The organism is Bacillus sp. AG4(2022) (genome assembly GCF_031844465.1).
Taxonomy (GTDB): Bacteria; Bacillota; Bacilli; order Bacillales; family Cytobacillaceae; genus Bacillus_AB; species Bacillus_AB infantis.
Window position 1 is genome coordinate 166,791 of sequence record NZ_JAUZVH010000004.1, and the last position, 113,084, is coordinate 279,874.

At 47.4% G+C, this 113,084-nt stretch carries 115 protein-coding genes (2 of these 115 cut by a window edge); 67 read left to right on the forward strand and 48 right to left on the reverse strand.

Translation table 11 applies throughout. The features are described from left to right. Both Q9R36_RS12525 and Q9R36_RS12530 read right to left on the reverse strand, forming a co-directional pair. A protein-coding gene (locus tag Q9R36_RS12525) for a hypothetical protein (RefSeq protein ID WP_311225211.1) crosses the window boundary here: on the reverse strand, positions 1-552 show its 5' portion. 1,095 nt of this gene lie to the left of the window's left edge; the window shows 552 of its 1,647 coding nt (coding positions 1-552); the start codon lies at positions 550-552; its stop codon lies beyond the left edge, outside the window. Between the two features lie 2 nt (positions 553-554). Then, positions 555-1,331, reverse strand: a complete 777-nt coding sequence (locus Q9R36_RS12530) for an ABC transporter ATP-binding protein (RefSeq protein ID WP_311225212.1) — start codon at positions 1,329-1,331, stop codon at positions 555-557. Positions 1,332-1,579: 248 nt separating this feature from the next. On the opposite strand from Q9R36_RS12530, the gene Q9R36_RS12535 reads away from it, so the two are divergent. From Q9R36_RS12535 to Q9R36_RS12545, 3 genes are all read left to right on the forward strand, one after another. Continuing rightward, the gene (locus tag Q9R36_RS12535; protein ID WP_311225213.1) at positions 1,580-2,410 is read left to right on the forward strand and encodes a hypothetical protein; all 831 of its coding nucleotides are present in this window, start codon (positions 1,580-1,582) and stop codon (positions 2,408-2,410) included. Between the two features lie 534 nt (positions 2,411-2,944). Continuing rightward, the gene (locus tag Q9R36_RS12540; RefSeq protein ID WP_311225214.1) at positions 2,945-4,342 is read left to right on the forward strand and encodes an alkaline phosphatase; all 1,398 of its coding nucleotides are present in this window, start codon (positions 2,945-2,947) and stop codon (positions 4,340-4,342) included. A 63-nt stretch (positions 4,343-4,405) separates the two neighbouring features. Further along, positions 4,406-5,053: a DUF4352 domain-containing protein gene (locus tag Q9R36_RS12545; protein WP_311225215.1), complete on the forward strand. Its 648-nt coding sequence runs from the start codon at positions 4,406-4,408 to the stop codon at positions 5,051-5,053. 176 nt (positions 5,054-5,229) lie between these two features. Here Q9R36_RS12545 and Q9R36_RS12550 read toward each other — a convergent pair whose 3' ends face one another. After that, positions 5,230-5,847, reverse strand: a complete 618-nt coding sequence (locus Q9R36_RS12550) for a lysozyme inhibitor LprI family protein (RefSeq protein ID WP_311225216.1) — start codon at positions 5,845-5,847, stop codon at positions 5,230-5,232. A gap of 366 nt (positions 5,848-6,213) precedes the next feature. Between Q9R36_RS12550 and Q9R36_RS12555 the strand changes: the two genes are divergently transcribed. Further along, the gene (locus Q9R36_RS12555; protein WP_257992853.1) at positions 6,214-6,633 is read left to right on the forward strand and encodes a universal stress protein; all 420 of its coding nucleotides are present in this window, start codon (positions 6,214-6,216) and stop codon (positions 6,631-6,633) included. A gap of 77 nt (positions 6,634-6,710) precedes the next feature. Here the strand turns inward: Q9R36_RS12555 and Q9R36_RS12560 are convergent, their stop codons facing one another. Then, positions 6,711-7,403 carry an LrgB family protein gene (locus Q9R36_RS12560; RefSeq protein WP_311225217.1) on the reverse strand — a complete coding sequence of 231 codons (693 nt, stop codon included), beginning with the start codon at positions 7,401-7,403 and terminating at the stop codon, positions 6,711-6,713. Further along, positions 7,376-7,777, reverse strand: a complete 402-nt coding sequence (locus Q9R36_RS12565; protein WP_311225218.1) for a CidA/LrgA family holin-like protein — start codon at positions 7,775-7,777, stop codon at positions 7,376-7,378. The genes Q9R36_RS12560 and Q9R36_RS12565 overlap by 28 nt, the downstream gene beginning before the upstream one ends. Before the next feature lie 159 nt (positions 7,778-7,936). On the opposite strand from Q9R36_RS12565, the gene Q9R36_RS12570 reads away from it, so the two are divergent. The 8 genes from Q9R36_RS12570 (at position 7,937) to Q9R36_RS12605 (ending at position 15,255) form a co-directional block, all read left to right on the forward strand. After that, positions 7,937-8,374: a MarR family winged helix-turn-helix transcriptional regulator gene (locus Q9R36_RS12570; RefSeq protein WP_311225219.1), complete on the forward strand. Its 438-nt coding sequence runs from the start codon at positions 7,937-7,939 to the stop codon at positions 8,372-8,374. Positions 8,375-8,490: 116 nt separating this feature from the next. Next, complete coding sequence (locus tag Q9R36_RS12575; protein WP_311225220.1) at positions 8,491-9,294, forward strand: hypothetical protein; 804 nt, start codon at positions 8,491-8,493, stop codon at positions 9,292-9,294. Between the two features lie 215 nt (positions 9,295-9,509). Beyond that, entirely contained in the window at positions 9,510-10,700 is a 1,191-nt protein-coding gene (locus Q9R36_RS12580) for a YhgE/Pip domain-containing protein (protein WP_257992849.1), read from the forward strand. Positions 10,701-10,745: 45 nt separating this feature from the next. Further along, on the forward strand, positions 10,746-11,285 hold the full coding sequence (locus tag Q9R36_RS12585) for a PadR family transcriptional regulator (RefSeq protein WP_224901638.1): 540 nt from the start codon (positions 10,746-10,748) through the stop codon (positions 11,283-11,285). A gap of 603 nt (positions 11,286-11,888) precedes the next feature. After that, a complete protein-coding gene (locus tag Q9R36_RS12590) occupies positions 11,889-12,764 on the forward strand; it encodes an SMP-30/gluconolactonase/LRE family protein (protein WP_311225221.1) in 876 nt (291 codons plus the stop codon). Positions 12,765-12,916: 152 nt separating this feature from the next. Then, complete coding sequence (locus tag Q9R36_RS12595) at positions 12,917-13,489, forward strand: class I SAM-dependent methyltransferase (protein ID WP_311225222.1); 573 nt, start codon at positions 12,917-12,919, stop codon at positions 13,487-13,489. 15 nt (positions 13,490-13,504) lie between these two features. After that, positions 13,505-14,191 (forward strand): response regulator transcription factor, encoded by a 687-nt coding sequence (locus tag Q9R36_RS12600; RefSeq protein WP_311225223.1) that lies wholly within the window; start codon positions 13,505-13,507, stop codon positions 14,189-14,191. Next, a complete protein-coding gene (locus Q9R36_RS12605; RefSeq protein WP_396137114.1) occupies positions 14,188-15,255 on the forward strand; it encodes a sensor histidine kinase in 1,068 nt (355 codons plus the stop codon). Before Q9R36_RS12600 ends, Q9R36_RS12605 begins: the two co-directional genes overlap by 4 nt. Before the next feature lie 64 nt (positions 15,256-15,319). Here Q9R36_RS12605 and Q9R36_RS12610 read toward each other — a convergent pair whose 3' ends face one another. The 3 genes from Q9R36_RS12610 to Q9R36_RS12620 all read right to left on the reverse strand — a co-directional run bounded on the left by Q9R36_RS12610 (position 15,320) and on the right by Q9R36_RS12620 (position 17,909). Further along, the gene (locus tag Q9R36_RS12610; protein WP_257992835.1) at positions 15,320-15,772 is read right to left on the reverse strand and encodes a DUF305 domain-containing protein; all 453 of its coding nucleotides are present in this window, start codon (positions 15,770-15,772) and stop codon (positions 15,320-15,322) included. 80 nt (positions 15,773-15,852) lie between these two features. Beyond that, on the reverse strand, positions 15,853-16,533 hold the full coding sequence (locus Q9R36_RS12615) for a response regulator transcription factor (protein WP_311225224.1): 681 nt from the start codon (positions 16,531-16,533) through the stop codon (positions 15,853-15,855). Positions 16,534-16,547: 14 nt separating this feature from the next. Next, positions 16,548-17,909 (reverse strand): sensor histidine kinase, encoded by a 1,362-nt coding sequence (locus Q9R36_RS12620; protein ID WP_311225225.1) that lies wholly within the window; start codon positions 17,907-17,909, stop codon positions 16,548-16,550. 218 nt (positions 17,910-18,127) lie between these two features. On the opposite strand from Q9R36_RS12620, the gene Q9R36_RS12625 reads away from it, so the two are divergent. From Q9R36_RS12625 to Q9R36_RS12655, 7 genes are all read left to right on the forward strand, one after another. Continuing rightward, positions 18,128-18,742, forward strand: a complete 615-nt coding sequence (locus Q9R36_RS12625; protein WP_311225226.1) for a YdhK family protein — start codon at positions 18,128-18,130, stop codon at positions 18,740-18,742. 230 nt (positions 18,743-18,972) lie between these two features. Continuing rightward, positions 18,973-20,427, forward strand: a complete 1,455-nt coding sequence (treP, locus tag Q9R36_RS12630) for a PTS system trehalose-specific EIIBC component (protein WP_257992831.1) — start codon at positions 18,973-18,975, stop codon at positions 20,425-20,427. 78 nt (positions 20,428-20,505) lie between these two features. After that, complete coding sequence (treR, locus tag Q9R36_RS12635) at positions 20,506-21,222, forward strand: trehalose operon repressor (protein ID WP_311225227.1); 717 nt, start codon at positions 20,506-20,508, stop codon at positions 21,220-21,222. Positions 21,223-21,362: 140 nt separating this feature from the next. Further along, positions 21,363-22,367 carry a TRAP transporter substrate-binding protein gene (locus Q9R36_RS12640; RefSeq protein ID WP_257992829.1) on the forward strand — a complete coding sequence of 335 codons (1,005 nt, stop codon included), beginning with the start codon at positions 21,363-21,365 and terminating at the stop codon, positions 22,365-22,367. Positions 22,368-22,381: 14 nt separating this feature from the next. After that, on the forward strand, positions 22,382-22,927 hold the full coding sequence (locus Q9R36_RS12645; RefSeq protein ID WP_311225228.1) for a TRAP transporter small permease: 546 nt from the start codon (positions 22,382-22,384) through the stop codon (positions 22,925-22,927). Continuing rightward, the gene (locus Q9R36_RS12650) at positions 22,924-24,219 is read left to right on the forward strand and encodes a TRAP transporter large permease (RefSeq protein WP_311225229.1); all 1,296 of its coding nucleotides are present in this window, start codon (positions 22,924-22,926) and stop codon (positions 24,217-24,219) included. Before Q9R36_RS12645 ends, Q9R36_RS12650 begins: the two co-directional genes overlap by 4 nt. Positions 24,220-24,870: 651 nt before the next feature. After that, on the forward strand, positions 24,871-25,596 hold the full coding sequence (locus Q9R36_RS12655; protein ID WP_311225230.1) for a DUF421 domain-containing protein: 726 nt from the start codon (positions 24,871-24,873) through the stop codon (positions 25,594-25,596). Between the two features lie 20 nt (positions 25,597-25,616). Here Q9R36_RS12655 and Q9R36_RS12660 read toward each other — a convergent pair whose 3' ends face one another. Beyond that, the gene (locus Q9R36_RS12660; RefSeq protein WP_311225231.1) at positions 25,617-26,105 is read right to left on the reverse strand and encodes a CBO0543 family protein; all 489 of its coding nucleotides are present in this window, start codon (positions 26,103-26,105) and stop codon (positions 25,617-25,619) included. A gap of 642 nt (positions 26,106-26,747) precedes the next feature. On the opposite strand from Q9R36_RS12660, the gene Q9R36_RS12665 reads away from it, so the two are divergent. The 4 genes from Q9R36_RS12665 (at position 26,748) to Q9R36_RS12680 (ending at position 29,540) form a co-directional block, all read left to right on the forward strand. After that, positions 26,748-27,146, forward strand: coding sequence for a cytidine deaminase (locus tag Q9R36_RS12665; protein WP_253618848.1), 399 nt, complete (start codon positions 26,748-26,750; stop codon positions 27,144-27,146). Positions 27,147-27,274: 128 nt separating this feature from the next. Next, the gene (locus Q9R36_RS12670; protein WP_311225232.1) at positions 27,275-28,309 is read left to right on the forward strand and encodes a DUF3231 family protein; all 1,035 of its coding nucleotides are present in this window, start codon (positions 27,275-27,277) and stop codon (positions 28,307-28,309) included. 97 nt (positions 28,310-28,406) lie between these two features. Beyond that, positions 28,407-28,958 (forward strand): GNAT family N-acetyltransferase, encoded by a 552-nt coding sequence (locus tag Q9R36_RS12675; RefSeq protein WP_311225233.1) that lies wholly within the window; start codon positions 28,407-28,409, stop codon positions 28,956-28,958. Between the two features lie 114 nt (positions 28,959-29,072). Continuing rightward, positions 29,073-29,540 (forward strand): 2-thiouracil desulfurase family protein, encoded by a 468-nt coding sequence (locus Q9R36_RS12680; protein WP_311225234.1) that lies wholly within the window; start codon positions 29,073-29,075, stop codon positions 29,538-29,540. 399 nt (positions 29,541-29,939) lie between these two features. Here the strand turns inward: Q9R36_RS12680 and Q9R36_RS12685 are convergent, their stop codons facing one another. Then, positions 29,940-30,701, reverse strand: coding sequence for an SDR family oxidoreductase (locus Q9R36_RS12685; RefSeq protein WP_311225235.1), 762 nt, complete (start codon positions 30,699-30,701; stop codon positions 29,940-29,942). A gap of 333 nt (positions 30,702-31,034) precedes the next feature. Here Q9R36_RS12685 and Q9R36_RS12690 point away from each other — a divergent pair, with 333 nt between their 5' ends. From Q9R36_RS12690 to Q9R36_RS12700, 3 genes are all read left to right on the forward strand, one after another. Further along, positions 31,035-31,496 (forward strand): DIP1984 family protein, encoded by a 462-nt coding sequence (locus Q9R36_RS12690; RefSeq protein ID WP_311225236.1) that lies wholly within the window; start codon positions 31,035-31,037, stop codon positions 31,494-31,496. Positions 31,497-32,009: 513 nt separating this feature from the next. Further along, on the forward strand, positions 32,010-32,798 hold the full coding sequence (locus Q9R36_RS12695) for a hypothetical protein (RefSeq protein WP_311225237.1): 789 nt from the start codon (positions 32,010-32,012) through the stop codon (positions 32,796-32,798). Positions 32,799-32,800: 2 nt separating this feature from the next. Beyond that, on the forward strand, positions 32,801-33,259 hold the full coding sequence (locus tag Q9R36_RS12700; protein ID WP_311225238.1) for a hypothetical protein: 459 nt from the start codon (positions 32,801-32,803) through the stop codon (positions 33,257-33,259). A 137-nt stretch (positions 33,260-33,396) separates the two neighbouring features. Here Q9R36_RS12700 and Q9R36_RS12705 read toward each other — a convergent pair whose 3' ends face one another. Both Q9R36_RS12705 and Q9R36_RS12710 read right to left on the reverse strand, forming a co-directional pair. Beyond that, entirely contained in the window at positions 33,397-33,723 is a 327-nt protein-coding gene (locus Q9R36_RS12705; protein WP_311225239.1) for a hypothetical protein, read from the reverse strand. Between the two features lie 137 nt (positions 33,724-33,860). Continuing rightward, on the reverse strand, positions 33,861-34,292 hold the full coding sequence (locus Q9R36_RS12710) for a DUF4395 domain-containing protein (protein ID WP_257992816.1): 432 nt from the start codon (positions 34,290-34,292) through the stop codon (positions 33,861-33,863). A gap of 330 nt (positions 34,293-34,622) precedes the next feature. Here Q9R36_RS12710 and Q9R36_RS12715 point away from each other — a divergent pair, with 330 nt between their 5' ends. Both Q9R36_RS12715 and Q9R36_RS12720 read left to right on the forward strand, forming a co-directional pair. Further along, complete coding sequence (locus Q9R36_RS12715; RefSeq protein ID WP_311225398.1) at positions 34,623-36,248, forward strand: catalase; 1,626 nt, start codon at positions 34,623-34,625, stop codon at positions 36,246-36,248. 264 nt (positions 36,249-36,512) lie between these two features. Next, entirely contained in the window at positions 36,513-37,751 is a 1,239-nt protein-coding gene (locus tag Q9R36_RS12720; RefSeq protein ID WP_311225240.1) for an MFS transporter, read from the forward strand. A gap of 19 nt (positions 37,752-37,770) precedes the next feature. Here the strand turns inward: Q9R36_RS12720 and Q9R36_RS12725 are convergent, their stop codons facing one another. The 6 genes from Q9R36_RS12725 to Q9R36_RS12750 all read right to left on the reverse strand — a co-directional run bounded on the left by Q9R36_RS12725 (position 37,771) and on the right by Q9R36_RS12750 (position 40,796). After that, complete coding sequence (locus Q9R36_RS12725) at positions 37,771-38,070, reverse strand: spore coat protein (RefSeq protein WP_311225241.1); 300 nt, start codon at positions 38,068-38,070, stop codon at positions 37,771-37,773. 14 nt (positions 38,071-38,084) lie between these two features. Further along, positions 38,085-38,279, reverse strand: a complete 195-nt coding sequence (locus Q9R36_RS12730; protein WP_224901708.1) for a hypothetical protein — start codon at positions 38,277-38,279, stop codon at positions 38,085-38,087. A 16-nt stretch (positions 38,280-38,295) separates the two neighbouring features. Further along, positions 38,296-39,432, reverse strand: coding sequence for a zinc-dependent alcohol dehydrogenase (locus Q9R36_RS12735; protein ID WP_311225242.1), 1,137 nt, complete (start codon positions 39,430-39,432; stop codon positions 38,296-38,298). An 18-nt stretch (positions 39,433-39,450) separates the two neighbouring features. Continuing rightward, complete coding sequence (locus Q9R36_RS12740; RefSeq protein ID WP_257992812.1) at positions 39,451-39,822, reverse strand: spore coat protein; 372 nt, start codon at positions 39,820-39,822, stop codon at positions 39,451-39,453. A gap of 16 nt (positions 39,823-39,838) precedes the next feature. Continuing rightward, a complete protein-coding gene (locus tag Q9R36_RS12745; RefSeq protein ID WP_129613181.1) occupies positions 39,839-40,084 on the reverse strand; it encodes a spore gernimation protein GerQ in 246 nt (81 codons plus the stop codon). 184 nt (positions 40,085-40,268) lie between these two features. Next, positions 40,269-40,796, reverse strand: coding sequence for an MEDS domain-containing protein (locus Q9R36_RS12750; protein WP_311225399.1), 528 nt, complete (start codon positions 40,794-40,796; stop codon positions 40,269-40,271). A 220-nt stretch (positions 40,797-41,016) separates the two neighbouring features. Here Q9R36_RS12750 and Q9R36_RS12755 point away from each other — a divergent pair, with 220 nt between their 5' ends. Next, positions 41,017-41,613, forward strand: coding sequence for a cupin domain-containing protein (locus Q9R36_RS12755; RefSeq protein ID WP_257992811.1), 597 nt, complete (start codon positions 41,017-41,019; stop codon positions 41,611-41,613). 110 nt (positions 41,614-41,723) lie between these two features. After that, complete coding sequence (locus Q9R36_RS12760) at positions 41,724-41,870, forward strand: hypothetical protein (RefSeq protein ID WP_311225243.1); 147 nt, start codon at positions 41,724-41,726, stop codon at positions 41,868-41,870. 135 nt (positions 41,871-42,005) lie between these two features. Here the strand turns inward: Q9R36_RS12760 and Q9R36_RS12765 are convergent, their stop codons facing one another. Beyond that, positions 42,006-42,875, reverse strand: a complete 870-nt coding sequence (locus Q9R36_RS12765; protein WP_311225244.1) for an SDR family oxidoreductase — start codon at positions 42,873-42,875, stop codon at positions 42,006-42,008. A gap of 265 nt (positions 42,876-43,140) precedes the next feature. On the opposite strand from Q9R36_RS12765, the gene Q9R36_RS12770 reads away from it, so the two are divergent. From Q9R36_RS12770 to Q9R36_RS12780, 3 genes are all read left to right on the forward strand, one after another. Beyond that, entirely contained in the window at positions 43,141-43,620 is a 480-nt protein-coding gene (locus Q9R36_RS12770; protein ID WP_129613186.1) for a DUF2975 domain-containing protein, read from the forward strand. A gap of 9 nt (positions 43,621-43,629) precedes the next feature. After that, positions 43,630-43,854: a helix-turn-helix domain-containing protein gene (locus Q9R36_RS12775; protein ID WP_129613187.1), complete on the forward strand. Its 225-nt coding sequence runs from the start codon at positions 43,630-43,632 to the stop codon at positions 43,852-43,854. A 92-nt stretch (positions 43,855-43,946) separates the two neighbouring features. Next, positions 43,947-44,711 carry a DUF817 domain-containing protein gene (locus Q9R36_RS12780; protein ID WP_311225400.1) on the forward strand — a complete coding sequence of 255 codons (765 nt, stop codon included), beginning with the start codon at positions 43,947-43,949 and terminating at the stop codon, positions 44,709-44,711. A 46-nt stretch (positions 44,712-44,757) separates the two neighbouring features. Here the strand turns inward: Q9R36_RS12780 and hpaB are convergent, their stop codons facing one another. From hpaB to Q9R36_RS12800, 4 genes are all read right to left on the reverse strand, one after another. Next, the gene (gene hpaB, locus Q9R36_RS12785; RefSeq protein ID WP_311225245.1) at positions 44,758-46,200 is read right to left on the reverse strand and encodes a 4-hydroxyphenylacetate 3-monooxygenase, oxygenase component; all 1,443 of its coding nucleotides are present in this window, start codon (positions 46,198-46,200) and stop codon (positions 44,758-44,760) included. Between the two features lie 313 nt (positions 46,201-46,513). Further along, the gene (locus Q9R36_RS12790) at positions 46,514-47,413 is read right to left on the reverse strand and encodes a phosphotransferase enzyme family protein (protein ID WP_311225246.1); all 900 of its coding nucleotides are present in this window, start codon (positions 47,411-47,413) and stop codon (positions 46,514-46,516) included. A 217-nt stretch (positions 47,414-47,630) separates the two neighbouring features. Then, entirely contained in the window at positions 47,631-47,933 is a 303-nt protein-coding gene (locus tag Q9R36_RS12795; protein ID WP_094767952.1) for an ArsR/SmtB family transcription factor, read from the reverse strand. 44 nt (positions 47,934-47,977) lie between these two features. Further along, positions 47,978-48,745, reverse strand: a complete 768-nt coding sequence (locus Q9R36_RS12800; RefSeq protein WP_022544543.1) for an SDR family NAD(P)-dependent oxidoreductase — start codon at positions 48,743-48,745, stop codon at positions 47,978-47,980. Positions 48,746-48,942: 197 nt separating this feature from the next. Here Q9R36_RS12800 and Q9R36_RS12805 point away from each other — a divergent pair, with 197 nt between their 5' ends. From Q9R36_RS12805 to Q9R36_RS12825, 5 genes are all read left to right on the forward strand, one after another. Then, positions 48,943-49,194: a hypothetical protein gene (locus tag Q9R36_RS12805; RefSeq protein ID WP_311225247.1), complete on the forward strand. Its 252-nt coding sequence runs from the start codon at positions 48,943-48,945 to the stop codon at positions 49,192-49,194. Between the two features lie 592 nt (positions 49,195-49,786). Beyond that, a complete protein-coding gene (locus Q9R36_RS12810) occupies positions 49,787-50,899 on the forward strand; it encodes a metallophosphoesterase (protein ID WP_311225248.1) in 1,113 nt (370 codons plus the stop codon). Between the two features lie 47 nt (positions 50,900-50,946). Next, a complete protein-coding gene (locus Q9R36_RS12815; RefSeq protein WP_311225249.1) occupies positions 50,947-51,261 on the forward strand; it encodes a putative quinol monooxygenase in 315 nt (104 codons plus the stop codon). Positions 51,262-51,369: 108 nt separating this feature from the next. Continuing rightward, the gene (locus Q9R36_RS12820) at positions 51,370-52,008 is read left to right on the forward strand and encodes a TetR/AcrR family transcriptional regulator (protein WP_311225250.1); all 639 of its coding nucleotides are present in this window, start codon (positions 51,370-51,372) and stop codon (positions 52,006-52,008) included. 20 nt (positions 52,009-52,028) lie between these two features. Continuing rightward, entirely contained in the window at positions 52,029-53,228 is a 1,200-nt protein-coding gene (locus Q9R36_RS12825) for an MFS transporter (protein ID WP_311225251.1), read from the forward strand. Positions 53,229-53,338: 110 nt separating this feature from the next. On the opposite strand, the gene ahpF is transcribed toward Q9R36_RS12825, so the two are convergent. The 4 genes from ahpF to Q9R36_RS12845 all read right to left on the reverse strand — a co-directional run bounded on the left by ahpF (position 53,339) and on the right by Q9R36_RS12845 (position 58,043). Next, positions 53,339-54,868 (reverse strand): alkyl hydroperoxide reductase subunit F, encoded by a 1,530-nt coding sequence (gene ahpF, locus Q9R36_RS12830; RefSeq protein WP_101548780.1) that lies wholly within the window; start codon positions 54,866-54,868, stop codon positions 53,339-53,341. Positions 54,869-54,882: 14 nt separating this feature from the next. Continuing rightward, positions 54,883-55,446 (reverse strand): alkyl hydroperoxide reductase subunit C, encoded by a 564-nt coding sequence (ahpC, locus tag Q9R36_RS12835; protein WP_009794427.1) that lies wholly within the window; start codon positions 55,444-55,446, stop codon positions 54,883-54,885. Between the two features lie 225 nt (positions 55,447-55,671). Then, the gene (galU, locus tag Q9R36_RS12840; protein WP_311225252.1) at positions 55,672-56,562 is read right to left on the reverse strand and encodes a UTP--glucose-1-phosphate uridylyltransferase GalU; all 891 of its coding nucleotides are present in this window, start codon (positions 56,560-56,562) and stop codon (positions 55,672-55,674) included. A gap of 26 nt (positions 56,563-56,588) precedes the next feature. Then, on the reverse strand, positions 56,589-58,043 hold the full coding sequence (locus Q9R36_RS12845) for a glycosyltransferase family 2 protein (protein WP_396137117.1): 1,455 nt from the start codon (positions 58,041-58,043) through the stop codon (positions 56,589-56,591). A 379-nt stretch (positions 58,044-58,422) separates the two neighbouring features. Between Q9R36_RS12845 and Q9R36_RS12850 the strand changes: the two genes are divergently transcribed. Together Q9R36_RS12850 and Q9R36_RS12855 are read left to right on the forward strand one after the other, a co-directional pair. Next, on the forward strand, positions 58,423-58,746 hold the full coding sequence (locus Q9R36_RS12850) for a helix-turn-helix domain-containing protein (protein WP_311225254.1): 324 nt from the start codon (positions 58,423-58,425) through the stop codon (positions 58,744-58,746). 226 nt (positions 58,747-58,972) lie between these two features. Continuing rightward, complete coding sequence (locus Q9R36_RS12855) at positions 58,973-59,581, forward strand: LysE/ArgO family amino acid transporter (protein WP_094767959.1); 609 nt, start codon at positions 58,973-58,975, stop codon at positions 59,579-59,581. A gap of 60 nt (positions 59,582-59,641) precedes the next feature. On the opposite strand, the gene Q9R36_RS12860 is transcribed toward Q9R36_RS12855, so the two are convergent. The 4 genes from Q9R36_RS12860 to Q9R36_RS12875 all read right to left on the reverse strand — a co-directional run bounded on the left by Q9R36_RS12860 (position 59,642) and on the right by Q9R36_RS12875 (position 64,131). Next, the gene (locus Q9R36_RS12860; protein WP_311225255.1) at positions 59,642-61,588 is read right to left on the reverse strand and encodes an ABC transporter permease; all 1,947 of its coding nucleotides are present in this window, start codon (positions 61,586-61,588) and stop codon (positions 59,642-59,644) included. After that, a complete protein-coding gene (locus tag Q9R36_RS12865) occupies positions 61,578-62,339 on the reverse strand; it encodes an ABC transporter ATP-binding protein (RefSeq protein WP_311225256.1) in 762 nt (253 codons plus the stop codon). Before Q9R36_RS12865 ends, Q9R36_RS12860 begins: the two co-directional genes overlap by 11 nt. A gap of 101 nt (positions 62,340-62,440) precedes the next feature. Further along, a complete protein-coding gene (locus tag Q9R36_RS12870; protein ID WP_311225257.1) occupies positions 62,441-63,445 on the reverse strand; it encodes a sensor histidine kinase in 1,005 nt (334 codons plus the stop codon). Continuing rightward, entirely contained in the window at positions 63,442-64,131 is a 690-nt protein-coding gene (locus Q9R36_RS12875; RefSeq protein WP_311225258.1) for a response regulator transcription factor, read from the reverse strand. The genes Q9R36_RS12870 and Q9R36_RS12875 overlap by 4 nt, the downstream gene beginning before the upstream one ends. Positions 64,132-64,317: 186 nt before the next feature. Here Q9R36_RS12875 and Q9R36_RS12880 point away from each other — a divergent pair, with 186 nt between their 5' ends. From Q9R36_RS12880 to Q9R36_RS12900, 5 genes are read left to right on the forward strand one after another with little or no spacing between them, the layout of a single operon-like run. Further along, entirely contained in the window at positions 64,318-65,319 is a 1,002-nt protein-coding gene (locus tag Q9R36_RS12880) for an XdhC family protein (RefSeq protein WP_311225259.1), read from the forward strand. Further along, complete coding sequence (locus tag Q9R36_RS12885) at positions 65,316-65,930, forward strand: NTP transferase domain-containing protein (protein WP_311225260.1); 615 nt, start codon at positions 65,316-65,318, stop codon at positions 65,928-65,930. The genes Q9R36_RS12880 and Q9R36_RS12885 overlap by 4 nt, the downstream gene beginning before the upstream one ends. 1 nt (position 65,931) lies before the next feature. Further along, positions 65,932-68,253 carry a xanthine dehydrogenase family protein molybdopterin-binding subunit gene (locus Q9R36_RS12890; RefSeq protein WP_311225261.1) on the forward strand — a complete coding sequence of 774 codons (2,322 nt, stop codon included), beginning with the start codon at positions 65,932-65,934 and terminating at the stop codon, positions 68,251-68,253. Next, positions 68,250-69,089, forward strand: a complete 840-nt coding sequence (locus Q9R36_RS12895; protein ID WP_311225262.1) for an FAD binding domain-containing protein — start codon at positions 68,250-68,252, stop codon at positions 69,087-69,089. Before Q9R36_RS12890 ends, Q9R36_RS12895 begins: the two co-directional genes overlap by 4 nt. Further along, the gene (locus Q9R36_RS12900) at positions 69,086-69,586 is read left to right on the forward strand and encodes a (2Fe-2S)-binding protein (RefSeq protein ID WP_311225263.1); all 501 of its coding nucleotides are present in this window, start codon (positions 69,086-69,088) and stop codon (positions 69,584-69,586) included. The genes Q9R36_RS12895 and Q9R36_RS12900 overlap by 4 nt, the downstream gene beginning before the upstream one ends. 17 nt (positions 69,587-69,603) lie before the next feature. On the opposite strand, the gene Q9R36_RS12905 is transcribed toward Q9R36_RS12900, so the two are convergent. The 5 genes from Q9R36_RS12905 to Q9R36_RS12925 form a co-directional block, all read right to left on the reverse strand. Further along, entirely contained in the window at positions 69,604-70,593 is a 990-nt protein-coding gene (locus Q9R36_RS12905) for an ornithine cyclodeaminase family protein (RefSeq protein WP_311225264.1), read from the reverse strand. Positions 70,594-70,651: 58 nt separating this feature from the next. Continuing rightward, on the reverse strand, positions 70,652-71,971 hold the full coding sequence (locus Q9R36_RS12910; protein WP_311225265.1) for an MFS transporter: 1,320 nt from the start codon (positions 71,969-71,971) through the stop codon (positions 70,652-70,654). 216 nt (positions 71,972-72,187) lie between these two features. After that, positions 72,188-72,640 carry a DUF305 domain-containing protein gene (locus Q9R36_RS12915; RefSeq protein ID WP_311225266.1) on the reverse strand — a complete coding sequence of 151 codons (453 nt, stop codon included), beginning with the start codon at positions 72,638-72,640 and terminating at the stop codon, positions 72,188-72,190. A gap of 188 nt (positions 72,641-72,828) precedes the next feature. Then, complete coding sequence (locus Q9R36_RS12920) at positions 72,829-73,737, reverse strand: Gfo/Idh/MocA family protein (protein ID WP_311225267.1); 909 nt, start codon at positions 73,735-73,737, stop codon at positions 72,829-72,831. Between the two features lie 26 nt (positions 73,738-73,763). Further along, positions 73,764-74,594 carry a DegV family protein gene (locus Q9R36_RS12925; protein ID WP_311225268.1) on the reverse strand — a complete coding sequence of 277 codons (831 nt, stop codon included), beginning with the start codon at positions 74,592-74,594 and terminating at the stop codon, positions 73,764-73,766. Positions 74,595-74,805: 211 nt separating this feature from the next. Between Q9R36_RS12925 and Q9R36_RS12930 the strand changes: the two genes are divergently transcribed. Together Q9R36_RS12930 and Q9R36_RS12935 are read left to right on the forward strand one after the other, a co-directional pair. Beyond that, positions 74,806-75,153, forward strand: coding sequence for a PadR family transcriptional regulator (locus Q9R36_RS12930; RefSeq protein ID WP_224901825.1), 348 nt, complete (start codon positions 74,806-74,808; stop codon positions 75,151-75,153). Next, positions 75,140-76,135: an HAAS signaling domain-containing protein gene (locus Q9R36_RS12935; RefSeq protein WP_311225269.1), complete on the forward strand. Its 996-nt coding sequence runs from the start codon at positions 75,140-75,142 to the stop codon at positions 76,133-76,135. Before Q9R36_RS12930 ends, Q9R36_RS12935 begins: the two co-directional genes overlap by 14 nt. A 29-nt stretch (positions 76,136-76,164) precedes the next feature. On the opposite strand, the gene Q9R36_RS12940 is transcribed toward Q9R36_RS12935, so the two are convergent. After that, positions 76,165-76,542 carry a VOC family protein gene (locus Q9R36_RS12940; RefSeq protein WP_311225270.1) on the reverse strand — a complete coding sequence of 126 codons (378 nt, stop codon included), beginning with the start codon at positions 76,540-76,542 and terminating at the stop codon, positions 76,165-76,167. Positions 76,543-76,554: 12 nt separating this feature from the next. Further along, positions 76,555-77,445 carry a helix-turn-helix domain-containing protein gene (locus tag Q9R36_RS12945; protein WP_311225271.1) on the reverse strand — a complete coding sequence of 297 codons (891 nt, stop codon included), beginning with the start codon at positions 77,443-77,445 and terminating at the stop codon, positions 76,555-76,557. Between the two features lie 221 nt (positions 77,446-77,666). Here Q9R36_RS12945 and Q9R36_RS12950 point away from each other — a divergent pair, with 221 nt between their 5' ends. The 8 genes from Q9R36_RS12950 to Q9R36_RS12985 all read left to right on the forward strand — a co-directional run bounded on the left by Q9R36_RS12950 (position 77,667) and on the right by Q9R36_RS12985 (position 87,248). Continuing rightward, positions 77,667-78,665 carry a sugar-binding protein gene (locus Q9R36_RS12950; RefSeq protein ID WP_311225272.1) on the forward strand — a complete coding sequence of 333 codons (999 nt, stop codon included), beginning with the start codon at positions 77,667-77,669 and terminating at the stop codon, positions 78,663-78,665. A gap of 1 nt (position 78,666) precedes the next feature. Next, positions 78,667-80,139 carry a sensor histidine kinase gene (locus Q9R36_RS12955; protein ID WP_311225273.1) on the forward strand — a complete coding sequence of 491 codons (1,473 nt, stop codon included), beginning with the start codon at positions 78,667-78,669 and terminating at the stop codon, positions 80,137-80,139. Then, a complete protein-coding gene (locus tag Q9R36_RS12960) occupies positions 80,117-81,694 on the forward strand; it encodes a response regulator (protein ID WP_311225274.1) in 1,578 nt (525 codons plus the stop codon). The genes Q9R36_RS12955 and Q9R36_RS12960 overlap by 23 nt, the downstream gene beginning before the upstream one ends. Positions 81,695-82,099: 405 nt before the next feature. Continuing rightward, the gene (gene mglB, locus Q9R36_RS12965; protein ID WP_311225275.1) at positions 82,100-83,161 is read left to right on the forward strand and encodes a galactose/glucose ABC transporter substrate-binding protein MglB; all 1,062 of its coding nucleotides are present in this window, start codon (positions 82,100-82,102) and stop codon (positions 83,159-83,161) included. 172 nt (positions 83,162-83,333) lie between these two features. Continuing rightward, entirely contained in the window at positions 83,334-84,836 is a 1,503-nt protein-coding gene (mglA, locus tag Q9R36_RS12970; RefSeq protein ID WP_224901849.1) for a galactose/methyl galactoside ABC transporter ATP-binding protein MglA, read from the forward strand. Between the two features lie 12 nt (positions 84,837-84,848). Beyond that, a complete protein-coding gene (gene mglC / locus Q9R36_RS12975) occupies positions 84,849-85,868 on the forward strand; it encodes a galactose/methyl galactoside ABC transporter permease MglC (protein ID WP_257992780.1) in 1,020 nt (339 codons plus the stop codon). A gap of 77 nt (positions 85,869-85,945) precedes the next feature. After that, positions 85,946-86,137: a hypothetical protein gene (locus Q9R36_RS12980; RefSeq protein WP_257992779.1), complete on the forward strand. Its 192-nt coding sequence runs from the start codon at positions 85,946-85,948 to the stop codon at positions 86,135-86,137. Between the two features lie 121 nt (positions 86,138-86,258). Then, a complete protein-coding gene (locus tag Q9R36_RS12985; RefSeq protein WP_311225276.1) occupies positions 86,259-87,248 on the forward strand; it encodes a glycosyltransferase family 2 protein in 990 nt (329 codons plus the stop codon). Positions 87,249-87,261: 13 nt separating this feature from the next. Here Q9R36_RS12985 and Q9R36_RS12990 read toward each other — a convergent pair whose 3' ends face one another. Next, positions 87,262-88,161, reverse strand: a complete 900-nt coding sequence (locus tag Q9R36_RS12990; protein WP_311225277.1) for a PhzF family phenazine biosynthesis protein — start codon at positions 88,159-88,161, stop codon at positions 87,262-87,264. A 157-nt stretch (positions 88,162-88,318) separates the two neighbouring features. Between Q9R36_RS12990 and Q9R36_RS12995 the strand changes: the two genes are divergently transcribed. After that, positions 88,319-90,103, forward strand: a complete 1,785-nt coding sequence (locus Q9R36_RS12995; protein WP_311225278.1) for a S9 family peptidase — start codon at positions 88,319-88,321, stop codon at positions 90,101-90,103. Between the two features lie 96 nt (positions 90,104-90,199). Here the strand turns inward: Q9R36_RS12995 and Q9R36_RS13000 are convergent, their stop codons facing one another. The 4 genes from Q9R36_RS13000 to Q9R36_RS13015 all read right to left on the reverse strand — a co-directional run bounded on the left by Q9R36_RS13000 (position 90,200) and on the right by Q9R36_RS13015 (position 95,912). Then, positions 90,200-91,720 (reverse strand): UDP-N-acetylmuramoyl-L-alanyl-D-glutamate--2,6-diaminopimelate ligase, encoded by a 1,521-nt coding sequence (locus tag Q9R36_RS13000; RefSeq protein ID WP_311225279.1) that lies wholly within the window; start codon positions 91,718-91,720, stop codon positions 90,200-90,202. 191 nt (positions 91,721-91,911) lie between these two features. Further along, complete coding sequence (gene pepT, locus Q9R36_RS13005) at positions 91,912-93,144, reverse strand: peptidase T (protein WP_311225280.1); 1,233 nt, start codon at positions 93,142-93,144, stop codon at positions 91,912-91,914. A gap of 686 nt (positions 93,145-93,830) precedes the next feature. Further along, complete coding sequence (locus Q9R36_RS13010) at positions 93,831-94,214, reverse strand: VOC family protein (protein WP_311225281.1); 384 nt, start codon at positions 94,212-94,214, stop codon at positions 93,831-93,833. A 45-nt stretch (positions 94,215-94,259) separates the two neighbouring features. Continuing rightward, positions 94,260-95,912: a M20/M25/M40 family metallo-hydrolase gene (locus Q9R36_RS13015; RefSeq protein WP_311225401.1), complete on the reverse strand. Its 1,653-nt coding sequence runs from the start codon at positions 95,910-95,912 to the stop codon at positions 94,260-94,262. A 450-nt stretch (positions 95,913-96,362) separates the two neighbouring features. Here Q9R36_RS13015 and Q9R36_RS13020 point away from each other — a divergent pair, with 450 nt between their 5' ends. From Q9R36_RS13020 to Q9R36_RS13030, 3 genes are all read left to right on the forward strand, one after another. Further along, on the forward strand, positions 96,363-97,541 hold the full coding sequence (locus tag Q9R36_RS13020; RefSeq protein ID WP_311225282.1) for a ParM/StbA family protein: 1,179 nt from the start codon (positions 96,363-96,365) through the stop codon (positions 97,539-97,541). Positions 97,542-97,555: 14 nt separating this feature from the next. Continuing rightward, a complete protein-coding gene (locus Q9R36_RS13025) occupies positions 97,556-98,164 on the forward strand; it encodes a hypothetical protein (protein WP_311225283.1) in 609 nt (202 codons plus the stop codon). Between the two features lie 287 nt (positions 98,165-98,451). Further along, positions 98,452-99,354, forward strand: a complete 903-nt coding sequence (locus Q9R36_RS13030) for an NAD(P)/FAD-dependent oxidoreductase (RefSeq protein WP_311225284.1) — start codon at positions 98,452-98,454, stop codon at positions 99,352-99,354. A gap of 149 nt (positions 99,355-99,503) precedes the next feature. On the opposite strand, the gene Q9R36_RS13035 is transcribed toward Q9R36_RS13030, so the two are convergent. After that, positions 99,504-100,226 (reverse strand): class I SAM-dependent methyltransferase, encoded by a 723-nt coding sequence (locus tag Q9R36_RS13035; protein WP_311225285.1) that lies wholly within the window; start codon positions 100,224-100,226, stop codon positions 99,504-99,506. Between the two features lie 182 nt (positions 100,227-100,408). Here Q9R36_RS13035 and Q9R36_RS13040 point away from each other — a divergent pair, with 182 nt between their 5' ends. The 5 genes from Q9R36_RS13040 (at position 100,409) to Q9R36_RS13060 (ending at position 105,163) form a co-directional block, all read left to right on the forward strand. After that, on the forward strand, positions 100,409-100,870 hold the full coding sequence (locus Q9R36_RS13040) for a hypothetical protein (RefSeq protein ID WP_257992770.1): 462 nt from the start codon (positions 100,409-100,411) through the stop codon (positions 100,868-100,870). Positions 100,871-101,074: 204 nt separating this feature from the next. After that, positions 101,075-102,733: a glycoside hydrolase family 13 protein gene (locus Q9R36_RS13045; protein WP_311225286.1), complete on the forward strand. Its 1,659-nt coding sequence runs from the start codon at positions 101,075-101,077 to the stop codon at positions 102,731-102,733. A gap of 136 nt (positions 102,734-102,869) precedes the next feature. Then, on the forward strand, positions 102,870-103,346 hold the full coding sequence (gene ybaK / locus Q9R36_RS13050; RefSeq protein ID WP_311225287.1) for a Cys-tRNA(Pro) deacylase: 477 nt from the start codon (positions 102,870-102,872) through the stop codon (positions 103,344-103,346). Positions 103,347-103,514: 168 nt separating this feature from the next. After that, positions 103,515-104,627 carry a PRK06851 family protein gene (locus Q9R36_RS13055; protein WP_311225288.1) on the forward strand — a complete coding sequence of 371 codons (1,113 nt, stop codon included), beginning with the start codon at positions 103,515-103,517 and terminating at the stop codon, positions 104,625-104,627. A gap of 26 nt (positions 104,628-104,653) precedes the next feature. Further along, positions 104,654-105,163, forward strand: a complete 510-nt coding sequence (locus Q9R36_RS13060; RefSeq protein ID WP_257992766.1) for a hypothetical protein — start codon at positions 104,654-104,656, stop codon at positions 105,161-105,163. Between the two features lie 206 nt (positions 105,164-105,369). Here Q9R36_RS13060 and Q9R36_RS13065 read toward each other — a convergent pair whose 3' ends face one another. The 4 genes from Q9R36_RS13065 to Q9R36_RS13080 all read right to left on the reverse strand — a co-directional run bounded on the left by Q9R36_RS13065 (position 105,370) and on the right by Q9R36_RS13080 (position 110,902). After that, a complete protein-coding gene (locus Q9R36_RS13065; RefSeq protein ID WP_257992840.1) occupies positions 105,370-106,686 on the reverse strand; it encodes a YjiH family protein in 1,317 nt (438 codons plus the stop codon). Positions 106,687-106,891: 205 nt separating this feature from the next. After that, positions 106,892-108,658, reverse strand: coding sequence for an ABC transporter ATP-binding protein (locus Q9R36_RS13070; protein ID WP_311225289.1), 1,767 nt, complete (start codon positions 108,656-108,658; stop codon positions 106,892-106,894). Then, a complete protein-coding gene (locus Q9R36_RS13075) occupies positions 108,645-109,412 on the reverse strand; it encodes a MerR family transcriptional regulator (protein WP_311225290.1) in 768 nt (255 codons plus the stop codon). The genes Q9R36_RS13070 and Q9R36_RS13075 overlap by 14 nt, the downstream gene beginning before the upstream one ends. A gap of 170 nt (positions 109,413-109,582) precedes the next feature. Then, complete coding sequence (locus Q9R36_RS13080; RefSeq protein ID WP_311225291.1) at positions 109,583-110,902, reverse strand: short-chain fatty acid transporter; 1,320 nt, start codon at positions 110,900-110,902, stop codon at positions 109,583-109,585. Between the two features lie 148 nt (positions 110,903-111,050). On the opposite strand from Q9R36_RS13080, the gene Q9R36_RS13085 reads away from it, so the two are divergent. The 3 genes from Q9R36_RS13085 to Q9R36_RS13095 all read left to right on the forward strand — a co-directional run. Beyond that, positions 111,051-111,950 (forward strand): SDR family oxidoreductase, encoded by a 900-nt coding sequence (locus Q9R36_RS13085; RefSeq protein WP_224901910.1) that lies wholly within the window; start codon positions 111,051-111,053, stop codon positions 111,948-111,950. A 107-nt stretch (positions 111,951-112,057) separates the two neighbouring features. After that, on the forward strand, positions 112,058-112,549 hold the full coding sequence (locus Q9R36_RS13090) for a GNAT family N-acetyltransferase (RefSeq protein WP_311225292.1): 492 nt from the start codon (positions 112,058-112,060) through the stop codon (positions 112,547-112,549). 148 nt (positions 112,550-112,697) lie between these two features. Continuing rightward, on the forward strand, positions 112,698-113,084 hold the 5' portion of the coding sequence (locus tag Q9R36_RS13095) for a sigma-70 family RNA polymerase sigma factor (protein WP_311225293.1). It continues 294 nt past the right edge of the window; the window shows 387 of its 681 coding nt (coding positions 1-387); it begins with the start codon at positions 112,698-112,700; its stop codon lies off the right edge, out of view.

The following is a 113,084-nucleotide window of genomic DNA, read 5'->3' on the forward strand; positions in this document are numbered from 1 at the left end:
TCCTACGATAAACAGGTCAATCAGGATGATGTTGATGACTGCGGTCAGGAAGAACAATGGTCCAATTTTGAAAAGCCCGACAAACAAAGGAATCGTGACAAGCGCGATGGTAAGGAATGATAGATAAATGACAACATGGACCATCTTCGCCGTATTGATCGTCTTGCGGTCAACAGGTTTGGGAAACAGGATATTCCGGTCGCGGATATCCAGCAGGACCGAAGAAAAATCGGAAATCATCGAGGTCATGACAAAAAAGGTGAAAATCCCATAAAAAAGGCTCAGCTGAAAAAGGTAGTTCTCACCCATCAGCAGAAAGGGAATCATAAACAGTCCAAATAAAACATAAATCCATAGTGATTTTATATACTGATTGCTCTTTTCCTTGTCTTCTGCCCTCCTCGCATTCTGTGCAAATACGGTTGGCACACGCCGCCCATCCATCGTCAGCTTTACTTGCAGGATCATTCTCATAACCTTGTAGTCTACGCCAAATCTGGTGAACATCCGCTCAAAACGGTCCAGTATTTTGAGAGTCTGATAGTCCTGCATCCTTACATCTCCCCTACAATCGAGACAAATCTGGCGCCAAGTTCCTTATGCTCGCTAAATCCGGTCAGCTGGTTGAAAATCTGTTCAAGCGAGCCTTCCGTGGTCTGCTGCAGCTCTTCAAAGGTGCCATCAGCTGCGATCCTCCCGTCATGAAGGAGGATGATGCGGCTGCTGATTTTTTCGACCACATCCATAATGTGAGAAGAATAGAATATCGTTTTACCCTGCACAGCCAGCTGGGCCATAATCTCTTTAAAAATCATGACACTGTTCGCATCCAGGCCATTGATGGGCTCATCGAAAAACAAGAGGTCCGGATTATGCAATAAACTCGAAATGATGAGCAGCTTCTGCCGCATTCCCTTCGAATAAGAAGCAATCCGGGAATAATAGACCTCACCGATGCCAAACAGCTCCATCAAGGTCTTTGCCTTATAGCTGGCAAGGTCAGAATCAATTCCGTACAGCTCGCCGATAAAAGTTAAATACTCATGGCCAGTCAGGTTGTCGTAGACCTCGGCAATCTCCGGCACATAGCCGATTTTCCTTTTATAATCGATCTTTCCATTAGAAATATCCTGGCCAAAGATTTTCACCCCGCCTGAATAACCATCCTCAATCCCCAGCATAATTTTGACAGTCGTACTCTTCCCGGCACCATTAGGACCGATATAGCCAATGATCTCCCCGCGCTTCACCTGAAAAAAAACACCATTCAGTACTGACTTTGATCCATAGCTCTTTTTCAAATCCTTAATCTCTAATATGATGTCTTCCATACCAGCTACCCCATTTCAAAATAATTCCATTTGTTATTAGTGTAACATTAGGTGCTTGGGGGCTAAAGGGGGGATTGGGAATTGTTTGACTTTTTCCTGCTTGATGAAGATGGGGTGTGAGCAGTAAATCACAGGCTTTAGACGTAAGTTGATGGGCTTCAAGAAATTTTAAGATATATAGGCGTTGAATAGAGTCCGCTATCCCCTTCGAACTGGTAGAATAATCTAAAACATACAAGGGGCAAAAAATGAATAGTAACTTTGGAAAATACAATATACCAGCAACACTTGAAAAATTAATTCAATTTGAAAGTATGCTTGATGACCCTGAGCAATTTTATCTTTGCTTTCAGTTTTACCTCTCGATGGAGGGTGACCGGTATTTTAACACGCCTAGCGATGTGGTCGTCTTTGGAAGAATTGGAGTCGATGGTGTTCATTATGGATTTCTGACTGACTATGGTTCTGCAGCTGATCTAGAGACTGCGCCAATCGTATGTGTTTCTCCTATGGATTTTGACGCTCCAACTCGTATAGTAGCCAGGAATATAAAAGAATTTCTGGGTATTAATCTGACTGACAGCAGTCTGTTCTATAATCAATTCGGCAGTGAAGAGAAGTATCTGGCTGCTAAAGCGCGCTGGGCAGAAGAAGCCGAAAGCTTGTCGAATATGCTTTCTGAAAAAGATAGTCTGGTTCGGGAGGAAGCGGAAAAGTTTCTGCGGGAGAATATTCAGGTGCCACATATTGAGAATCCATACCGATATGTGGAAACCGCAGCAATTGAGCGTCAAAAAGTAATAAGCATTCAAACGCAGGATGGCTTGGGGGTAACAGCGCCGCTTCTTCAAGGCGAAGAACATATTCCCTTTCCATTCCAACCACATCAAGTGCCTGATAAGAAAAAGGTGGAAGAGTATCTTTTGGCAGCACCCACTGCCTCAAAGCTCGCACTATTCAGGAACACCCAGCTTAACCTTGACCTGATGGAATATCCAGAAATTTACGTTGTTGTTATAGAGGCAATGAAAAAAATTGGACTGACAGATGAAGTAAAGAGAATTTCGGAAGGTTTTTAATATTATTATCCAGATGTGGAAAACATAAGACTCTTAAAAGGGATGGGTTTGGCTGTAAAAGTACTATCGGATGATATAAGACACTCCAGAGAGCCTGCCGGGGTGCCGGAGTGCTTCAAAACCGTAAGATGAGGCACTCTAGGGAGCTCACCGGAGTGTCAGAGTGCCTCAAAAGCCGGATATAAGGCAATCATAATTGCTCACCAGCCCTTCAGAGTGCTTCAAAAGCCAGATTTGAGGCACTCAAAAGGGTACCACAGCCCCTCACAGTACCTCAAAATCCAAACATGAGACACTCAGAATTGCTCACCAGCCCCTCACAGTGCTTCAAAAACCTGACATGAGGTACTCAAGACAACTAAACGCTGCCGCAAAGCACTTCAACCTGCCAGCGCAAACATATTCGCGGTTCCTTTATATCACAACCAAGATTTTTCATACATTTTTTACAATCCCTTTACTATCTCTTAAACTGCCGTCAACAAAACTTCCTTATAGTTTTAATAGAATCATACATAACAGGAGGTTGATCCTATGTTAAAGAAAGGCCGTTTGAGCAAAAAAATTCTTCCTATCGCTGTGATGTCTGCTGTTGCGCTTGGAAGCATCATGTCTTTTGCTCCTGAGAAGGATGCACAGGCAGACAAAGGCGGAAAAGTTAAAAACGTCATTTTCCTGATTGGCGATGGAATGGGTGTTTCCTATACTTCAGCCTATCGCTATATGAAAGATAACCCAAAAACACCTGGCGTTGAACAGACTGCATTTGATCCATATCTTGTCGGACAGCAAATGACCTATCCGGAAGACCCTTCTGAAAATATCACCGACTCTGCATCTGCAGCGACTGCGATGTCAGCAGGCGTTAAGACCTACAATGCCGCTATCGCCGTTGATAACGACAAAAAAGAAGTGAAAACTGTACTGGAAGCCGCAAAGGAAAAAGGCAAAGCGACAGGACTTGTGGCAACTTCTGAGATTACTCATGCGACTCCTGCCTCATTTGGCGCACACGATGAAACCCGCAAGAACATGAATGGCATCGCAGATGATTATTATGATGAGCTGATCAATGGCAAGCATAAGGTGGATGTCCTTCTTGGCGGAGGCCTGTCAAACTTTGTGCGGGAAGACCGCAACTTGACAGAAGAGTTCAAAAAGGATGGCTACAGCTATGTAACGGACAAAAAACAGCTGCTGGCTGATAAGAATGACCAGATTCTTGGTTTGTTCGCTCCAGGCGGTCTTCCAAAGATGATCGATCGCCCGGCTGAGACACCATCACTTGAGGAAATGACAAAGGCAGCCATTAAACGCTTGAATAACGACAAGGACGGCTTTTTCCTGATGATAGAAGGAAGCCAGATCGACTGGGCCGGCCACGATAATGATATCGTCGGGGCCATGAGTGAAATGGAAGACTTCGAGAAGGCTTATAAAGCAGCTATCGAATTTGCCAAGAAAGACAAGAATACACTTGTAGTGGCAACAGCTGACCACTCAACAGGCGGTTACTCCATTGGAGCTTACGGCGTATACAACTGGTTCGCGGACCCAATCAAAGCTGCAAAGAAAACACCTGATTTCATGGCTGCAGAAATCGCCAATGGCGCAGATGTTGAAAAAACACTGAAAACGTACATCGACCAGAAGCAGCTAGCCCTGACACCGGAGGAAATCAAGGCGGTTAAAGATGCAGCAGCCTCAAAAAAGGCAGTGGATATTGATAATGCAATCGAGAATATTTTTAACAAGCGATCCTACACAGGCTGGACTACTGGCGGCCATACAGGTGAGGATGTACCAGTTTATGCTTACGGCCCTCACAAAGAACGCTTTGCCGGCCAGGTAAACAATACAGACCATGCCGAAATCATTTTCGATTTGCTGAAAAGCAAAGGAAACAAGTCAAACTGGTGGTTCAATAACTAATACATCAATAAGCTTCCCGCTGCCCAGCGCATCGGGAGCTTTTTCTTAAGGGAGGATACTCACTTGAAAAAGCTGGTTCTCATCATGCTGGCAGCGGCCCTTGCCGGCTGTTCGGCGGAATCTGAAACCCAAAAAACCCCAGACAGCGGCGAGGCGACGGTCAAGGCCTCTGCAGCAGTCAAAAAGGATGTATATGTGCCCAATCCGCAGGTGACAGACGACCGCGATCTGGTGCTTGTTGGCGAGACCGTTAAGGACCTCAAGGGCGAGCTTACCCTGAAAGCCTACAGCCCGGTCAATGAGACCATAAAGGTCGGGCCGATAACGATGACAGTCAAAGATGTCAAGGTGCTTCACTATGTACCGGACTACAGTATGATCGACTTTTTCCATGCTTTTACCCATGAAGAAGCATTCGACTTTGTAAAGGTAAGCATTGAAATAGAAAACAATTCCGATACATCAGTCAAATTTAATCCGATTGCGGCCCTGAAGATGAACAGCGGCGAGCATAAAACATGGGAAGACGACATTTACCTGGAAGAGCTGACCGGGGAAATCGAAGGCAATTCCGTTAAAAAGGGCAGCATGGGCTTTATCCTGGAAAAGAATGATGACTATCAATCGGTGGATCTGTTGACGAGCGATGCTGTCGATGAATCCCATGATGTGGTTGAGCAGGGGAAGCATGTGAGCGTAAAGCTGGACTAGCATCTGGCAGAACCAGTTCTAGCGGGCGGCAATTGGTTTCAGTGCTGGAACGGATCATTAGCTTTTCTAAATCAGCCGCCTGGAAGACTATCCCCTGTTGAACTGTTTCCGCTTCGCAATACATGAAGTTAAAAAGAAAAGGCATTGCGCAGAAGCAATGCCTTTATGTGTGTCCCTTATTTAGCTTCATTCATATAAGTTTCAACCAGCTCATAGCATCTTTCTTCGGTGAGATTGGCCAGGACGGCAACATATTCTAAATGTTCCTGTGTACCGCCTTCATATTTGAGGGATGCCTCCAATGCGCGGGCGTCACGTTCCTTTAGCCAATCGCGCTGTTCCTCCCTTAAAGACTCCATCTCTTCTGCCGGAAGCCGATCTTGTAGAACTCCATAAATTTCATTGAGCCTGTCATCCCAAATTTCCCAACGGTCATTTTCTACTTTTTTCAAAGCGTATGTTGATGAATCTGCCGCTTCTAAAGCGTCTGCTTCTTTTTTGCTGGCATTCAGTTTTTGGAGATACTCTTCCTTCAGGCTATTCTCCGTATCATTAGCAGGAGGTTCTTCTTCTTTCACTGAGGAGCTGTCCTCAGTATTTGCGCCGCCGGTATTTGAGTCGTCTGCTTGAGAGTCGGCACCAAAAGAATCATGATCTGCATTTTGAGACGAATCATTATTTTGCTGCTTGTCGGTATCATCATTTGATACACCAGATGAGCTTTCGCAAGCGGCTAACAACAGGACTAATAAAAGTGTAAAAATGGCTATGTAATGTTTGCCTTTGTTTTTCATGTTAAAAAGTCCTCCTCTTTCAATTTCCTGACTTATTTCGGCGGACAGTTAATAGATTTGGCCTGCCTCTTATACTGTAACATCATCTCTTGTATCAGGAAAAGCGGCGCGGGGAATAACGAAAACGGCTGTACAAGTCTGCTCACCGGTTTCAAAATCGTTTTCTGCCGTCCATCCGGCAGGAGGACGATATCTTCGGGTTTGTTCCTGTTAAAAGAAAGGCGAGCGGAATAAAAATGATTAAGGGGGCGATATTTCCTTTTGTATCCTGCGCCATAGCTATTTAGAATATAAATAGAGTTGAAGGTAAGGTATTATTCCCTTAAATTTGAAAGCGTCATCATTTTGATATCAGGAGGTTATCATATGTACCAAAAGATATTATTAGCAACAGATGGTTCAGAGCACAGCAAGAGAGCTGCAGAAAATGCCATCCATATCGCCAAGTGCAGTTCAGGGTCTAAAATTGAAATCGTCTATGTCGCCGATCCTGATAAAGCAAAGTCGGAAACGCTGAGCCACTGGAATACTGCGAATCTTGGCGAGGGAAAAAAGAGGCGGCTTGCCGAGGTTGAGAAGCTTGCAAAGGAATCCGGAGTTCAATATGAAATCATTGTACTGGATGGTGACCCTGGCCCCTGCATTGTCGACTATGCCAATAAAAATCAAGCTGATATCGTAATCATTGGAAGCAGGGGGCTGAATGTCCTGCAGGAATTCGTACTGGGAAGTGTGAGCCATAAGGTTGCCAAGCGGGCGGCTTGTCCGGTGCTGATTGTGAAGTAAGCCCCTTAGGGGAGATGGAAAAGGCACATCCATGTTATGTGAAAAACCTGCCTTCCAATATGGAAAGCAGGCTGTCTTTAAATATGGAACAGCCACACGATAATCGGGCCGAACACCGATCCGAGGAGAGCGCATAGAGTCATGGATACAGAGCTCATGGAGACGCTGATTTCGCCGTACTCGGACGCCTTTGAAGTTCCGAGTCCATGTGAGGCGCTGCCGAGTGCGATGCCGCGGCCAAGCGAGGAGCGGATCCGTACCCACTTGATGATAGAAGGGCCTAATAGGACACCTGAGAAACCGGCGAGTGTGACAAAGATGACGGTCATGGAAGGAATGCCTCCAATACCGTCTGCGATCTGCATGGCAACGGGCGTGGTTATCGATTTAGGGATGAGCGACAGGATGAGCTCGTGGTTCATCCCGAGCAGCATAGCAAACAGCATGCCGGTGATCATACCGGTGAACAAGCCCGTGAACACACCGCCAAGTACCGGCAGGCTGTATTTTTTCAAGACTTCCCGCTGGGTATAAAGCGGGTAGGCAAGGGCCGTCACGGCAGGACCCAGCAGGAAGTGGATCCATTTTCCGCCTGTCATATACTCCTTATATGGCACATGCAGTCCTGCAAGCAGGGCTACAATAATGATAGTTGAAGTTAGGACAGGAATGAACACAGGATAAGAATACCGCTTATATACAGAAGCCATCACCATATAGATGCTGATGGTCGAGAAAATCATCAGGATTGCGATGATAATGCTTTGCACGCTCTTTTCTCCTTTCGTTTATCGGCACGGTTTTCTAAAAACTGGCTCATCAGGCCTGCAGCGGCGATCGTGGCAATCGTGCTCACGACAACAATGGCAGCCAGTACTGCTCCGGTAGCGGAAAGCAGGCTCGGATAATTGACGACACCTGCCATCGACGGGATGAACAGGAGAGGCAGAATCGACAGCAGGAAGCTTGCTCCGTCTTTCACAAAGATGACCGGCACAATATGAAGCAGCAGACAGGCAAGCAGCAGCAAGAGTCCGATAATGCTGCCTGGTATTGGTATATGAAAAGCCCGCTGGATTACATCACCAGTAAAGGTGAAGGCGTATAGTACACAGATTTGGAGGACAATTTGAAGCCATTTCATGATAGTCATAGCCGTTCTGGAAAATAAGAACAGCGTTCCTCCTTTCAAAATCACTTTACTTTTCAGATAAATGTTTGTATAGTACAAGTATATATTTGTATTATACAAGCATTTTAAGCTTTGTCAATCTATGTGCCACCCATATCAGGAGGGGAAAGCATGTCAAAAGAGAAACAAAACGACGTTGAACTAATAGAATACGAATTGGCGACCTTCATCCGCAAGGCAGTCTATCTTGAGCAGTCGGAAAAAAAGATCGGCCAGCTGGAGCGCTCAGCCTATCTGCTTCTCAGACAGCTTGATGAATTCGGCCCAGCCCGCGTAAAGGAGCTTGCTGAAGCTTTTAAGCTTGATATCTCGACACTGTCAAGACAGGCTGCGTCACTTGAAGCGAAAGAGCTCATCAAACGCTGCTCAGATCCAAACGATGGCAGAGTAAGTGTATTTTCGATTACAGACCTGGGAAAAGAAAAGCTGGAAGCAGATATCGCAAACCGAAGGGCCCATTATTACAAGGTTCTAAAGAACTGGACAGAAGAAGAAAAGGAGATGTTCGGAAAGCTGGTTGTCCGGCTCAATACATCATTCTTTGAGTAGGCATATAAGATTCCCACAAAAAGTAAGCGCATCCATGTCTGAAGCCGACAGGGAATTTCCATCTGCTTCCTCTTTGATATAATAAGAGAAAAAGAGCGAAAAAAAGAGGGAAACTTATGCTCCTTTATAAAATAGCGCCATACTTGATGCTTGCCGGCCTGATCTGTCTGCTGGGCGATGGTATATGGATAATCAGCAGCTATGAAGATCCGGCTCCTTATCCGCCCGCCGCCTACCTATGGCTCTTTGCCGGACTTCTTCTTATGCTCATATCTTTTACTTTTATGGAAGTGCTGAAGGGGCAGGCCGGCGGAAGCGATTCAGGCTTCCCTGGTTCTAAAAGAAAAGATATGAGGGAATATATCCAGCCTTTAGCGGCAAAGGCACAAAACGGAGATAAGCGTATTTGGGCTTTGCTGATTGCCGTGATAATCATCCTGGCTGCGGTCTTTTTTGCCTTTCCGGGTTTTCCGCTGCTCGATGTAGTTTTCACAGTAATCCCAGCTGCTGCTGGAGCCGGGTTCGTTCTTTATATGGCGAAAGCCGAGCCGGAGGAAGATGATGAATCGGGCAAAGCTTACCGCTGGCTGCGCTTCATTGATTACCGCAGGCATCCGTTCAGCCTCGCCCTCCTTGTATTCATTCTGATGAACTTGTCTTTGCTTTTATCCAAGAAATACGGAATCAGCCTTGTGATTGACCAGGAAGGCTACAGCCCTTATGCCACCTCTCTCAGGACAGAATTTCATCTCAATGCCGCTCTACTGGTGTCCTGTGCCTGCCTGTATATCAACCAGCACGCCCCATTTCTCGGCTTTCATCAAAAAAACAGCAGCCATATGGTTGTTGTCGGAGTTCATTTTTTTGAGATTCTGGTCTGTGGTGTCGGATTGTTTGTGCTGATTTTGAGCTGGTTTTAGGATGCGGTTTAGTACATACTTGAGTGATTTGCCCTTCAGATCTAAATACTTTCAAAGGACTGCAAGCTGCGTTTCATAGCGCCAAGCCTGCAGTTTTTTTATGTTGACTTTCCCTAAAAGATGCAATAAACTAACAAAGTACTCAAATTAAAGTACTTTTAATAAAGTATATTTATAAAAGTAATATAAATTTCACAGAAGGAAGGAAAGCAACAATGAAATTTACGCAGTTTCTAAAAACACGAGGGGCCATCGCATCGATTTTCATGGGGATCTTCTATGCCGCTGCGATGCTTGGCATTTTTCTCCCGGGCTATTCTGCGATTCCAGGGAATGTCGATCAAATGCCGATTGCGATTGTGAATGAAGATGCTGGCGCTTATGGTGCCCAGATTGCCGGACAGCTCCAGGAGAATCTGCCTTTTAAAGAAATTGAAACAGATATAAGCAATAAGCAGGCCATTAAGGACCTGAATCATAATGACCTGGCTTTAGTCGTGCGAATCCCGGAAACCTTCTCTGCGGATCTGCAAAAAGGTGAGGGATCGACAGGCATTGATTTTACAATTAATGAAGCCTCGGCCACTACCGTTTCTTCTACTATGAAATCTGTCGTCGGTGAAATTAACAACCAGCTGCGCAGCCAGTTCTCACAGCAAACCGCACAGGGTGTCCTGATGAACTTTAATCTGCCGGAAGACCAGGCAGCAGAGATGGCTAAGAAAATTGAAACAGCTTATAGCGGAAATGTCATTTCAATCAATAAGATTCCAGCTGGCATGAATAATAATATGCTGCCGATGTTCCTGACAATGGCCGGCTATGTTGGTGCCATGATTGGTGCGATGCAGCTGGTCGCTGCTTTCAGAGAAAGCCGCGGCAAAGCAAGCAAAACCAGGTTGTTCCTATATGTTCAATTAACAGCCCTCCTGATTGCTGTTGTATCCTCAGCTGTTGCCGTCGGAGTGGCGTATCTGGTCAATGAGCCAAGCGGCGATCTGTTCTTCGGCATGGCCGGCCAGCAGATCCTGAACTATATGGTCTGCTTCAACTTCACGGCAGTCCTGATCTTCCTGATCGGAGAAGGGGGCATGGTCTTGAACCTGCCGATACTGCTGATGCAGACATTAGCAAATGGCGCTACCATCTCACGCGAAATGATGTATGCTCCATTCCAATGGATGAGCCATATTTCTCCGATGTATTATTCTGTCCAGGCTTACATGGCCAATATGTACAGCAGCATCAGCCCAAGCCCTTACCTCTGGTCAATGGCTGCAATAGGGGGAGCTGCGATGCTGATCAATATCGCCATTGTTGCGTTCCTTCACAAACCTGCACCAGTGGGGGTTCCAGAGCTTGATGCAGGTGATGCTCTCAAGGCTGCAGGTGAAGTCACCGCCTAGTTTTGCTATGATAAGAAGAAGAGTCTTCTTGCAGGAGGATATAATATGTCCATTCAAATTTTCATCCTAAGCAAACTGATGGAGGATAATAATTATCCGTATAAATTAAAAAAACAGCTTTCTGAACCAATCCCGCTCGATCAGCTGAGCGGACTGACGGAAAGCAAGCTGTACTACCATTTCGATACACTGGCGAAGCAGGGCCTCATTGAGACAGTCGAAATTATCAAAGAGGAACACCGCCCTGATAAGCAGGTGTTTGGCATAACAGCTAAAGGCCGTGAAGAATTGCCGAAGAAAATCTACAAGGAATTCGAGAAATCCACTCAAATCGGGGAGATGGTCGTCGCGATCGCCAATATTAAATATGTGGAGCGCGGCAAAGTCATCACCATCCTGGAAAAAAAGCTGGACGCCATCAAGGCCCGCTGGGAGCAGATCAGCAGCATAGACGCCGAGAAGCATGTCGGCGAGGCACAGCAGAACATCAGAGAATTCATGGAAGGCTATGTTTCAACCAGGATGGAGCATACGATTTACTGGCTGGAAGAGCTGATCCGGCGGGTGGAGCGGAAGGAAATTTAGCGTTCCAGGAGAGAGCTGGAGCCACTATTTCAGAGAAAAGCAGGAATAGTGGTTCCAGGTAAGAGAGCTGGAGCCACTATTTCAGATAAAAACCGGAATAGTGGTTCTAGATGAGAGAGCTGGAGCCACTATTTCAGGGAAAAGCCGGAATAGTGGCTCCAGATGAGAGAGCTGGAACCACTATTTCAGAGAAAAGTCGGGATAGTGGTTCTAGATGAGAGAGCTGGAGCCACTATCTCAGAAAAACGCAGGAATAGTGGTTCCAGGTAAGAGAGCTGGAGCCACTATTTCAGAGAAAAGCCGGGATAGTGGTTCTAGATGAATGGGCTGGAGCCACTATTTCAGAGAAAAGCCGGAATAGTGGTTCCAGGTAAGAGAGCTGGAGCCACTATTTCAGGGAAAAGTCGAAATAATGGTTCCAGCTAAGAAAACTCGAACCCATCTGCTAAAAAATTTATAAGTGCCCTTAAAGCATGCTGCACTCCAGGCTGTCGACTAAGTTGACAGCCGTTTGTTATATTGTTTGCTTGTGAGTTTCCCGCCGCTTCCTCCCGGGAAAGTTTATAATAAAGTAAATCTTAAACAATTGACGAGGTGTTAAAAATGGGAGAAGCAGAATTAGTCCTGGATGCAAAGGCAACACTCGGCGAGGGTCCATGCTGGGACGCAGAGAAGCAGTTATTATACTGGGTGGATATCAAGGAGAAAAAGGTGAATATCTTCAACCCGGATTCAGGAGAAAACCGGGAGATCAAGCTGGATCAGAATATAGGAACGATTGTGCCGAGAAACGCGGAGGAAGCGGCAGTAGCGTTGGAGGATGGCCTTTATCTTCTTAACTTCAATACAGAGAAGCTCACATTAATAATAGAATTAGAGAGCGATATTCCCACTAATCGTTTTAACGACGGCAAGTGCGATCCTGCCGGCCGGTTCTGGGCAGGTACGATGGATAAGCAGGGTGCAGGTGCTGAAGGGTCGCTGTATTGTCTGGATACTGATAAGCAAGTTGAGAAAAAGTTGGGTCAGCTTGGCATTTCGAATGGCCTCGCTTGGTCACCGGATAACAGATTCATGTATTTTATCGATACACCAACAAAAGAAATCAGCCGCTTTGATTTTGACCTCGAAACGGGGGCAATTGAAAACCGCACTGAAGTCATCAGCTTTCCGGAAGGAGACGGTGCGCCAGACGGGATGACGATTGATGGAGAGGGAATGCTGTGGATTGCCCACTATTGCGGCGGCAAGGTATCGAGGTGGAACCCCCATACAGGTAAGCGGCTGTCAGAAATAAAGGTCCCTGCCAAGAACGTGACTTGCTGTACATTTGGGGGTGGGGACCTAAAGGACTTGTACATCACCACTGCAAGAGATGGGCTGAACGAAGAACAGCTGAAAGAGTATCCTTTGTCAGGCGGGCTGTTCAGGGTAAAAACCGAAGTGAAAGGGAGTCCGGCTTATTCTTATAAAGGTTAAAATCTGAGCTGCCATGAAGGCGGCTTTTTTTGAGTTCTCCAGCCCATACTACTTTATAAGCATCTTAATGATTCTTAATAAATTCCATAAGAAATTCTTCAGGTTTTGAATTTATGCTAAAGGTATAAATTCGACAGATGGAGTGAAGCGAAATGAAGGGGAATATATTCCTGCAGCAATATTTGAAGCATCCAAGAAAGGTTGGGGCACTCTTGCCAAGCACCGGCTATCTGGCTGAAAAGATGGTCAGTGACCCAGCATTCGGGAGCGCAAGATTGATTGTCGAGTATGGCCCTGGAACAGGCGTGTTCACCCAAAAGATCCTGAATTGCAGACATCCTGATGCTACCGTCCTGCTGATTGAAAACAATTTGGAATTTTATTCTTTGCTGAAGGAGAAATATCAGGACGAAGAAAATTTGATCATTGTTAACGGGTCGGCAGAGAAGATAGATTTTTATATTGAAAGCCACGGGCTCGGGAAGATAGATTTTGTCATCTCCGGACTGCCTTTTGCCAGTTTGCCTGAGCCTGTGTCCCATGCTATCTTAAATAACACCAGAAAGCTGCTGGGGTCTGACGGGCATTTTATCACCTTTCAATATACAATGCTGAAAAAAGCATATATAGAGCAATTTTTTAAGAATATAGAAATTAAGCGGGAGTACCGCAATTTTCCGCCGGCTTATGTAATGAGCTGCAGCAACGATAAACAAGAAGTATGATGGGATGTGTTACGGGTGGATGGCCATATTTTAATCGTGGACGATGATAAAGAAATCAGGCATCTGATTTCGGTATATCTGGAAAATGAAGGACTGGAGACAAGCCAGGCAAAAAATGCCCTGGAAGCTTTAGGCAAGCTGGAAGTGCAGGCATTCGATTTGATCATCCTGGATATAATGATGCCGGAAATGGATGGCATAGAAGCATGCATGAAAATCAGGGAAGAACAGCATATGCCGATCATCATGCTCTCGGCGAAATCGGAGGATATGGACAAAATCCAAGGGTTGACCTCTGGGGCAGACGATTATATGTCAAAGCCGTTCAACCCGCTTGAGCTGATCGCAAGGGTCAAGTCTCACCTGAGGCGATACAAGAAATACAATACAGAATCGGAAGCAGATAAAAATGTGATTGTGATTGGCAGCCTGGAGATTAATACAGATACAAGGCTGGTGTATGCAGGCCGAAAAGAGATCAGGCTCACCCCGAAGGAGTTTGACATTCTGGAGCTGCTTGCGAGGAATAAAGGAATTGTCATGAGCGTCAGCAAGATTTATGAATCTGTCTGGAAAGAAGACCTGCTGAAGTCGGACAACACAGTCATGGTCCATATTACAAAAATCAGGGAGAAAATCGAGGAAGATCCCAAGCATCCGATCTACATCAAAACCATCTGGGGAGTGGGATACAAGATATGATGCTGAAAAACAGGCTGTTTTTTAAACTGCTGGGGTCTATCGCCATCAGCTTTGCAGCATCTTTCTTTGTGATGGTTGTGCTTTCTCAAATGATTTTCAGGATGTATGATGTTAAGTTTCTGACTGAGCTGAGTGTGCCGATTTACAATGTCACCATGTTCCTGTTCTTTTCCATAATTATTTTAAGCTTCATTTTGGTTTTCCTTTTGCTGGTACGCAAGAAGATTTTCTATTTGAAAATGATCAGCGATCGTGTCCAGGAAATAGCCGGAGGACAGCTGGGCTTGACGATCAATATCAAAGGGAAGGATGAACTATCCCAGCTCGCCGGTAATATTAATTTTATGTCCAAGGAGCTTGAGAGCAGATTCGAGCATGAAAGAAGCCTTGAGAACGCCAAGAATGAACTGATCACCAATGTTTCCCATGACTTAAGGACGCCGTTAACCTCAATTATCGGCTATCTGGATCTCTTGAGAAAAGGGCAATACCAGGACACCACAGAATTAAAGGAGTATCTGGAAACAACTTATTCAAAGTCGCAAAGGCTTAAGTCGCTCATGAATGAATTATTGGATTACACACGGCTGGCCAGTCCTGATGTTCTCTTGAATATGGATAAGGTCGACCTCTCAGCTTTATTGAGGCAAATGGCCGGCGAGTATATGCCTATCATGGAACGGGAGCAGCTCACCGTTGATTCTGCTATTACAGAAGAGCCAGTCCAGATTTTGATGGACGTGGAAATGATGGTCCGAGTCTATGAAAATCTTTTCTCGAACAGCATAAAATACAGCACGAAGCCGTCTTCAATAGAAATCTCTCTGGATGCCGAGGGTTCCAGGGCCGTACTGAAAATTTCCAATAGAACGGATAAGCCTCCTGTTGCCGACTTGAATCAATTATTCGACCGGTTTGTCACAGGAGAAAAAGCGAGAACAGAAAACCAGGGAACCGGCCTTGGGCTGGCCATATCGAAAAGGATTGTCGAGCTGCATGGCGGAAGGATCTATGCGGAATACGCAGAGGGCTGGATGACGGTTGTGGTGGAGCATCAGATATAGCTTAGGAGCTGGAGAGGTCAGTAAAAAGAAAAAATCAGCCTGCCAGGCTGATTTTTCTTTTCAATTATTCCTCATCTTTAAGATCTTCAATAAGCTGCTTCATTTCGTCGATTTCCCTAACCTGCGCTTTAATGATTTCATCTGCGAGCTTCCTTACTCTTGGATCCGATATTTGTGCACGCTCGCTTGTCAATATTGCGATGGAATGGTGGGGAATCATGCCTTCCATATAATCGACATCATCGACAAGCGCCTGGCTCCGGATCAGGAATAGCGATAAAAAGAATAAGAGGATGCTGCCAGTCAGGATGCCTATGTTGGCTTTCTTGTTTTTCAGCATATTTCTCATGAAGAGAAGCATGATCACAGCCATGGTTGCCCCCATCAGCAAAGCCATGTATGCGCGCATCTCGCTGAAGAAGATATGATCCACCTTAAAGGTGCTCCAATATTTAAATAGGAACATAATAATGGTAGAGGTCACGACCATTCCGGCAAATTTCCAGTATGGTTTCAATTCTGCTCACTCCTTTTCTTAAGTTGGGGTTATAGGTTAAATCCCCTTTAAGTTTGCAGAATGTGTGCATACTTTCCTTTTTATTTTATTTTCCATTGATAGCCAATGCCCCATACGGTTGCCAAATGCTTTTCTATTGGAAAGGAAGCCCGCTTTAATTTCTCGCGCAGATTCCTTACATGAGAGTCTACCGTCCTGATTTCTGTGCTGGCATTAATATCCCATGCGACTGCCAGCAGCTGGTCCCGTGTATATACGCGTTCAGGGTGTTTCATTAGTGTTTCGAGCAGCAGGAATTCCTTTAAGGTCAACGAAACGGCTTTCCCTTTATACTTTAATGTATATGAATCCGTATCCAGTTTGAAATCCCCGCGGATGATTTCTTTTGCATCCTGCTGGATTTGCTGCCTCCTGAACAAAGCATTCACCCGCGCGAGCAGCACCCTCTCATCGAAAGGCTTGGTCACATAGTCATCGGCTCCGCAATCAAATCCCTTTACCATATCCATATTATCGCTTCTGGCTGTAACCATAATGACAGGGATATTCGAAAATTCCCTTATTTTCCGGCACGTTTCCAAACCGTCGAGCTCTGGCATCATGATATCGAGCAGCAGCATGTCGACCTGCATTCGTTTGACCAGCTGAATCGCTTCGTATCCTCCATTCGCCCTCAAGGTTTTGTAGCCATGCGGCTCCAGGAACAGGGCCAGCAGATTCTTCATCCGTTCCTCGTCATCAACAAGCAAAATGGTTTTCAAAAAGCGTCACCTCTTTAAATTTCAATCTCAACGATTGTTCCTTTATTCTCCTGGCTGGAAATGCGGATGGTGCCCCCATGGGCCTCCACTAATTCCTTTACAATCGAGAGTCCGAGGCCGGAGCCGCCGTTCTCGCGCGATCTTGACTTATCGACCCTGTACAGCCTGTCAAATACATATTTAAGATCTGCTTGCGGGATTCCCTTACCTTGATCCTCAATCAGGATCTTTACTGTCCCTTTTGCTGTTTGTTCAGCATGTACAGCTGTTTTCGTATATTCATCAGAGTATTTTAATGCATTATCAAGCAGGTTATAGATTATCTGCTCAAACCTTAATGGGTCAGCTGACAGCGTAAGCCCTTCCTTACAGCAAGTTTGAAGCTCTATGTTTTTCCCGCTGAACGCAGGCTTGACTTTTGCTGTAAGTTCCCCCAGCATCCTGCACAGGTCGATTTCCTGCTTCTGGATTGTAAAATTGGTCTGGTCAATCTTGGCCAGCTGGAAAAGGTTATCAATCAGGTTACCGAGCCTTGCGGATTCATCCTGGATGATCTCCAGATATTCCCGCCGTTCACTGTCTGGCAGGCCTTCCCGCAGGGCGACTGCTGTATAGCCCTGCATATAGGTCAGGGGAGTACGCAATTCATGTGAGATGCTGGCCAGGAAATCAAGGCGGCTTTTCTGGATATTCTCCAGGTCGCTGGCAAGCTTCTGGATGGAAGTGGACAGCTCTCCTAATTCATCTTTGCCGGCCGGAGGAAGTTTTACCTGAAAATGCCCTTTGCTTAGTTGCTCAGTTGCTTCCTTCATTTTGATCAAAGGGCGTGTCAGGAACTTGGATAAAAGAAAATAGATGAAGGCAATCGCCAATAAGCTAAGAACACTTGCAAGAAAAAAGTGGTGGTTTAATTTTTCAATCAGCTGCCTCAATGGAGCGGTATCCTTAAACATATACACATAGCCTTCTTGGCCTGAGCTGCTGAACCGGGTCACTGTCGCAAGATAACGCATTTCCCTCCAGTTGGATTCAATGACAGTCCCATCTCTTGAAACATCAGAAGAATGCCTTGCCATAATCTCCTTCATTCTTCCAGAAAGGCTTCTCGAACTTACAATGATCTGTTTATCTAAATCAGTAATGACGACTTCTGTCTCCGTCTTCGATTCCATTAGCGCGATATGGCTGAGTGTGCCTTCAGTATAACTGTCCTCCAGCACATCCCGGTGGCTGTTGCCTCTTGAGAGAATGGATTTAAACTCCTCATCCACCCGCGAGTCGATGATATTGTTGTATAAATAAAACATTAAAAAAGATTCCAGGACTAAAACAGCAAGTAGAAACCAGGCAGCCAGCTTTGTCGATATTTTATTCATAAAGTCCCTCCGTTTCCAGGCCAGGCGCTAAGCAGATGAGAGCCGGCACTACCTACTATATCATTAACATTTGCAAAAAAATTGAAGAGAACTATCTAAAGGAACGCTTTTGGAGGAGAAAAATCATCAGGTAAGGGAAATATAAATGTAAAGCTATCTACATAAATTCTGCATTTTTATCTGAAATAATAGTTCTTATTAAAAGAAGGAGGAAGAAAATGATGAAAAAAACACTGGCTATATTAATTTTCATGCTGACCCTGATCCTGGCGGCATGCAGCTCTAACGATCAGGACAACACAAGTGAAGACAATGGAGGAAACAGTACAGAGCATCATCAAAGCGGCCAATCAGAAGGAGAGCAAGAGGATCACGCGGGAATGGACCATTCAGAAATGGATCATTCAGGCAGCGGGGAAATCCCTGAAGGCATGAAGGAAGCGGAGAATCCAAAATATAAAGTGGGAAGCAAAGTGATCATAGAAGAAGGACATATGCCGGGGATGAAGGGAGCCGAAGCAAAGGTGGCTGCTGCATACGACACAACGGTTTACACAGTTTCCTATGACCCTGTAACAGGGGGCGACCGGATAGAAAACCACAAATGGGTCGTTCACGAAGAGCTTAAAGATGCTGGAGAGCAACCCTTCAAACCGGGCAGCGAGGCCATCATTGAAGCGGAGCATATGGAAGGGATGAAAGGGGCGGAGGCTGTCATTGATACAGCAGAGCAAAAGACCGTCTATGTTATCGATTTCACTCCCAAAGACGGAGGGGCGGAAGTAAAGAATCATTTATGGGTTACTGAAGAGGAACTTTCATCTGCGGAGTAAGATATGGAAGCACCTGCTCAAACGGCAGGTGCTTTTTTTGTTGTAGAAGCAGGACGGCAATCCATCCAATTCGATCACCATGTAATTTGCCTATAAAGGGGAAAAAGATTGTGTTGACAAACTTGTATATATAAGTTAAATTTTAAGAGAGCTCAGCATTTGTATATACAAGTTAATGAAAGCGCTATTATATCTTTTATGTGCTGATTATAAAATATGGGGGAATACCTATGACAAAATATACAGGCCCTGCAAATGAGCTGCTGGAGCATATCGGCGGACGGGAAAATATTGCAGCGGTGACACATTGTGTGACGCGCATGCGCTTTGTTCTGAATGATCCATCAAAGGCTGATATTGAAAAAATTGAAAGCATTAAGCTTGTAAAAGGCACTTTCACGCAAGCAGGCCAATTCCAGGTCGTAATCGGAAATGAAGTTTCAAGCTTTTATAATGAATTCACAAAGATTGCCGGTGTAGAAGGCACTTCAAAAGAGGAAGCCAAAACAGCGGCCAAGCAAAACCAGAATTGGCTTCAGCGGATGATGGGGCATATGGCGGAAATTTTTACACCATTAATTCCCGCCCTTGTAGTCGGCGGTTTGATTCTCGGCTTCAGAAATGTAATCGGTGACATTAAGCTCATGGAAGATGGCACCAAGACCATTGTTGAGATCTCCCAATTCTGGGCTGGCGTCCACGCTTTCCTGTGGCTGATAGGCGAAGCGATATTCCACTTCCTTCCTGTCGGGATCACCTGGTCTGTTGCCAAGAAGATGGGAGCATCCCAGATCCTTGGAATCGTCCTTGGTATTACATTAGTATCACCGCAGCTGCTGAATGCCTATGGAGTTGCCGGCGCAGGGGCAGGAGATATCCCGCAATGGGACTTCGGATTTGCCCAAATTGATATGATCGGCTATCAGGCACAGGTTATTCCTGCCATCCTGGCTGGTCTGACATTAGGCTTCCTTGAAACGAGACTGCGTAAAGTGGTTCCAAATTCTATCTCAATGATTGTCGTTCCTTTCCTTGCACTAGTTCCGACTGTCTTGATAGCGCATACAGTGCTGGGCCCTATCGGCTGGCAGATCGGTTCCGTAATTTCGGATGTTGTGTATTCCAGCCTGACTTCTTCATTCGGCTGGCTGTTTGCAGCAGTGTTTGGCTTCGTGTACGCACCACTGGTTATTACCGGCTTGCATCATATGACAAATGCCATTGACCTTCAGCTGATGAGTGAGCTCGGCGGAACGAATCTGTGGCCAATGATCGCCATTTCAAATATTGCCCAAGGATCAGCCGTATTGGCCATGATCTTCATCAACCGCAAAAATGAGGAAGAAAAGCAGGTTTCCATCCCTGCGGCCATTTCCTGCTACCTTGGCGTAACCGAGCCTGCGATGTTCGGGATCAACCTGAAATACGGGTTCCCATTCCTGGCTGCCATGATTGGATCGATGATTGCAGGGGTTGTCTCTGTAGCGAGCGGCGTCATGGCCAACTCAATCGGTGTTGGCGGACTGCCTGGTATTCTTTCGATTCAGGCACAGTATATCGGAACATTTGCCATCTGCATGATCATTGCGATTGTCGTTCCGTTCGTCCTGACTACCATCTTCGCTAAAACAGGCGTAAAGAATTTTACTTTCAAAAAGCAAAAGAAACAGAGTGCAGCTGTCTAACTGCATACAGGAAGGGGGACGGGTGATTCTCCCTTCCTTTTTCTTTGCCTGATATAAATAATGATTGGGGATTGTTATATGAGAAAGAAGTATCTAGATATCTGCCAAAGCCTCACGGAGCAAATCAGGAGCGGAAGCATTAAACCAGAAACCTTTCTGCCGTCTGAGAATGAAATGGTAAAAGAATATCAGGCTTCAAGGGAAACCATCCGCAAAGCATTGAATCTCCTTGCCCAAAATGGCTATATTCAGAAAATAAGGGGGAAAGGCTCGATGGTCCTTAATACTTCCAAATTCGACTTCCCTGTGTCCGGTCTGGTCAGTTTCAAGGAGCTGGCAGGCAAGATGAGTGAAGCGCCACAGACGATTTTGAACGGCTTGAGTCTTGGAAAAGCCAGGGGTTTCATCAAAAAGGAATTGCAGCTGGAGGAAGGCGACCTGGTCTGGGACGTCCTGCGGACAAGAAAGATGGGAGGGGAAAGAATCATTCTTGACCGCGACTTTCTGGCTGAGAAGCATGTTCCCCATCTGTCAGAGGACATTTGCAGAGATTCAATCTATCAGTATCTTGAAAAAGAATTGAATCTGAACATCAGCTTTGCCAAGAAGGAAATCATCGTAGAGGAACCCACCGATGAGGACCGCTCCCTTCTGGATCTTGATGGCTTCCAGAATGTAGTAGTCATCAGGAGCCATGTATACCTGAACGATGCCAGCCTTTTTCAGTTCACAGAATCCAGGCATCGTCCGGACAAATTTCGTTTCACTGACTTTGCCAGAAGAGCGCTCCACTGAATAATAAAATCATCAAATGCCGGATCCTGCTCCGGCATTTTTTTGTGCTCCTTCATAAACAGCGTTGTTTCAATAGTCATATTTTAGGGAATACCTTCAGGAAATATACAACATTGCATACATAACCTGGAGGGGGATTTATGAAGAATTTTAAGGTGTTTGGCATTATCCTTCTGCTTTTGGCAGCAATCCTGGCCGGCTGTACAGCCCAGGCTGCCGAGGAGGAAGGGACAGTCACATTGAGGCTTGCCCATAATCAGGGTACAACGCATCCGATACATACTTCGCTGACAGAGTTTGCAAGATTGGTAGAGGAAAAGACAGATGGCAGTATGAAGGTCAAAATTTATCCGAGCGGACAGCTTGGCGGGGAGCGCGAGGCACTTGAGCTGACGCAGACCGGTGCGATTGACTTTGCCAAGGTGAGCGCCGGCTCGCTTGAGAATTTTTCAGAAGTCTATTCATTGTTCAGCCTTCCTTATTTATTCGACGATAAAGACCATTTCTATAAAGCGATGAACAGCAGCACCGCAAAAGAGATCTATAAGACTACAACTGATATAGGTCTGAGGGGACTGACGTTCTATGAATCAGGCACAAGGAATTTTTACACGAAAAACAAGCCGATTATGCACCCGGATGATCTGAAGGGGCTGAAAATACGCGTCCAGCCGAGCCCGACGAACCTGAAGATGCTTGAGCTGATGGGAGGATCGCCGACGCCGATGTCCTTCGGTGAAGTCTATACGGCAATGCAGCAGGGTGTCATTGATGGCTCGGAAAATAATGAGACAGCACTGACGGATAATAATCACGGAGAGGTGGCAAAGCAGTACAGCTACAGCGAGCATGCCATCATTCCGGATATCCTGATTGTCAATGAAAGCAAATGGAAGCAAATGACTGCCGATCAGAAGAAAGCTATAGCAGAAGCGGCGGAAGAGTCTTCTTTTTACCATAAAGAGGTTTGGCGGAAAGCGACAGAGAAAGCGATAAAAGACGCCAAAGATATGAATGTCACGTTCAGCAGGCCGGATAAAGAGCCTTTCATGGAAGCCGTCCAGCCGCTTCATAAAGAGTTTGCAGAAAAGAAATCGACCGGAAAATACTATAAAGAAATCCGGGATATGGCTGAAGGCAGCTAAAAGGGGGAGCAATCATGCAGACTATGAAAAAATGGATCGATCTGAGCATTGCCTTTGTGACCTGCACCCTCCTGGGTGTGATGGTCCTGATGGCAATCTGGCAAGTGTTCACAAGATATGCACTGGATTCGCCAAGTACGATTTCGGAGGAGTTTCTCCGGTATTCGCTGATATGGGTTTCCATGCTGGGCGGAGCCTATGCTTTTGGGAAGAAGAAGCATATCGCAATCGAGTTCATCGTAGAAAAGCTGGAAAACAGGAAGAGACTTGCCGCAGCTATCCTGATTGAGTTGATTGTGCTGGCATTTGCTGTTTTTGTCATGATTGTCGGCGGGTCTAAAACAGTTGGGATTTCCATGGAGCAGTATTCTGCCGCACTCGGCCTTCCGATGGCCTATATTTATCTGTCATTGCCGGTGAGCGGCGTCCTGATTGCTGCTTATTCTATGATTTCGATCAGGGAAATCTCGGCAAACAGAAAAGCGGACTTATATTCAGAAGAAGTAGAGACTCCAGAGCCAATACATATTGATAAGGATAGAAAGGAGGGGCTGGGATGACAATCACAGCAGGACTCCTATTGCTTTTTGTATTCTTTCTTCTCTTATTTTTGGGCGTGCCCATTGCCATCAGCATCGCCGGTGCCTCTCTTGTCACCATGCTTGTTCTGTTTCCTTTTGATATCGCCGTTTTCACAGCGGCGCAGAAGATGGTGGCGGGTCTCGACAGCTTTTCCCTGCTCGCCATCCCGTTCTTCATCCTGTCAGGGGTTATCATGAATAATGGCGGAATTGCGATCCGCCTGATCAACTTTGCGAAGGTCCTTTCCGGGAGGATGCCCGGGTCGCTTGCCCATACGAATGTAGTCGGCAATATGCTGTTCGGTTCGATTTCCGGCTCCTCTGTTGCCGCTGCAGCAGCCATCGGCGGCGTTATGTCTCCGCTCCAAAAGAAAGAAGGCTATAGCCCGGCATATTCTGCGGCTGTTAATATCGCATCGGCTCCGACAGGGCTTCTGATTCCGCCGAGCGGCCTGCTGATTGTCTATTCCCTTGTCAGCGGCGGGACGTCGATTGCCGCGCTCTTCATTGCCGGCTATATTCCCGGCATCCTTTGGGGCCTCGCAACCATGGCAGTAGCATATGTGATTGCGAAGAAAAAGAATTATCCCATCGCACCGAAGATTACGTTCAGCCAGGTGATGAAAGTATTCCTCGATGCGATTCCGAGCCTGCTGCTCGTGGTCATTGTTATCGGGGGAATCATTGCGGGGGTATTCACGGCAACAGAGGGTGCTGCCATTGCAGTTGCATATTCTCTCATCCTATCGATGTTCTATCGGACTTTTAAAGTTAAAGATATACCAAAAATGCTGATGGAAACGGTGGAGATGACGGCCATCATCATGCTTCTGATCGCCGCATCGACCATCCTTTCCCTTGTCATGGCGTTTACGGGCATTCCTGAGGCCATCAGCAGCGGAATCCTCAGCCTGACCGACAATCCGATCCTGATCCTGCTGCTGATGAACGTCATCCTGCTGATTATTGGGACTTTTATGGATATCACCCCTGCGGTCTTGATATTCACGCCGATATTCCTGCCGATTGCCACAAATATCGGGATGGACCCAGTGCACTTCGGCATCATGATGTGCCTCAATCTTTGCATCGGAAGCATCACACCGCCGGTGGGAAGCGCCCTGTTCGTCGGATCCAGCGTCGGCAAGGTGAGGATTGAGCAGCTCGTGAAGCCGCTGCTTCCATTCTATGCTGCCATCATCGTTGTGCTGCTGCTCGTTACTTATATTCCGCAGGTCAGCATGGTGCTGCCGGGACTGTTTGGACTATAAAGTGAAAAAGGACTGCCTCTGCCTATAAGTAGTTCAGATAATGTGGGGGGAAAATCAACATACGTTTTCATAGCATATGTGGACGGTAAGGTAATTAACTAACCAAAAAAGCTTGGGATATCCCAGGCTTTTTACTTTAGAATGATCTTCGCTGAATAGTTGAACAGACGATTTCCCATTAACTTTAACATTCTTAAACAATGAAACTAGATTCCCTGCTAATGGAGATTTATAGACGGAGAAATTCCCCTTATTCTTCAAATAGTACTGAAAACAGCTTGAATAGAGGGAGAAATTTCCCTTATTTGACTCGAAAACATGAAAAAAGATACTTTTTCTTTGCATAAAGGGAAATACTCCTCTTATTTTCCCAAAAATCACTTCTGATTTGCATTTAACAGTAAAATCTCCCCTTATTTTTCTATCACTGGCAACCCACTCTTCAGCTACAAGGAGCAGATTAAAAATCACACAGCACCCTAACGATGCCAATACTCATTGTCCAGGTGTTATGTGGGGAGCTAAATGCTATGCCATTCACAGTATTTCTCTACGAAAACTAAAATGTGGCCAGGCGGCCCTTTTAGTTTTCCGTATAATTCCAGCTCTCTTCCGGTAAACTAAGGTCATTATCTGCCGGGAGGAAAGACTATGGAAGATCTGCTGCATAACAGCTTTCTCATTTTCGGAAGAATTATCACCATTCTGCCTTTATTGCTCTTTATTACTCTCTTTATGGGAAGACGTTCGATTGGTGAGCTCCCTGTATTTGATTATCTGGTCATCATTACACTGGGGGCGGTGGCCGGGGCGGATATAGCAGATCCCTCCATCAGGCATCTGGAAACAGGCTTTGCCATCATTGCCATCGGCCTTCTGCAGCGGCTGATAGGCAGAATGAAAATATCGAAACGGAAGTTTGGAAAACTTATTACCTTTGAACCGGTCATTGTGATACACAAAGGCAAATTCCTTAGTGCCAATCTGAAAAAATACCATTACAGCATTGATAACATCCTGCAAATGCTCAGGGATAAGCAGGTCTTTGACGTTCAATATGTGGAAATAGGAGTCCTTGAGGGGAATGGAATGTTAAGTGTGCAATTGAAACCTTCCCAATTGCCTGCCACAAAGGGAGACCTGAATATCTCCGGAAACTCGTCGCAAATTGCCTTTCCCGTCATTGTTGAAGGAACGGTATACCGGGAGGTACTGGAACGGTATGGCTTAGATCAATCCTGGCTTGACTCTGAGCTTTCCCGGCTGGGAATCTCCGGGGTGCAGGAAATATTCTTTGCTTCCATCAGCCCTGAGAATAAATTGCATATCTCACTGAAAAATGAACAGGCGCATTCTATACCTTCTTTGTATCATTAACAAAAATACAGCACCAGCTCCTATTCATTGTCGGGAACTGGCGCATTATTGGCTTTTCGGATAATCGCTATAAAAGTCCTGGAAATCAAAAATGTAAGGGTAAGTGAATAAAAACTGGTCAGAGTATGCCATCCTTTTTTAAATTCAATCAGTTTTGTTCTCTTTTCGAAAAAATATTCCACTATAGCCATCGGACCGCTAAAGCAAACTGACTTAATCAGAATGCCCAATAGGCCGGATGATTTTGTGACCTGGTTAAAATAGACACAGGCAATCGGATAGAGCAGGTAATCGAAAATGAAGCTGACGTCAAACCACTTCACAAGCTTAACAGGATAAGTGATATAGCCTTTCCTGACAAGCAGCTTATCGATGATCGAAGAAACGTAACCTTTGAAAAGAAAAATCAGCATCCAGTCTTTCACCGGCGGCTTCCTCATCAAGTTGACAAAAGAAATCAGTCCAAAAATGAGCAAAAATCTTAATGTGTTTTTTTCAAATTTATACATAGGGCTTCCCTTTCCGCAACAGGATTCTTCTATGTTTACTATCCCATGGATGAATGGGGTGTATTCATATTCACGGCAGTTATTCTTTAAGGAAGGAATAGCTCCCTTTTTGTGGAATACAAAGTAATCAGTGTTTAATGGAAGAGGAGTTAAAATAATGAACCGCTGGATACTGGTCAAAAAAGAATATGGCAAACGATCGGCACCTGCGGATTTACTGCTGGGACCGGACAAATCATATTGCGGAAATAGGGTATGATCTTTGGCATGAATATTGGGGCTGCGGTTATATGAAGAAGGCATGAAGGCTGGAATTAATTATGGGTTTAGCCAAATGGAGCTGAATCGGATCCATGCTTATGTGGCTCTGAAGAATACAGCTTAAGGAAAGCTGCTCGAAAGCCTTGGATTTATAAATGAGGGCATTTACCGGGACAAACATCTGTTCAGGGGACAATATTATGATCATTATACTTACTCCCTACTGAGAAAAGATTGGAATCAGGAGTAAAAATGCTTTTTAATCAATATTCGGTATTGACAAATTATTCCCGAAAATATAATATAAGAAGTCCTGCCAACTAAAAAATTGGCGCAAGGGGACTGTGAAAGGTTCATTCTGATGTGAGGGGATGGATTGTGATGGATAAAGAAAAATTAATGGAAAGTGCACGCGCTGTAAAACAGGCTGCGTATGCACCGTATTCCAATTTTCCAGTAGGAGCAGCTTTGCTGCTGAAAGATGGAACCGTTATCAACGGAGTGAACGTAGAGAATGTTTCTCTTGGAGCTACGAACTGCGCTGAAAGAACAGCTATTTTCACTGCTATCGCAAATGGCTATAAAAAAGGGGATTTCCAGGCAATTGCGGTTTCCGGGAACACAGCTGACTTCCTTCCGCCTTGCAGCATCTGCAGGCAGGTGCTGGCAGAATTCTGCTCACCGGACATGCCGGTTTACTTAACGAATGAGAAAAAAGATATATTGGAATTGCCTTTGAAGGAGCTATTGCCATACGCCTTCACTGATTTAGAAATGTAAAGCCGATTAATGATTAAAGCCTGCTTTGAAATTATTCGAAGCAGGCTTTTTCTGTGTATATATACAAAGAATACGTTTCCGGCGTGAGGAGGATACTAACACAATAAAGTGTATGAAGGAGATTGATCATGGATACGATCAAGCCGATTAAAGTTGGAACAAATAAGACGAGCCCGAAAGATCCCTTAACGTCAGCAGAGATGGGAAAGCTCTGGGCTACCTATATGGGAAACAGTATGTCAAAGTGCATCCTGGCTTACTATCTTAAACATGTAGATGATCCTGATATTAAAGCTTTATTGGAAAATGCTTCGAAATTATGCGGAGAAATCATGAAAACGGCAGAGCGGCTGTTAAAAGAAGAAAACTTCCCAATTCCAGATGGCTTTAATGAAAATGATGTCAATATTGGTGCACCCCGATTGTATCATGACGACTATTATGTCCATTATTTAAAATATGCGGCAAAAGCAGGTATGAGCATCTATAACGTAGGATATCCCCTAGTCTTCCGAAAGGATATTGTAGAATTTTTTCAATATTGTCTGCAAGAATCGATGCTGCTGATGGATCAGATCAAAGACATTCTTATGAATAAAGGATTGATTATGAAACCGCCTTTCATTCCTATCCCCGAAAAGGTGGATTATGCCCAAAAAGATTTTTTAAATGGTTTCCTGGGACGTGTCAGGCCGCTGCACGCGCTGGAGATCACACATCTTTATGACAACATTGAAAATAATGTAACTAGCAAGGCCTTGATTATGTCATTTGCCCAGACAGCCAAAAGTGAGAAGATCCGGCAGCTGTTTCAAAAAGGGGCCAGTATGACCCACACCAACCTTGAGCGTTATATGCAAAAGCTGCATGATGAAAATCTGCCTTCCCCAACGTTTCTGGATGATCTGGTGACAGATTCCACCTTCGCTCCTTTCTCGGATAAGCTCATGCTGTTTCATAAGATGGATATGTTCTCCATGAAAATCAGGGCATTCGGTAATTCACTGGCAGTGAATGGCAGGCATGATATTGGACTCTTATACTCAAGGTCGCTCATGAATATTACCCAGTTTGTCACAGAGGCATCTAACATCATGATGGAGAACAGCTGGATGGAAAAGCCGCCGGAAGCAGCGGAGAGGCAGAACCTGGCATCACATTAACAGAAGAAATCTGCCGCCGGAAATGGCGGCTTTTCTTTTTTCTGAAAGAGGAAGAACTCCTTCATTATAGAATGTATATAAAAAGGAGGAGTTTCCGATGATTTATGACCAGTCAAACAACATCATATTCACAAACCGGCTGCTGCTTAGATTGTTCCAGGTATCCGATGCAGAAACAGTTGCCAGGCTCTGCGACAACTATAATCTATATAAAAGCACTCTGTACCTGCCCTATCCCTATGAGCTTAAAGATGCCCTTACCTGGATGGAGAAACATCTTGATAACTTCAAAAGTGAGAGATCCTATGAACTGGCCGTGACCGACAGGCAAACCGGTGAGTTGTATGGTGCAATTGCCCTATCCAACAATCAAATGTTCCACCATGGCGAGCTGGCCTATTGGATTGGTGAGGAATATTGGGGGAAAGGCTATGCCACCGAGGCGGCAGAGGCAGTCATCAGGTTTGCTTTTGAAGAAAAAAAGTACCATAAAGTATTCGCCCGCTACTTTCAATCCAACCCGGCTTCAGGGCGGGTCATGGAGAAGCTCGGCATGAAGGAAGAAGGGGTCTTCGTTGACCATGTGCGGAAGGAAGGCCGGTATGAGAATCTCGTGTGCTATGGACTTATAAACCCGGTAGATAAATAGGAACCTTTATAAGGGCTGCCCGTCAATTGAAGACAGCAGTCCAGAGGTCATTATGGCTTTGATCCTTCATTCTTGCTTTTTTAAAAATAAATAATCTGCGTGGAGTTGGTAGCTTTGTTATTAGTCAGTTCGTGCCTGGCGGGGCTGGAAGTAAGATACAACGGCACACATTGCCTGCAGGAGAATATCTGTCAATTGATTGATCAAAAGAAAGCCGTATCCATCTGCCCCGAACTGCTCGGGGGATTACCGGTGCCCCGGGAGCCGGCAGAAATCATAGGCGGCGATGGAGGGGATGTCCTGGACGGAAGAGCAAGGATCATAGAAAAATCAGGCAGGGATGTAACAGAGTTATACATAAATGGAGCCTATGCAGCCCTTAAAAAAGCTGAAGAGCTGCAGGTGAGTGCGGTTGTGCTGAAAGAGTTCAGCCCTTCATGCGGCAGCAGCGTCATTTACAACGGGGAATTCACAGGGAGGAAGGTGGCAGGGGATGGGGTGACCTCAGCTCTGCTGAAAAGGAATGGCATACGAGTAGTTTCAGATAGAGAGCTGGAAGAGCTGCTTTTCAGCTATGAATAACTCAGCTGTAATTTCATGGGATATACCTGTTATTGTAAAGGGAAACAAATAGTGTTAACCTTGAACAGACATAGTGTCCTTCCTATGTAAAAAGGGGCGATTACACTATGCTTAGTAAGGCGGAACACTTACTAATCAGCAGAGAACTTGGACGTTTAAGAGATGAACTTATGCTATGCAGCGATGACCAAGTAAGGAAAAGCATTCACCAGGATATTCTTTTACTCCGCAGGGCGTTAACAATTACTGCTAGAAAATAGCAGTTTTTTTTCTGCGGTTTTTGCATTAGTGAAACTTACTTTGTCATTGGCTGCTTCTGATATCTGAGAGGAAAAGTAAAGAGGGCCCAGCACTGAGCCCTCCATTTAGATGCGCATTAAGCGGGAAACGAGAAAAAACCTATTCGATCGTGTGTTTCATGGCCTGATACATCTTTGCTGTATGTGCATCGAGTTCATCCCTGGACATGCGAAGGCGCTCAACAGAAGAGCCATAGCCAATCTCTTCTTTGCCTTCTGCCAGTCCTTTAAAAATTCCATCTGCGAATTCATTCAAAGGTTCGCCCTGGGTATGGAGCCCGGCTCCGCCTAAGTCAGTGTTCACTGCAGGCGGGGCGACTTCAATCACTTCGACTGATGTTCCGGAAAGCTGGTGGCGCAGGCTAACTGTAAAGGAATGGAACGCTGCTTTCGTAGCGGAATAGATTGGCGCTATGACGAGCGGTGTAAACGCCAGTCCGGAGGTCACATTGATGATGGCCGCTTCCGTTTTCTTTGCCAGGAATGGAGCAAACAGCATGGAAAGGTGGAAGGGTGCCTCAATATTTGTAGTGATTTCATTGTTAAAATAGCTCCAGTCCTTCTTTGCATCTGCAGTGAGCACATTAAAGCGCTGCTGGATCCCGGCATTGTTCACCAGTACATTCGCGTCAGGATGATTTTCCTCTACCCAATCAAACAGGGCCGATCGCTCTGATTCCACAGCGAGATCACAAACTCTTGTAATCAATCCGGGGAATTTCTCCTTGGCTTCCTGCAGGACACTTTCCCGCCGGCCGCAGACAATGACAGTATTGCCGGCCGATATAAAGCGCTCAGTAAAAGCCAATCCGATTCCTGCGCCACCGCCTGTGATAAGTATTGTATTTCCTGAAAGTTTCATTCTGGCACCTCTTCTCTTTCAATTGATGATTTCCCTATCCACATAAAACTGGCGATATCCCCACTATGATTGTTGATAATTAAGATATCCACAGCAAGATTTCTGGGATTTGCCCGTAATGGAGCGATATCCACAATAAGATGGTTGAAATCCTTCGCTGAATAAGGATATATCCACAATTACTGTATACCCCATTGAAGAATGTTCATCCGGCTGTCTGCAAGATCATCATAAGGCTCTGGAAGCAGTACAAGCCAGCAAACTGTTTGACCCGGCAGGAATTTGCCGGTTAGCATCGAAACTATAATAGTATAAACAATGGGAGGGTCATTTATGAAATTAGCAGAGGCCTTGATACTGCGTTCGGATTATCAGAAGAGGGTCGAGCAATTAAGGAACCGGCTGAGCCAGAATGCAAGAGTCCAGGAGGGGGATCTTCCGAATGAGGAGCCGCAGACGTTAATGAAAGAATTGACAGAGCTCCTGGTAAAATTAAAAAGCCTTATTCAGAACATCAACCGCACCAATCTACATACAGTATTTGACCAGGCGCAGTCTCTGGCCGACGCACTGACAAGCAGGGATCTCATCGGTCAGGAAAGAAAGATTTACAGCGACCTGCTGGGGCAGGCAACAATACGGCATGACCGTTATTCCCGGTCGGAAATCAAGTATGTTTCGATGATTGATGTGAAAGAAACGCAAAAGTTTGTGGATGAATTATCCCAAAAATACAGGATCCTGGATGTAAAGATTCAGGAATTGAACTGGAAAACAGAATTGATGGAACGCTGATTTTGGCTATTGTATAGGAATTTATAAATTGTAAGTCTTGTGGATAAATATCAATTCTTGATCAACGTCCAGCTCCAGCGCCTACCCCCTCGAGGTCACAAGCCAAACCTCCCAAAAAGGCAAAGAACGCCTTTCCGGGAGATTAGTCTTGTGCTTGTCGGGGGTGATCAAGGCGCTTGCGCTTTTGTTCTGCAAGTTGGTAGCGTGCGGGAAGGCGAATGCCAAACCCTGCAGCAGGGTCAAGCTGCACTTAATGGTCGGGGTTCGGGGTAGCCCTGAGGTTCAACTCCTCAATCACAGCTCATACCCAGTATTGTAACCACAGAACCATTTACAGATAACATCTAACAACCAGGCATTGATTCTCGTTTCGTGAGGGCGGATAGGGGAAAATAGAAATATCTGAGAGGGCGCTGATCTTAAAGGATCGGCGCCTTTTTTACACTCCCGGTTCGAATAAATACAGGAATGAGAGGAAGGATAATACAATAGAAACTGCTAAGGTGGAAGGCTATGAATAACTATACCAATGACAATACAGCCCGAAGGTACAGAGCGCATGTGAGCATTTTGGGAACCACACAGATCCATCTGAGGAATCCCTATATCATTGCATGGTGGAGCGCCGCTTTTCCCGGGTTTGGCCATCTTCTTTTATCAAAATATCTGCGGGGATTTGTGCTGTTTATCTGGGAAGTGGTTGTTAATATTAAGTCGAAATTAAATCTGGCTATGATTTATTCTTTTCAAGGAGATATAGATAAGGCTAAAGATGTTTTGGATACAAGGTGGCTGCTGATCTATATTCCAGTCTATTTCTTCGCCATCTGGGACAGCTACCGGACAACGGTTGATTTAAATAAAATCTATATCCTTGCAGAAAGAGAGGAGCACCGGTTCAACACCTTCAGTATGGGGGCCCTTGAAATCAATTATTTGGATAAGCGAAATCCTGTTATGGCTGTAGTATGGTCTTTTTTTGTACCAGGATTGGGGCAGCTGTACATCCACCGGATTGTCTCTGCATTTTTAGGCATTATCTGGACGGTGATCTTCTTTTACTATTCTCGTGGACTTGAGGCCCTGTCTTATTTGCTTATGGGTGATATAAAGAAATCTACTTCTGTCATCGTTCCGGAATGGCTGTTATTTTTCCCCTCTTTATACGGATTCTCGTTATACGATTCTTATATAAATACTGTAGAGAACAACAAATTATTTGAAAAAGAACAGCGGACTTATTTCAGGGAGAATTATCAGTCTTCTTCTTTTCAGATTTTAAAAGGACAGAAGGTGAAATAACGGTGCAGCTGTTTTCCACATTTGAACATAGCACTACTATAGAAATGGCAGTCTCTACTCTGGAGAAGAAGGGAATTAAGCGGGAAAAAATATATATCGTCCCATTGGATAATCGGCAAGAGAAGCATCAGCTGTTCGATGACATAAATCGTTCAGACAACACTTCCCTCATTGATATAGGAGCAGCCCTTGCGACTGCCTTCTCTGTGGTCGGAGCGAGCATCGGATTTAAATTGGCATGGGGACCCATATATTGGGGGCTGATCACAGCTGCTGCCGGGTTTTTGATCGGCCTTTCCATCCGCCTTTTTACAGAAACTGTTGTCAAAAAAAAGAAAAGGCAGCTAAAAGGAGTACATTCCGAGGTTATTCTCATCGTTGAGTGCGAGGATTCTGAAGGTGAACTGGTTGAGAATATATTGTACGGCCATTATGCATTGGGGGTGGCGAAGGTGAAGTGAATAGGGGGAGGGAAATTCAGGCTGCTTAGCAGGCGGCTTGTTCTTTTTTGTCCGGCTGCTAAAGATTAAAGCCCTCTTTCTAAGGATTGAAAGAGGGCGCTGATCTAACCTAATGTTTAAAGCATCCTGGCTTTCTATCAGGCATTGCGTCCAAAGATTACATAATCAGTCGAGATAGGAATAATATCGATAATGCTATTAGTGTTCAATAGATTATCGAGCTGGCTTCCTCTTCTTGTGACGATCTGTGTTTTACTATAGATATCCCCATTGAAGTTTGTGCTCAGCACAATGCCATTGAGGAATACATTTTGCGCATTTCCATACATGATTGTCCTTGTTTGTCCTGGCGCCAGCGTAAAAGTAACTTCTCCATCAAAATTGGCCGGGTTGTCACCTTGGCGGACAAGCAGAGTGATCTGTAAAGCAGCTGCGCTGCGGTTATTGAATGTTTTTTGTGCCATTTTTTCACCCCCTTTCTTCTATATACTATGAATACAAATCTTAAAGGAGAGGGCTTGTATAATAGGGGAGATTGATCAATTTTTAATAGGCAGGAAAAAGAAAGAGGGAACCTCTAATTTGAGGTTCCCTCTTTCTGTTATTTCTGGCTCATTCTTCGTTTAGCCCTAAGTCTGATCAGCTGGAAGCGGATAAAGCATCCGATGCAGAAGCCAAGGATGGCAACGAATGCAGCGAGTGCAACCATAACCGTAAAGATATGTCCAAGGATTGTGAAGCCCAATGCGTAGGACAGCAATCCCCCGGCAAGGCATACAACTGCAATTACCTGATTGAACTGCTGCTGGTCCCATTCCTCTGGAATATAGGCGGAAGGTGCTTTCTTCAAGAATGTTCTGGCTGCCCGCATGACGGGATTGAATCCGAACAGGAGGCCCATCAGACCAGCAATAAGCGGGATGGCCAGAATCCACTCCTGCCCGGTCAGCCAGCTCGCTGCTACACTGATGACAATGAACCATTGATTGGTCCTAACGAGGGGACGGGGAATCGAACGTACTGTTTCTGCCATATATAAATACGACCTTTCGTATATGAATTTAGGGTTTTATACTATCATACTCAATTTGCAGCATTTTTGAAAGAGGAAAGTCTTTCTCAATTTATAATTATTTTTTTATAATAGACAGTTTAAAAGGTTAGCCAGGCGGGTAAAAAATTGGTTGTAATAGCTGGTTTTTCCTCTAAGTTCCCCGGTCAATTTCATCTTTAGACCTACATAGCAAGAAGATTAATTTACAAGATCATCCTTTATCTCTGTATAAATTTTCCTTAACTAGAAAAGATAAAGGTGATTAATTTGAGGAGGTTATGCAGTTTGGATCAGAACAAAGACAAGAATATGCAAAACGGCGACGATGTGAAGCGCGAGAAGCTGACGACCCGCCAAGGCCATCCTGTAAGAGATAACCAGAATATACGGACGATCGGCAACCGCGGTCCTGCTACACTTGAGAATTACCACTTTATTGAAAAAATCTCTCACTTTGACCGTGAGGAAGTCCCTGAGCGCGTCGTCCATGCCCGCGGATCTGGAGCATTCGGCTATTTTGAGACATACGGAAAAGTAGGCGATGAGCCAGTCGAAAAATATACCCGCGCGAAAGTATTTTCCGGTGCAGGGAAGAAGACTCCGCTGATGGTCCGCTTCTCCACAGTGGCAGGGGCGAAGGATTCGCCTGAAACAGCCCGTGATCCGCGCGGATTTGCGGTTAAAATGTACACTGAGGATGGAAACTGGGATCTGGTTGGGAACAACCTTAAGATTTTCTTTATCCGTGACGCGATGAAGTTCCCTGACATGATCCATGCCTTTAAAGCAGATCCTGCTTCCAACGTGCCTAACCCTGAGCGGATGTTTGACTTTGTTTCACGTACACCTGAAGCGACACACATGATCACATTCCTGTTCTCTCCATGGGGCATCCCTGCGACTTACCGCCATATGCAGGGCTCTGGCGTCAACACGTACAAATGGGTCAATGACAAAGGTGAAGCGGTGCTTGTTAAGTACCATTGGGAGCCAAAGCAGGGCATCCGAAACCTGACCCAGGAAGAAGCGAACATGATCCAGGCGAAGAATGTAGGGCATGCTACACAGGATCTGTATGAGGCGATTGAACGCGGCGACTATCCGGAATGGGAGCTGTATGTGCAGATCATGGAGGATGACTACCACCCTGAGCTGGACTTCGATCCGCTTGATGATACGAAGCTTTGGCCGGAAGACCAATTCCCATGGCTGCCGGTTGGCCGCATGGTCCTTGACCGCAATCCGGTTGACTTCCATGCCGAGATTGAACAGGCTGCCTTTGGAACAGGGGTACTGGTCGATGGAATGGACTTCTCTGATGACAAAATGCTTCAGGGACGAACTTTCTCATACTCAGACACACAGCGCTACCGCGTCGGCGCCAACTACCTGAAGGTGCCGGTAAATGCACCGAAAGCGCCTGTCCGCACAAATCAGCAGCGCGGCCAGATGGATGTCCGCGATCCGAAAGAATCCGGGGACAATCCGCATATCAATTATGAGCCATCCATGCTCGGCGGTTTTGAGGAAGTGGGAGAAGCAAGCCCTGTTCCGCACCAGCCGACCTATAATGCAGCAGCCATGAGCGCGCCGATCGACCGCCCGAACAACTATGGCCAGGCAGGACACACCTACCGCAGCCTGGAGGATTGGGAGCGCGACGAATTGATCAAGAACCTGTCCGAAGCGCTTGCTGCCTGTAATAAGCGCATCCAGGACGCCATGGTCGAGCACTTCACACAGGCCGATGAAGATTACGGCCGCCGCGTGAAGGAAGGCATCGAAAAGAGGACAAAAGAGCTGAAAGAGATGTCAGCAGAAAATAATGTCCCTGGCCGTGAAGCAGGACAATCCAAATACGGCCAAGGCTCATTATCTGCCAATGAGGCAACAAGGGAAGCCGTGGACAAAGGACACGAAGCGGATCCGTATTAATACTCGATAAGCCGAAGGGCTGCCCGGAACATCAGGATGACTGGTGGGCCCGGGCGGCTTTTTTTATTGAGTGAAATTTCAGCTGACAAATAGGTGTAAACATTTAAAAGACTGGAGAGCTTAATTCCTCTTTTTGCTCACCCCCAAAAACTCCTCACCTATATAAAGGACTAACTGCAGGTTTTGTCGAATTGGTACTAATTAGGAGAACTAGCCTTAAAAAGTTCACATTAATTTATTCCTCAAACATAAGGACTGATAATCTTGCTTTTCAAAAATAGAAATTTCCTTGTTTTATGGATTGGGCAGCTGGCTACGATTTTTGGCAATCGGTTCAGTGAGATTGCCGTTCCTCTGGTTGTACTGCAGCTGACAGGCTCGCCCTGGAAGGCGGCATTGATTGCTGTCTGCTCCAGGGTGGTGCCGCTGGCATTATCCCTGCAGGCGGGCTATTGGGTTGACCGCCATTCAAAGAAAAAAATTGCCATGGGGGCAGATGCCCTCAGTTTCATGGCGATGTCTGCACTGGTCCTGTGCTTTTATTTTAATGTGCTGAACATTTGGATTTTGGCGATCTGCCTGCTCGTATTGGGAGCGGCAGGGCTCTTTTACAGGGTATCGCTGGGAGCGATGCTGCCGTCGATTGTGGGGAGGGATCAGCTTATCAGGGCCCATAATTATATTGAAGGGGCTGATGCCGTCAGTACACTGGCAGGACCAGTGATGGCAGGTGCTGCTCTTTCCGCTCTTGGTGCTGCCGCAGTGCTCGGCATTGATGCTGTGACCTATTTGATTTCATTAGCAGGGCTGGCTGTATTGACCTATAAAGAAACGCCTGCTGCTGCAAAAGAGAGGGAGGGCTTCAAAAATGTTCTGGCTGTTAAAGAAATAAAATACCTGTTCATCAATTCCTATCAGCGTTTCATTTCTTTTCATCAGGCTGTTTTAAATTTTGCCTCCTCCTGTGTGGTTCTTGCTGTCATTTTTTATACAAGCCAAACGCTCGGCTTTAGCGAGTGGCAGACGGGCGCAGTATTATCAGCGGCAGGGGCAGGAAATCTCCTCGGTGTCTTCCTGATGAACAAAACGGTTCACTTCTCATGGAAAAGTTTATATGGGGTGCTGATGGCCGTTTCAGGGCTGGGTCTTCTGCTGATTATGCTGTCTGGCCAGTTCGCCGTCATCGCCTGTGGCATGTTTTTATTTGATGGAGCTTTGTCAATGGCCTTCGTAGTGAATGGATCTGCCCGGCAGGCGATCACCCCTGATGGTTTTTTGGCCCGTGTAGCAGGAGGGGGAATTCTCTTGTCCGGACTGGCAGCTGTCAGCGGCACGCCTTTTGCTGGGGGAATAGCAGAATCCTTCCATCCGCTGGTCGTTATTGCAGGCTGCTCAGTCTTGCTTTTCCTGGCATCGGCCGTGTCACTGTCGTTCAATCAGGGTAAAAGCCGGCTGGATAAGCTTGAGCCGATAAGTTTTCGAAAAAAGATGGACCGCATATAAGCAGTCCATCTTTTGTCTTTTACAATGTAGGCAATTTCAAAGCAGTCTCCATATTCTGCAGGTTCAGCTTCGTTTGCTCTTCTGTATTCCAGGCATGATACCAGCCTTTTTTCATTATATAAGTGGAGATTTCCTCATGCAGATCCAATGTTGCCTCCAAATGGCGGGTCAGCATTTCCTTGATTTCCGGTGTTCCTGCATCTGTTACAGCCATGGCCAGGTTTCTTGCGCCGCTTTTTGCTGAAATCAGCAGGTCCATTGCGACCATCTGGTCTGTCAGTGCGTCCATGCCGGTCAGTTTTTCTATAAATTGAATCATATAGCGTCAACTCCTCATTGCTGTACTTTTGATAAAACAGAACTGAATTCCTGCAGCTGGATGGTGGAGGCATCCACGTCTCTCTGCATGATTTGTTTCAGCTGCGGATCAGTGACAAGTGCTTTCATCGTTTTCGACTTTGTCAGGCAAAGTGTTTTAAATGCTGCGATTTCCTGGACTTCCAGGATTTCATGTAAAAGATAATCCATTCTGCCAGCTCCTTAGTTAAGGTTTTAGTACGACTTTAATGCAGTTATCCATTTTCGTATCAAAGATTTCATAACCATGCTTGGCTTCGCTGAGGGGGAGGACATGGCTCACTACATCTCCCGGGTCAATTTTTCCTGTGGCCACTAGTTCATACATATAGGGCATCAGGTGGATCATAGGGGCCTGTCCGGAGCGGATATTGACGTTGCGCTGCATGATATCACCTAGCGGGAATCCATTGTACCGGCCGCCGTACACGCCTGTGATCTGGATGGTTCCGGCTTTTCGGACTGCCTGGGCGGCAATGACAAGGGCACTCATGGCCCCGCCATGAAGCTTCAGGCCGCTTGCCAAAAACTCCATATCAGTCATCTTTCCGTCCATGCCGACTGCATCGATGACAACATCTGCTCCGCCATGTGTGATTTCCTTCAAATGGCTCCCTACATTTTCATACTGTTCAAAATTGATGATTTCGACCTTGTTCGTCCGTTTGGCATGCTGGAGGCGGTAATCCACATAGTCAACGGCAATGACCCGTTTGGCTCCCTTCATCCAGGCAAACTTCTGGGCAAAAAGGCCGACCGGCCCGCAGCCGAGGACGATCACCGTATCGCCATTTTTTACTCCGGCATTGTCGACGCTCCAAAAGCCTGTAGACATAGCATCGGCAATGACGCTCAATTTTTCATCCGGCTCTTCGCAGCTTTCCGGAATTTTAAAGTGGGTGAAATTGGCGAAAGGCACCCGCAGATATTCTGCCTGTCCTCCCGGGTAGCCGCCTGTATTGCCGGAGTAGCCGAAATAAGCACCCATATCGCCGTTGTCATTCGTGTTGTCGCACTGGCTTTCGAGCTGGTTTTTACAGTAGATGCATTCCCCGCATGCAATATTGAAAGGAATGATGACGCGATCTCCTTTTTTAACCTTTGTCACTTCAGGGCCGACCTCTTCGACGATGCCCATCGGTTCGTGCCCGATTACATAATCCTCCTGCATATTAGGGATAAATCCGTGGATTAAATGGAGGTCAGAACCGCAGATCGCTGTGCTTGTGACCTTGATGATCATATCATCCGGCTTTTCGATCCTGGGATCTGGAACCTCTTTGACTTCGACATTTTTGATGCCTTGATAGGTGACTGCCTTCATGTATGCAAACCTCCAATATTAATGGGACTCATCAGGTGTACGGTCAAACATGCCTTTTCTGTTTGTATCATGAGGGAAAAGATTCATGCTGCCGATCATGATTGTATTTTTGGCTGAGAGCTGGTCCAGCTTGTATTGTTCGCTCAGGTCATGGGGATGGAACCATTTCTTGCTGACCATGAGCTCGGAAATTTCCTGATGCATCTGAATTCCCTGCATAAGCTGTTTCCTAAGCAGCACCCGTACATCAGGCGTAGCTGCTTCCGTCAAAGCCACGGCCATATTTCTTACCGCTTCCTTTGTGCGGATGAGAAAATCGAGCGCGAATGTCATATCAGCCAGTTCAGGCATATTTAAGGCATTGATAGGATCTAAATAATCTTGATTCAATTGAGGTTGCCTCCTTTCAATTAATGATTGGCGTTGGACGGCTTTCCGGGACAGGAGCACTAAAAGGAACGCGTTCATAGAGGGCCTGAAGCTCGCTAAGGTCTTTTTTGGACTGTTCCAGGTCTTTCTGCATAAGGGCCTTTAAGTCTTCATCAAAAACAAGCCCCTGCATAAGCTTGGATTTTGCGACGCAGAGTGTTTTGAAGTTGACAATCTCATGTAAATCCATTGATTCATGGGGAGCCAGATGCTTCATATCCATTGATGTTCATCCTCCTTTTGCATATACGCGGATTATTTTTCCCCGGCAGCGTTTATTTACGCTGGCGGTTTTTGTAAGCTGGAGAGGATTGCAGATGTGAGGGAAATTCAACTGGGGATTTAATGGCAAAATTTTTGTGAAAATAAAAAAGCTCCCGGAATTGTCCTGAAGCCATTTATTCATTCTATTGGTCAAGCAGCAGGTAATTGTGGTTGGCGAGGAGCCCTGCTTTGAATTCCTGGCTTGCCCTATCTGAGTCATAGGCACAAACCGATAAGATTTTGTTGTCTGATACAATTCCATCTGCTGCTTCTTCGGAAGCCAGCAATTTGCCCTGAATTTCCTCTTCGTTGCGCCACTCTACATGTGCCCAGCTGCGGATCACTGAATTCTCTTCTGAATAATTGTCCAGTACCTTTGGAAGAAAATCAAAAATTGAATTAACCCGAAAATCTCCCTTTGCATAATAAAAATCGAAGTTGTTTATAAACGCTACTTTCTGCAAATAACGCTCTTCCAAGCTTTCACAAAGTTTATTTCTGATCTTTCGGATCCATCGGTCATTTTCTATAATAACGGCATATTCATTCAATTTTAATCCGGTGATGACAAAATCTTCTACATTCGACAGGTACCGGTCATAATCCTCAAAAAAATATAAAACATGTCCCTTGGCAAGGCTTCGAAGCTCGGTAACTTCTTTCACTTGCATTCTTTCCAAATTGGCACCCCATTAAGTATAGACATATAACGCCTTCCGTTCAGCTTAACATACTTTAAAGGGAAGAAATGCTATTCGTTAAAAATAGACAAGTTCCGCATCAATTCCGGGCTTTTATTAATAAATAGGAGGATCGGAATGTGCACGAGGATGGCATTCACCCAGCCCGAAGCATAAGATATCCCGAATAGAAGTGAAAGGATGAGAGCGAATGCATGACTACGGAATGTATCCATATCCATTTATGATGCCGGCAGCTGTCAGCCATCAGCCTGTATTTGGGGGCTATCCGATGGAAGGGGACTATGCCGGCAGCTTTTATCACATGCCCCATGGGGATTACCGGGTGCCATTAAAGGATTATGGCCCCAACCCGTTTGTCGTCAATATCAATGAAGCGACGAAACAGAACAAAGCTTTCCGTACAGCCTTGTGGACAGGGAAGCACCTGCAGCTTACTCTGATGAGCCTGAAGCCTGGTGAGGACATTGGACTCGAGAGGCATAATAACCTCGACCAGTTCCTCCGTGTGGAGAAGGGGCAGGGCGTCGTCCAGATGGGGAAGAAGAAGAATAATCTGGATTTCAGAAGGAATATCTATGATGATTCAGCCATATTCATTCCTGCAGGCACATGGCATAATCTCACGAACACTGGGAATACATCGCTGAAGCTGTACTCGATTTATGCGCCTCCAAACCATCCATTTGGCACGATCCATCAAACGAAAGCAGCCGCAGAAGCGGCAGAACAAAGCCACGGACATCGCTCCATATACGCGGGGTATCCTTATGGATGGGGATATTAAGCTGAAAAGAAAGATGAAAGGGAGGCTGCCGGGGTGTGGCAGCTTTCTTTTTAATATAATTATGCTTAGTTATGGTATTATACAAATAAATCCAGCAGAGGGGGGCAGCGATGGCCAAGACTGTCACTTTTTCTTTTGATACAAAATACATCGATTCACGCACAAGTGAAACTTTTACCTTTGAGGAGCTGGGTGTTGCCGAAAACTTGGATGAGGAAGCAGAGAGAAAGATTCTGGAGGACATTCTTCATGCGTAGATTTGGGACAAGCTGAACATCTCTTTCAGCATGGTGTGGAATCAAAATGAATAAATGCATAAAAAAGACCCGCAGCTCCAGAATCACCAGGAGTGCGGGTCTTATTTTTATGCCGAAGCAAGCTTTGCCGCATTCTTAGTACGGAGTACCCCCGTTAATATGCAGCACCTGCCCTGTAACATAAGAAGATTCATCAGAAGCAAAGTATACATAGCCTGGTGCAAGTTCGCTCGGCTGGCCCGGGCGTCCCATTGGCGTCTTGAATTCTCCCTCGCTGCCGAAACCGTCCACCTCGTCTTTTGTAAAAGAGGCAGGGATGAGCGGTGTCCAGATTGGGCCTGGAGCCACGGCATTCACCCGGATTCCCTGTTCGACAAGAGATCCTGAAAGGGAACGTGTAAAGGCAAGGATGGCACCTTTCGTTGAAGAATAGTCAATCAGCTTCGGTGCACCCTGGAAGGCTGTGATGGACGTGGTGTTGACGATAGAGCTGCCAGGCTTCATGTGAACAAGTGCAGCTTTTGTCAGATAGAACATGCTGAAGATATTGGTGCGGAATGTGCGCTCCAGCTGCTCTGCTGTAATGTCTTTGATGGAAGGCTGGGTATGCTGCTCCCCGGCATTGTTGACGAGGATGTCCAGCTTGCCGAATTCAGAGACCACTTTTTCTACGGCTTCCTGGCAAAAAGCTTCTTCGCCGATATCACCGGAGATCAGCAGGCAGCGGCGGCCTTCCTGCTCCACATACTTTTTTGTTTCCCCTGCATCGTCATGCTCGTCGAGATAGGATATGGCTACATCAGCGCCTTCCTTTGCAAAAGCAACAGCGACAGCACGGCCGATTCCGCTGTCGCCGCCTGTAATCAGCGCAATTTTGCCTGACAGCCTCTCACCTTTTCCTGCCAGGTTCTGTGTAAAGTCGGGACGCGGCTCCATTTCATTTTCAAAGCCCGGCTGGCGTTCCTGCATCTGTCCGGGAATCTGTTTTGGCATGTCTTTATCCATGAATCAATCATTCCTTTCTTCTCATATATTGATGCTTTGTGATCTATATCACTTGTAAGCCATATAGATTTCTTACCCTTGAGGTTGGTTTTAAAACAGGATTGTATGCTGATGCACTGCTGAGTCGAGCCGCTCTTTATATAAACTTGTTTTAAGGGGAGAAAACCTTGCTTTAATTTAAAATAATAAAAAACATTAATTATTTATTGAAAAACAATAAAAAATAACTTAAAATCAATATAACTTAACCTGTGAGGTGTTAAAAATGAAAAGGGAAACACTCTTTTTGAAGATAGCTATCTTCCTTATTGGGGCTCCGATACTGGCATTATGTTTATTCGGACTGCCTTCTCTTGCAATCAATGCAGCCCAAAGCGGCTTGGAATGGCGGAACCTGCTTTATGGCATTTTGGCGATTATGTATGTATCGGCCATTCCATTTTTCGCTGCTTTGTTCCAGGCCTTCAAGCTTTTAAATTATATCGACCATAACAGCGCATTCTCAGAAATGGCTGTGAAGGCTTTGAGGACGATAAGAAATTGTGCCATTGCGATTATGCTCCTGTATACAGCAGGCATGCCGCTCTTTTATTTTGCGGCAGAGATCGATGATGCCCCTGGCATCATCCTGATCGGGATGATCATCATTTTTGGTTCCATTGTGATTGCTGTTTTTGCCGCTGTCCTCCAAAAATTATTGAAGAACGCGATCGATATCAAGTCAGAAAATGATCTGACGGTCTGAGGTGAAACTATGGCAATTATCATTCATATCGACGTGATGCTGGCGAAACGCAAAATGAGCGTGACTGAGCTCTCAGAGAGGGTCGGCATCACCATGGCCAATCTTTCTATATTGAAAAATGGAAAAGCAAAAGCAATCCGGCTGACGACCCTGGAAGCCATCTGCAAGGCGCTGGACTGCCAGCCGGGTGATATTCTGGAATACAAAGAGGACGATGAAGAGCCGGAACAATGAATTAGTTCAGATTCTGTCCAGTTAAGGGGAGGTTTCATATGAGCATAGCCATACAGAATGAGGTTAAGAAAAGAACAGTAAGAAAGCAGATGATGGGAGGAGCCCAGCAGCTCTGCCGTTTTGGCTGGGAGCAGGCCTTATCCTGCCTGTTTCCTGTTGTTATCTTTGCTTCCCTGGCTTTGACGAAGATCATCCCGCTTCCGTTCCTGCCGCGGTATGACTGGCTGCTCCTCATCTGTCTCGTGATGCAGTGGGGGATGCTGCGCTCAGGACTTGAAACACGCGATGAATTAAAGGTCATCACATTATTTCACCTTATCGGGCTTGCGCTTGAGCTGTTCAAGGTCCATATGGGCTCCTGGTCTTATCCGGAGGGGGGTTACTTCAAAGTCGGAGGTGTGCCTTTGTACAGCGGGTTCATGTATGCGAGCGTTGCCAGCTATCTATGCCAGGCGTGGAGGAGGCTCAAGGTTGAACTGGTCGACTGGCCGCCGTTTTGGCTGGTTGTCCCGCTTGCTGCCGCCATTTACCTGAATTTCTTCACCCACCATTACTGGATAGACATCCGCTGGTGGCTCTCTGGGCTTGTAATCATTGTCTTTTGGCGTTCCCGGGTCATCTACGAGGTAGGAGGGATCAAGCACCATATGCCGATTTCCCTATCATTCGTACTCATCGGATTTTTTATATGGATAGCGGAAAACATCGCTACCTTTTTCGGGGCCTGGGAATATCCGAACCAGGAGGATGCCTGGAGCCTGGTCCATCTTGGCAAGGTGAGCTCCTGGCTGTTATTGGTAATCGTCAGCTTCCTGATCGTTGCGACGCTGAAGCTGGTCAAGGGAAAGTCACATTAATTAATAAAAGCCGTATCCTTCTTGCAGGGATGCGGCTTTATCTATACTAATCTGATCGCTGTTTCAGGAATTCACTGACGTTCCGGACGAAATTTTCCTTCGGATAAGTATGATATAAAGTGCTGGAAAGCCGGACTGGGTCGCCGGAGAAATATCTCTCATAATGGGTCTGCCTTGTGCCAAAGGGGCTCATCGTCAAATCCCAGGCCAGCCGGAAGAGCTGGACCCGTTCCTTTGCATTCAAGCCTTCCGTTTGAAGATATTGATCTAGATCCGCCCGGATGCCTGATTCAAAATCCTTTTCCGTCGGCAGTGAAGTCATGCCGCTTGCACCGATCACCTGGATGATCTCGCAAAAGCGGGGATACAGATCAGGGAAAAGATTGCTGGCAATCTGGAGAGGGACGATGCTCGGGCGCATGCAGCCGAATTCATCGGGAGCTGCATCTTTTTCTGACTTCTCGAGCAGCGCTTTCATCGATTCAAGCCCAATGATGATCTCGGCCATCTTGGCTTGTATATGCTGATATTCACTGACATTGATGCACTTTACGATAGATTCGGCAATGCCGAGGATGAATTCTGTTTTAACGATCTGCCTGATTAATGCCTGGTGGTAAGCAAATGAATGGAAGCTGCTTTTATTTTTGAGTGCCAGGGCGGCCTCGACATTGTCATAGAGGAATACCCTTTCCCAAGGGACCAGTACATCATCAAACACGACAATAGCGTCCATCTCATCATAATGGGAGCTGAGGGGATAATCAAAGGCAGAGCCTTCGCCTGCAAAGGAGCCCCTGCAGATGAATCTCAGCCCCTCTGTGTCGGAGGGGATTGAAAAAGCAAGTGCCTCTTCCGTATCAAACCTGCCGGGCGAGCTGAGGACCAGCAGTTCATCGGTCAATCCTCCCTGTGTCGCCAAAAGGCGGGCTCCCTTGATGACCAGGCCATCATGGTTCCTCTCGATCACTCTCGCTGAGATGGGGGTGTCAGAGCCAAGATAAAAGGCAGTGCGGTTAACCTGGGGTGTAATGAGCGTATGGGTGAATGAAAGGTCCTGATTTGTGGCGCGGTCATAAAGGGCGCGGACATTGTCAGGAAAGCAGTTTTCCCTGCCCTCCAGGAGGGAGGCTGAGGCTGCCAGGCTCATGACTGCCGTATTCATATAATCCGGGCTCCTGCCCATCATGCCATGAGTGCTCCTTGCCCAATGTTCAATCATCTTCCTTCTTTTCACCAGATCATCTTTTGTTTGAGGCATAAGGTATGACAGGCCTGCAAGCTCTCCCGTGCCAGGCATGCGGAATGTCATCTCCTCCTGCAATTGCGGATCGCACTGTCTGTCATAAAGCGAGGCCTTTGCCGCCACAATTCCTTTAAAAGCAGGATGTTCCGAGATTTTCCCCGCGACTCTTTCCCCATCCAGCCAAACCTCGTTTTCCATCAGATCCAAACGTTCAATGAATTCCTTTCCATTCCGAATCCCCATCGTCCCAATCCCCTTTACATTTTTGGCCAACAGAACGCGCCTTTAAGCTATTATCACTGTATTGTCCGGCTTGGCTATTCGTTCCAGCGGGAAAAGCCCTGTTTTTGAATGGGCTGATGGCTTTATCTGAGGTATTCGCGGCATATTTTAATCAATCTGCCGTTAATTCGATCAATTCCGAGTCTCTACATAAAAAACCAGCAGCTCAAACCGAGCAGCTGGCTTTATATTTTAATGTAATGCAGGACCAAACGCCGGCAGCCTATCCTCCAGGCTGCTGAAGCAAAGCTCCAGGGTCTTTCCGGGCAACTGTTTACAGATAAGCAGAGAAGTCAGCTATCCCTGCATAAGGTTCACGATTTCTGATCTTCCGCTCCAGATCCTGCAGCGTATATTCCTGCCAATCTTCTAAATGGGCTTTATCCCATTTTCGGTCAAATAAATGATATAAGAAAATCTCCCTCAATTTTAAAAACACCGGTATCTGGGCAATTGTGCCGGGGTGGAGCTCAGTTTCGGACAGATATCCGCTAAAAACATGATGCATAAAACGGCGCGAGAAAGCTTCTGCCTCTCCGTTGAACGAGTCCTGCTGCCAGCAGGCATGGTAGAACAACACGGCCAGATCCTGCGCAAACCAATTAAAGGCACATTCATCAAAGTCGATGACCACAACCTCTCCGGTTTCCCGGACAATGAAATTCCCTTGATGGAAGTCATTATGGATAAGTCCAAAGGTATCCGGGGATGGTTTGTATTGCTGCAGAGCGCCCATCAGCCGGTCAAATTCTTCCATGAGCCAGCCAGCCAGGCCATCTCTGATACCGAACACATCCGGATTCTTTTTTGTCCATACCGGCCGCCTATTATTCCCAATGTTATAGCCTTTTGATAATGCGTGCATCCTTCCCAATATCCGGCCGAACTGTTTAAAATTCTTTTCGTTCCAATGAGCTGGATTGGTCACATCAACAGGATTTCCCCTGACATATTCGAAGCAAGCCTTTACCAGTCCATCATCCAGTTCAATTTGCCTGGCCGGGTTAGATAAAGGAATTCCGTTACTATGCAAGAAATCCATCCACTGAAGCTCCTGCCGTACATAATCCGCTGACTTGCCATTAGCGGAAATCCTTATGATTCTATTATGTTTTTCATCGTAAAACACTTCATTATGGAAACCGCCGCTGAGGCGCACGTATTCCTCTTTCATACCGGAATCCCTCTTCCTGAGAACTTGATTATATTAATAGTATAAGCAGATTTTAGGCCGTGGCAAATCATTTATGGATTAATTTGTAAAAGACAGGGAGGCAAGAATATAAATAAGGAGAGGGCATTATGATGGAAAAAAATAAGATTCCCCTGAGCTGCAGGAGAATCTAATAAATATATTTTTATCTGCTGGCTTTAAGCTGTCCTGCTAATAATCACAAACACTCCGACTCAACGATATGGATCAGGGCCTTCAGCATCTCAACTGATTGGTCCAGTGTAAGGGAATAATAACGCTGCGTACCCCGCTGTTCCATTGCAACAAGCTTCTGGTCCCGAAGGATTTTTAAATGATGGGAAATAGCCGGCCTGGATAAGGCAGACTGATCCGCTATTTCATTTACACTTAAGCTTTCATGATCGGCCAAGAGTAAAATGATATCCTGTCTTGCGGGATCGCTTAATGCCGTGAAAAGCGGTATGCATGAACGGAATACTTCAATTGCCTGCTGTCCCATCGAACAAACTCCTTTAGCCTTTTTCTCCCATAATTAAAGCTTATTTAAGCGTCTTTTGCAACATATTTAGCGATCTTGGCCGCCGCGCTTCTTGGAAGAAATTTTGCGGCATAGGCCCCAAGCTTATTCGAGGTGCCCGTAATGACCACACGCTTTCCAGCCATCAGGGCCCGGTATCCCTGCTGTGCAACCTCACTTGAATCCATGGCTCCGCTGAACATTTTGGTTTTTTCCACCTTTGCAACAGAGGCAAAATTGGTCTTAGTGGCACCCGGACATAAGGTGGTGACGGTGACATTTGTATCTGCCAGTTCTTCGGCCAGGGCTTCTGACAATGATAATACATAAGCTTTCGTCGCATAATAAACAGCCATTAAAGGGCCAGGCTGGAAGGCAGCAGTACTGGCAACATTCAGGATTCTGGCCTTATCCTTTTGACTCTTAAGGCCAGGCAGAAAATGATAGGTCAGCTCAGTAAGGGCGGTGACATTCAATTGGATCATTTCTGCCTGCTTCCGAATATCCAGCTCATGGAATGGCCCCATAAGCCCGAAGCCTGCATTATTCACTAACACATCAATGGATATTCCAGCCGCTGAGACTTCCTCATAAACCTCTTTTGCCGCGCCTGCTATACTCAAATCCTTACTGATGGTTAAAACCGAAAGATCTTGGAACTCTTTTTTAATTTCCTCCAGCTTTGCTTTATTCCTGGCCACCAATACCAAGTCATAACCGTCTGCAGCAAACAATTTTACAAAGTCATATCCTAAGCCACTGGTTGCGCCTGTAATTAAAACAGATTTTTTCATCATTAAAACCTCCATCTTTTATATAAATGTTTAAAAGTTTAAGTGTTTAAGTGTTTAAACATATAATATGACGAAGGGAAACTTCTTGCAAGTATTTTATTGTGGAAGAATCTTAAATGACAGAAGAGGGATGAAGCCCAGCAATGGAGAATCTATCCGTAAGAGCTATTTCAGCGCTTCATGAATAGAGGGAAAAGATGAATACCGATAAAAGAAACCGGCTGGAAGAGACCCCCTTCAGTTATCGTATCAATAAAGAGAATACAGTTTTTCTGGAGTATTTCGGAAAGCAAGTGAAGATTCTCAAAGGAAAAGAGGCTGAGAGGTTTTTAAAAAGAATGGATTCAGCTTTAAACGAAAAGGAAACACAATTAATCATGGCGAAGGCAACTGGCAATTTCAAGAGAGGAAATGAAAAGCAGGCCTTGGAGCAAAGGGGAAAGGAATAGGCCCAAAGGATGCCAGGCAGGGAAACTAAAACCCTCTGCACCACAGAAATCAAACCAGAGGGTGCTAGTCAGAGAAACTAAGACCCTCTGAATCATAAAAACCAAATCAGAGGGTGTTAATCAGAGAAACTAAGACCCTCTGAGTCACAAAAATGCAATCAGAGGGTTCTAGTCAGAGGAACTAAGACCCTCTGAATCGCAAAATTGCAACCAGAGGGTGTTAGTCAGATAAACTAAGACCCTCTGAATCACAAAAATGCAATCAGAGGGTTCTAGTCAGAGGAACTAAGACCCTCTGAATTGCAAAAACCAAACCAGAGGGTGTTAGTCAGAGAAACTAAGACCCTCTGAATCACAAAAGTGCAAACAGAGGGTGCTAGTCAGAGGAACTAAGATCCTCTGAATCGCAAAAGTGCAACCAGAGGGTGCTAGTCAGAGAAACTAAAACCCCCTGAATCACAAAAATGCAACCAGAGGGTGCCAGAGCAGCCGCCATTGGAAGACTCTGATGATGCCTAATATGAAGGGTTTCCTTTTTCAGAAACGAATCCTGTTATTATCGTAAAAATAAGGAGACAGAAGGAGAGCGCTAGTGGATAAAATAAAAGAACTGCACATACCAAAGGATGCCAGGATAATCGTCACTTCGGATATCCACGGAGAAATTGGCCTTTTCAAGGAGCTTTTGGAAAAGGTTGATTTTAACAGTGAGGATTACCTCATTATCAACGGCGATATTTGTGAAAAGGGCAGGAACAGCAAGGAGACTGTGAAATACATAATGGAGCTTGCATCGCTCAATCCCCGGGTGCAGGTGATTGAAGGAAATTGCGAGGCTCTGGTTGGGGAGCTGCTTGCAGAAAATCCATTGCTTATCAGTTATTTACTGACAAGGCGCTATTGCCTTTTCAATGAATGGCTGGCAGACGCGGGGTTCCCGCTGAATGAACAGACAAGCATCAGTGAGGTAAAAGAAGTCTTGATAGAGCATTTTTCAGAGGAAATCGAGTGGCTGTCCAGCCTGCCGACAGCTATCGAAACAGAAGATTATATCTTCGTCCACGCAGGGCTGGAGAATTTGGGAAATTGGAGGGAGACAGACAGGGATAAGGCTATTTCGATTCCTTCTTTTCTGGAAAAATCCCATCAGGCAGAGAAGTTTGTAGTCGTCGGCCATTGGCCTGTTGTGAATTATTCTAAAGATATTCCGAGTGATAATCCAATCATTGATCGGGAGAAAAAAATAATCAGCATCGATGGCGGGAACAGGGTGAAGGATAAAGGGCAATTGAACGCCTTCATCATCCAGAGGAATGCTGGTGAGGATATGTTCTCCCATGCCTATGTGGACGGAATCCCTGCTTGCCGGGCCGTTAAGGATTTCTCTGAAACCTTTGATATGAAGGGGGCCATACTTTACCCTGATTATGATATCGTTCCTTTTGAAGAAGATGAGTATTTTACCTTATGCAGGCAGCCGGGTAAGGACGAGCTGCTTTATGTGAAAAATGAATACATCTTGCAAGAAGAGAATGGCAGGTACAAGGTGAAATCTGATGTTTCCTGCTCCCTTATAGCCGTGAGTAAAGGGGATGCTGTGTCTGTTCTGGATGACAGCTGCTCAGGCTTTGCACTGATCAAAAAGGACGGGATGACCGGCTGGGTGAGGAAAGAAATTCTGCCTGCTGCTGTGCTTGCAAATTAAAGGATCTGGGCATTCTTATAGCAGTCTAAATAATAGGAGGACACTACATGAATAAATTCAGTCTGTTCGGCAGGTTTACAGTAAAAGAAGGGGAACGGGATCATATGGTCAGTATCCTTCTTGAAGCAGCGGAATCCATGAAGGAACTGAATGAATGCGAAATCTATCATGTCCATACATCAGAAGCTGAGCCGGATGCTGTCTATGTATACGAGGTGTGGAGCAATGAGGCTGCCCATCAAAACTCTTTGTCCCTTGAATCAACCAAGACCTTAATCAAGCGTGCCAAGCCTATCATTGCCGGGATGGAGCGGATCAGCACCATGGAAGCCAGGGGAGGAAAGAGTATCTCCGGCTCTTAATATTGAACAGGGGAAAATCAGCTGCCAGTCTCTGGCGGCTTTTCTTTTTTCAGGAGGGTGAGAAACTCAAATCATTCGGTTGACTTTCCAGCGGTTTCGGTGTTTAATATGACTAACGAACGTCAGGAAGGGGATTTAACTGTGGCTGTTGAGCTGACCAGTGAAAGAATCAAAATGACTGCTCTGAAGCATTTTGCCCAGTTCGGCTATGAAGGGGCCTCGATGGCGAATATTGCAGAAGAAGTCGGTATCAGGAAGCAGTCTATCTATACACACTTCAAAGGAAAAGATGAGCTGCTGCTGGAAGTGCTGGATGATGTGCTGGAGGAAGAACTGAGGTTTTTGGATGACTATACAGAAACCCATAAGGAGAGCCGGCTTGAGGACTTCCTTTATGGTTTTCTTTTACAATACCGTGACCGCTATGGAAACGATGACTTTACGAAGTTTTTATTAAGGATGCTCTTTTTTCAGCCTGCCCATCTTTCAAAAGAGGCGGAGGAATTCGGCCGGAAATATGTCGATCATCTCGAAGAAATGCTTATTCTCGCTGCCAGTAAGGGAGAAGAGGACGGACGGATTGACAGCGAGTTGGGGGCGAGGCCGGCCGCAGTGGCGTATACGGGTGTGCTGGATGGTTTGTTTTTCGAGCTGTTGACAGGAGATGCATCAAGGGTCCAGGAGAAGCTTGATTTTTCCTGGCGTGTCTATTGGAGAGGGGTATCCAGTAAGCGCAGCAGGACATGATACTTACAGGAGGAAAAGGTATGAAAAGAAATAACATTGCTTTGGCCATTCTGCTTATGAATCTGCTGATTGCCTTTTTAGGAATCGGCCTAGTGATTCCTGTTACACCTGCCATTATGAATGAATTGAATATATCGGGTACGGTTGTCGGTTATATGATTGCTGCCTTCGCGGGCGCCCAGCTGATTGTGTCGCCTATAGCGGGAAGATGGGCAGACCAGTTCGGCAGGAAGAGGATGATTGTGATTGGCCTGTTCATTTTCAGCGCCTCTGAGCTCTTGTTCGGCCTGGGGCAGTCTGTTATGCCTCTATTTGTCTCCCGCATCCTTGGAGGCGTGAGTGCGGCGTTCATCATGCCTGCTGTTACGGCGTTTATTGCTGACATTACAACGATTAAATCCAGGCCAAAAGCGCTTGGCTATATGTCCGCGGCCATCTCGACAGGATTCATTATCGGGCCTGCCATCGGCGGATTTTTGGCTGAAGTTGACACAAGGCTTCCGTTCTTTTTTGCGGCGGCGTTTGCCCTTGGTGCGGCTGTATTATCGCTGATGACGCTGAAAGAGCCGGAACGGAATCCGGAAAATGAGGAAGCTGAGGAAGCCGGGACACAGAAAGCAGGCTTAAAGAGGGTCTTCGCACCAATCTATTTCATCCCGTTTGTGATCATTCTGATCTCTGCCTTTGGCCTGGCGTCCTTTGAGTCGCTGTTCTCATTATTTGCCGACCGCAAGTTCGGATTTTCGCCGAAAGATATCGCTATTATGATTACAGGGGGAGCCATTCTTGGTGCCATCGTCCAGATTGTCTTCTTTAGCAAGCTCACGATTTGGCTCGGGGAAATCCGGCTCATCCGCTATTGCTTGATCTTTTCGGCTGTGCTTGTATATCTGATGACGACGGTGAACTCTTATGCAGTGATTCTGATGGTTACAATGACGGTTTTCGTCGGCTTTGATTTGATAAGGCCTGCCGCTACCACTTATCTTTCGAAGATAGCAGGGAATGAGCAGGGGTTTGTCGGAGGCATGAACTCAATGTTTACAAGCATAGGCAATGTTTTGGGACCGATCATCGGCGGGATGCTTTTTGATGTGGATTTTGACTATCCCTTTTATTTTGCAGCCGTTATGATTGTCCTTTCGATTGGCCTTTCATTCTTATGGGCGGAACCAGGGAAAAGGAAGAAAAAAGTGGCGGGGAAGTTGTCTGCCGGGTGATAAAGGGAGCTGATTGGTTTAATGCCAGTCAGTTTTTTTCTTGCTGCTGCGGTAACCGTAGAAAATATATAAAAAAGCCGCTCTGCTGCAATAGCAGAGCGGCTTTCATTTTAGTTGCGGATCAGGTAATCAAACGCACCGAGGGAAGCAGTCGCGCCGGATCCCATGGAAATGATGATTTGCTTATAGGCGCTGTCTGTGCAGTCGCCGGCCGCAAATACACCAGGGACATTGGTCGCGCCGTGCTTGTCCACGATGATTTCGCCGAAGCGTGTACGCTCGATTGAATCGCCGAGCCAGTCTGTGTTTGGCACAAGACCGATTTGAACGAAGACACCCTGAAGCTCAACATGATGCTCTTCTCCTGTCTCACGGTCAATATAGGAAATGCCGTTCACTTTATCAGTACCGGTGATTTCCTTTGTCTGAACGTTCTTCAGGACAGTTACGTTAGGCAGGCTGTACAGGCGGTCCTGGAGGACAGCATCGGCCTTCAGCTCAGGCATGAATTCAAGGACAGTTACGTGCTTGACAATGCCGGCCAGGTCGATTGCCGCTTCAATTCCGGAGTTTCCGCCGCCGATAACGGCAACATCCTTACCTTCAAAGAGCGGGCCGTCACAGTGAGGGCAGTATGCCACACCTTTGTTCTTGAACTCAGCTTCACCAGGGACGTTGACATTGCGCCAGCGGGCACCTGTTGAAAGGATGACGCTCTTGCTCTTCAGCACAGCGCCATTTTCAAGTTCAAGTTCGATCAGGTCTTTCTTTTCCAGGCTCTTCGCGCGCTGAAGGTTCATAACATCAATGCCGTACTCTTTCACATGCTCCTCAAGGCTTGCAACAAGCTTAGGGCCTTCCGTATGCTTGACACTGATGAAGTTCTCGATGCCAAGAGTATCCATAACCTGGCCGCCGAAACGCTCGGCTACAATGCCGGTGCGGATGCCTTTACGTGCCGCATAGATTGCCGCACTCGCGCCGGCAGGGCCGCCGCCGACAACAAGGACATCGTAAGGGTCTTTATCAGACAGCTCGGATGCATCCGGGCCGCTGCCCATTTTGCCAAGAATTTCTTCAAGGCTCATGCGGCCGCTGCCGAATGATTCGCCGTTCAGGAAGACTGTCGGAACAGCCATGATGTCTCTGCTTTCGACTTCTTCCTTGAAAGCGGCGCCGTCAATCATCGTATGCGTGATGTTTGGATTGAGAACGCTCATCAGATTGAGTGCCTGTACCACATCAGGGCAGTTATGGCAGCTCAGGCTGATATATGATTCAAAGCGATATTCGCCTTTGATGTTTTTAATCTGGTCAATAACCTTCTGGTCGGCTTTAGGTGCCCTTCCGCTGACCTGCAGCAAAGCAAGCACCAGTGAAGTGAATTCATGTCCTAGAGGGATACCGGCAAAAGTTACTCCTGTATCTTCACCGATCCGATTCACACTAAAGCTTGGTGTCCTATGCAATTCTGCTTTTTCCACCTTAATGCTGGATGACATGGAGGCCAATTCGTCTACCAGTGCCAGCATATCGCGGGAGACGTCGTCAGAGCCTGCGCTGACCTTGAGCAGGACCTCGCCTTCCATTAATTGAAGATATTGAGCTAACTGTGCTTTTATATCTGCATCTAGTACCATTTGAATTTCTCTCCTTAGATTTTTCCTACAAGGTCAAGGCTTGGCTTAAGTGTTTCTCCGCCTTCCTGCCATTTAGCAGGGCAAACTTCACCTGGATTGTTGCGTACATATTGGGCTGCTTTGATTTTGTTGACGATTGTGCTTGCGTCACGGCCGATGCCGCCTGCATTGATTTCAACTGTCTGGATGATGCCGTCTGGATCGATGATGAAAGTACCGCGGTCTGCAAGGCCTTCCTCTTCGTCAAGAACATCGAAGTTGCGAGTAATCTTTTGTGATGGGTCACCGATCATAACGTACTCGATCTTGCTGATTGCTTCTGAGTGGTCATGCCAAGCTTTATGTGTAAAGTGAGTGTCTGTTGAAACAGAGTACACTTCAACTCCAAGATCTTTCAAAGTTGCATATTCGTTCTGAAGGTCTTCAAGCTCAGTTGGGCATACGAAAGTGAAATCTGCAGGGTAGAAGCAGACTACGCTCCACTTTCCTTTGAAGTTTTCTTCTGTTACATCGATGAAATCACCGTTAAAGTAAGCTTTTGCTGAGAATGGCAGTACTTCTTTTCCAATTAAAGACATTTGAATTCCTCCTAAGTATTTTTTTTAGAAAATAATAGCATGCCCACAGGACGTCACTATTACTTATCTATAATTATTATAATCAGATATAAATTATTATATATTAGGGTGTGGTTTGTCAAGCGATAGCCGACTAGGAATTAGATTTCCCTTTAACATAGGGAGATTATTTTTTAATAAAACAAATGGCACACACCATTCGGTATGTGCCAATCTAATTGACCGCTAAATTTTTATCAGATTCTCATCAATAGGACTAATTAATTCTTTTAAGTATGCTGTTAATTCTTCTCTCAAATCCTCGTTCTGCAGTGCAAATTCAATAGTTGTTTTGACGAAGCCTATCTTTTCACCTACATCAAATCTTTTTCCTTCAAAGTCGTAAGCATAGACAGGCTGGACCTCATTTAATCTTTTAATAGCATCTGTCAGCTGTATTTCTCCACCTGCTCCGATTTCATGTTTGTCGAGGAAGCTGAATATTTCCGGTGTTAAAATATATCGTCCCATAATAGCGAGATTTGATGGTGCTGTACCAGGTGATGGTTTTTCAATTAGACTTTTTACTTGATAACGTCTCCCAGAAGGAGAGAGGGGGTCTACTATGCCATAACGATGTGTTTCTTGATAAGGGACAGACTGAACTCCAATCACAGAAGACTTGGTTTCTTCATAGATATCCATAAGCTGGCGAAGGCAAGGTATACCGCTCTGGACGATATCATCTCCGAGAAGTACAGCAAATGGCTCATTTCCGATGAAATTTCTTGCACACCATATTGCATGCCCCAGACCTTTAGGCTCTTTCTGCCTGATATAGTGGATATCAGCCAGATTGGTCGAATAGCGAACTTTTTCCAGAAGCTCTATCTTTCCCTTTTCCAGTAAGTTCTTTTCGAGTTCAGGGGCAAAATCGAAATGGTCTTCAATCGAACGTTTCCCTTTACCCGTGACAATGAGAATTTCTTCTATGTCGGAAGCAATGGCCTCCTCAACAATAAATTGTATAGTTGGCTTATCTACGATTGGCAGCATCTCTTTTGGCTGCGCCTTTGTCGCAGGAAGAAATCTTGTTCCAAACCCTGCTGCGGGAATAATGGCTTTTTTTATTTTCATAGATAATCCCCCTTTTAAAAAATTTTTTATGCTTTGTGTCTTGCCCTCAATGTCCAAATCTGATGGAGCATAAGCAATGATGAGTATATAGTGAGGTAGGTCAGAATTATCCATCCGAGCTGAAGGTATGGAGCGATTGCCTGCTGTACTGACTGGCTGGTCAAAAAGGTCCGATGATCAATGCATAGATAAACAACTAAAGTAATAAAAAGGATGATGGCAATAATGCCTTCAGTTAACTTGCTCCGAGTCTTGCCTCTCTCTGCATTATATTGGGTGGCCCAGCCATCTTTTTTATTTGCCGAAAATTTTCCGAGCCAAACGTTTGCAAAAGTGATTAAGTTAACCCACAAATAGATTTCAGGACTTATAAGGAGGGCTGCAAGCACAACATCAATTCCCCTGTGCATGGGTGTTTTAATTGCGAGTATCGTGTTTAATATAGAAGCTAGAGCAACTGGTATCAGCCAAATCCAGGACCAATAGAATTGGTCTGTAGCAATGGACAGGGCAAGTAATGAAATAAATAATACACGCACAAGCAGATCGGAAAACGACTTCAGTTGAGAGCGCCAAATTTTTCCTCTATGCTTGGATTTTACACCAATATCACTATTTGTGAGTAACTCTACCGTGCCGGACTGCCATTTATTTCGCTGCTGCCTGAAAGTATGGTATGACTTCATTGCATCTACGAAACATCTTGCTGTCGGACTGATCAGCGTTTTCCACTTTTTCTGAATCTGCCAGGTTAAAAGCATATCTTCTACGTCACTTTCATCCTGCCAGGGTCCATCCAGCTTGTTCTCTTCAATAATGTCTTGCAGTGCTTCCGGTCTAAATAGGGTGGCCTGGCCACCAAGAACATAGGTGCTGCCGCCGCTATACTGAAGATTGAGCAACCAGCTCGCCATATCCTGCTTCTGTTGATGGGTCCACCATCTGGCAATCGGTCCTCCATATTCGCCGCTTGCGATCTTTTCTTCATAGTTAACATCATCTTTGGAGATAAGGCTTTTCTTTTTCGGCATTCTCATCGTGTACTTAGCCATTACACCACCTATGTTTCGAGAGCTCATCAAACCTTCCCATAGCTGTGATAGTGCGTCAGGTGCCAGGCGGCTATCTGCATCCATGCCGAGAATAGCTTTAATAGAGTGTTTATAGTATTCTTGGAAAATTGTCAGCTTTTTATCATATAAATCTAAGGGGTCTCCATAGAGGTGCTTCCACGCAGAATTTAATGCACCTACCTTTCGCTGTTTATTATTTATTGTAGTTAGTACTTTTAAATTTAGTTTGAACTCCTCTCCTGCTTCCAATGCAATCCGCTCCGTCTGATCAGTACAATTATCAGCAATTACAATTACATCGAGCTCCACGTCTTTTGGCAGGGATTGGTCGCCCAAGCCTGCTAAACAATCTCGGATTGACTTTTCCTCATTGTGTGCAGGAATAAAAGCAACGATTCTTGGTTTCATATAAGTATTTCTTATGCCTGGAGCAATAGTTGTTGTAGAATCATTGGGACTATTTATCTCCGGAAGGCTTAGTAAGCTCTCCATTATCCACCCTCCTAAATTAGATTTTTAGCACTTCATCCTTCCTGGCCCATGCCCCCAGAACCCCCCCTTTTTGTTCTTTTTATCGAACTGATAGAAACAGTATATGTCAGAAATGAAAAATATAACAATTTTTAAATAAGATGAAATATTCTTAATTAAGAACACTTTTAAATATTTTTCTCGATCTTTCTTTAATTTGCTCACTTTTTTATATTTCTTAATTTTAATATTGTTCTTTATAATGTAAAACGAACAGTTCAAGGTAGTGAAAAGGAAAGTGAGGAGAGTGAGGAGAATGGAAGTAGGGCTAAGTTTAAGGAAAATAAGGATAGAAAGAGGATACTCCCTTGGAAGACTTGCGAAGGAAGCCAATGTTTCTAAATCATATATTAGTGAGATTGAGCGTGGGCTTCATAATAATCCCTCGATATCTTTTCTAAAAAAAATATCTGATTCACTGAACACAAGTCTTGATGTATTAATGCGGATCAGTGTTTCTGAACATAAGGAAACTCTTGATAAAGAATGGGCTCAATTGATTAATCAAGCTATCGACAATGGAATAAAAAAAGAAGATCTTCAAGACCTGCGAAACAACAGAGTCTTTAAGGAAGAGTAAAACACAAGAAGAATTTTATTGTTTGATGTTTAAAGAATTGGGTGAATAGACCTTAAAATTTGCTGCTGAATGAATTATTCGGATAACAATATGTTGGATTTAATTATAATACCCATAACGTTTGATGACATTTTTCTTCTCTAAAAGCTGTCTGGTAATCTTATTAAAGACAGTCTTCCGAACCTCGATATTCTATAATAGGATAGTGACAAGGAGGTAATCGGAAGTGGAAGTACTGCTTCACGGAATCATACTCGCCTTCGGCCTGATTCTGCCGCTTGGCGTTCAGAATGTGTTTATCTTTAATCAGGGTGCTCTGCATAAAAGGTTTACCGGTGCGCTGCCGGCAGTGGTGACGGCGGGGATATGCGATACCATTTTGATTTCGCTCGCGGTTGCGGGGGTGTCTATTGTTGTTTTAAGCTTTGACTGGCTGCGGATGCTGCTGTTTGCAGCAGGAGCCGTCTTTCTTGCTTATATGGGCTGGCAGATGTGGAAAAGCAGGCCGGAGCCCGCAGCAGGAGAAGGGCAGGGCAGCTTCACGGCAAAGCGCCAGATTGCCTTCGCCGCTTCTGTCTCCTTGCTGAATCCTCATGCCATTATGGACACGATTGGTGTGATTGGTACAAGCTCCCTTGCCTATGAAGGCTATGAGAAAGTGCTGTTCTCCGCCGGATGCATCGGCGTCTCATGGATCTGGTTCCTGGGCCTGGCTTTCGCAGGCAGGAAGCTCGGCCAAATCGACAAAAACGGCAAAGTCCTTGGCTTGATGAACAAAATCTCGGCCCTCATCATATGGGCCATGGCAATCTATATGGTCGGGCAATTGATTTGAGCCAGGGGGTCTGTCCCCCTGGCTCTCTTTTAATCCAAGGGGACAGACCCCCTGGCTCGCTTATAGCGCATCCTTCACGACTTTTTTGGAGTACAGGACTGATAGTATGCCAAAGATGGAGTAGAGGATGGTGTATAGGATCATGACGCTGATCATGGGTGTCCATACTTCGGCTCCGAACATGAACCAGCCGGATTGGACGGCGAAGTAGCTGTGTACAAGGCCGATCGCAAGCGGGATCCCGAAGCTGAACAGCTGCTTGGCCTGAAGGCCCTTCATGAGATCTCCTGTTGTGAAGCCCAGCTTGCGGAGAATCGTGAAGTTCGGCTTTTCGTCCTCGCTTTCGCCCATCTGCTTGAAATAGAGGATACAGCCGGATGTGACGAGGAAGGAAAGCCCAAGGAAGCCCACAATGAACATGATGAGCCCCATATTGCTCTTTTGGCTGATCATGACATCAAGCTGTGAATCGTTCTCTCCGCTTTCGCCAAGCTGGAGCGCATGGAAGGCTTTATTGGCGTCATTTAGGCGTTCCGGATCTTCTATATCAATGCCGATATATACATTATTTTCAGCCTGCAGTCCGGGATCCATCTCCGCCTTCAGCTGCTCAAAAACAGCGTCATCTACAATGGCAGTCTGGAGGCCGCCTCTTGTATAGTAAAGCGGAATCAAATAATCCTTTTCCAGGCCAATGTAATTGAGCGGAATTTCTTTTTCCTTGGTATGAAGCTTAACCTTTCCGGAATCCTTCAAGGGCATGAACCTTTGAAGAACGTCGCTGTAGCCTGTAAAAATGGCCTCATTTTCATCAAGGTCTTTTCTCCCGGCCGAGCTTTCACTGATGACCGGCAAGTCCATCTTATCGGTATCGAAATTCATTTCCTCCAGCTTTTTCCCTTGAATGTCTTTGACATCAATAGAGGCTGTAACTACTTCAATCCGTTTTTCCCTGTAATCGATGTTTTTTGAGTCCAGCTCCTGCCTGAACCGCACCGCGCTATCTTCGACCGTGAAGGAAAAATCATTTGGCACATTATCCCGCGCCATCTTTTCAGCCGAATAATAGGAGATATAGCTGAGTGAAAGCAATCCGATCGCTAGGGCGGAAACCGTAGTGATGATTGTCAGCAGCAGCGCATTCGATTTCATCCGGAACATGATGGACGAAAGGGAGAGCACTTCTTTTACATTCAAATATCCGTCCTTTTTCTTGCGAATCAGATAGATGATGAAGCTGACTGAGCCTTTATAGAAGAAATAGGTCCCGAGAATGACAGCTCCTAAAATGAAGATCATCGCCCCAAACAGTTCCGGCATCGATGTGAAATCTCCTTCGAACAGTATGCCTGACACATAATAGCCGGCCGCAATCAGGATGATGCCGAGAATGCCGATGATGATATTGAAAATAGACATTTTCCGGATCTTTTCTTCAGCGGATGACTGGACCCTGAAGAGCGACAGGATGCTCTGTCCTTTAATGAATAGATAGTTTACCAGCATAATGAGCAGGTAGATGGCCGTAAAGACGATAAGGGTCTGTACGAGAGCCTTATTGGAAAAATAGAGCTCAGCCACCTCATCAACACCAGTGATTTTGAACAGAATCATCATCATCAGCTTGGAAACCAGGAAACCGGCCATCATGCCGATGAGGAGTGAGCCGTAGTAGAGCATGAAATTCTCTGCGGTCAGGATACGGAAAATCCGGCTTTTCGTCATGCCGATCAGCTGGAATAAGCCGATCTCCCGGCTGCGCCTTTTGGTGAAAAGGCTGTTGGCGTATACGAGAAAGACCGCCACAATGCCTACAAGCAGAACCGAGGCCGCTTTCATTCCGGCACCGCCCTTGATCGAGCCCTTCACCACATCCATCGCCGGATCATACTGAAGGGTGACAAATGCGAAATATAAAGCTGCACTGAATACAAGAGCGAAGATATAAAGATAATAGTTTCTCACATTCTTTTTCAGGTTTTTCCAAATCAGCTGGTTAACGCTCATCCTGCACACCGCCCAGTACTGCCTGCGTCTTCATAATATCCTTGAAGAACGCCTGCCTTGTCTGCTCCCCTTTGTTCAGCTGCGTGTAGATCTGCCCGTCTTTGATGAAAATCACGCGGCTGCAGTAGCTCGCCGCGGCGGGATCGTGGGTGACCATGACGATGGTTGCCCTGCGGCTTTCATTCAGTCCGCCCAGCTTGTTCAGAAGGTCTGCGGCTGATTTTGAATCGAGAGCTCCTGTCGGCTCATCGGCGAAGATGATGCTCGGCTCATGGATGAAAGCCCGCGCTGCCGAAGTCCGCTGCTTCTGTCCGCCAGAGATTTCATTCGGATATTTATCTTTCAGGTCCATTATGCCAAGCTCTTCTGCGATGGCGTGGAAGCGCTGGTCCGCCTCCTTTTTTGCCACCTTCGAGATGGACAGCGGCAGAAGGATATTTTCCTTTACCGTCAATGTGTCCAGGAGGTTATAATCCTGAAAAATAAAGCCGAGGTGATTTTTTCTGAATTCAGCCAGCTTTTTTTCCTTCATGACTGTCATTTCTTTATCTTCAATCCGGATCGTTCCGCCGGTTGCTTTATCGATTGATGATAATACATTCAGCAAGGTTGTTTTTCCTGAGCCGGAGGCCCCCATGATGCCGACAAACTCGCCTTTGTGAATCGCCAGGTCGATGCCCTTCAGCACTTCCTGCCGGTTCAGCTTTGTGCCGTAGCTTTTATGGAGCTTGATTGCTTCTAGAATCGCCATATAAGCTTCCTCCTCTAATCTTGATAGTCTTATTATAAAAAGAACCCTGATGGAAATCCTTGCAGCAGACGAACAAAAAGGAAAAGCATGTGACAATCTTGTCACATGCTGATCACTTGGGAAAAATCATTTCTCTTTGGAAAGGAAAGGGTAAAAGCGGTAGCTTCCCCAAGAGTGGATTGAACCTCTATTTCAATGAGAAGCGGAACGGCTGCTTTTTTTGTAAGATACAGTCCCATCCCTGTAGCAGCATGGTCCTCATGCTTCAATGTTGATGTAAAGCCTTTATCAAAGATGCGTGGCAGGTCCCTCGGGTCGATGCCCCGCCCAAAATCACGGATTTCAAGCCGTGTCTGTCCGTTCTGTTTCCAGCTTTTGATCATAATATCTCCTGCATCGCTGTATTTGATGCTGTTCGTCAGAATCTGCCTGATGATGAAAGCCAGCCATTTGCCGTCTGTCAGCACCTCTGTCTCTTCGAGGCTGATGTCAAAGCCGATTCCCTTCTGCATGCACCAGGCCTTCATCGTCAGAAGCTCGTGGTGGATGACCTCCTCCAGATCAATCTTCTGGATATACAGGTCATTCTCAATAAATGGAATCCGCTTCTGGTGAAGCTGCTGGTCGAGGAGCAGATGGATGCGGAGCCATTCATAGGTAAGGCTCGATTTGAGCGGCCCGTCTTCCATTCTTTCGATCATCAGATGAAGGGCGGTCAGCGGTGTTTTCACTTCATGAATCCAGGCTAGCAGCTGATCCTTTTCTGTCTCGAGGGCAAGGTGGAGATCCCGCGCCTCTTTTTTCAGCAAAGTTGACTGCTCAGACATCGCTTCTTCCACAGTCATTTCAAACGGGCTGGAAGGGGCAGGGATGCTCCCGGGGTCGAGGTCGCCAACCCGCTCCTCCAGGTTTTTATAAAAGTAAGATTCCCGATGGCAGCGGACTGCCAGGAAAATCAGAAAGGAGATGAGAGACATTCCGGCAAAATACAGGATGCTATTGAAGGGAATGGCAGAGTCCACGAACGAAATGAACAGCAGCAAAGCATGGGCAAACAGGAAGAACAAGATCCAGCTGAGGCGTTCCCTTATAAAACGGAAAATCATTGGCTCTGCTCCTCCACCGCCATATAGCCCATTCCGACCTTTGTCTCAATAAAGCTGCCAAGACCGATTTCTTCAAGCTTTTTCCTCAGGCGGTTGACGTTCACCGTCAGGGTATTGTCGCTGATGAAGCGTTTGTCGTCCCATAGGCTGCTGATCAGCTGGTCACGCGTCACAATTTTGTTCTTCTGCTCAATCAGCTGCTTCAGAATGAACATTTCATTCTTGGTCAGCTCCACACGGCCTGCATCGTTTTCCACGATACCCCGTTCAAAGTCGATTGCAGCACCGCACCATGTCTTCAGCTTCACTTCATCTGTGCTGTAGCTGTAAACGCGGCGCAGGATCGCCTGAATCTTGGCAATGAGCACCTCAAAATGGAATGGCTTCTGCACAAAATCATCCGCCCCCAGCTGCATCGACATCACCATATCTGTCGGATGGTCGCGCGACGACAAAAAGATGATCGGCACATTCGAACCCGACCTGATCATCCGGCACCAATGAAAGCCATCAAACCTGGGCAGCTGGATATCAATGATCACCAGATCAGGCTTGACCTCCGCAAACTCCTCCAACACCAAACTGAAATCCTGTATCCCGTGCACCTCATACGACCACTGTCCCAGCCGCTCCTCCATCTCCTGAAAAAGAGACCGGTCATCCTCAATCAGCAAAATCTTAAACACCCTCATCACCACACGTTTCTAATCAATTACCTCAAGTGTAAGTAAATAATGGGAAATGGGCAAGTAGAGCCAGGGGGTCTGTCCCCCTGGCTCTCTGCAGATGAAGAAAATCATTGTGGTTTTTAAAAATAAGGATAGGCCCTCAGGAATAGAGATAAAAGAAGCTAAAAAAAGTGAGGGAAGCAGATGGAGGATATGCATCAAATCTTGGACGCTGCTGCAGCTGCCGGAGATGTTCCCATGGTGCTTGCTCTAATCATACATGTCGAAGGGTCCGCCTATAAGAAAGAAGGCGCTGCGATGCTCCTGATGGCAAATGGCAAGAGGGTTGGGACTTTGACGGCCGGCTGCCTGGAGGAGGATCTGGCGGAAAGGGCCAAAGTGGTCCACGCTGAAGGGAAATCCGCGGCAGTCCAATATGACCTGAGCAGCGAGGATGATCTTTCCTGGGGGCAGGGGGCTGGCTGCAACGGCAAGATCACCATCCTGCTGGAGCCGGTCGGCAAGAGGCTGCGGCAGCAGCTCCTCTTATTAAAAGTAAAGCTGGACGAAGGGAAGTCTGTTGTACGGATCATCCGGCTGACAGACTCGTTTGAGCCGATGGAAGATATATGTATAGCAGAAGATGGAGCGCAATTTGGAAGCGGCCATATCACGTTTACACTGCAGGCTGACAAGGATCCTATTCTTCTAAAAGGAGCGAAGGATGCGCCAGATTTCTATTTTGTACATCCCATTTTCCCGGTGCCCTGCCTGTATGTTTTTGGGGCGGGGGAGGATGCCCGGCCGCTTGTTTCCCTGGCTGCACGGACCGGTTTCAAGGTTTTCATAGCAGATTGGCGGCCTGCTTTATGCTCTCCTGAATATTTCCCTGAAGCTGCCGGTTGGATCGTTGGGAAAGCAGAAGAGGTGCTGGATAGAATCACTTTTGCCAAAAGGGACTTTGCTGTCATTATGACCCATCAATTTGAAAAGGACCGGATCATTCTGGCACACATTAAGGATGCCCCCCTGTCTTACATAGGCGTGCTGGGTCCCGCCAGAAGGACAGAACGCCTGCTGGGCGGCCGGAATATCCCTGAGATCATCCATTCCCCCGCAGGCCTCCCGGTTGGTGCGAAAGGCCCTGAGGAGATCGCTGTGAGCATTGTCGGCGAAATGATTCTGACATTGAGGAGCCGTCCATGAAAGTCACCGGCATCTATCTGGCAGCCGGCAGAAGCAGGCGGATGGGGAAGGATAAGCGTTTCCTTCCTTACCGTGGTGTGCCGCTCGGTTCAGCCGCCCTGGGAGAAGCACTGGTTTCCAGGCTGGATCATATTGTGATTGTCACTGAAAAGGAAGATTCATTGAAATGGCTGCAGCCTTCTTTTTTAAAACCGCCATACTCACACAAATGGAGCCGCACCGTTTGCAGGGAGGCCGGCGGCCAGGGCCATTCAATATCATGCGGCATCGAGGAGGCGGCCCGGAGCAAAGCAGATGCGGCAGTCATTCTTCTCGCAGACCAGCCTTTCGTTGGTGCTGAACAGATTAACAGATTAATAGATTGCTATAAGGAAGAAGAGTGCCAATTTGTCGCCCCCTCAAGCCTAAAGGTTCCGATGCCGCCTGTCCTCTTTTCCAGCGCCTGTTTTCCTCTTCTGCAGAAACTGGAAGGAGATCAGGGCGCGCGGTCCATCATCCGGGGGGAACTATTTCAGCAGGGAAAAATCATCGATTTCCAAATGCCGCTGCTTTTTTATGATGTCGACACGCCGGAGGATTATGAAGTACTGAAAGAGCTGAGGGGGGAATGAGTTGGACTATATCGGAGAAAGTGTCATCCGCAAGGAAGCCTATGATAAAGTGACCGGCAAAGCGAAGTATACCAATGATTATCAGCAGACAGGGACGCTGCACGCCAAGATGCTAATCAGTCCGTATTCCCATGCCGATATAGTCTCCATTGACTTCTCGGAAGCAAAGAGAATCCCCGGTGTAAAAGCAGTATTAGGAAATGAGCCCTTTCCGCTTGCCGGCGAAGAAATCAAAGACAGGCCGCCGATTGCCTATAAAAGGGTGAGATACCATGGGGAACCTGTGGCGGTCGTTGTTGCGGATACACCGCTGAACGCAAAAAAGGGGGTGGACGCGATCAAGGCCGAGTACAGGCCGCTCCCTGCCGTCCACTCTCCAAGGGAAGCCCTTAGAAGCGACGCCCCGCTCGTCCATGAGAATCTCGGAAGCTATGAAAAAAGGGAAAGAGTCTATCCCGTGCCAGGCACCAATATTGCCAGCATGGACAAAATCCGCAAAGGAAATATCGAGGAGGGCTTCAGGGAGAGCGAAGTGGAGGCAGTGTTTTCAATCTCCTTCCCGCCCTCCGACCATGCCGCCATGGAAACCCGCTGTGCCACGGCTGAAGTCCGTGAAAACGGCGAGGTGATTTTCACAGCGTCCAGCCAGGCTCCTTTTGCCATTAAAAAACTGATGGAATGGTATTTCGGCATCCCTTCCGGAAAAGTGATCGTCCACACACCGCTTGTCGGCGGGGCATATGGCGGGAAAGCTTCGGTGCAGCTGGAGGTCATCGCCTATCTGGCTTCCCTTGCAGTAGGCGGCAGGCCCGTCAAGCTGCTGAATACAAGAGAAGAGGATATGATCACCTCTCCTGTCCATGTTGGACTTGACGCTACTGTTAGGCTCGGCGCCACAAGGGACGGCATCCTCAAGGCGGCTGAAATCGAATTCTTTTTTGACGGAGGCGCCTATTCCGATAAATCGGTTGATATCACACGCGCCGCTGCGGTCGACTGCACCGGACCATACAGAATCGATCACATCTGCTGCAACTCCTACTGTGTTTACACCAACCATCCTTATCCAGGGGCATACCGGGGCTACAGCCACAGCGAGGTCCACTTTGCCTTCGAACGGACAATGGATGTGCTGGCTGAAAAATTGTCCATGGACCCGCTGGAGCTTCGCTTGAAAAATAGCATTAGAGCAGGCGATACCACGCCGACACAGGTGCTGCTCAGCCCAAGCAGGATCGGGAATCTGCCATTGTGCACTGAGCGCTTGAAGGCATTGATGAAATGGAATGAAGGGCAGCTGCTGGAAATCGGTGAGCGGACCATCCGGGCAAAAGGCGTCTGCTGTGTATGGAAAACATCCACCTTTGATACTGATGCCACTTCAGGAGTGATTCTGACGTTCAATCCGGACGGAAGCCTCAACCTGATGTCAGGGGTGGTGGAGATCGGGACCGGGACGAAAACCGTACTTGCCCAGATGCTGGCTGAGCGGATGAAAATGAATGTCGATCAGATTCATGTGAAAATGGCAGTTGATACCCGGACCGTTCCTGAGCATTGGAAAACGGTCGGGAGCCAGGGGGTCCATATGGCTGGCAAGGCAGTCCTGGCAGCCGCAGAGGATGCCATCCGGCAATTGAAGGACCTGGCATCCTGCGTATTGCAGGCTCCGGCAGATGACCTCGAGACCGCCGGCGGGAGAGTATTTATAACGGACCGTCCCCATATCGGGCTGGACATAAGGGAGCTGGCATACGGCTACACGTATCCGAATGGCCATACGATCGGAGGGCAGATCATTGCTGTCGGGCATTATACCCCGCCGCGCGTTTCCTATCTTGACCCGGAAACAGGTGCAGGCGATCCCGGCCCCGAATGGACGGTGGCTGCCCAGGGAATTGAAGTGGAGCTTGATAAAAGGGACCTAACATACAGAATTCTGAAAGCCTATACGGTCATGGATATTGGGAAGGTATTAAATGAAAAAGGAGCCCTGGGCCAGGTGATGGGGGCAATGAATATGGGGATCGCCTTTGCTGCCAGGGAATCTTTTGTGTTTGATCGGGAGGGGAGAGTCTTGAATCCGCAGCTCAGAACATACCGCCCGCTCCATTATGGAGAAGAGCCGGAATATGTCATTGAATTTATTGAAACGCCTCATCTCGCAGGCCCTTATGGTGCCAGGGGTGCTGGCGAGCATGGACTCATCGGCATGCCTGCCGCGCTTGGGAACGCCCTGTCCCTCGCCCTAGGTGTCCAGCTTGATACCCTTCCTCTCCTGCCTGAAACATTGTGGAGGAAAGTCAGCGGGGTGAAGCAATGATTCCTTTTGACTTCCAATACAGCAAGCCGCAGTCCATTGAGGAGGCAGTCAGGCAATACTATGAATATAGAAACAGCGGGAAAAAGCCATCCTATTTTTCCGGACTCACCGAGCTGATTACATTGGGAAGGCTCAATCTTGTTTACACAGATGCCGTTATTGATCTGAAAGGAGCCGAAGGATATCAGGGGATGGGAGAAGATGGGCAATATTTAATTTTTGGGGGAGGGGCTGCATTGACCGCCATTGCGGAATCCAATCTGTTCCCGCTGCTCGCAAAGACCTCAAACGAAATTGCCGATAGGACCTCACGCAATAAAATTACACTTGCCGGAAATATCTGCGGCCAGTTTTTTTACCGGGAAGCCGTCCTGCCGCTGCTGCTGTCAGACTGCCTGCTCGGGATTGCCGGAACAGAAGGGCTTGTGTACCATCCAATCCATCACGTATTTGATCAGGAGATCAGGCTCAAAGAAGGGGAATTCCTCTTTTCCATACTGGTAGAAAAAGAGTATAGAGAATTGCCGTACGTGAGCATTAAAAGAAGAAAACAGTGGGACACAGGCTACCCGCTCGTAACGGCGGCCGCGCTTTTGAAAGAAGGGGAGATCCGGATGGCCTTCAGCGGAGTCTGCCCTTTCCCGTTCCGATCCAGGGAAGTGGAGACGGTGCTGAATGACAGGGCACTGACAGCTGCGGACCGGGCTGAAAGAGCTCTCGGCTATCTGCCGCAGCCCATCCTGGATGATGTCGAAGGATCGAAAGAGTACAGGTTATTCGTATTAAGGAACACCATATCCGATTCTATCCAACAGTTAGAGGGTGAGAGGCAATGACCGGTTCCAAGCAGCTGATGCTTATTGTAAACGGAGAGGAAATCGGGCTGACCGCAAGGCCTGCAGATACTTTATTATATGTTCTCCGGGTGCGCCTGGGCCTGACAGGCTCAAAGCCGGGCTGCCTGAACGGCGACTGCGGGGCGTGCACCGTTCTGGCTGATGGAGTCCCGATGAAATCCTGCCTGATGCTGGCGGTTGAAGGAGAAGGAAAGAGGATCCAGACGATTGAGGGGCTGAAGAATGCCTCGATCCAGAAAGCCTTTATCGAAAACTTTGCCTTCCAATGCGGCTACTGCACATCCGGCTTCATCATGAACGGGCATGGCCTCGCCCAGACAAACCCGCGTGCAGACGAAGAAACCATAACAGACTGGCTCCAATCCAATATCTGCAGATGCACCGGATACAAAGAAATCCAGCAGGCCATCCACTCGGTGCTGCGGCAGGGCGCCAAGGGGTCAGACCCCTTGGCTCAGCCGAAAGAGGGACAGTAAGCCTGTCCCTCCCTTTCCTATACTTCCACTTCAGTGCCTGCTCCGAGTTCGAGTGCTTTCTGGTAGACGGCACTGGCAATTGCCAGGTCGAAGTAAGCTGTGCCGACCGATTTGAAAAAGGTGATTTCCTGGTCATTTTCCCGGCCAGGAATCTTTCCGGCCGCCAGTTCCCCAAGTTCCCCATGCAGCCTGTCAAAGCTCCAGACCCCTGAATTTGCCGGGATAATCAAGTCACCGGCCTCTTCCTTCACACCTTCAAGCGTATCAGCGACAATTTTGGAGGACTTAAGAATGGTCTCTTCATCCACCTCCTGCATATGAGGCTGATAAGAGCCGACACCGTTGATATGAGTGCCCGGCTTGAGCGCATCCCCTGAAAAAACAGGGGTGGAAGAGCGGGTGGCGCAGATAATGATATCCGCTTCGGCAGCGGCACTGTCAGCTTCGCCGGCGATTGTGACTGTCCCGTCAAAGTCCGGGCAGAGATCTTTAATTTTCCCGGCAAAGCGATGGGCCTTTTCCGTCGTGCGGTTATAAAGGATGATGCTCGAGATCTTCCTTACCTCTAAGACGGCCTGCAGCTGTTCCTCGGCCATTGCTCCGCAGCCGATGACGGCGGCCGTGCGGGCATCCTCCCGCGCCAGATGCGCAGTTGCCACCCCGCTGATCGCCCCGGTCCGAAGGCTCGTCAGATAGGAGGCATTCAAAAGGGCAAGGTGATCGCCATTCCTGGCATCACTTAATAGAATCACCCCCTGGGTCGTTTTTTTGCCGATGGAAGGGTTGTGCGGGAAAATGGTGACAGCTTTGACAACGGTTTTTCCAGCCGATGGCATGGCGCAAGGCATATACAGGGCAGATGCCTCATGCTCGGGGATATCGAGGACTGTCCGGTGCGGATTGAGGATTTCAGCTTCCGTTTGGCGGATCAGCCCTTCCCTCATATCCTGGAGGGCATTTTTCATAGAATAAAAGGATCGTATTTCTTTTTCAGATAAAATAAGCATTCATAATTCCTCTCTTTCTGAAAAAAAGGAACTGCCGGAGCAATTCCTTTTTCATTTTTTAAATCGTAGCGTTTGTTTTTGTACTTTCCGTGATTACGGTGCCGGTGTCCAGGTCCTGATTGTTCCGGTCCTTAATGCTTGCCACGGCTACCAGAGAGATGGCGGCTGTCAGCATGATATAAAGAGCGACCGGGACATAGGAATTGTCGTATGCCTGGAGCAGGGCGGTCGCAATCAGAGGCGCCGTTCCCCCGGCAAGGGCAGCTCCGATCTGGTAGCCCAGCGAAATGCCGGTATAGCGGACATTCGATTTAAAAATCTCAGAGAACATGGTCCCGAGCACCGCCGTGATCGGAGCCCAGATGATGCCGAGGCCGAGAACTGTGGCAACAATCAGCATAAGGGCAGACCCCTGCTGAAGCATCCAGAAATAGGGGAAAGCATAGAGCATCATTAAGATTGTGCCCCCGACATAAAGCTTCTTTCGGCCAATCTTATCCGAGAGGCCGCCCATGATCGGAATCAGGATGGTTGTGACGATCGTGGCAATCGTGACCGCATTGAGCGTCACAGTCCGCGAAAAGCCGAGCTGGGTGGTCGCATAGGAAACAATGAAGGTTGAAAAAATATAAAACGGCGCAGTTTCGACTACCTTGGCGCCGACTGCAATCAGCACTTCCTTCCAATTGGTGCGCATTGTTTCGAGGAACGGAACCTTCGCAATTTCGCCTTTTTCCTGGGCTTTCTTGAAAGATGGCGTCTCATCGATGCCCTTGCGGATCCACAGCCCGAAAATGACGAGCAGGGCGCTAAGAATGAAAGGGACGCGCCAGCCCCATGACATGAATGCCGCTTCCGGGAGCAGTGACATGATGGATAATGCCAGTGTGCCGAGCAGCATCCCGATCGTTACGCCCATCTGCGGGACGCTGCCGAACAGGCCGCGCTTCTCTTTAGGAGCGTACTCGACTGCAAGCAGGAGCGCTCCGCCCCACTCGCCGCCAAGGCCGATGCCCTGGATCAGGCGCAGAATAATCAAAAGGATGGGCGCTGCCACCCCAATGGACGCATATGTAGGCAAAAGACCCATTAAAACGGTCGATCCCCCCATCAGCGACAATGTCAGGACAAGCGTTTTCTTCCTGCCGATCCTGTCGCCGATATGGGCAAAAATCACACCGCCCAGCGGACGGATGAAAAATGCGAGCGCAAATGACGCATACGCGAGCAGCAGGCCGACCGCCGGATCCTCACTGTGGAAAATCACCTGATTAAAAACAAGCGCTGCCACCGTCCCGTATAAAAAATAATCGAACCACTCAATCGAACTCCCTATCAGACTCGCAATCAATACCTTATTCGCCAGCTTCTTCTCCATGGGCATCTCTCCTCTTGTATTGGCCCGGCCTTATTTATGTATAGAATGAAAAAGTGGCAAGACAGGCCGGGGGCAAAATGCTATACAGACTAGGATATAATTTATGACTGCCGGAAACAAGAGAAAAAACGATGAATTATAAATTTTCAGAAAAATACAGAGGGCCAGATTTACTGGCCCTCTGTCTGGCTTTTCTTTCTCATCTAGGCTGTGCCTCTACTCCTGTTCTTCCAGATCCTCAATCAGCTTCTTCATCTCCTCAATTTCCCTGCGCTGCGCTTCAATGATATCTTCAGAGAGCTTCTTGACCCTGGGATCCGAAATGCTGGCGCGTTCACTCGTCAGGATGGCGATGGAGTGGTGAGGGATCATCGCTTTCATCCACGCGGTGTCCTCAATGGTAGCCTGGCTGCGGACAAGCCAGAGGGAAACAGCAAATACAACAGCGCTCCCTGCTAAAATCAGATAGTTCAGTTTCTTGTTTTTATACATATTCCACATAAATAAAAGCATGACAATGGCCATGGCCGATCCCATGATCAGCGCCATATACACCCGTGTCTCGCTGTAAAAAATATGATCGAGCTGAAAAACATTCAAATACATAAGTCCGAACATAATGACCGTCGAAACGGCGATCATCAATCCGAATCTTCCGTAATGCTTCATTGCAAACCCCTCTTTCTCTATAGTATCTATAATGCTCGTTCCCTTGCTGCACCCGGAACAAACCAGAAATTCTCCAGGCAGCTTATACCGCAGGCCAGCACAAAAAGCCGGAAACAGATGTCTCCGGCTTTCCTTTTATTCCATTGTCATTCAAAGATTGGGCCAGGAAACCTGTCCCTTCGTCCTGCTCAAGCCTCCGGATTAATCTGTCTGACTATCTGCTCGCAGATCTGATGGGTAATGAGCGAGTCATCAATAGAGGGATCCGTGGTTTTATTCTGCCGGACAGCGTCGAGAAAATGGCCGATCAGCTGGTAGAAGCCGCGTTTGTAGAGCGTGGGCTCCCAGTCGCCGAATTTGGTCACCTGAATGCTTTTGTCATGATAGTGGACCGTTTCAACAAGGGCATTGACCACAAATTTGTCCTGGCCGGTGCTGTATTCGATGATTTCCTCCGTAACCCCGCCATTGCGGTTCATAATGCCGACCGCCGTGCTGCTTTCCCCAATCAGCTGGACGATGAGGTGATCCAGCTTGCCGCCTGATCCTTTTGACTGGACAGTAACATCCTTGACCGGCTCATCCATGAGGAAACGAAGGGTGTCAACGACATGGATGAAGTCCTCCACCACAAATCTCCTCACGGCGTCAGGGGAGGAGAAGCGGTTCTTCTGCATCAGGATCAGGCTCGCCCTGCCATGCTCCTTCAGCTCCCTAACCCTTGGGATGAAGCGGCGGTTAAAGCCGACCATGGCAATTTTGCCTTTTTCTTTTGCCAGACTGACAATCTTTTCGGTTTCTTCTAAGTTCATGGAAACCGGCTTGTCTATGTATACATGGATGCCATGCAAAAGCAGTTTTTCTGCTATGTCAAAATGGGCCTCGGTCGCCGTGCTGACAATGACTGCTTCAGCCCCGGCAGCAATCAGCTCCTCAACAGTGGCGGCAGTTTCCCTGATTCTGTACTTATCTGCAAGGTGATTGAGCGTCTCCGCATTTCTCGTACAAAGCACAAGCTCAATATTTTCCTGTTCAGACAATACAGGCAGATAAGCCTTTTTAGCAATGTCCCCAAGGCCGATGATGCCAATTTTCATATGCTCACTCCGTTCCAATTCTGATTTTACACAAATGAAATGATGATCCCGCCCTTGCCCGCATAGGTGCCCATCGTCGCACCCATATAATTGACGATGATTTCCTTCGGATGGTACCGGCTTTCAATCTCAGATTTTAAATACTCCGCATCTTCTATATTCCCTGTATGGGTAATCCCGAAGACTGTATTGGAAAAATCGGCCGAACGCTCTCCGATAAGGTCTAAAGACCGTTTAAAAAACCGCTTATTGCCGCGGATCTTTTCCAGCATTTCAATATTCCCCTTGATTCCTTCCAGGATGATCTTGATATTCAGCACCTTGGCGATGGAACCCTGGAATTTGCCGAGCCTTCCGCCTTTGACCACATTCTCCAATGTGTCGAGCAGGATAAGGATCGTCATCCGGTCCCTGATCTGCTGAAGCCCCTCGACGATTTCCTCAAGAGGCTTTCCTTCGGCCGCCATTTCAGCTGCTTTAATAATCTGGATTCCATGCCCAAGAGACCCGCCAAGCGTGTCGAACACCGTCACGTCCGCACCGGAGATTTCCTTACCGAGGCAGGCAGACTGATACGTCCCGCTCAAGCCTGAGGAGATCGTGAAGCAGAGCATCGGCTCCCCGTTCTTTGCCAGCTCCGTAAACACATTGGCGAAGTCTGAAGGCGAAGGCTGCGAGGTTTTTGGCAGCTCATCAGAGGCGAACATTTTTTCATAAAATTCCTCCGGTGTGATTGTGATTCTCTCCTGATATTCGGAAACTCCGATCCGGACCGATAGAGGGACAACTTTAATCCTGTATTTTTCAATCAGCTCCAAGGGCAGATCGGCGGAGCTGTCTGTAATAAGCTGAACCATTGGCTTCATGCCCCCTTTATGTTGGTTATATGATTTGCTGCCGTCTCCCTGATTATAGCAATTCCGCCAAAAAAGGTATGGGCAGGTGCTTCATTTTTTAATAAATCAAATATTATGTGATCAACAATAGTGTATATCGCATAGTATATAGTATACTGTATGACATATAGCAAACAACCCAGAAATACTTGAGATCAATGAGGTGAAGCTGATGGATTCATTGCTGAACAGTTTAATGACGGAATTGAGGAGGGGGACATTGACGCTTGCGGTGCTCAGCCAGCTGGATACGCCCCAATACGGCTATTCGCTGGTGCAAAGGCTGGAAGCGGGCGGCATTGCGATTGAGCAGAGCACCCTGTACCCGCTCCTGAGAAGACTGGAAAAGCAGGAGCTTGTCACAAGCAGCTGGGATACGAGCGAAAGCAGGCCGCGCCGCTACTATGTGCTGAGTGATTACGGTACAGAGGTTTACAAAGAGCTGAAAAAAGAGTGGGAGCGGAGCACACAGGACCTTCGCGGCCTGCTGAAAGGGGATGGAAAGGATGAACCTGATTGAGCTTTACATCCAGGAGGTGGTGCGCCGCCTTCCGGAAGGCAAGCGGGAGGATATTGGACTGGAGCTGCGTTCGACAATCGAGGATATGCTTCCGGATGATTTTGAAGAGAAAGATATAAAAGAAGTGCTCATAAAGCTGGGCAGCCCGGCACGGCTGGCAGCGAATTACATGGAACGGCCCATGCACCTGATCGGCCCTCGGTATTTCGATGTTTACGTGCATCTCATCAAGCTGATTCTGCCCATCGCTGCTGTTATCGCATTCCTTGCAAATGCAGCTGTTGAAATTATGGCCCGTCACACTGGCGAATCTGCGCTCGATATTATTCTCGCTGTCTTTGGAACTGGCATTTGGGGGATGCTCGGCGCAGGCATCCAAACGCTATTCTGGCTGACACTGGTGTTTGCCGTCATCGAACGGACAGACAAAGGAAATAATCAGGAGCCGGTAACAGACAGTCTGCAAAAATGGACTCCTAATGACCTTAAAAACGTCCCCCAGATCAGCAGGGAAAAAAGGATTCCGAAGCATGAGCCGATCGCAAGCCTGATCATGACCATTATTTTCGCCGCCCTCTATTTCAATGCTGATAGGATCATCGGACTGTATGAACAAGGCGGTGCCGGACTGGAATTCAGGATACCGGTATTCCAGCAGGATATCCTGCTGTCCTATTGGCCAATTGTAATAGCTGCCGTCATTCTGGAGCTCGTATTGATTTCGTTTAAATGGATGAAGGGACAGTGGACGAAGGGGATGGCAAACCTGGCAGCTGCCTCACAGGCTGTATCCTTAGCAGCCTTTATCCTGGTCTTCAGCAATGCTTCGGTTTGGAACAAGGGATTTACAGATTATATGGATGGACTCTTCCATGCTTCGCTCCGCCTCGAACACTGGGTTCTCTGGGGCGGCATTGTCTCCATCATCGTCTTTGGTGCGATAGAGGTGTACCACGCCTTCAAAAAATCCCGGATCCGCTGAAAAAGAAAAGCCCGCCATAAAAGGCGGGTTTAAAGCTGTACCGGAATATCGCTCGTCAAGGCATGGGTATTTCCTTCAGTATCCTGAAAAAATGCCATCCATGTCTCGGTGTCTCCCATTTTGGCCACCATATGCGGCTCGCCTGTAAAGCCTGCCCCTTTTTCAGCGAGCTCCCTGTATGACTGCCGGATATCCCCCACCTGGAAATAAAGGACTGAGCTTGGGTGGGCAAACTCTTCCTTTTCCGGCAGGCTCAGCATCAGGCGCTGTCCGCCGCACTCAAAGAACGCCATTGTCTCCATGCTGAATAAGAGGGAAAGGCCCAGTACATCCCGGTAAAACGGGACTGCTCTTTCAATATTTTTGACCGGGATGCCGATTTGGCTGACTTTCTGGATTTGCTGCATTTCTGTCACTCCTTAACTATTCTTCTTCTCTAGCATAGTTGAAAAACCCGCCTCATTCTTGTCCAATCTCACCTTTTTCCGGTGCTGGAGGGGGGACAGCCCTGTATGCTTCCTGAACATTTTGCTGAAGGAGGAGGGGGTCTGGAAACCTACTGCAAAGCTGATATCCGTCATACTCCATTCCTCTTTTTCCAGCATCTCCTTCGCCTTTATGATCCGGAACTCTGCCAGATGCTGATGTGGCGTCCTGCCGAAGAATCCTGTATAGGTGCGGAGCAGGTGGTTAGGTGATAGGCAGGCGATTTTTGAGAGCTCGTCCAAAGAAACCGGGCTTGCATAGCAGGCCCTTATATATTCATAGGCTATCATCAGGCGTTTATAGAGTTCCTCCCGTGTTGAACGCCGCTCGGCTCCGATAGCTGAAAATTCCCTTCTTGCATATGACTGTTCGCGGAGAATCTCCTGCATAAGCGGGTAAAAAAGCTCTTCATAGTCAGCTGGATTTTCCAAAAGCAGCTGTGCTTTCTGCAATCCGGCCAGCTGGCCGTTCAAACCGGCTCCGGGCTGGTATGTCCTCTCAAAGAATCCTTCATCATAGGCAGGACGGAATGGGTCGCTGAGAAGATTATCAGGACTGGCAGTGAGCGACTGCAGCACCTCCCCCGCAAACCCTTTTCGGAAGAATACACAAAACGACTCGACCGGAACTGCCTCCTCAATTGAAAGGGCATAATCTCCCTCATTTAAAAGCAGATAGCGGCCTTCCTCTACAGCGTAAGTTCCCGGGCCTTTTTTATACTGGGCACTGCCGTTTCGGAAGGTTTTGACCGACAGCTGGCCGCTGCCTTCCCAGTAAAATTCATTGCTCCTGGCATGGAGCACATAATTGGAGGTAATATTCATTCTTCTTCCCCGGATAATTTTTCATAAATTCCCATTTTTCTATTATAACCTCTATCTCTTTTTTTAGAGTCTATTATTCCTAAATTTCCTTCTGAAATTCTGAAAATTATACCACCTTTTGAAAAGAGGCGTTATAATATTCCTATTCGCTTAAGCAAGGCTTAGGCTTCGGTCCTTATCCCTATCAATCTACCATTCCAAATAAAAGAGGGTTGTCTGCCATGAGCAAATGGTCAGTGTTTGCCTATACATCTCTAAGCTTCTTTTTTGTCATCAGCTGTACCATGGCTGTTTTCTATGGATATAAAGTGATTGCCCATCATGTTCCCCAGGAATCCGGCAAGCTTGAGGATTACCGCTATCACTTTGTGCTTGTGCCGGAGGAATTGGATAATGAGTACTGGAGGCTTGTTGAAAAAGGGGCCAGGAAAGCTGCGGAGGAAGCGGGCGTTGTCCTCGAATATGCCGGTCCGAATCAGGCCAGCATTGATGAACATCTGGAAACCATTGAAAAGGCAGCTGCCTCTAAAGTTGATGGTATCATCACCCAGGGCCTTAGCGATGAGCAGTTTACGCCGCTTATCAACAAAGTGGTCGAGAAAACCCCTGTTATCACCATTGATACAGATGCAGCCAACAGTGAACGCCTAGCCTATATCGGCACTGATAATTATTATGCCGGCTATCTGGCCGGAAGGGCGCTTGTGAAGGATATGAACGGAAAGGCTGAAGTGGCCATCATCACGGGCAATTTCTATGCAAACCACCAGATCCAGCGGGTAAACGGCTTCAAGGCTGCAGTAGGAAGCGAAAAGAATATCCGGATCATTGATGTGGAAGAGTCGGAGATCAGCAGGGTAAAGGCAGCCGAAAAGGCATACCAGATCTTAAAAGAGCACCCGAATGTAACCGCTTTCTACGGAACCAGTGCCCTTGATGCCATCGGGATCGCCCAGGTGGTTGAAATGATGCAGAAGCAGGGGGACATTTATATCATGGGATTCGACACGCTTCCCGAAACCCTGGATTATATGAAGAATGGCACCATCCAGGGAACGGTCGTCCAGGAGCCGTTCGAGATGGGCTATCAGTCCGTGCGGATGATGATCGACCTGCTTGAAGGCAGGGAGGTTCCGCCCCTTGTCCATACCGACACAAAGATTCTGAGAAAAGCAGACCTGCCGATCAGCAGTCAGGAACAAATCAGGGAGGTCCACTGATATGCTGTTCCGAATAAGGTCAAAGCTGCTCTTATATTTTATTGTCCTCGTTGCCCTCCTGACGTCTGTCGGCCTGTTTTTCTATAAAGCCAGCGAAAAACTGGTCACTGAGTATGACAACAGCTTTGAGAGATTCCTTCTTCTTAACGATATCTCACAGCGGACCGATTTGGTGACAGAGAAGCTGAAGGCCTATATCACAGATAAGGACCATACGTACCTGATTGAATATGAGCAGGAAAAAATAAAGCTTGTGGATGACCAGAAAAGGCTCTATGAGATTATGGGCACTAATGATCTGACGCTCGTTAACTATAAAAACATGATCGACAGCTTCCTGGAGGAAACAGATGCCTCACTGGAAGCCTTTCAGCGGGATGAAATCAACACCTACTCGGGCCATCTGAATGAGGTGCTTAAAATCGGCGGTTTCCTCCAGGAAAATACGCTTGCCCTGTTAAACAATAAATTGACCGACTACCGTTCCTTCTACAGGCAGATGGAGCAGCAGAATCACTATTATAAAATGCTTTCCCTGTCCCTCTTTGCCGCAGCCTTCTTTTTAAGCACGCTGCTCGCCTTCTGGATATCAGGAGGGATTACGAAGCCAATCTCCAAGCTTTCAGAGGCGGCGAGGCAGATTGCAAAAGGGAATCTGGAAGGCGAAGAAATCAAAGTGGCGGCCAAGGATGAACTGAAGCTGCTGACAGATACCTTCAACCAGATGAGGAAAAACCTCAGGACACTGGTCATTGAAATCAAGCAGAAGTCAGAATTGGACAAGCTGCTGAAGGAGCTGGAGCTCAGGAGTCTCCAGAACCAGATCAATCCGCATTTTCTATTCAATACACTGAATACGATATCTAAAATGGCGTATCTGGAGGATGCCGAGGAAACCTCGCGCCTCATTGAATCTGTTGGGGCGCTGCTTCGCTACAACCTGGGGGATCTGGACAAAGCCTCGACTCTCAGGGAAGAGGTCAGGGTGGTAAAGGAGTATTTTTATATCCAGCAGACGCGCTTTGGAGACCGCATCCGTTTTATCACTGACATTGAAGAAGACTGCCTGGACATCGAAATACCGGGGCTGACCCTGCAGCCATTAATAGAAAATGCCTTCATACACGGGGTGGAAGAGTATGAGGAAAATGGGGTCATCCGCCTGGGCATCAACCGCAGAAGTGATGAAATTCTTGTAGAAGTCAGCGATAACGGCCCCGGGATGGACCCGCAAGCCAAAAGAAGGCTCTTGGCCTATGCAGAGGGGCTGGAGGAAACTGTGCCCAAGGAGCAGCCAACCGGACACTCGACAGGCATCGGGGTCAGGAATGTCATGAAGAGGCTGCAGCTGTTTTATCAGAAAATGGATGTCGTGGAAATCGAATCAGCGCCTGGGAAGGGAACTACTTTCAGGCTGGTGATCCCAGCCAGGGCAAAAGGGGGAGAAAAGCTTGCTCAAAGTACTGGTCGTTGATGATGAGGTATTGGAGAGAAAGGCCGTAGCCAAAATGATCCGCAGCTCATTCAATCATGCCGAGGTGGTAGGGGAAGCAGCCAATGGACGGATCGCGATTGAAATGGCAGTAGAGCATGAGCCGGATATTATATTTATGGATATTAAAATGCCGGGTGTGGACGGAATCGAGGCTGTCCGGGAAATCAGGAAAATCAGGCCGGAAACGCGATTCATCATGGTATCTGCTTTTGATACCTTCGAATATGCCAAGAAGGTGATGCAGCAGGGGGTAAAGCAGTATATCCTGAAACCGAGCTCAAAGGCAGATATCACCGCAGCCTTTGAAAGCGCGGCCGGCGAAATCATGGAAGAGCGCAGGAAAAGGGAGGAAGAGCGGAACCTTAAGGAAAACCTTGAAAAAGCAGTATCCATTGCCCAAAAAGAGTGGGTCGCTTCCCTCATGATGAACCAGGTGCAGGACATCACCTTTGAGAGCTGGAGCCGGCTTTTGGGCACTGAAATCCTCTCCGGCTATATCATGCTGTTCAGCTATCAGCCTAAGCCTGGCAGGGAAGCTGCTGAGGACCGGAAAAAAGAGTGGTACAGCTGGCTCAAAGAAACACTCTCCAGCCTGCCTGAGCACCAGGAGGCCATGGTCGGGCCTCTCGTTGACGATCAGGTTCCTGTGTTATTCCTTTGCCAAAAACCGACTGAAAAAATGCATTTCAAATCCAAGTCCCAAACCGTGCTGGATGCTCTTCTTGCCAGATTCTCCAAGAAATTCGGAGAAGCGGAATTCAAGGCAGGAATTGGCCAACCGTACGAGGAGGCGCAGGATCTGACTAAATCCTATCACGAAAGCGTCCTGGCCCTTCAGAAGCTCTTGCAGCTGCCCGGACGGTCTTATTTATTCGGGGAAAAGCAGGGAAAAACGGCCGCAGGAAGCCCGCCGCCTGGCTATAACGCAGAGAAAGATCTGCTGGAAGCGGTGCGCCAGGCAGATGTGAACCATGTCCTGTCAGCCTTTGACCGCTTTATGGTCAGCCATGCTGAGGAAGCACAGGAAACGGCGGACATCCGCAGGTCTCTTCAAGAGCTGTTTGTGCTGGTATCGAGAATGCTCTATGAACTTGGCATTGACTACAGGCAGGTGCCCGACCTCAGCGATTCTGAAGACAGCGCGGTCCTGTTTGAGCAGGGAAAGAATCATCTTCTCCGCATAGTCCGGGATGTGCAGGCATGGCGGAACAGCCATGCCAAAGATATGCTCTATAAAGCAAAGGAATATATCGAAGCCCATTATGCCGAGGCGCTTACCCTTGAGTCGGCTGCTGAACATGTAGACTTGAGCCCGTTCTATTTTTCCAAGCTTTTCAAAGACCGCTTCGGGATGACCTTCATCGATTTTGTCACCGACGTCCGGATCAGGAAGGCAAAGCATTTCCTCAAGGAAGGCTCCCTCAGCCTGAAGGAAATCTGCTACAGCATCGGCTACAAAGATCCCAACTACTTCAGCCGCGTCTTCAAAAAACACACCGGCCTATCGCCAACCGAATACCGCAAGGAAAGCTGAAGGACTCCAAATTTGGGGTCTTTTTTTATAAAAAGGGGAAAAGTGTTTCTCTCCAACAGTGGAACGCAAAAAAGTTTCAAAAACCTGTTGGTTGGAGTGGAAGGCACGTAGACTCCTGCGGGAGATAGCGGAAGAGTTGAGACCCCACAGGAGCTTGCTCCGAGGAGGCTCAACTCCGCCCCGCGGAAAGCGAAGTGCCTGGAACGGAAACCAACTCCCCCTTGACAAGGAACTCCCTTTTTGAAAATTCCTATATAATCAAGATTTCTAATGGGTGAACACGCTTTCACAAAATAATCTAGAAAATCACAATTTAATGCTAGTTATTCCAAATATAAATCTCCTACTCTCCTGCTACTATATTTGTAAGGGCTTACAAACTAAAACCAAAAGGGGATTGGGAAAATGGCGAAAAAGAAAAAAGGTTTGCTTTTATCACTTACGGTTGCATCAAGCATCATGCTGGCTGCTGGCTGCAGCAGCGATTCGACTGGCGGATCAGGGGATTCAGGCAAGGAGGACGGCCTTCCGGCTGTCGGGGCAACAATCTACAAATTTGATGATAACTTTATGTCCTATGTGCGCCGCGCAATGGAGGATTCTGCAAAGGATCAGGCTAACCTGATGCTCAATGACTCCCAAAATGACCAGGCAAAGCAGATCGAACAAGTCGATACACTGATCGCCAAAGGAGCAAAGTCTCTGGCCATCAACCTGGTTGATCCAAAAGCGGCACAGACTGTTATTGATAAAGCAAAAGCAAAGGACCTGCCGGTTATCTTCTTTAACAAAGAGCCGGATGCAGCGGTCATGAATGGTTATGACAGAGCGTACTATGTCGGAACGACTTCTTCCGAATCAGGTGTGATCCAGGGTGAACTGATTGCAAAGCAGTGGGAAGCGAATGAAGCGGCATGGGATAAAAATGGAGACGGCAAAATCCAGTATGTGCTCCTGAAAGGCGAGCCAGGCCACCCGGATGCCGAAGCCCGCACCAAATATGCGATTGACACAGTCAAGGGCATCGGCATTGAAACAGAAGAACTGGCAATGGATACAGGTATGTGGGATGCAACGAAGGCAACCGAAAAAATGGATGCCTGGCTGGCAAAATACAGCGACCAGATTGAATTCGTCATCGCCAACAATGACGGCATGGCACTCGGGGCAATTGCTTCTCTTGAAAAAGCAGGCTATTTCTCCGGAGATAAATTCATGCCTGTCGTAGGCGTCGACGCTATTCCGGAAGCATTGGATATGATCGAAAACGGCAAAATGGTCGGAACGGTCCTGAACGATGCACAGAACCAAGGGAAAGCGACCGTCCAGCTTGCAGTCAACGCTGCAAATGGCAAAGACGTGCTTGACGGAACAGAATGGGAACTTGACGAAGCCAAAGCCGTCCGCGTTCCTTACGTAGAAGTGACGAAAGATAACATTGATGTCGGCAAGAATGCTTACAAGTAAGAACTTCGCCTCAATTTTATGGCAGCAGAACAATAGATAAAAAGAGTTTTTCCAACAATGGGGGGCTTGCTGTGCGGGTCTCTCATTGTTTTCCAAAAAATAGCCGGTCAGATGAAACAGCCATAACAGGCAGTGCCGGCACATGCAGAAGGGCAAGCAAGGAGGTGCACTCATGCCGGAAACAAACGGAGCAGTGCTGCTGGAAATGAAAAATCTAACAAAAAGATTCCCCGGGGTCATCGCCCTGAACAACGTCTCCCTCAAGGTAAGGGCAGGGACAGTGCATGCGCTGATGGGGGAAAATGGAGCAGGCAAATCAACTTTGATGAAATGCCTTTTCGGCATCTATTCAATGGACGAGGGACAGATCCTCCTCGAAGGCCGGGAGGTAGCCTTTGCCAGCTCGAAGCAGGCGCTGGAAAGCGGGGTCTCCATGGTCCACCAGGAGCTCAACCAGGTGCGCCAGCAGAATGTCATGGATAATATCTGGCTTGGCCGCTACCCGAAGAAAGGCATCTTCATTGATGAGAAAAAGATGTATGAAGATACGGCAGCCATTTTTAAAAGCCTGGACATCCGCATCGATCCGTCCAGCAAGGTGAGCTCTCTCTCGGTTTCAGAAATGCAGATGGTTGAGATCGCCAAGGCGGTTTCCTACCAGTCCAAAATCATCGTCATGGACGAACCGACCTCATCACTGACAGAAAAAGAAGTAAATCATTTATTTAAGATCATCAAAAAGCTGCAAAGTGAAAATGTAGCCATTATCTATATATCCCACAAAATGGAGGAAATCCTCCAGATATCCGATGAAGTGACGATCATGCGCGATGGACAGTATATCGCGACAAAGAGCGCCGAGGAGCTGACAACAGATGAAATCATCCGCCTCATGGTCGGACGCGATTTGTCACAGCGGTTCCCGGAAAAGGTGAACAAGCCGGGAGAGGTTATTTTAAAGGTTTCCGGCCTCACAGCGGAGGCAAAGCATTCTTTCTCTGATATCGGCTTCGAACTGAGAAAGGGAGAAATCCTTGGCATCGCCGGGCTGGTCGGCTCAAAGCGGACCGAGGTGGTGGAAGCACTGTTTGGCATGAGGGGCGTGAAGTCAGGAAAGGTTGAGCTTCACGGGAAGGAAGTCCACAACCATTCCCCGCAGCATGCCATCAAGAACGGCTTTGCACTCGTTACAGAGGAAAGAAGATCTACCGGCATCTTCCCGGAATTGAGCATCAGCTTCAACTCTATCATTGCCAATCTGAAGAAATACAGGAAAGGCATCTTCCTTTCAGACGGCAAGGTGGCAGAGGATACCAAATGGGTCATAGACAGCATGAATGTCCGGACACCGTCGCAGAAAACATCCATCGGCAGCTTGTCCGGAGGGAACCAGCAGAAGGTCATCATCGGCCGCTGGCTCCTCACAAGGCCTGAAATCCTGCTGTTGGATGAACCGACGCGGGGAATCGATGTCGGAGCCAAATTTGAAATATACCAGCTGATCAGCGAACTGGCGGCAGAAGGCAAGGGGATCATTTTCATCTCATCCGAAATGCCCGAGCTGCTGGGCGTGAGTGACCGGATCATGGTCATGAGCAACGGGAAACTGGCTGGGATACTGGATACTGCAGAAGCCTCACAGGAAGAAATCATGCGGCTCGCTGCGATGTACTAGGAGGAAACACACATGAACAAAGCGGAAAAAAGATTCGATGCAGCCAAATGGCTCGTCGACAATGTCATATATGTCGTACTGGTCCTGCTTGTCATCGGGATCATCATCGCGTCACCTGACTTTCTATCAATCACGAACTTTATCAATATCCTGAGCCAGTCTTCATCCAGGATCATCATTGCGCTCGGGGTAGCAGGCATTCTGATCACTGCAGGGACAGACCTGTCAGCGGGAAGGCTTGTCGGCCTCGCTGCTGTTGTGTCAGCATCAATGCTGCAGGCTTCTGATTATGCTTATAAAATGTATCCGAATCTTGCTGAGCTGCCGATCATCGTGCCGATCCTGATTGCCATGGCGGTCACAGGTCTGTTCGGGGCGCTCAATGGTGTCATTGTTTCCAAGTTCCATGTACCGCCGTTCATTGCCACCCTTGGCATGATGATCGGCGTCTACGGCGTCACTTCGATCTACTTTGACCGCCCGCCATACGGCGCCCAGCCAATCGGCGGACTGAGCCAGAGCTTCACAACATTCGCCCAGAGGGGAATCCCGATCGGCCAGTATGAACTGCCATACCTTGTCATTTATGCTGCTGTTGTTTCCCTCATCATCTGGGTGATTTGGAACAAGACCCAGCTTGGGAAAAATATGTACGCAATCGGCGGAAATCCTGAGGCAGCAAAGGTTTCAGGCGTCAACGTGGCAAGGAATATCATCCTGATCTATCTGATCGCAGGCCTTCTCTATGGCTTCTCCGGCACCCTTGAAGCCGGGCGTGTAGGAAGTGCTACGAATAATACAGGAAATATGTATGAACTCGATGCCATCGCAGCCTGTGTTGTCGGCGGGGTATCTTTATCCGGCGGGATCGGCACCGTGCCGGGCGTCATCACCGGCGTACTGATTTTCCAGATCATCAACTACGGACTCGCTTTCCTTGGCGTCAGCCCTTATATCCAATTCATCGTCAAAGGCGCCATTATCATTGTCGCTGTAGCCTTTGACATGAGAAAGCATGCGAAAAAGAAATAAGCTGCCAAGCTGCGTTTCTCATTTACGCCACCCTGTGCTATACTTGCCAGACATATCCGGCAAAAGGAGCTCAGACCATGAAATTTCTGAAATCGCAAATGAAGCAGCTGGTCAAGCAGAACAAAGAACTGCAGCTGCGTTTAAAAGAGCTCGAAAAAGAGCATATGCTTGAAAAAAACTTCGCTCTAAAAGCCTTGTACCACTCAGAGGTTGCAGACGGGGGAAAATATCAGACTGCTTATCAAGCCTTGGACCTGCCTAAAAAGTAGGTCCTTTTTTTGTGTGCTTAATTTTAAAGGAGTCTTTTCCGATATATTCCAGTTTGGAGATAAGATGAAGGAGGGAAAAGATGTAAAAAACTATACATATATAGTAAAGGGGGAGGCCAATATGAGCCAAATCAAAGTGACTGTCGGGATACCGGTCTACAATTCTGCCAATCATATCAGTACTTGCCTGGAGTCGATCCTGCATCAGTCTATGGAGCAGGAGAGCATTGAAATCATCCTGGTGAATGATGGGTCGACCGACAGCTCCGGAATCGTGCTGGACCGATACGCAAGCTCATATCCCAATATTAAGGTCATCCATCAGGAAAACACTGGAGGGCCTGGAGCACCGCGCAATACAATTATGAAACAAGCCCGCGGAGAGTTTATCTTTTTCGTGGATGCGGATGATTATCTGGGTCCGGAGGCGCTGGAGCGGATGTACAAGATGGGGAATGACAACCATTCTGACATTATTGTAGGAAAATTCACAGGAGTGAATGGGCGATGGGTGGCCAAGTCGATGTTTGCAGCGAATGAGCCGTTCACCAATGTGTATGAATCAAATGTGCTCGAAGCGATCGGCCCTACAAAAATGTTCCGCCGCCGCTTTCTGCTTGATCATGATATCACCTTCCCGGTAGGGATCTGCACAGCAGAGGACCAGCCATTCATGGTAAAGGCCTATGTCCTGGCACGCGGCATTTCAATCGTAGCGGATTATCCATGCTATTATGTGGTCAATCATAAAGATAAGCAGCATGCGAGCGTCATCCAGGTCCAGCCGCGGGACTATTATAAAACGCTTGAAGAATCTGTGAAGGTCATCCACCGCTATGCCGAGAATGAAGAGAAACGGAATCTGTTAAAAGCAAAATATTTAAAGAAAGAGCTGACAACCGGAAGAAGCATCCTGTTTGCCGGCTCTCAAATGGGCCTCGATGAAAAGGTCCGCTGGCTCAGTGAACTGAACCAATTTTTATACAGCTGGGTAGACGAGAAAACAGAAAAGCTTCTGCCGCTCAACATGAGGGCCTTCCTTTTCCTAGTGAAGCGAGGGGATCTGGAGAGGCTGAAGGCTCTCTCCGGCCTGGAGTCAGTCCAGGCTTAGGGTGGAGGGATTCTTAAAAGGCCAGCATCCCGGAGATTACCGTTACTGCCCTTCCGCCAACTGTAATCCGGATATTCTCCCCATCGGAGCTGACGCCCGCTTCAAGCAGTCCCGGCCTGCCGGCTGCATGCCCCTGGCCTATGACCAGCTTGTGGCTTCTTCCACGTTCAAGAATACGCTCGAGCATTAAATATCCAACGAGGGCGCCATTCGCGGAGCCTGTGACAGGATCTTCCCTGATGCCCGCAGCAGGAGCAAAATCCCTTGTGTAGACGTCATATTCCATGCCCTTAGCATCAAAAGTAAACAAATGCGTCGTGCTGATCCCCAGCCGGCGGTTATGCTCCTCCACCAGATCGAACTGTGGTGCTGCCTGATCGATTGCTTCCCTGGTCTTCAAGGGGACAAGCAGATGCCAGTTCCCTGTATACCCCAGCCTGACAGGATAACGCTCGTCAATGTCGGCAGAAGATACGCCGATCATCCTGCACAGATCATCCAGGACATATTCTATTTCTTTTAGTTTCGGTGATATTTGAGTCATTTCTGCAGAAAGGAGCTTTCCTCCGTCTGTTTGAAAAGTAACCGGCACGATGCCAATGTTGGTCTCAAAACGGATTTCCCTGCTGTGCTTGAGCCAATCTGATTCGGACGCCATGATCCAGGCGGCGCTCAAGGTCGCATGGCCGCAGAAATCGATCTCGCAGGAAGGCGTAAAATAGCGGACCCTGAAATCGGCATTTTCGCTGCCGGAAGGAGATAGAAAAGCAGTTTCAGACAGATTGAATTCACGAGCTGCCAGCTGCATCTCTTCTTCCTCCAGGATTGCGGCTTCCGGAACCACACCGGCAGGATTGCCGCCAAATGCCTGATCAGTAAAGGCATCGACCTGATAAAATTTGATATTTTTCAACAAAAACTCCTCCTTCTTTTCCTATTTTCAAGAAAATTCTTGCAAAAAGATAGGGATTCCGGCCTTTCTTCCCGAATAGGATAGAGATGCCGGCAAATCTATTATACAGAATCACTGCCGAATCTAGTGAAAACAGAGAAGAAGGGGGAAAACTAGAATGCTGTCTTTTTCCAAACCGGATGTTGAATATTTTTTCCAGACCTTTGGGATCCAGACATTTGCTGTAAGCCCGGATGAATCGCAGCTGGTGTTCAGCACAAACCTGAACGGGAAATACAATCTATGGGCGATGGATCTGCCAAACCAGTTTCCTTATCCATTAAGCTTCCAGAACCAAAGCTGCCAGGAGATAGAATATGATAAGGAAGGGCGCTTCCTGCTTGCTGTCATCGACTCGGACGGCGACGAAAACGGCCAGGTCTATGCTCTGCCGAGGAATGGCGGCGAATTAAAGCCTATCCGCACACACGAAAATGCCCGGCATATGGGACTGATCGCCTCTAAGGATGGAAAGACACTTTATTATACGTCCAGCAAGGAAGATGCCACCTTTTTGAAGGCGTACGCCTATAATATGGAGACGGGAGAAGAAAAGGTCCTGCTTCACGGCCGGGATGCGGCCACCTTCCTGACAGCCAAAAGCCCTGATGAGAAGCGCTTTGTCTTTGGCAGGATGTTCGCGAATACATACTCTCTTGCCTATGCCTGGGATGGCGAGAAGGAGGTTCTGCTGACGCCTGAGGCAGAGCCGCAGCATACAGTCACTGATGCTGTTTTTACTTCGGAAAACGATATCTATCTTGTAACCAACTATAAAGAGGACTTATCCTATTTAGCTAAATTCAATCTGGAAACAAACGAATTCACAAAAATCCTTTCACTCGACGGGGAAGACTTTTCAGGGCTGAAATATGATAAAAAGGGCCACACCCTGTATATCAGCAGCCAAAAAGGAGCAGAGGACCACCTCTACCGCTATGGGCTTGAGGAAGGCAAGGCGGAGCAGCTGGAGCTCCCTGCGAGCACCATCGACGGGCTGTCAGTGGCAGAGTCCGGAAACCTTTATCTGCTAGGCAGGTCTGCAGTCACTCCTCCTAATCTTTATAAATATGAAAAGGGCGAATGGACACAGCTGACCAATAATCGTGTGCCTGGCGTCAGTGAAGAGGAAATGGCAGAACCTGAAATCCTGCACTATCCATCGTACGACGGACTTGAGATCGAGGCGCTCTTCTTCAGGGCCAAGGAGGAAAACAGCAACGGACATGTCATCCTCTGGCCGCACGGCGGGCCTCAGGCAGCAGAAAGGGCTTCTTTCCGCTCTCTGTTCCAGTTCCTTGTCCACAGGGGCTACAGCATCTTTGCACCGAATTTCAGGGGCTCCTCGGGCTACGGGCTCTCTTATATGAAAATGGTCGAAGGCGACTGGGGCTATGGCCCGCGCCTGGATAATGTTGAAGGGCTTGAATGGCTCATCAAGAACGGCTATGCAGAGCGGGAGAAGCTCCTGCTGATGGGAGGAAGCTACGGCGGTTATATGGCCCTGCTCCTGCACGGCAGGCATCCTGAGTATTTTAAAGCTGTTGTGGATATCTTCGGTCCGAGCGACCTGTTCAGCTTCATCGAATCGGTTCCTGAGCACTGGAAGCCTGTCATGAACCAATGGGTCGGCGATCCGGTCAAAGACAAGGAAAAGCTGATCGAGTACTCGCCGATCACCTATCTTGATACAATGACAAAGCCGATGCTCGTCATCCAGGGAGCTAAAGACCCGCGTGTTGTCAAAGCGGAATCCGACAAGATCGTAGCTGCGCTTCAGGAGAAGGGGAGGGAAGTTGAATACATGGTCCTCGACGACGAAGGCCACGGCTTTTCGAAAAAAGACAATGAAATTAAAGTCTACCGCAAAGTTCTGGAGTTCTTTGACGGTTTTATTCAATAAGGCTTTGCCGGAAAGTACACACTGTGTGTGCGCTTTCCGGCTTTTTTGCTGCCGCCAACCCAAAAGAAAACAGGCAAGCCCACGGCCTGCCTGTCCTCACGCTTCAAAGCGTTCAAGCTCTTCACTCTCTTCAAAGTTCCGGAAGAATTCCTGGATAATCTCCTTGTCCGAATGAGGTATTTTCTCGCCTTTTACAATCTGGGCTCCATTGATGCAGCCGCTTGTGAGAAGAATTAAATCATCTTCATCGCTGACAGATAATGCTGCAAGGACGCCGTCCCTCCGAGTCGGCTCCTGCAGGATATTCCCGGCATGGGGCTTGGAAAAGCCTTTCATCACGTGGCCGACCACTTCCCAGGGGTCGAGGAAGCCGGGATGGTCGACCGATACGATTACCTGGTCTGCCTGGTTCTCAACAGCCTTTGCCATTTGCGGCATTTTTTCCTTATCCCTGATCCCGATTCCTGTAATCATCACAATAAGTCGCTTATGCGGCAGCTTTTTCGCTTCCTTCAGCAGACTTTTGAGGGCGACCGGCGTATGTGCGTAGTCAATGATAATCTTCCTCCGGCCGAATTCCTTCAGCACTTCAAAGCGCCCTGACGGATTCTCTACGCGCGGGAGAGCCTCAATGATCTGTCCGATCGTAAAGCCAAGGTGCATGGCCGTACAGATGGCTGATAGGAGGTTTGCCACATTATAGCTGCCAAACACAGGCGTCCGAACAATATAAGAGTCATTCCCAAGCTTCAATTCAAAGCTTGTTCCATCATTTGTCACTCTGATGTTGGAAGCTTTTACATCGGCAGCAGAATCCTTTTTCAGGCTGTAGGTGAGAAGGCTGCCCTGGAAGTCCTTGATGATGTCAGCGCCCATCCCTTCGTCATCAAGGTTTACGACGGCCCGCTTCGCCTGGCGGAACAGCTTCAGCTTTGCCTGCTTATAATTCTCAAAGGTTTTATGGAATTCAAGATGCTCTGGCGACAGATTCGTATGAATAGCCACATCAAAGTTAATGCCGGCGGTCCGCTGCTGCTCAATGGCAACGGAAGAGACCTCCATGGCGGCGAGCTGGTCTCCGCGCTTGGCGAAATCAGCAAAAATGGCATGCAGGTCGCTCGCCTCAGGAGTAGTCGGTGTGGACTGGACAAAGCTGACCGGGCCCTTGGACGAGAGCACCCCGTTGGTGCCAATCGAACCGGAGGGGATGCCGAGTGCCGTCATCAGTGATTTCACAAAGGCCGCAACAGTCGTTTTGCCGTTAGTGCCGGTAATGCCGACAGTATGTATTTTTTCATGGATCCTTCCATGGAATATAATCGATAATTGGGCAAGGAAAGCCCGTGCATCTTCCGTTTGAAGAAAGGTAAGCTGCGGGAAGTTTTCGCTGAATTCCTCTAGAATGGCAGCATTCTCGCCTGCAAGGACAGCTGCGCCCTTTGCAATGGCTTCTTCCAGGAATGTATGGCCGTCATGATTTTCGCCGCCCATGCAGACAAAGACCGATTGAGGGCCTGCATTGCGGGAATCATATGTGATGCTATTTATTTTTTGGCTGGGGCTGCCCCATCTCTGCCTGATGTTCAGCTGACCATATTGCTCAAAGTAGATGTCCATAGTGCTGGTATTTAAACCCCCTGTATTAAAAGCCTGAATTGGCACATTTTTCGACAATGCGCCATATACCTATACCCATACTAAAAGTATTTACACATTCAATTGAAAAAATGTACCTTATGAATGTGCTCCGGTAATTCAGGATATTAGAGGCAGAAAAAAAGGCGAAGATTAAATCTCCGCCCCTGACATTATGCTTTCTCTTCAAACAGCTTTGCGATTTCTATGATGACATTCGCTGCTTTTTCCATATTATCAACTGAAATATATTCATATTTCCCGTGGTAGTTTTCGCCGCCTGTGAAAATATTGGGCGTCGGAAGCCCCATATAGGAAAGCTGGGAGCCGTCCGTGCCGCCCCTGATCGGAAGGATTTGCGGCTCGATATCAAGCTTTTTCATTGCCTCTCCGGCAATGTCGACAATCTCGATGACAGGCTCGATTTTCTCTTTCATGTTATAGTACTGGTCCTTAAGCTCAAGCTGGATGCGCTCTTTTCCGTATTTCTCCTGCAATGTGGCAACGGCTTTTTCAAGCAGGTCTTTTTTATGTTCAAATTCCGTACGGTCAAAATCACGGATAATATAGCTCATCTCTGTCTTTTCCACGTCCCCTTTGAATGAGCCGAGGTGGAAGAAGCCTTCATAGCCTTCAGTCAGTTCAGGTGCCTGTTCCTGCGGCAGGCTGTTTTGCAGCTCCATCGCAATTTTGATGCTATTGACCATTTTTCCTTTGGCAGAGCCAGGGTGGATATTGGTGCCGTTAACGGTGATCTTGGCTCCCGCTGCACTGAAGCTTTCATACTGAAGTTCACCGAGCGGCCCTCCGTCCATTGTGTATGCATAGGTGGCATTGAAGGCTTCCACATCAAATTTGTGCGGGCCTCTGCCGATTTCCTCATCTGGTGTAAAAGCGACCCTTATCGCTCCATGCTTGATTTCCGGGTGCTTGATGAGGTATTCCATCGCCGTCATGATCTCAGCGATTCCTGCCTTATTGTCAGCCCCGAGAAGGGTAGTGCCATCAGTCGTAATCAGTGTATGGCCCTTATACTGCTCTAGGCTTGGGAAATCTTTCGGCGAAAGCGTAATATGTAAAGATTCGTTCAGGACAATATCCCTGCCATCATAATTTTCAGTAATCTGCGGGTTGACGTTTTTGCCGGTAAAATCGGTTGCTGTATCCACATGGGCAAGGAAGCCGATGACAGGAACCTGCTTTTCTGTATTGGAAGGGAGAGTGGCCATGACATAGCCGTTGTCGTCCATTGCTGCATCCCCCATGCCAATGGCTTTGAGCTCGTCTACAAGCTTCTTGCCAAGGTCCAGCTGTCCAGGGGTGGAAGGGCAGGTGGTGCTGTTATCGTCTGACTGTGTGTCCATTTTTGCATACGAAACCAGGCGTTCAATCAGGTCTTTTTTCATCAGAATCACTCCAAGCTTTTTTTCTTTCATCATATCATTTTTGTTTCGGGAAGCGAATAAAAAAAGGCACAAAAGCAGAACTTTTGTGCCGGGGTTGTAGACGAAGGAAACGGTGAAGCTTCCTAAGATTGTTTTGTTTGATTATGGGGCTGTTGATTTGCGTTCCAGGCACTTCGCTTTCCGCGGGGCGACGCTGAGCCTCCTCAGAGCAAGCTCTTGCGGGGTCTCAGCATTGCCGCTGCGATCCCGCAGGACGTTGAATCCTCTTCCTCGATATTTCTTCGCACGAGAAAAATGCGCATGCATTTTATGAGGAGTCTGCGTGCCTTGCACTCCAATCAACAGGGCTCCTATAAATAGCTGGGCAAGTTTGCCTCAATAATGGGGCTGTTGATTTGCGTTCCAGGCACTTCGCTTTCCGCGGGGCGACGCTGAGCCTCCTCAGAGCAAGCTCTTGCGGGGTCTCAGCATTGCCGCTGCGATCCCGCAGGACGTTGAATCCTCTTCCTCGATATTTCTTCGCACGAGAAAAATGCGCATGCATTTTATGAGGAGTCTACGTGCCTTGCACTCCAATCAACAGGGCTCCTAAAATTAGTTGGGCAGGTTTGCATCAATAATTAGGCTGTTCATTTTATGAAAATGCGACTAATGCCGTATGGTCTCAGCCCGTTCTGTAATTAATTTTACCGCTGAAAGAATTCAATCCATTCCCTGTCAGGCCCGTAAAAGAAGAAATACTTGTAGCCATTCGGTAGGATGGTGATCTCCTGATCTATTAGTTCAGCCCCCAGCTCTTTGAGCCGGGTGAATTCTCCTTCTACATCATCGGTGCTGACCGCAAAATGATGGACCGTCCCTTCTTCAGGGAGCTGGTCATTATAGCCATGAATCAGCTCCAGCTCAGTCTCTTCATTCCCGCTGAAGCCAAGGAATGCAAGCTTAATGACACCGTTTGAATGGGGAACCTCAGCCTTCAGCTCCATGCCGACAGTGTTGGTATAAAACTCTATTGATTTCTCTATATTTTTAACTATTACTCCTACATGGTCGATTCTTTTTCCTGCCATGAAAACATCTCCTCACTATTATTTTGCAATCATTTCCCAGGAAACCTAGCCTTTTAGTACCTGCTGTATCACCCGGTTTGTCAGGTTAGGGACAATCTCAAGTGAATATTTCATTTCCATGCGCTCCAGTTTCTTGTGTGCATCTAGCCCGTATGGCCCTATATTGATGACAGGCACATTCAGTTCGCGGATATCACTGTATTCCACATAATGCTTTGTGCCCCATCCAGGGTTATTGTCAGATACAGCACTGATACCAGCTTCATCATCGCTGAGTGCGATAAAGCTCATGTCAGATATATAAGGGAAAAAGTTCTTGGCGATGATTGGGTGAGGATAGGAAGGCTGGATTTCTTCCACCGCCTGATCCAAAGCTTCAATAAGCCTTCTTTCATCCTCCGTCTGTCCGGAAAGCTCAATTCTCGGCGAGTATAAAGAAGAGTAGAAAAGAATCATCGCCGGGCTCTTATCCTTCATCCACTTCCATGCTTCTTCCACGACTCGAGCTGCATACATTCTTGTATCCAAAGTGTTATCAAGGAGCAATTCTTCTTTGAAGCCGTCCATATGGTCAGTATAGGCTTGCCCATGCTCATCCACCAGCATCCTGTGCATCTCCTCATATGTGTAGACACGCGGCTGCCAGGGCAGCTCGGCATATGGTTCTCCGCTCATTTCGGCAAATTGCCGGTTCCGCTGTTCAAAGGAAGAGAGGGCGCTATTGAAGGCGATATAGGCTTGCTCCTTCAGCTTCTCCAATACTTCCTTTGGTGACCATGAATGAATGAAGAAATTATAGTAGACATAAGCACTCAGTGCCGTCTGGACTGTATAGGAAGGCTTGAGGTCGGTCTGCTTTAGAGATACCGGGGGAACTGTTGTTTCCCCAAGCGCTTCATTGCTCAGTTCCGGATTATAGCTGATCTGCCTTGTCAGTTCAGCAGCAAGGAAATTCGGATCCAGACCTTCAAAGCAGGAGCCAACATGTGTTTCAGCGCCTGTTATGAAGAAGGAGGGGAGGAGCTTCCCAACCGTTCCTTTGTAGATATACCGGTTTGTATCTCCCTCAAATCGGGGGGAGACAAAGTCAGCATTGATGGCTGCAGCATAATGGAACTTATGCTCATCCTTCCATTTCTTCAAGGTCTTCAAAGCAGACAGGACTCCATGTGAACCGTCCTCTTCATCACATTCTGCAAGGAAGACGAGATTTCCTTCTAATTCTTCCGGATGCTCAGAATAGTACTTTAAAAGATAGAGATGGCTTGCAAGCCCGCTCTTCATATCAAGCACACCTCTGCCAAACATCCAGTCGCCGGATTCAAGCTGTTCCTTTGCTCCGGAAGGGAGTTCTTCATTCCTGAACAGGTCTGCAAGCTGATCCGGGTCGCATGCTGCATCACGGAGCTGATTGAAATCATCAATTCCGACAGTATCCAAATGTCCCATCAGAATGACTGTGCGGCTGTTTTTTCTTTTAGTTCCTTTCACAGAAGCCAGTACATTATACCGTTCCAATTCATCATCTATCGTCTGCTCTATAACGAGCTGTCCACTGTTCTCCGCAAAATAGGGGAACGAGGATAAGAGTGTATATAAAGAATGGGCAATCACCTTCTCGCCATTTGTATTTACTATGCTTTCGATATTGACCAGCTGTTTCGTAAAGGCCAAAGTTTCTTCGCGGCAATTAAGCATCTTCATCAAGCTCTCCTTTTATCTAGTAAACTGTTAATGTATTAAAATTATCCTATTTTTGGAACGGTCGTCAAGGGGACTGTTTTTTAACTGTTTAAAGTTCCTGGAAGGGGAGGAGACCAATAGATTTTCAAGAAGAAAAAGGAATAAAATGGATTGCAAACAAATTAGTTTACTTGTTTGCGTATATGTTTACAAATGAAAACGATAATGTAAACTTGCAAACAAATTGTATACTTAATGTTTATAAAAATGTTTACAAGTTTACAGATATGTTTAGATACTGATATGACAAGGATTTTTGAAAATAAGATAAAGTTTGCGTAATGTTTACAATCTATCATTTATATTACTTTATATGAAACTCATTGAATATTTGCCAAATATTAATTAAGCTTAAGATAATTGCTTGTACGATAAGCAAGGTACAATGTGAAAGGAATGGTAGATTTGAAAAACCCGAGAATAGCAGCAGTAGACGTAGGCAATGATTCGCTTAAAGCCTTATTCGGAAAATTGGATTATGAACTAAATATACCGAATGTCATTGCGAGGGATGTTGCGGACAGACCGGTAATCGGCATAGAAGAATTAGACAGCAAAGAACCATTGGACGGGATTCATGTTAAAGTTCATTCCCCAGCATTAAAAGACAATAATGCAATCTATCGTGTAGGAACACTGGCGACTAAAAGCGACAATGCTTCCGAGCTCGATCCCGGCAGCAGTAAATCCGAGGAAGACCAGACGCTTGTCATGCTTTTCGTTTCACTTGCCCTTGATGCGGTAAGGGAAGAAAACGCTGGTTTGTTCCCGAAAAATAACAATATTATCGATACTAATTACATCCTGGGCACAGGGCTCCCTCTCCGTGAAGTGAAGGAAGGGAAAGATGCGGGCTACCGTTCAAAGCTGCTTGGATCAGTGCATCAGGTAGAATTCCTGGTCACTCCTAAATACCAGGGCATCAAAGTCAATCTGAAATTCAGCGATGTTAAGGTTTATCCGGAAGGCTTCGCGGCATTCATCAATCTTGTGATGGATAACGACCTGAACATCATCAATAAAGAACTGATCGACAAGCGCATCCTAATCCAGGATATCGGGGGCCTCTCCACTGATATCGCTGTGATCAAAAACCGTACGGTTGATGATGACAAGGCACAGGGCTTTAACCTGGGCGTATCGGAATCACTGGAAATGATCCGTGAGGAAATCAGATCCAAGCATGGTGTTGAGCTGGACAGCCGCCGCGATGTGGTGGAGATCATCACCAAGAAAAATGACCGCAACCATATCATGGTCAAAGGAAGCAGGACAAGCGTCCATGACATCACTGACCGCATTCTGTTCGACCTGGCCAAAAAGCAATACCGCCTGCTCCGCAATGTCTGGCAGAAAAATTCGCAGACAGAGATCTGCTACTTCGTCGGCGGAGGATCTGCTGTACTGAAGGAATATATCAAATCACTGAACAACAACCTTGATGGATATAATATCGACTTCTTTGAGGATGAAAAAGAGAGCATCTGGATGATGGCAAACGCGTATTACAAGCTCGTTGCCGACCATTTGAAGAGAACATCCAAGCCGGACAAGCAGGATGAGAAGAAGCCAGTAAAAGCATAAAATAAGGTGGTAACATGACAAAATCTTCATCCAAGGGGATCGAAAGAGGCCAGACGATTGCGTTTCGTGTACCTTCTGATACCCCGGAATACTTAGTTAAACAGCTGCAAAAGCTTAAAGAGGCTGAAAAAAGGAATTTTTCCAGCAGGATTGCCGACTATGTCATGCAGGGTGTCAGCCAATCAGTCAAACAGGAACAGGAAACCGTTACGATTCCGCTGCCGAAGGCGCTCAGCAAGATGCAGCGCGACTGGCTAAAGCACGAGCACTCAGAAGCGCTTCTCGGCAGTATCATCTACCAGCTGATCACAGATCCGGTGCGGTCTGCTGCGCTGCTTGCCAGCTTGAACAGCAAATCGACCGATATTGACGAAGCCCTTTATCTGCAGGAGCGGAAGGAAAGTGAAGAGAAGCCGGTCTACCAGGCGGATGTCCCTCCTCCCTCCCCTTCTGTGCAGGAAGAAGAGGAAGAAATACCTGCGTTCACAGATGGTGCTGATGATGATCTGGATGATATTGATTGGTCAAGTGTACAAATAGACCGTTCGGCTGAAAACGAGGACCAGGAAGAAGAAAGCATGGAAGACCTTCTTGGCGATTTTCTTGCTCATATGAATAAATAGGATGAAGAAAGAGACAGGCGCACTAACTGGCCTGTCTCTTTTTTCCTATAGGACGCTGGTAATGAGAGCAAAAGTTGCCCTTATCTAATCAACTAACTCCCCTACCCAATCGTTTAAATCTTCTTTGCTCATTTCTCCTTTGTACACTCTGGCAATGGAGGCTGTCAGCAGGATTATAGGTCTCGTTTCTTTGCAGCATCAGGCAAAATAGCATTTACGTGCGTTAATAGAACCCTAATACGGGTAAATTACCTATAAATACCTAAAAGGCGCAAGGAGGCCATAGAATGACATACGATTGCATCATCATCGGCGGAGGGATTGCGGGCCTGCAGGCTGCGATTCAATTGGGAAGGTATAAACACAAGGTGCTGGTTGTGGACTCAAACCATGGACGGTCGACCATCTGCAAAAGCTATCATAATATCCTTGGGTATCCTGATGGGGTTAGCGGCCAGGAGCTCAGGGACATCGGGCGGTCTCATGCAGAAAAGCTTGGAGTGGAATTTAAGCTGGGAAAAGCAGAGAAGGCGGAGAAAGAGGGAAGCGGGTTTAAAATTACCCTTGAGGACGGCGGACAGCTGGAGTCCAAAAGGCTGCTGTTATCAACGGGGGTAATGGACAGGATCCCGGAATTCCCGAACCTTTATCCAACGCTCGGCGTCAGTGTGTATGTATGTCCAGACTGCGACGGCTATGAGGTGAAAGATAAAAGGACGATTGTAATCGGCTCTGGCAATCCTGGGGCCAATATGGCTGTAACGCTTTCCTACTGGACAGACGAATTAGTTTTTATCAATCATGAGAAAAAGGAAGTCAGCCCGGAGCTGATGGGGAAATTGCGCGAACTGAATATTGAATATATGGAAGAACCAATCGCGGAAGCCATAGCTGACGGGGCGAACATCCAGGGATTTCTGCTTGAAAATGGCCGGAAGGTTATGGGGGAGCGGGGCTTCACAGCTTTTGGAGGAAATGAAGTCAAGTCAGACCTGGCAAAGCAGCTTGGAGTGGAAAGGCTTGAAAACAAGCATATAAACGTAAATCCTCGTTCCAAGATGACCAATGTCAAGAACGTATGGGCGGCGGGAGATGTGGTTGCCCATTCAGAACAAGTGACCATTGCGATGGGAGACGGATCCCAGGCGGCGATTTGGATCCATAAGTCCATTCTGGCGGAAGAAAAGTAAATAATGAATAAAGACCCCTGCTATGCAAAAGGCGGGGGTCTCTTTATGATTGTGTGTTCATTATAATGAACAGCCCGGCCGCCACTGTGCTTCCTGGGTGGACACTATACATACAATGCCAGCTTCATGCATAGATTGTATAATCACGTCTATTTTTGCATCCGGTATACCCGGTATCCCAGTCGCTCGGCATAGATGGCCAGCAGCTTTTGGTGCTCAATCAGTATATGCTCGTATTTCGGATTGACAAGGTGAGGGTTGGCGATTTCAGGCTGCTGATCCCACGGCGAGCTGATGATTTCAGTATAAATGGAGTTGGCCGCTACCGTCCTTGGGGACCGGAAACCTTCTGATGTATAAGTCTGCAGCCATTCTCCCTCTGTCAGCAGGCGCTTGATGCTGTATACACTCTGTATTTGGTTTTTCTCCTGAGGATTCAATGGCTCCTCAGCCGTCATTTCGAGGTCAAGGAATATACCGCCTGGCTTAAGGACCCGTTTAATTTCTTTCAAAGATTTTTCAATGCTGGTAAAAATAATGACAGATTCGGCGATAATATAGTCAAAGCTATTATCAGCAAAAGATAGATTCTCGATATTTTCCCTAAGGGCATTGACTGCCAGGCCTTCCTGGGCAAATCTTTTCTTTGCCTGGCCAATCATCAGTGGATGGCGGTCGATCGCTGTTACCTGGCATTTGAAGGATTTGGCTATAAAGGCAGCTGTCTGCCCTGTGCCGCAGCCTGCATCAAGCACCTTTTCCTTGCCTGAGAGCTGTTCCATTCCCAAAACTTTTTTCGTCAAAGCCAAACCGCCCGGGTGAGCGCCGCCCATTCCGAAAAAAGCAAGGGCATCCTGATATGATGGCTTCATGTTTCCGGTATCCCTCCTGTTCCGTTCTGCCTGTGCCATACAGTATATGGATAAAAAGGGTGCAAAGTCACAAAAATAATGGTAAGATAATGTTTCATTACAGAGTTAATGGGGTAAAGGATTTGTTTCCCTTTCTTTCGCTGTGATGGATTATTAGCTTATTTGCAAAGAAAGGTGTAAGAATGGCGAATAAAAGGCTTGAACCAATCGTTGATGAGCTTCTTGAAAAAGCAGGAAGCACGGCCGTTGTCGTTTTGGAGGATTATTTCGGGGGAAACCGTCTTGCGGGTGGAAAATACAGCATGGGGACCCATACCATTACATTATATATCGAGGAAATTAAAAAGCAGTGTCAGCAGATTTTTTCCTCGCTTGACCATTTTGAAGATTATTTTGCAGTCGTTTGCGCACATGAAATCGGCCATGCCGAAGATCGGGAGCTCGGGGAGCTTGCAGACCGTTTTGACCTTGCAGCCACCTCGCTGGAAAGAAACCAGCTTGCTCTCCGTATTGAAGAAAACGCTTGGGAATTTGCAGAAAAACTATTGGGGCATATTAATATCGCTTTTGTAAAAACCATCATATATCATTCGCTTCAGCCCTATATGGAGCTGCTTGAGGCAGAAGCCGCTGAAGCTGTGTAGACCGGCATCCAGGAGGATGGCCGGTTTTTTGCTGAATTGTCCATTCTATTATCAAAGGGTCATATTTTCCTATGCTGGCGCTTCACTTTCGTATTGATTAAATTCTATGTAAGCGTTACACTACATATAGATGTATGCAGTTTTTTTTTGCTCATCAATGCAAACGTTTGCGCATACAAACATTAATTACTTGAGGGTGTTCATATGAAAAAAATCTGGTGGAAAGAAGCAGTAGGCTATCAAATATATCCCCGCAGCTTTCAGGATTCAAATGGAGATGGAATCGGCGATCTTCAGGGAATCATTGAAAGGCTTGATTATGTAAAGGATCTTGGCATCGATGTGATCTGGATTTGTCCTGTCTATAAATCGCCGAATGATGACAACGGCTATGATATCTCCGATTATCAGGACATCATGGAGGATTTCGGAACGATGGCCGATTTCGACAGGCTGCTCGAAGAGGTCCATCAGCGGGACATGAAGCTGATCATTGATCTGGTCCTCAATCATACGAGTGATGAGCATCCATGGTTCATAGAATCACGTTCTTCCGAAACCTCGCCAAAGCGGGACTGGTACATTTGGCGGGACAGCAAACAGGGTGCTGAACCGAATAACTGGGAAAGTATTTTCGGAGGCTCTGCATGGGAATGGGATGAATTGACTCAGCAATATTTCCTCCATGTATTCTCAAGAAGGCAGCCGGACTTAAACTGGGAGAACAGCGATGTCCGCGAGGCGCTTTATGATGTTGTGAACTGGTGGCTGGAAAAAGGAATCGATGGTTTCAGGATCGATGCCATCAGCCATATCAAGAAACGCCCCGGCATGCCTGACCTGCCGAATCCGGAAAATAAGAAATATGTTTCTTCCTTTGATATGCATATGAACCAGGAAGGCATCCATGAGTTCCTTCAGGAGTTCAAGGAAAAGACGTATGCAAACTATGACAGCATGTCTGTCGGCGAAGCAAACGGCGTCACCGTGGACGAAGCAGACTTATGGGTAGGCTCTGAAAACGGAAAGATGGATATGATCTTCCAGTTTGAGCACCTTGGTCTGTGGGATGCGGAAACAAATCCTGAGCTGGATATTGTCGAGCTGAAAAAAGTGCTGACCCGCTGGCAGAAGGGCCTTGAAAAAGATGGCTGGAATGCATTATTCATTGAAAACCATGATAAGCCGCGTGTTGTATCGACATGGGGCAATGACCAGGAGTTCTGGCGGGAAAGCGCCACCTCGATGGCTGCGATGTATTTCCTAATGCAGGGGACGCCTTTTATCTACCAGGGCCAGGAGATCGGGATGACGAATGTCCAGTTCCCTTCCATTGATGATTATGACGATGTGGCCGTAAAGAATCTTTACAAGCTTAAAACAGAAGAAGGCAAGAGCCACCAGGAAATCATGGAGATCATCTGGGCCTCATCCCGTGACAACAGCCGGACACCGATGCAGTGGAACAGCACAGCCAATGCCGGCTTCAGCAGCGGCAGCCCTTGGATGAAAGTGAACAGCAATTACACAGACATCAATGTTGAAATGCAGGAAAAAGATGAAAAGTCCATCCTGTCTTTCTATAAAAAAATGATCACTTTGAAAAAGGCCAATGAAGTCTTTACCTATGGACAATATGACCTGCTGCTTGAAGATGACAAGCAGATCTATGCCTATAGACGCACATCAGAAGACGATCAGGTCATCGTCATCACCAATCTGTCCGCAAAAGAAGCCATTTTTACAAGCGATTTCGCCTTAAAACCGGAAAACCTGCTCCTAAACAACTATCCGGCAGCAGAAGCGGAAGGGAAAAGCGTTACCCTGAAGCCTTACGAAGCGCGGGTATACCGTATTGGGTGACAGGCACCTATACCACCTATAGACCAGTTTCCAAAAAACCCTTCCCAAAACGGGAAGGGTTTTTACTGTTTCATAGGTGCCTGGAACCTATTGGAAATGCTACTATAAAGGAAAAACGCTCCAGGAGGGAAAAGCAATGGCTCAGGGAAAAACGAATGCAATGAGGCTGCTGGATGCAGCAAAGATGGAGTACAGTTCTTTAGCGTATGACAGCAAGGACGGCAAGATTGACGGCGTTTCGGTTGCCGGGAAAATCGGCAGGGACCCCGAACAGGTCTATAAAACACTTGTTGCCCAAGCCGGCAAGAATGTCTATGTTTTCATCATTCCGGTTGGTGCAGAGCTCGATCTCAAAAAAGCTGCCAAAGCAGCAGGCGAGAAAAAGGTGGAAATGGTGCCGGTGAAGGATATTCAGAAGCTCACAGGCTATATCCGCGGCGGCTGTTCGCCTGTCGGCATGAAAAAGCTGTACCCCACCTTTATTGATTCACAGGGGGAGCAGCTTGAAAGCATTATCGTCAGCGGCGGGAAGATCGGCCTTCAGATTGAACTTTCGCCTGAAGGATTGAAGGAACTGATTAAAGCCGAATGGAAGGAACTTGTAAAAGAATAGCAGCACCTAAAGGCCCCTGCAGCGCATGGGGCTATTTGTTTTGTCCTCCAAAAAAGTACATCCACTAGCAGCAAATTTCTGTACATAGGCGTTCACCCATACGGCCGTCCCAGCATACAGTAAAAAGGCAGGACCATTCAGCAATCAACTGAAAAAGGATGTGTGAGTGTGGCTGGAAAAGTTATCGACTATTTTGCAGGCGGGAATACCGCAAGAGGCTTCCATAGCCTATATGAATCCAATTTTCAGGATTTATCGCGTTTATTTATACTTAAGGGCGGACCAGGTACCGGGAAATCGACACTCATGAAAAGAATCGGCTCTAAATGGCTTGATAAAGGCTTTAACATTGAGCTCATCCACAGTCCATCGGACAATGACTCTGTCAGCGGGGTGATCATCCCTGCTTTAAAGATCGGAATTGTAGATGGCACTGCGCCGCAGGTCATTGAGCCGAAAGCGCCGGGGGCCATAGAGGAGTATGTAAACCTTGGGGAAGCGTGGGACTCTGCCCAGCTGGCCACTCAGAAAGGGAAGATACTCAGGCTCAACAGCAAGATCGAAGCCTTCTATAAACAGGCTTACAGCACCTTTGCAGAGGCATTGAAGATTCATGACGACTGGGAGAAAATTTATATCGACAGCATGGATTTTGAGAAGGCAAACCAGCTTACTTCAAAGCTGACACAGGTATTTTTCGGAAAAATGACCCTGAATAAGATCTCTTCTGTGAAGCATCGGTTCTTAGGTGCTGCTACGCCAAAGGGCGCGGTCGACTGCATCCCTAATCTGACGCTTGATATTCATAAGCGGTACTTCATTAAGGGCCGGCCCGGCTCAGGCAAGTCGACTCTTTTGAAGAAGCTCTCCGCCGAGGCGGAAAAACGCGGCTTTGACATCGAGGTGTATCATTGCGGCTTTGATCCCAACAGCCTTGATATGCTGATTGTCCGCGAGCTTGGCCTCGCCATTTTCGACAGCACCGCCCCCCATGAATATTTCCCGAGCAGGGATGGGGATGAAATCATTGATATGTATGAACAGCTGATCTCCTCAGGCACCGATGAAATCTTTGCTGATGAAATCAAGGGAATCGCCGCTAAATATAAAGCGAAGATGACAGAGGCAACAGGCTATCTGGCAGATGCCAAGAAGCTGAATGATGAGCTGGAAAAGATTTATTCCGAAGCCATGGATTATTCGATTGTGGACAGCATCCGTGAAAAGATCGAGGAGAAGATCCAGAGCATTGAAACGCCCAATCCAATCTATGCCGATTAACTGAAAGCAGAAAGGGGAACGACCCATTGAATTATTATCCTTATCAAGGACAGTACTATCCTTTGCCTCAGGCAGACCTGCAGCAGCCACCGGAAAGATTTAATGTATTCCCAGGGGGCGGGGGCCAGCCAGGCATTCCATTTCCGCCAGGTTTTCCAGGAGGGACGCCATTCCCTGGCCAGCCAGGCTTTCCGGGAGGCGGAGGCCAGCCCGGGTTCCCTGGTGGAGGAGGCCAGCCTGGATTCCCAGGCGGAGGAGAAGGTCAGGGCCAGGCGGGAGGACCGCCCAGCAGCCCGCCGCCATCCTTCACCCCTGAACTCCAGACACAGTCAGCCTCTGTCTTTGCTGTCGATCCCGGCGCCATCAGAGGCTGCTTATACCGCTTCACCTATCTATGGCTGAATAATGGCAGAAGCTTCTGGTTCTATCCGACATTCGTCGGCAGGACTTCTGTAGCCGGCTGGAGGTGGAGAAGGTTCCGCTGGGAGTATTACGGCACAGATACCAGCCGGATCCGCTCCTTCCGCTGCACCTGATAAGAAATGCGCAAGCGCCTTGGTCACCTTAAGGAACGCAGACTAAGAACGCCACGTCCTGTGGCAACGTCTGCATGACCCCATCCTGGGGGCCTGTGACCTCGAGGGGGTAGGCGCAGCTGCTAGACAGTATTCAGAGTTAAAAGATATACTTTCTTATCAAATAAAAGAGACCCCTTCAGCCATCTGAAGGGGTCTTCTCTTCGTTAAAAAATAAGATGTGCTGCCAGCACGATGACCGGCAGGGTAATGATCGTCCGTTCCAGGAAAATGATGATCAGGTCTTTCAGGGAGACAGGGATCTTACTTCCAAGCAGGAGTCCGCCGACTTCTGACATATAAATCAGCTGTGTAACAGATGTACAGGCAACGATAAAGCGGGTCATCTCGCTCTCAATTCCGCTTCCGATGACAGATGGCAGGAACATATCCGCAAAGCCGACGACGAGTGTCTCTGAGGCTGCTTTCGCCTCAGGCACCTGCATAAGCTCCAGGAGAGGTATGAACGGCATGCCTGCAATCTTAAAGATTGGCGTGAATTCCGCCACAATCAGCGCTAATGTCCCGAGCGCCATAACGATCGGCGCGACACCCATCCACATATCGAGGATGTTTTTCGCACCCTGCTCAAAGAACTGCTTGATTCCGCGGTTTGTTGCCGCTTTGGCCGTTGCCTGGGCCACACCCCAGCTAAGAGGCGTATAGCCTTTTGGAATTGTTTCATCGAGCTGGGGTGCTTCCTCTGTAACATAAGTATCCGGCTTGGTGGACAACGGCGGGATTCTTGGACAAATCAGCGCAGCCACAATCCCGGCTGCAAGGACGGTCAGATAAAATGGCACAAAATAATCACCAAGCTTTACCTGGGAAATAACAACAAGGCTGAAGGTGATCGAGACAACAGAGAAGGTCGTTCCAATGACAGCCGCTTCTCTTTTTGTATAAAAGCCTTCCTCATACTGCTTGCTCGTCAAAAGGACACCGATTGTGCCGTCGCCGAGCCAGGATGCCGCACAGTCAACCGAAGAGCGGCCCGGCAGCCTGAACAGAGGCCTCATCACCTTTGTCAGGAGGGCGCCGAAAAGCTCGAGCAGCCCAAAGTTCAAAAGCAGCGGCAGGAATAATCCTGCAAATAGAAACACTGAAAATAGAACAGGGAGCAGATCAAAAAGAAGCAGCCCTCCTGTATTCTCAGACCATACCCATTCCGGACCGATCTGGTAGAAAGTCATCAATGCAAAGATGGCGCCGATCACTCTTGCGGCAAACCAGATGGCCGGTACATCGAACAGAGCAGTGAAAAACGCGCTTCTGCGAATGAAGGCGGGCTTTACAAGCTTGGCAAGCAGTGTGCCGGCAAGAGTCAATACAATGATCACGGTCATGATGGCCGGCAGATAGGCTGCCAAAAGGTCCTGGACAAGGCCCGATAAAATGGCGATGGGAATGGTCACTTCGCCTTTATAAGAAATAGGAAGCATAAATAAGCTGATACCGATCAATGAAGGAATGAGGAAGAGCATAAAACTTTTTCCTGATGCTTTTTTCCTCGCTGCAGATTCTATCAAAACATTCACCCTTAATACAATTTATATTTATAAGACAAAGGTTATTTTAATTCATCCTGTATGAATTGCCAACCCACTTCTCTTAAATTCCACGGATTACCTTGTTTTTAAACCTATTTCCCAAAGAATATATTTATAAAAAAGAGACTGACCTGAAAAGTCAGCCTCCTGTGGCAGCAGAGCGGTCTGATAGCTGCTGCTCTGCGAGCTCCCTGTATAAAGAATGTTTTTCATACAGTTCCTGGTGTGTGCCTGTCCCGGTAATGCTTCCATTTTCCAGTACGGCAATCTGATCGGCATCCACAACAGTGGAGAGCCGGTGGGCAATTACAAGGGTGGTGCGGCCCTCTATCAGATGCTCCAGCGCTTTCTGGACAAGATGCTCTGATGTGCTGTCGAGATTGGATGTGGCTTCATCAAGCAGCAGGATGCGGGGATTGCGGATCAGCGCCCGGGCAATGGCAATCCGCTGCCTTTGGCCGCCGGAAAGCTTGATGCCGCGCTCACCGACCTGTGTGTTGAAACCATCAGGCAGGGCATTGATGAATTCCGAAGCATTGGCGAGCCCGGCAGCTCTTTCAATTTCCTCATCAGGCACCTCCCGCTCCATTCCATAGGCAATATTATCGCGGATGGTGCCTGACATGATCGGGCTTTCCTGGGAAACATAGCCGATGGATGACCGCCATGAATGAAGGCGGAATGAGCTGATGTCCTGATCCCCAAGAAGGATCCGGCCTGTCTGCGGCAGGTAGAAGCGCTCCAGCAGGGCGAACAGGGTGGTCTTTCCGCCTCCGCTCGGGCCGACGATTGCTGTCGTCTTTCCGGCAGGTACAGTCAGTGATGCCCCGCCAAGGATCTCCTTCTCTTTGTAGGCGAAGCTCACCTTCTCAAAAGTGATATCCTGGCTGGGGTTGTCTACAGCCTCCGTGCCCTTATCCACTTCCTTTTCGGTGTCAAATATATGCTGGATCCTTTCTGTTGCCCCGACAGCCTTCTGGAAGGCTGTAAAGAAGGATGCCATCTGGCTGAAAGGGACGACAATCTGGAACATATAAATGATGATTGCGACGAGCGAGCCGGCCGACAGGGCGCCTGAAGCAACGCGGACGCCCCCATAGCCGATCAGGATGACGAGCACAAACATCATGATGAAGGTCATGAAGGGGGAAATGACTGCCTGGATTTTTGCTTCCCTCAGCCCGAATTGGAATAAATGGCGTATTCCCTTGTCACCGCTCTCCTGCTCTGCTTTTTCAGCATGATAGGCTTTGACGAGGCGGATATCTGCTAGGACCCTTCCAAGATTGCCGGAAAAACTGGCCATCTCATCCTGGGTTGCCCTTGAAATCTTATACATCTTCTGCCCCAGCGGCGTAATCATAGCAATGGCCAGCGGTACGGCAATGATCATCACAAGAGTCATCTTCCAGTCGATCAGGAGAAGGATGATCACAGAGCCGATGATGGAAATGATACCGGTCAGGAATGAAATTAAATGCTGTGTAATAAGGTTTTTGACAATATTCGTATCCTGAGTGACTCGGCTCATCGTTTCGCCAGACTGCTGCTGGTCAAAGAAAGGGACCGGCAGATGGAGAATCTGACCCCAAAGCTTCCTCCTGATGGACGCTACAACTGCTTCCCCGATATAGCTGAGGAAATAGTAGGAAAAGCCGGAGGAGACAGTCTGGATGAGGAAGGCACCTGCCAGAAGCAGTATGACGCTCATCTCCAAAGATGATGCGGCCAGCTGGTCGACCATTGACTTGGTGAACAGGGGGACGATCAGCCCGGCACCGGTTTCCAGGATGCTGAGAATGATGGCCGACAGCAGGATCCAGCGCGGCGGCTTTGAGTCCTTCAGCAGGCTCCAGAAAGCTTTCCAGCTTCCTTTCTTGATTGCAGGCTCCTCATTTTTCTTCATCAACATTCATTCCTTTCTGCTCAAGATACAGACCGAGTGCAGCTGCAAGCCATTCTTCCTCTTCAGGGGAGAAGGGGATATGGAAAAGGCCGCCATCATCATGATCGCCGAAATCCACGGAACTGAGTTCTTTCAGAAGCGAAGGATCATTTCCTGAGATTTCATCGACTATCTCCATCATTGCCTTTATTAAAACCTGAACTTCCCCGCTGGCAGGGTCTGAACCTGCAAGCTCCTTCAAGTCCATGGATATGGAAACCCATCTGCTTTCATATTCCCGCTGTTTCTCCTCAGGAATGGCGTAAATGGAATCTACTCTTTCCTCCGGGAGGATGCTCTTCAGCCATTCTTTCTGCTCGTCCTCCCGGTGGATAGTGTTGATGAGTGAAATGAAGACGCCCGCATCCACCTCGCCTTGATCCTCCATCACATAGAGGGCCCGGTCCAAAGCCCGGATGACCCCTTCGACTTCTTCCTTCTTCCGGATCATCTCTGCTCTTTGGAAGGCGAGAGAATCCTTTAGGCTCCATTTTTCATTCTGGAGCATCCCTTTGATCTGCTCGAGGGAATAGCCGAGGTATTTTAGTGTCACAATCCGCTGGAGCACGGTGAAATCAGGGTCGGAATAATACCGGCGCCCTGAGTCTGTTATTTCGGTTGGCTCGAGGAGGCCGATTTCATCATAATAATGGAGTGTCCTGATCGTGGTGCCGGTTTTTTTTGAAAATTGACCGATTGAGTATTTGCCAGCCATCTCTTCAACTCCCTTAATCTATCTGTCTTTATCATAAAACCTCACGCAGCGTGAGATGCAAGCTGTTATTATAAAAATTGCTTAAGTCTATTATAGCCAAGCCGCTGCCCCGGCCATAAGCAGGAAGCGGCCGCATGAAAAAAACCCGCCGGAGCGGGTTTTCGGAAGTCTTATAGAAACAGCATTCCCAATGATATGATGATACCGCTTACAAATAAAGCGAGCACGCAATAGCCCATGATATCCTTCGCCTTCAGCCCTGCAATGGCAAGGGCGGGAAGTGCCCAGAAAGGCTGGATCAGATTGGTCCAGGCATCGCCCCAGGCGACTGCCATGGCCGTTTTCGGTATTGAAACACCGAGCGTTTGTGCCGCCTCAAGCATGACCGGCGCCTGTACAGCCCACTGGCCGCCTCCTGACGGAACAAAGAAATTGACCAGGCCGGCGGAAAGGAAGGCAAAGAACGGGAAGGTGAAGTCATTGGAAATGGACACAAATGCCTCTGACATCACAGCTGCAAGACCGGAAGTCGTCATCATTCCCATGATCCCTGCATAGAACGGAAACTGGATGATAATGCCGCTGGCCCCTTTCACGGCATTGACCGTGGCGTTCAGGAACTGCTTTGGAGTCCCATGGAACAGGATGCCCAGGAACAGGAACAGGAAGTTAACGATATCAAGATTGAGCTTAAATCCGTTTGTGGCAAAATAATAGAATAAGAATACAAGTCCAAAAAGTCCGATCAGCATGGAAAGAATCTTGCTGTTCTCAAGCCGGTCTGCCGGCGTAAGGGCAGTTTGTTCAATCGCAGCGGCCGGCTGGTCCTCCTCGAGCAGGGCAGGATCGACTGCGACGGTATCCTCCCTGGACGGCATCATCATCCTGTTAACTATCGGCATAATGACGAAAATGCCTAAGATAATAGCAATATTAAAAACAGCAAAAATGGTCTGGTCTGTCGGGATGATGCCGATCAGGTCCTCTGAGAAATGCCCGGCTGTTGCAATTGTGAGCGGAATAGAACCGGAAATGCCTCCATGCCAGACGATGAAGCCTGTGTATGCGCTTGCAATCAGAAGCCGGTAATCTACATGTTCAACCTTTTTCGCCAGCTCCTTGGCAAAAAGTGCACCGATAACAAGGCCGAAGCCCCAGTTGATCAAGCTCGCGAGCATCGAGATGACGGTGACAAGTATGATGGCCTGCCCCGGTGATTTGGCCAGACCTGCCAATGAGCCAAGCCCTTTCTTAAAAATCCGGCTGCTTGCCAGCACATGGCCGGTCACCAGCACGAGCACCATCTGCATCGAGAAGGTCAGAAGCCCCCAGAACCCGCCTCCCCAGAATTGGACCATCTGGTACGGGCTGCTGTCTGTAAAGATGAGCCCCAGGCCGAAAACGGCGAAGGTCAGGATCACGACAAACAGGAATGGATCCGGCAGATAGCGCTGCATGATCCGGTTAAAAAGTGAAACGACAGATTTCATATAAATTCCCCCTTAAAAAAACAATACCTATATAGTTTCTGTAATATTCTAATTTTTCCTCCTTTTACTCCCTGATCTTCTTTTTCACAAAGGAGGCAGATTGTGAATACACTGGATAGTCATATGCCTATGAACAGGAGTGGTGAGCATGTATCCAGTCTATCCTTATTACGGAAAAAAAGAGGAATGCAAAGAAAAGCCGCTGTCTTTCCCGCCGCAGCATCAGGATGTACAGCCCGGCCTGGAATATAAGATGGTGCCAAGACCGATTTCGGAGGACCCGGACTATCGGGGTTCAGGAAAACTGAAAGGGAAGGTGGCCATCATCACCGGCGGCGACAGCGGGATTGGCCGTGCGGCGGCCTATGCGTTTGTAAAGGAAGGCGCCAAAGTCGTCATCGTCTACCTGAATGAGCATCAGGATGCCCGGGAAACACAGGAAAGGATCCGGGAGCTTGGCGGGGAAAGTCTTTTTATCGCCGGCGATATGAGGAGAGAAAACTTTTCCCAGGAAATTGTCGAACAATCGCTTCGCCAATTCGGCAGGATTGATATCCTCGTCAATAACCACGGCGTCCAATTTGTACAGAAAAGCATTCTCGATATCACAAGGGAACAGCTCTTCGACACCTTTGAAACCAATATTTTCGCGTTTTTTTACTTAACAAAGGCCGTTCTTCCCCATATGAAGGCAGGGGGCTCCATCATCAATACAGCATCCGTTACGGCCTACGAAGGCCATAAAGACCTGATTGATTATTCCTCGACAAAAGGCGCGATTGTAACCTTTACAAGGTCCTTATCATTGTCGCTTGAGAAAAAGGGAATACGGGTGAATGCCATAGCTCCCGGCCCTATCTGGACACCGCTCATCCCGGCCAGCTTCTCAGCAAAGAAGGTATCAGAATTCGGCACGGATACGCCGATGAAAAGGGCCGGCCAGCCGTTTGAGCTGGCGCCTGGCTATGTTTACCTTGCCTCCGATGATTCCCGCTATATGAGCGGGCAGGTGCTGCACATCAACGGCGGGACGATGGTTAGTTCATAAGAAAAGCTGCCGGGCTGGCTGGCCCGGTTTTTATATGGATAAATCTTGCTGAAACACCGGGAACCTTATATTATTTTAATAGTCTGACAAAAAAGGGGAGATCATTTATGAATATAACTTTAGCCGCGGCAGATGCTTCAAAAAAGGAAATAGTCCGGAACCTGTACAGCTTCTACCTGTATGACCTGTCTCAATATTCACCCTCCCTTATTCCGAATGGACAAGGTACATTTGAGTTTGACTCGTTCGATGCCATTTGGGATACACCGGGCATTTCGGTTCATCTCATTAAACACGGGGAAGAGATTGCCGGCTTCCTGCTGTTTTTGGAAAAACCATTCCTGAAAAAGGCCGATTACTGCATCAATGATATGTTCCTTTTCCATCCCTTCAGGGGAAAAGGGATTGCGGAGGAGGCTCTCGATGTATTGTTTCAGAAGCATAAAGGGACTTACTATGTTGAGCAGCTTGCAGAAAACAAGAGAGCGGTAAGCTTCTGGAAGAAGGTATTCAGCACGAATGGGTTTCCTTATGAGGAAAGGGAAAAAATAGATGACGGGGATCTGTGCCTTGGCCAGTTTTTCACAGTCGGAGCCTAAACCGGGAAGGTTTGGGCCGGCTTCCTGAAGAATACACTATTAGAGAACTCTTTCATGCAAATGCATAAAATATATTTGAATAGGCCGTATCTTTTCTTTCTCCCTGATCCGTTTAAGGGGCAGAGATGTGTAAAAGGAGTGAGCAGCGATGGTGATGAAGCAGGAAAAGTCAGACCGGGTCCAGGGATTGGCGGAGAAGGCGGATGAGGTGTATCCCGCCCTTCAGCGCTATAGCCGATTCCTGACGCAGAACAGCTGGGATGGTGACGACCTGGCCCAGGAGGCTTTCCTCCGTGCCGCCAGCAGCTATGAGCCTGAGCGGGTCAGTCAGGCGCTTTTGAAGAAAATTGCCTATAACTGCTGGGTGGATGTGGCGCGCAAACGGAAAAAGGAGCAGCTGGAGGAGGCGCCGGAGCCTATCCGGAATGAAGAGAAACAATACGTCAGCAGTGAAGCTGTCGATAAGCTGATGGAATGCCTGACCTTGAAGCAGGCAGTCATTTATGCTCTTAAGGAGGGGTTTCAATATACCTCA

Bases quoted from the DNA above. Each gene is read 5' to 3' on its own strand.
- Q9R36_RS12530 (WP_311225212.1), bottom strand. From the start codon at position 1,331: ATGGAAGACATCATATTAGAGATTAAGGATTTGAAAAAGAGCTATGGA.
- Q9R36_RS12535 (WP_311225213.1), top strand. From the start codon at position 1,580: ATGAATAGTAACTTTGGAAAATACAATATACCAGCAACACTTGAAAAA.
- Q9R36_RS12540 (WP_311225214.1), top strand. From the start codon at position 2,945: ATGTTAAAGAAAGGCCGTTTGAGCAAAAAAATTCTTCCTATCGCTGTG.
- Q9R36_RS12550 (WP_311225216.1), bottom strand. From the start codon at position 5,847: ATGAAAAACAAAGGCAAACATTACATAGCCATTTTTACACTTTTATTA.
- Q9R36_RS12555 (WP_257992853.1), top strand. From the start codon at position 6,214: ATGTACCAAAAGATATTATTAGCAACAGATGGTTCAGAGCACAGCAAG.
- Q9R36_RS12565 (WP_311225218.1), bottom strand. From the start codon at position 7,777: ATGAAATGGCTTCAAATTGTCCTCCAAATCTGTGTACTATACGCCTTC.
- Q9R36_RS12570 (WP_311225219.1), top strand. From the start codon at position 7,937: ATGTCAAAAGAGAAACAAAACGACGTTGAACTAATAGAATACGAATTG.
- Q9R36_RS12575 (WP_311225220.1), top strand. From the start codon at position 8,491: ATGCTCCTTTATAAAATAGCGCCATACTTGATGCTTGCCGGCCTGATC.
- Q9R36_RS12580 (WP_257992849.1), top strand. From the start codon at position 9,510: ATGAAATTTACGCAGTTTCTAAAAACACGAGGGGCCATCGCATCGATT.
- Q9R36_RS12585 (WP_224901638.1), top strand. From the start codon at position 10,746: ATGTCCATTCAAATTTTCATCCTAAGCAAACTGATGGAGGATAATAAT.
- Q9R36_RS12590 (WP_311225221.1), top strand. From the start codon at position 11,889: ATGGGAGAAGCAGAATTAGTCCTGGATGCAAAGGCAACACTCGGCGAG.
- Q9R36_RS12595 (WP_311225222.1), top strand. From the start codon at position 12,917: ATGAAGGGGAATATATTCCTGCAGCAATATTTGAAGCATCCAAGAAAG.
- Q9R36_RS12605 (WP_396137114.1), top strand. From the start codon at position 14,188: ATGATGCTGAAAAACAGGCTGTTTTTTAAACTGCTGGGGTCTATCGCC.
- Q9R36_RS12620 (WP_311225225.1), bottom strand. From the start codon at position 17,909: ATGAATAAAATATCGACAAAGCTGGCTGCCTGGTTTCTACTTGCTGTT.
- Q9R36_RS12625 (WP_311225226.1), top strand. From the start codon at position 18,128: ATGATGAAAAAAACACTGGCTATATTAATTTTCATGCTGACCCTGATC.
- treP (WP_257992831.1), top strand. From the start codon at position 18,973: ATGACAAAATATACAGGCCCTGCAAATGAGCTGCTGGAGCATATCGGC.
- treR (WP_311225227.1), top strand. From the start codon at position 20,506: ATGAGAAAGAAGTATCTAGATATCTGCCAAAGCCTCACGGAGCAAATC.
- Q9R36_RS12640 (WP_257992829.1), top strand. From the start codon at position 21,363: ATGAAGAATTTTAAGGTGTTTGGCATTATCCTTCTGCTTTTGGCAGCA.
- Q9R36_RS12645 (WP_311225228.1), top strand. From the start codon at position 22,382: ATGCAGACTATGAAAAAATGGATCGATCTGAGCATTGCCTTTGTGACC.
- Q9R36_RS12650 (WP_311225229.1), top strand. From the start codon at position 22,924: ATGACAATCACAGCAGGACTCCTATTGCTTTTTGTATTCTTTCTTCTC.
- Q9R36_RS12655 (WP_311225230.1), top strand. From the start codon at position 24,871: ATGGAAGATCTGCTGCATAACAGCTTTCTCATTTTCGGAAGAATTATC.
- Q9R36_RS12660 (WP_311225231.1), bottom strand. From the start codon at position 26,105: ATGTATAAATTTGAAAAAAACACATTAAGATTTTTGCTCATTTTTGGA.
- Q9R36_RS12665 (WP_253618848.1), top strand. From the start codon at position 26,748: ATGGATAAAGAAAAATTAATGGAAAGTGCACGCGCTGTAAAACAGGCT.
- Q9R36_RS12670 (WP_311225232.1), top strand. From the start codon at position 27,275: ATGGATACGATCAAGCCGATTAAAGTTGGAACAAATAAGACGAGCCCG.
- Q9R36_RS12675 (WP_311225233.1), top strand. From the start codon at position 28,407: ATGATTTATGACCAGTCAAACAACATCATATTCACAAACCGGCTGCTG.
- Q9R36_RS12685 (WP_311225235.1), bottom strand. From the start codon at position 30,701: ATGAAACTTTCAGGAAATACAATACTTATCACAGGCGGTGGCGCAGGA.
- Q9R36_RS12690 (WP_311225236.1), top strand. From the start codon at position 31,035: ATGAAATTAGCAGAGGCCTTGATACTGCGTTCGGATTATCAGAAGAGG.
- Q9R36_RS12695 (WP_311225237.1), top strand. From the start codon at position 32,010: ATGAATAACTATACCAATGACAATACAGCCCGAAGGTACAGAGCGCAT.
- Q9R36_RS12705 (WP_311225239.1), bottom strand. From the start codon at position 33,723: ATGGCACAAAAAACATTCAATAACCGCAGCGCAGCTGCTTTACAGATC.
- Q9R36_RS12710 (WP_257992816.1), bottom strand. From the start codon at position 34,292: ATGGCAGAAACAGTACGTTCGATTCCCCGTCCCCTCGTTAGGACCAAT.
- Q9R36_RS12715 (WP_311225398.1), top strand. From the start codon at position 34,623: ATGCAAAACGGCGACGATGTGAAGCGCGAGAAGCTGACGACCCGCCAA.
- Q9R36_RS12725 (WP_311225241.1), bottom strand. From the start codon at position 38,070: ATGATTCAATTTATAGAAAAACTGACCGGCATGGACGCACTGACAGAC.
- Q9R36_RS12730 (WP_224901708.1), bottom strand. From the start codon at position 38,279: ATGGATTATCTTTTACATGAAATCCTGGAAGTCCAGGAAATCGCAGCA.
- Q9R36_RS12735 (WP_311225242.1), bottom strand. From the start codon at position 39,432: ATGAAGGCAGTCACCTATCAAGGCATCAAAAATGTCGAAGTCAAAGAG.
- Q9R36_RS12745 (WP_129613181.1), bottom strand. From the start codon at position 40,084: ATGGATATGAAGCATCTGGCTCCCCATGAATCAATGGATTTACATGAG.
- Q9R36_RS12750 (WP_311225399.1), bottom strand. From the start codon at position 40,796: ATGCAAGTGAAAGAAGTTACCGAGCTTCGAAGCCTTGCCAAGGGACAT.
- Q9R36_RS12755 (WP_257992811.1), top strand. From the start codon at position 41,017: ATGCATGACTACGGAATGTATCCATATCCATTTATGATGCCGGCAGCT.
- Q9R36_RS12760 (WP_311225243.1), top strand. From the start codon at position 41,724: ATGGCCAAGACTGTCACTTTTTCTTTTGATACAAAATACATCGATTCA.
- Q9R36_RS12765 (WP_311225244.1), bottom strand. From the start codon at position 42,875: ATGGATAAAGACATGCCAAAACAGATTCCCGGACAGATGCAGGAACGC.
- Q9R36_RS12770 (WP_129613186.1), top strand. From the start codon at position 43,141: ATGAAAAGGGAAACACTCTTTTTGAAGATAGCTATCTTCCTTATTGGG.
- Q9R36_RS12775 (WP_129613187.1), top strand. From the start codon at position 43,630: ATGGCAATTATCATTCATATCGACGTGATGCTGGCGAAACGCAAAATG.
- Q9R36_RS12780 (WP_311225400.1), top strand. From the start codon at position 43,947: ATGGGAGGAGCCCAGCAGCTCTGCCGTTTTGGCTGGGAGCAGGCCTTA.
- hpaB (WP_311225245.1), bottom strand. From the start codon at position 46,200: ATGGGGATTCGGAATGGAAAGGAATTCATTGAACGTTTGGATCTGATG.
- Q9R36_RS12790 (WP_311225246.1), bottom strand. From the start codon at position 47,413: ATGAAAGAGGAATACGTGCGCCTCAGCGGCGGTTTCCATAATGAAGTG.
- Q9R36_RS12795 (WP_094767952.1), bottom strand. From the start codon at position 47,933: ATGGGACAGCAGGCAATTGAAGTATTCCGTTCATGCATACCGCTTTTC.
- Q9R36_RS12800 (WP_022544543.1), bottom strand. From the start codon at position 48,745: ATGAAAAAATCTGTTTTAATTACAGGCGCAACCAGTGGCTTAGGATAT.
- Q9R36_RS12805 (WP_311225247.1), top strand. From the start codon at position 48,943: ATGAATACCGATAAAAGAAACCGGCTGGAAGAGACCCCCTTCAGTTAT.
- Q9R36_RS12815 (WP_311225249.1), top strand. From the start codon at position 50,947: ATGAATAAATTCAGTCTGTTCGGCAGGTTTACAGTAAAAGAAGGGGAA.
- Q9R36_RS12820 (WP_311225250.1), top strand. From the start codon at position 51,370: ATGACTAACGAACGTCAGGAAGGGGATTTAACTGTGGCTGTTGAGCTG.
- Q9R36_RS12825 (WP_311225251.1), top strand. From the start codon at position 52,029: ATGAAAAGAAATAACATTGCTTTGGCCATTCTGCTTATGAATCTGCTG.
- ahpF (WP_101548780.1), bottom strand. From the start codon at position 54,868: ATGGTACTAGATGCAGATATAAAAGCACAGTTAGCTCAATATCTTCAA.
- ahpC (WP_009794427.1), bottom strand. From the start codon at position 55,446: ATGTCTTTAATTGGAAAAGAAGTACTGCCATTCTCAGCAAAAGCTTAC.
- galU (WP_311225252.1), bottom strand. From the start codon at position 56,562: ATGAAAATAAAAAAAGCCATTATTCCCGCAGCAGGGTTTGGAACAAGA.
- Q9R36_RS12845 (WP_396137117.1), bottom strand. From the start codon at position 58,043: ATGAAACCAAGAATCGTTGCTTTTATTCCTGCACACAATGAGGAAAAG.
- Q9R36_RS12850 (WP_311225254.1), top strand. From the start codon at position 58,423: ATGGAAGTAGGGCTAAGTTTAAGGAAAATAAGGATAGAAAGAGGATAC.
- Q9R36_RS12860 (WP_311225255.1), bottom strand. From the start codon at position 61,588: ATGAGCGTTAACCAGCTGATTTGGAAAAACCTGAAAAAGAATGTGAGA.
- Q9R36_RS12865 (WP_311225256.1), bottom strand. From the start codon at position 62,339: ATGGCGATTCTAGAAGCAATCAAGCTCCATAAAAGCTACGGCACAAAG.
- Q9R36_RS12870 (WP_311225257.1), bottom strand. From the start codon at position 63,445: ATGATTTTCCGTTTTATAAGGGAACGCCTCAGCTGGATCTTGTTCTTC.
- Q9R36_RS12880 (WP_311225259.1), top strand. From the start codon at position 64,318: ATGGAGGATATGCATCAAATCTTGGACGCTGCTGCAGCTGCCGGAGAT.
- Q9R36_RS12885 (WP_311225260.1), top strand. From the start codon at position 65,316: ATGAAAGTCACCGGCATCTATCTGGCAGCCGGCAGAAGCAGGCGGATG.
- Q9R36_RS12895 (WP_311225262.1), top strand. From the start codon at position 68,250: ATGATTCCTTTTGACTTCCAATACAGCAAGCCGCAGTCCATTGAGGAG.
- Q9R36_RS12900 (WP_311225263.1), top strand. From the start codon at position 69,086: ATGACCGGTTCCAAGCAGCTGATGCTTATTGTAAACGGAGAGGAAATC.
- Q9R36_RS12905 (WP_311225264.1), bottom strand. From the start codon at position 70,593: ATGCTTATTTTATCTGAAAAAGAAATACGATCCTTTTATTCTATGAAA.
- Q9R36_RS12910 (WP_311225265.1), bottom strand. From the start codon at position 71,971: ATGGAGAAGAAGCTGGCGAATAAGGTATTGATTGCGAGTCTGATAGGG.
- Q9R36_RS12915 (WP_311225266.1), bottom strand. From the start codon at position 72,640: ATGAAGCATTACGGAAGATTCGGATTGATGATCGCCGTTTCGACGGTC.
- Q9R36_RS12920 (WP_311225267.1), bottom strand. From the start codon at position 73,737: ATGAAAATTGGCATCATCGGCCTTGGGGACATTGCTAAAAAGGCTTAT.
- Q9R36_RS12925 (WP_311225268.1), bottom strand. From the start codon at position 74,594: ATGGTTCAGCTTATTACAGACAGCTCCGCCGATCTGCCCTTGGAGCTG.
- Q9R36_RS12930 (WP_224901825.1), top strand. From the start codon at position 74,806: ATGGATTCATTGCTGAACAGTTTAATGACGGAATTGAGGAGGGGGACA.
- Q9R36_RS12935 (WP_311225269.1), top strand. From the start codon at position 75,140: ATGAACCTGATTGAGCTTTACATCCAGGAGGTGGTGCGCCGCCTTCCG.
- Q9R36_RS12940 (WP_311225270.1), bottom strand. From the start codon at position 76,542: ATGCAGCAAATCCAGAAAGTCAGCCAAATCGGCATCCCGGTCAAAAAT.
- Q9R36_RS12945 (WP_311225271.1), bottom strand. From the start codon at position 77,445: ATGAATATTACCTCCAATTATGTGCTCCATGCCAGGAGCAATGAATTT.
- Q9R36_RS12950 (WP_311225272.1), top strand. From the start codon at position 77,667: ATGAGCAAATGGTCAGTGTTTGCCTATACATCTCTAAGCTTCTTTTTT.
- Q9R36_RS12955 (WP_311225273.1), top strand. From the start codon at position 78,667: ATGCTGTTCCGAATAAGGTCAAAGCTGCTCTTATATTTTATTGTCCTC.
- mglB (WP_311225275.1), top strand. From the start codon at position 82,100: ATGGCGAAAAAGAAAAAAGGTTTGCTTTTATCACTTACGGTTGCATCA.
- mglA (WP_224901849.1), top strand. From the start codon at position 83,334: ATGCCGGAAACAAACGGAGCAGTGCTGCTGGAAATGAAAAATCTAACA.
- mglC (WP_257992780.1), top strand. From the start codon at position 84,849: ATGAACAAAGCGGAAAAAAGATTCGATGCAGCCAAATGGCTCGTCGAC.
- Q9R36_RS12980 (WP_257992779.1), top strand. From the start codon at position 85,946: ATGAAATTTCTGAAATCGCAAATGAAGCAGCTGGTCAAGCAGAACAAA.
- Q9R36_RS12985 (WP_311225276.1), top strand. From the start codon at position 86,259: ATGAGCCAAATCAAAGTGACTGTCGGGATACCGGTCTACAATTCTGCC.
- Q9R36_RS12995 (WP_311225278.1), top strand. From the start codon at position 88,319: ATGCTGTCTTTTTCCAAACCGGATGTTGAATATTTTTTCCAGACCTTT.
- Q9R36_RS13000 (WP_311225279.1), bottom strand. From the start codon at position 91,720: ATGGACATCTACTTTGAGCAATATGGTCAGCTGAACATCAGGCAGAGA.
- pepT (WP_311225280.1), bottom strand. From the start codon at position 93,144: ATGAAAAAAGACCTGATTGAACGCCTGGTTTCGTATGCAAAAATGGAC.
- Q9R36_RS13010 (WP_311225281.1), bottom strand. From the start codon at position 94,214: ATGGCAGGAAAAAGAATCGACCATGTAGGAGTAATAGTTAAAAATATA.
- Q9R36_RS13015 (WP_311225401.1), bottom strand. From the start codon at position 95,912: ATGCTTAATTGCCGCGAAGAAACTTTGGCCTTTACGAAACAGCTGGTC.
- Q9R36_RS13025 (WP_311225283.1), top strand. From the start codon at position 97,556: ATGACAAAATCTTCATCCAAGGGGATCGAAAGAGGCCAGACGATTGCG.
- Q9R36_RS13030 (WP_311225284.1), top strand. From the start codon at position 98,452: ATGACATACGATTGCATCATCATCGGCGGAGGGATTGCGGGCCTGCAG.
- Q9R36_RS13035 (WP_311225285.1), bottom strand. From the start codon at position 100,226: ATGAAGCCATCATATCAGGATGCCCTTGCTTTTTTCGGAATGGGCGGC.
- Q9R36_RS13040 (WP_257992770.1), top strand. From the start codon at position 100,409: ATGGCGAATAAAAGGCTTGAACCAATCGTTGATGAGCTTCTTGAAAAA.
- Q9R36_RS13045 (WP_311225286.1), top strand. From the start codon at position 101,075: ATGAAAAAAATCTGGTGGAAAGAAGCAGTAGGCTATCAAATATATCCC.
- ybaK (WP_311225287.1), top strand. From the start codon at position 102,870: ATGGCTCAGGGAAAAACGAATGCAATGAGGCTGCTGGATGCAGCAAAG.
- Q9R36_RS13065 (WP_257992840.1), bottom strand. From the start codon at position 106,686: ATGCTCTTCCTCATTCCTTCATTGATCGGTATCAGCTTATTTATGCTT.
- Q9R36_RS13070 (WP_311225289.1), bottom strand. From the start codon at position 108,658: ATGAAGAAAAATGAGGAGCCTGCAATCAAGAAAGGAAGCTGGAAAGCT.
- Q9R36_RS13075 (WP_311225290.1), bottom strand. From the start codon at position 109,412: ATGGCTGGCAAATACTCAATCGGTCAATTTTCAAAAAAAACCGGCACC.
- Q9R36_RS13080 (WP_311225291.1), bottom strand. From the start codon at position 110,902: ATGAAATCTGTCGTTTCACTTTTTAACCGGATCATGCAGCGCTATCTG.
- Q9R36_RS13085 (WP_224901910.1), top strand. From the start codon at position 111,051: ATGTATCCAGTCTATCCTTATTACGGAAAAAAAGAGGAATGCAAAGAA.
- Q9R36_RS13090 (WP_311225292.1), top strand. From the start codon at position 112,058: ATGAATATAACTTTAGCCGCGGCAGATGCTTCAAAAAAGGAAATAGTC.